Below are 114,636 nucleotides of genomic sequence, written 5' to 3'. Positions count from 1 at the left end.
CCCGGCAATATCTGAACTATGTGGACCAGATCCGCAAGCGCAACCTGGAGTTGGCCTCCGAGTACCTGCTGATGGCAGCGATGCTCATCGAGATCAAATCCCGCATGCTGTTGCCGCCCAAGAAAACCGAAGAGGGCGAGGAAGCGGAAGACCCACGTGCCGAACTGGTCCGTCGCCTGATCGAGTACGAGCAAATGAAGCTGGCGGCGGCCAAGCTGGATCAGGTGCCATTGTTGGGGCGCGATTTCCTGCGTGTGCAGGTCCACAACGACCCGACCGTGCGTGTACGTCACCCGGATGTCAGCCTGGATGACTTGCGTGATGCCTGGCGAGACATCCTGCAGCGCGCGAAGCTGCATACCCACCACCATATTTCTCGTGAAGAACTGTCGGTGCGTGAGCACATGGGCATTGTTCTGCGTACCTTGCAAGGCAAGCGCTTCGTCGAGTTTGAAGACCTCTTTGACGTGACCCGTGGCGCCCCGGTCATGGTCGTGACCTTCATTGCCATGCTGGAGCTGGCCAAGGAGCGTCTGCTGGAGATCACGCAGGCCGAGGCGTTCGCGCCCATTTACGTCCGTCTGGCCTATCAACCAGCCTGATCCACCCTGTTTGAGGGGGTGCCTCATCCATCTGGTCGACACGTGACTTATTCACTGTGGCCAACTCATACGGCTGACTAACATCCGCTCATGCCCCGCATTGGTGCGGGCTTGCGCCCAAGGATGTTGTTGATGTTGAAGTGCCTGGTTGATGATGCCCCGTTCGAACTCCATGATCGGTTGGCTTACAAATTCCGGCATCAGTTGCTCGATCAGCCGGTCTTGACGCTGGAGAGTCTTTGCAAGTTCATTCCCAGCTTGCCTGAAAAGCACGTGTTCTATTCCAAGGGGCTGCTTAGAACGCAAGACAACTTCGATCGCGCGCCCAAGGACCATCCCAATGGCCTGTCGATCGAGGACACCATCGAGAACATGCGCACCTCGAACTCGTACATCATGGTTCGAGAGCCCGAGATCAGCCCTGAGTTCAAGGACATCCACGCGGCATTGATCGATGACATCCGAGAGGTGATTGGCCGCCGCGGCTGGGGGAGCAGGGTACTCAACCCGATGCTGTTCCTGTTTGTGTCGTCACCCAACAGCGTGACCCCGTTCCACATTGATCGGGCATCCAATTTTTTGCTTCAAATTCGAGGCAGCAAAACGGTCACGGTGTTTCCGCCTTGGGATGAACGCGTGGTGACGCAAGAAGAGAGCGAACGTCGTCTGGCATACGAGGGCAATCCGGCTTGGAAACCTGAACATGCCGCCCTGGGGCATGACTTCCATTTTGAGCCTGGCGAGGCCATTCACATTCCGTTCCTGGCGGGGCACCATGTGAAGAATGGGCCTGACGATGTCTCCATTTCGTTGTCCATTTTCTTCAACCATCAAGAGTCGGCGCATCGTTTGCGCGCCTTGATGTTCAACCACCACATGCGTGGGCCACTTGGCCGCTTGGGCATGGCTCCCGCGCCGGTGGCGGCCAATGATTTCAGGGACCAGCTCAAATCTCAAACTTACCGAGCCAGCAGTTGGCTGTTCAAGGGGCTGCAGAAACAGGCGTGAGTCCCTCTTTGCGTCAGTGGGATCGCGCTTGGGCTGGCGCAGTGGCTTGATGGGCCTAGAATCGCCGCACTGAGAGGATCACACCGATGAGCGCTTCTGCTGTAGCCAACCCTGCCCGCAAGCCCGTGACCCTGCATCGCCTCCGGGAGATGCATGCGCAGGGCGAGAAGATCACCATGCTGACCAGCTACGACGCAACGTTTGCGCGGCTGTCGGATGAATGTGGCGTGGACTGTTTGCTTGTGGGAGATTCACTGGGCATGCTGGTGCAAGGTGCATCCAGTACCGTGCCAGTGACGTTGGAGCAAATGGTCTATCACACCCGTTGTGTGGCCCAAGGCAATCGAACCGCCTGGGTGGTGGGTGACCTGCCCTTTGGCAGCTACCAGGAAGGCAAGGAACAAGCCCTGCGCTCCAGCGTGGCCCTGATGCAGGCTGGAGCCCACATGGTCAAGCTGGAAGGCGGAGGCTGGACCGCTGAAACGGTTCACTTCCTGACCGAACGCGGTATTCCTGTTTGCGCCCACCTGGGCCTGACCCCTCAGAGTGTGCACGCGCTGGGCGGCTATCGCATTCAAGGCCGCGACGAGGCTGGCGCGGAAACCATGCGTCGTCATGCCCGTGAACTCGCGCAAGCCGGCGCAGCCATGATGGTGCTGGAGTTGATGCCCTCTGCGGTGGCGGCTCAGGTTCAAGCGGACAACCCCGGCATGATGACGATTGGGATTGGTGCCGGTTCGACCACAGCAGGTCAAGTGCTGGTCTTGCACGACATGCTGAACGTCACCCGAGGCAAGCTACCCCGCTTTGTACGCAACTTCATGGCCGAGGGTGGTTCCATTGAAGATGCCATTCGTCGTTATGTGGCGTCCGTCAAGGACGGCAGCTTCCCAGACGAGACCCTTCACGCCTACTGATTCCGCTTTTTAACGCATGCGCATCATTCACAGTATTTCCGAGCTGCGTGCGGCTTTGGCCGCCCGCCAGCACGCGCCCGCTTTTGTGCCCACCATGGGTAACCTGCACGAGGGCCATCTGGACCTGATTCGTCGCGCCAAGGCGCACGTGTCAGGTACCGACAGCCCCGTGGTGGCGTCCATCTTCGTCAACCGCCTGCAATTCGGGCCGAACGAAGATTTCGATCGCTACCCCCGCACGCTGGAGCGCGATGCGCAGCTGCTCGAAGGCGCTGGCTGCGACATCTTGTTTGCGCCAGACGAGGCCGAGCTGTACCCCGAGCCGCAGGGCTACAAGGTGGTGCCGCCGGATACTTTGGCCAATTTGCTGGAAGGCGAGTTCCGTCCAGGCTTCTTCACCGGTGTGTGCACAGTGGTGCACAAGCTCTTCAACATCGTGGGGCCTCGCGTGGCCTTCTTTGGCAAGAAGGACTACCAGCAGCTCATGATCATCCGCACCATGGTGCGGCAGATGGCCTTGCCCATCGAGATCATCGCGGGCGAGACCACGCGCTCTGCAGAAGGCCTGGCGCTGTCTTCTCGCAATGGATACCTGAGTGACGCCGAGCGGGCTGAGGCTTTGGCTTTGATTCGAGGCCTCAAAGCCATCCAGTCGACAGTGCATGACCTGCGTGCCAGCGGACAAACCCAGATCGATGCGGCGGCGTGGTTGGCTCAAAGCGAGTCCAGCGCCATGGCGGTACTGGCCGAGCGCGGCTGGAAGCCGGACTACATGACTTTGCGTCGCCAGTTCGATCTGTTGCCTCCGACTGCCGAGCAACTGTTGGGTCAAGAGCCGCTGGTGGCTTTGGTCGCAGCCAAGCTGGGCCACACCCGTCTGATCGACAACCTGGAAATCTGACCCTCGCCTGCGCGCCGGGGCGCTTGCTTCACAACGTGCGAAGGAAGTCGACCACGTCGGCTTCCACTCGGGTGCGCTTCATGGGGGGCAGGCTTTGCCAGATGCGGCGTCCATAGGGGCGATCAATCAGGCGCGTGTCGCCAATCATCAGCACCCCTCGGTCGGTTTCACTGCGAATCAGTCGACCAGCGCCTTGCTTCAACGCAATGATGGCCTGGGGAACCTGGTGTTCCATGAATGGGTTGCCACCATTTTTCTCAAGCAATTCGAGGCGTTTGGCCAGCACGGGATCGTCAGGCGGCGCAAAGGGCAGCTTGTCGATCACGACCAGGGTCAGGGCATCGCCTTTGACGTCGATGCCTTCCCAGAAGCTGTGACTGCCCACCAGGACGGCGTTGCCCGCTCGGCGGAAGTCTTCCAGCAAGGTGGGGCGGGGCGCATCGCCTTGCTGCAAGATGGGATAAGGCCAGTCGCGTTCCTTGGCGATTTGCTTGAGCCGTTCGGTGGCCTTGCCCACGGCACGCAAGCTAGTACACAGCACAAAGGCACGGCCTCGGTTGGCTTCAATCAATGGCAAGGCCGCATCCACCACCGCTTGTGTGTGATCGGGGTGGTTGGGCGCAGGCAAGTGCTGAGGCACATACAGCATGGCCTGCGAGGGGTAGTCGTAAGGGCTGGCCCAGGATGCGCAGGTGGCGTCTTCCAGCCCCAGCCCTTCTGTGAAGTGGCTGAAGTTGTTTTTCACGGCCAGGGTGGCCGAGGTGAAAATCCATGCGCGCTGGGGTGGGGCAGGCCGATGTGAGTCCGGATCGGCCTCGGTCGCCCCGTGTGACGAGGCCGCGTTCTCTTCACCGACATGTTCGCTGGCGTCGCCCAAGCGCTGGCGCCTGAACACGTCGGCGACAGAGATGGGTGTGCGATGCAATTGAATGCCGTGGGTGCTCACATCGACCCAGCACAACTCGGGTTCATTGCTGCGCTCCGGGGCGCCCCAGGCGATCAGGTTCTGACGCAAGGCCTGGGCTCTTCTGTGTAGTTGCTTGAGTTCGGGGCTGCGCTCGGCTTGGGTTTCCAGTACCTCGTCGACTTCATACAAGGCATCGCGCAAGCGTTCCATCGTGGCGTAGAGCGGGTGGTCTGCTCCCAGTTGGGCGTGTGACAGCCTCTGCGTCTGGCCGCCAAAGCTCAGGCGTAAATCACGGGTCGCTCGATCCAGTGGGGCCAGCAAATCGGGCCAATGGGCCGCATCGCGCGCTTGAGCCATGCCGGTGGCCAAGGCGTCTCGCAAGAAGTCCAGCAGCTGAGCTGATGACAGCGTGTCGCCAAAAAACAGTGTGGCAGTGTCAGGCAACTGATGGGCTTCGTCGAAGATGATGGTCTGCGCGGTGGGGAGCAACTCCGGTACCCCTTCCTCACGCAGCATCAGGTCGGCAAAAAACAGGTGGTGGTTCACGACGACCACATCCGCATCTTGTGCTTCGCGACGTGCTTTCATGACGAAGCAGTCGTTGTAACGCTGGCACTCGCTGCCGAGACAGTTTTCCCGTGTCGATGTGACCCGAGCCCAGATGCTGGCATGTTCGGGCACAGACGGGCATTCCGCCTTGTCGCCGGTCTGGCTGAGGTGAATGAAGCGGTTGATCAGGCTGAGGTCCTTCACCTCCTGGCGGCTGGCCAGCAAGGTGGCGTCCTGATTGGTGCGGTCGAGGTGGTGCCAGCACAGGTAGTTGCTGCGGCCCTTGAGCAAAGCCGTCTTGACGGGCACAGCCAGGGCATCGCGCACGGCGGGCAGATCTCGGTGGTAGAGCTGGTCTTGCAGGGCCTTGGTGCCCGTTGAGATGATGACCTTGCCCCCTTCCAGAAGCGAGGGCACCAGATAGGCCGCGGTTTTGCCTACGCCGGTGCCTGCCTCGAGCACCACGGTCTTCGACTCGCGAATGGCTTCGAGGATGGCTTGCGACATTTCGATCTGTTCGATGCGCACACAGTAGCCCTCGAAGGCACGAGCCAGGGGGCCAGAGGCGGAGAACAGTTGAGGCAAATCCATGAGTGACGGTGCGAGAGACAGGGCTCTATTGTCTCCTCGATCACCCATCGGGCTGAGCGCTCCGATGGGTGATGCACCCCCTCAGGGGGTGGCGCGGATCACACTGGCTTGCAGTGCGCGTTCCAGTGTCTCGAGGCAGTCGGCCCGGTGGGCTTCCCACGCAGCTTGTTCGGCTGCCGATGCGGACGCATGGCGAAGCGGCTGCTTGAGTGTGCGCACAGTGGCTTTGGCTTGCTCGCGAATGGTGGCGCGCGTGTCGGCCCGTACCGTGGCGGCGCGCAGCAAGATCACGGAGAGCCGATTCACGTATTCGCGCTGCAGATTGCGCTGCCAGGCGGCCTGGTCAGCCCCCACGTTCTTTGCCGACCAGATGGCCTGGTGTACGCGCTGGTGCAGTTCGCGGGCGTCCAGTCCATTCTTCTCGCGGTCGCGAACCTTGTCGAGGTTGTCGCTCAAGCGGTCGGCCAGCCCTTCGCTCATCAGGAAGGCCAGTACCTCGCGCTGACGTTGGAGCATCTGGTCTGCCACAGAGAAGTCGGTGGCCACGGCGCCAGCGGCATCCTCCTGGCTGGCATCTGCTCGCTCGAGATAGTCAGGGGCAAGACGTCGTTGCAGCGAAGCGGGGATGACGATGGCGTCTGTTGACAGGTAGGACTGAATCAACAAGTCCAAGGCCTTGCGTTGATGCGCGGCAGGCAACGGCTCCAGCAGATCGCGTTTGCTCAGGGGGCCATCCCGGCGTGTGATCAAACCGCCGACCTGACGTTGCAGGATCCCGGCAGTACGGCCGAGCTCCCGCAAAGCGTAGGCCACGCTGCGGCGCAAATCGGCGGGCGATTCGTCTGCAGCGAGCTGACGTCGTGCCTGGGTATCGAGGTGAGACTTCACGATCGCCATGCGGGTCTGGGCGAAGGCGATGGGGTCTCGCCCCAAGTCGAAGGTCAGGCTCTCCGGGTCGAGGCCGAATGCAGAATCTTCGTCAGACCCAAAGGCCAGATCCCAGGCATGGGCTGGATCGTCGCTGCGCTGGGCCAACTCTCGAAGCGCTTGCTCGCCTTCCTTGCCTTCTGCCACAGGCTTGTAGCCGTATTCAATGGCCCAGTAGTCATACGGCCCCAAGGTCGTCTGGAATGGGGCTCCAGCCTTTTGTCCGGGCAAGGCCAGGTTGATCGGGGCATAGTCCATGACCGAGGCACTGTTGCCGTATTTCTCGGTCAACTCCAGGTCATTCAGCTCAGCATTGGTGCGCCAGCGCGAGGCTCGGAAGTTGTGGCGCAGGCCCAGTGTGTGGCCCACCTCGTGCATGGTGGTGTCTTTCAAATAGGCCAGCACGAATGCTTCGACTTCCGGGCTGTCCGGGGCCAAGCCAGCATGGACAGCCTGCAGATCCAGTGCGAAGTCGAGTTGCTCGGCACCGCGAGCACCATGCTCACATTGATCGAGCTTGGCGCTGTTGTCACCACCATCATCCATGAACTGGCTGCGAATGGCACGAATGCCTCGTGTCGACAGACTCTCCAGTGCGATGTTGGCGTCCAGAATTTCTCCCGACCGTGGGTCGACGTGGGTGGGGCCAATGGCGCCAAAGCGTGGCTGCGCATTGGTCATCCAGCGAATGGCAGCATGGCCTGTGGCCAAGGTGTCAAAAGGCTGGTCGGCGGGAGCCTCCTTGGCCTCGATGGCATTGATGAAACCAATTGCCTCAAAGGCCTTGTTCCACTCAAGTACGCCGGCTTTGATCGCGCCGCGGTAGGCCACAGGGATGCTGGGGTCCAGCCAGAAGGTGATGGGCTTGACTGGCTCTGACTTGGCTGCGCCAGGGTCTTTCTTCTCTAACGGCCAACGGTTGATGAAGCGCTTGCGAGGGCTGCGAGACAGATCATTGCTGAAATCGGCAATGGTGGTGGTGAAGTAGCCCACACGTTGATCGGCCGGCCGTGGCACCATGGCTTTGGCTGGCAGAGGGGTCAGGCTGTAATGCACCGTCACAAACAGGCTGCGAGGGTCTGGCACCGATACCGGGTAGCTTGGCGCAGGGCCAGGCGCGCCGGTGGGTTGTGCCAGATTGGCGGTGCCAAAGTGATGTTGAACCTCTAGAAACAAGCCGTCTTTTTCAGGGCGTGTTTCAGTCAAGCTGGAGTTCTTTGCGTCAAAGGCATAGGCCTGCCGGTAGGTGCGCTGCAACTGTGGGGCCAGGCCCAACAGATCGGTGATGAACAGGGCCTGAGAATCAACCAGCACTGCGCCAGACTTGGCGTGGGCTGCAGTCAGAATGGGCGCACTGCTCAGCAAGCTGGGCGAAAACGCCGCGTCCACGGCGCGCGCAGCGGGGGTGCCAGCCTGAGCGGTGAATGCCGCGTTCACCGCGACCATCTGGATTTGCTGTTGGACCTTGCGGAATTCCACCCACTGAGGGCGGCCCATTTGAGCCCAACGGCTTTGCATCAAACCGCCAAAAAAACCCGCTTCACCCAAGCCCGTGGCCAACTTGGGGGAGAGGAACATTGGCTTGCCCAACATCTCGGGCGCAATTTCGAAAAGAACCTTGTCCTGTTTCTTCCAGATCGGGATCAGGCCATCTTGCCGGTCGGCGCCCTTGGTGACCTGATCGAAGGCTGGAAGGCTGGACGGCGCTTGTGCGCTAGCCGGCGCACTGGCCGCAGCGGTGGCCGGGCCAAGTGCCGCTGCGGGGGGCGAGCCTGTGTTGCCGACGTTTGCCGGGGAACCTGGAGGGGCCTGTCGGGTCGTACCGCAGCCGCTCAGAAAGAAGACCAAGGCCGTTGCCAGAGCGGTACTTTTTGGGGTAAGCCCTGATCTAGGGTGAGCGCTTCCCTCTTGTTCGGGGGGATAGTTCGGTACGAAAGTCATCCACAATTCAGAAAAATGGCGCATGCGGCTGACCATACCATCAGTCGAAGCTGTGCCTGATACAGAAGTTAAATAAGGAGTGCAGATGTCCCGGGTTGTGTCCAGACGACGCATGAACGTTCTGGCAATGGCGTTTGCTGCGGCAGGTTTTTTGTCTGCTGTGCCCAACTCGGCGCTCGCGCAAAAAGGGCCTCTGAGTTTTGAGTCGACCGCGCCTGAAGACCAGGCGCGTGAACTGGCTCAATGGTTCAAGACGGAAAAGCTGCTCGGTTTGCCCGATGACATGCTGGTATGGTTCTTCAAGAACATGTCCGTCAGCACGTACGCTGCTTTCCTGAAACTCAGTGCTCAGTTGTATCGAGAAGCTGAATTCTGGGTGCGACGCCAGGAGCGCCTTCCCCAGGGCTGGACCGAGCAGCCCTTTGTCAATTACATCAAGTACCGACATCAACCCCGGCAGGTGTATGTCAGTTGGCTGGAGGGGGGGCCTGAGGCTGGCGCAGAGGTCATCTACGACGAGACCGTCGATAAAGACCGTGTTTATGGCCACGCTGGTGGTTTGCTGGGCATTCAGCCGTTTTGGCTATCACTTAACAGTTCCCTGGCCAAAATCAGCTCGAACCATTCATTGCGCGATCTCGGGCCACCATATCTCGCCGAGAAATTTGCGGCGGACACCGATCGCTGGCTGAAGTCCGGCGGTTCTGGGCGGCCTTCGCGGGTGGAGGTGGTGCCGGAAGCAGGACGTCGCATGATCCAGGTGACATGGGAGCGGCCGGGTGGTCGCCCTGCCTACTACGGTAAGAAGGTTCGGCTCGGGTTTGATCTGCGCAAGGTCTATGTTCGAACCATCGAGACTTGGGATGACGACGGCAAACTGCGTGAACGCATGATCATCGACAACGCCCTGGCCCGAAGCCTGGCCGATAACGAATTCCGGCCATCCAATCCCGAATACAAGTTCTGATTCCGCCGCAGCACGAGTCGCAACAGGCGCCAGGAGCCGCGGTCCTTGTCTGGCTGCTTCAGATAAAAAAACGGCGAGTGCCTCGAAAGGCCTCGCCGTTTTTCATGGCAGCTGATCAGCGGTCAGTTTGCGTGCACTGGCGTAAACCAATCGGCAATGAACTGCAGCGACGGGTAGTCGTGAACCGCGAGCGGGCCGAACGAGACCACGACCAGACCGATCGTCATCACCACCAAAGGCAAGATCCAACGCTCGTAGCGACGGTAGAAGCCTTGGTTGGCGACTTCCTTGTCCGCCAGCTCGACTTCGTCTTCGCCGATGACCTGACGGGTCAGGATCTGGTTGATGGCCACGGGAGGCAGCAGGTAGCCCAGTTCGAACGCCACCAGCACCATCATCCAGAAGTGCAGGGGCTCAATGCCGTTGTTGTAGGCGATCGGAGCCAGAGTGCCCGACACCAGAACCACGGCGCCGAACGGATCCATGATCATGCCCAGCAACACCTTGGTGACCACCAGGAACGCCATGGCAGTCCAGTGGCTGTCAAACACCTTCGGTGCGTAGCTCATGACTTCCGAGCGTTCGATCACGCCGCCCATGGCCAGAGACAGGGTCATCAGGCTCAACAGGGCACCAATGTGGCCGATGGTTTCGTTGGTTGCATAGCGGATCGACTTCTCCACGCCCACTTGACGGTGGCTGGCGTAGTCGGGTGTCAGTTCAGCTTTGCCCTTGTTGGTGAACTTGTCGAACACCAGGATGATCAGCAGCATGACCGGCATGATGGTCGGCGCCGTGATTTCGTTGAGCTTGGTGTCGAGCAGGTACTCATACAGGGCAACCACGATCACCACGACGGCCACGTAGGGCAGAGTGGGAATCATTTGTCGCAGCATCGCGGGGATGGCCACGCCGAAGGCCTCGATGTTCGACTTTTCCTTGCGCAGCATTTGCGAGGCCAGGAAGAACAGCGTGGACGTCAGCAGGAACACATAGAAGCCCCAGTGATACAGGCCATTGGTGGTCACCTGCTTGTTCAGTGCCGCGATCAGCACCACCAGCAAGCACGGGCGCAGCACCACGCCCAGCGAACCCGACATGGCCGTGGCAGCCAGTGCGAACTGACGTGAGCCACCCGATGCGCGGACCTCGTGATAAATGATGCCGCCAGCGGCGATCACGAAGATACCGGATGCGCCGGTGTACGCCGTGGCCACGGCAGCAGCCAACAAGATGATGTAGGTCAGCAACTGAGGCGACAGGCTCCACGGGCGCAGCACGTCCATGAACAAGTCAACCACACGGCTTTGCTTGAGCAGCATGCCTGACCAGATGAACAGGCCCAGGTTCATGAAGATGCTGGGCAGTTCCATCAACTGGTTGATGTAGATGGCCAGACCTGCATGGTGACCCTTGTAGAGGAAGTACAGACCAGCCACGGTACCCATCTGGGCATACAGCGGCATGGACAGCAGGGCCGAGCCCCAGGTGCCGGAGCCATTGGGCGACTTGACCGGCATGATCGTGCGCTTGAGGTTGATCAGCAGCAAGATGGCGAACAAGCCCATCCAGATGTAGTGCAGCAGCGGGTGTTCAATCGGCACGCCTGACGCTTGCAGAATCTGGTAGTAGCGAACGGTGGAAAACAGCAGCAGAGCCGAGGCCACGGTCTGACTGGCGGACTGCACGAAGTAGTCCTTGGTGTAATGGCCTGGGCGAATGCCGATGTGGTGGAAGCCCAGTGTGGTGGTGATGGCAGCAATGGCCACCATCAACAACAGAATCAGTGGGCGGTTGTCCGTGCCGACCTGGAACAAGCCAAAGAAGCTGGTCTCGATCGTGCGGTAGATCTTGACCTGAGTGGTCTGATGTTGAACCACGCGTTCATACAGCCCCATCTTCATCTGGCAGATGGACTTGGCCTGCTCGACGGAGCGACGGATGACGGCGGGATCAGCTGCAGCTGGCTCGGCGTCACCAAACAGGTTGTCAATGTCGTCGCCGCCACCCGCCGATTTCGGGCCAGACAGCTGTTTTTGCACTTCGGCTTCGATGTTGGGGTTGGGGTCGCAGTCAGGTTTGACTGGATCAGCCCGCAACATGAAGTATTGAACTTGCGCCGCGGGGTCGCCAAACATGGACTCGCCCAGCTTGAGCAACTGGCCGTGAACCATCTCGCCTGTGCCGATGATCAGGGTCAACAACAGCAATGCGAACACGGGAAGGCTGGAGAACCATTCAAGAAGGGTTCGCCCGAGGAACTGACGGGAGGTGGATGCGGTGGTCATGATGGCGAGGTGACTTGGCTCGAACAACTGAGCCGTCAATCAAGAGGGGGCCGCAGCCCCCTCATTTCGGATGCCAGGTTGGGGCGAGAGCCCCACATGGACAGGCTTATTTCCAGTCTTCTTCAGACTTGGTTGCGCATTCCGGATCAGCCGGGTTGACGCTGCAGCGGATCTTCTTGATCACTTTCAAGCCGCGCTTGTCGTACAGACCTTGCTGCGCGATGTCGATACGAGATTCGCGCAACATGAGGGTGTACTTGTACGAGTTTTCCGAGCTCAGCTCGATCCAGGTGCTGGGAGGAATGCTGGCGTCGGCTTGCTTGATCAACTGCATGGCGCGGTCGAACTGGCCTGCCCAGTATTCACGCGACTTGCCACCGAAACCTTCGGGGAACTTGGTCTTGTTGAGCATGACCTGATAGGTCAGGATCAGCATGGGGAAGCGCACGATGCCACCGTTCTTGCCGATGCCCTTGTGCAGCTCCAATGGCTTGTAGGCCATGGATGGCGCACCGACCATGTCCACCGAGCCGTTGTTGAACTTGGTCGCGAAGTTGGTGATGTCGGCCGACACGGGCTGTGCGCCAATGCGCTGGATCATCACGGCCTGGGCTTTGTCGTAGTCGAACGCGGCAATGCGCTTGCCAGCCAAGGCTTCCACCGTGTTGAACTTGCGGTCATTCACGACAGGGTAGGCCGCGCCCAGAGGCACGATGCCACCCACTTCGTAGTTGCCTTCGACCATCAGTTTTCCGGCTTGGGGTGCACTGTAGGTCTGGATGACGCGGCGAACCACGTCATAGCTGGCGGGCATGTCAATCTTGCCGTCGCGAACGATGGTGGTAGCACCCAGCGTGTCGATGGAGCCAGCAACGATGTTGAACTGACGGGTCCGGAAGGCCGTGGCGATCACGGCATCGCACTGGCCAGTGCGGAAGTCTTCGGTGGCCACGCGCTCATCGGTGTAGCCCTTGAGGTCGAGCGAAACACCTTGCTTTTGCATGGCCAGCGCATAGTCCTTGGCCATGTTGTAGATGTCGCCAGAAGTTCCCAGCAGATCGTAGACGCAAATTTTCTGGCCGGCCTGGACTTGGGTAGTGGCACCCAAGATTGCCAGGGCCACGGCGCCGGTCTTGCCGACAGACTGAACCAATTTCATGAATGCTCCTCGGTGCCAATGGAGGCGATTTTTTTGCCTCTGCTTTTCATCCTGCGCTGGCATCTGAACACGCGTGTGATCGATATGCCAGCGATGGGACTATAGCGGTCTGCTGAAAAAAACGAAGGGTTTCTCTCCCACATACGCGGGGAGGGAATTTACCTAGTGATACAAACTGGCCTGCTGTGATGTCACTTCAGGAATTCGTCTGCATTCACGTCACCACCCACCTTGTCGTCCCAGAACTTGCCCAGGCTCGCCAGAGGCGTACGGGTCCCTGCGTTCTGTGTCCACAGGCGGTCGGAGATGTTCATCAGCTGTTGATACGCGATGGCATCGATCAGTTGATACTCTTCCGAAGGGGTGAAACTCTGAACGTTGACGAAGCGCTTGATGACCTCGCGGATGGTGGCGGAATCGTCAGACGACTGCGCTGCCATGGCGGCCATCACGTGGGCCAGACGAACGCCCTTGGCTTCACCCAAAGTCATCGATTTGTCGAAGGTGCCCTTGATGTCGCGGCCCTGGCCGGAGCCTGGAATGATGCTCCAGACGGTCGCGCGTGCTGCTTCGGGTGCGCCCCACCACTTGGCGTTGTTCAGGCACTTCAGTGCGGCATCGGCCAAGGGCGCAATGTCAGTGGGCACACCGACCGACTGTTGCGCTGCGATGTCGTTCTGCATGGCTTGCAGACCGGAGATGGTGCCCATCAGGTACACGAACTCGTCGAAGTCGCGGTTGAAGTCAGGGCAGGTGGCTGAGCCATACTTGAACGAGTACCTGGCTTCCAGACGCGTTTGCATGCGCAGGAAGGCGGTGTATTGACGTTGTGCCGTCAAAGCCAGCCAACGCTTTTGCGAAATACGGGCATCCTGGGCTTCGTCGGGGCGCTTGTCGCGTGACGCGCGCAGGTAGCGCAGTTCATCAGAGACAGCTTGTGCATCGGAGCACACGCCACCGGCCGACAGCATGACTGTTTCCATCAAGTCAGGTTCGCCATGAAAGCCACGCATGGCCGAAATGAGGGGCGTGTTCACATAAGAGAAGTTGCACACCATATCGACGTCATTGAGCTTCATGACCTGAGGTGTGATCTTCTCTTCAAAGATTTTCTTCAGAGCGAGGTTGGTGCCGGCTCGTTCGACCGAGGCGCACCCGCCGAGTGTGAGTACGGTGGCAGCCACAGCAGTCAAAGACAGAAGTCGGTTCATCCGGGAAAGCATCAATCAGTCTCCAGCAATACGTAAGGGGGTTGCGATGTGTGGCTGCATCGCATTTCATGAGGTTGAGACCCGGTCAGCGTGAGCCCGAAAAAGGAACGGACACACCTCTTCGAGGTTCAAAGATTGCAGCAAATTCTAGTCACGGGGGGGGAATCACCCTCTGACGGAAACCCTAGTAACTGGCCCCCCGAAATCGGTGGTTACGGCAAAAAAAATGACCCGCATAACGCGGGTCATTTGATGGGGGCTTGTCAGGTTCAGCGAATCGGCTTGAAGCGCACGCGTTTGGGGCGAGCACCTTCCTCACCCAGACGCTTCTTCTTGTCGGCTTCGTACTCCTGGTAGTTGCCGTCGAAGAAGAACCACTGCGAATCGCCTTCGCAGGCCAGGATGTGAGTACAGATGCGGTCGAGGAACCAGCGATCGTGGGAGATGATCATCGCGCTGCCGGCAAACTCCAGCAAAGCGTCTTCCAGCGCGCGCAGGGTTTCAACATCCAAGTCGTTGGAAGGTTCGTCGAGCATCAAGACGTTGCCGCCCTGGGCCAAGGTCTTGGCTAGGTGCAGACGGCCGCGCTCACCACCCGACAGGTTGCCCACCAGCTTCTGCTGGTCGTTGCCCTTGAAGTTGAAGCGGCCAATGTAGGCACGCGAGGGCATCACGAACTTGCCCACGACGATGTTGTCGAGGCCGCCGGAGACGTCTTCCCACACGGTCTTGTCGGCCGCCAGGCCTTCACGGCTCTGGTCCACGAAGGCCAGGTGAGCGGTCTTGCCGATCATGACTTCGCCGCTGTCGGGTTTCTCGACGCCCTGGATCATGCGGAACAGCGTGGACTTACCGGCACCGTTAGGGCCGATGATGCCGACGATGGCGCCTGCGGGCACCTTGAAGGAGAGGTTGTCGATCAAGCAACGGTCGCCAAAGGACTTGGTGACGTTCTTGAACTCGATGACTTCATTGCCCAGACGCTCAGCCACAGGGATGAAGATTTCGTTCGTTTCGTTGCGCTTCTGGTATTCGACGTCGCTCAACTCTTCGAAGCGGGCCAGACGAGCCTTGCTCTTGGCTTGACGACCCTTGGTGTTTTTGCGAACCCATTCCAGTTCCTGCTTCAGGGCCTTGGCGCGGGCGTCTTCGGTCTTCTGCTCCTGCTCCAGACGCTTTTCCTTGGCTTCCAGCCAGTCGGAATAGTTGCCTTTGTAGGGGTGGCCGGCACCGCGGTCGAGTTCGAGGATCCACTCGGCGGCGTTGTCCAGGAAGTAGCGATCGTGGGTGATGGCCACCACGGTGCCGCTGTAGCGCTGCAGGAACTGCTCCAGCCAATCCACTGATTCGGCGTCCAAGTGGTTGGTGGGTTCGTCAAGCAGCAGCATGTCGGGCTTGGACAGCAGCAGGCGGCACAAGGCCACGCGACGCTTTTCGCCACCAGAGAGATTGCCAATGATGGCATCCCAGGGTGGCAGGCGCAGGGCGTCCGCAGCCAGCTCCAGTTGCAGGTCGGTGTTTTCAGAACCTGCAGCGGCGATGATGGCTTCCAGCTCGCCTTGTTCTGCGGCCAGGGCATCAAAGTCGGCATCGGGTTCGGCGTAGGCTGCATACACCTCATCGAGGCGTTTCTTGGCGGCCAGCACGCCACCAATGCCTTCTTCCACCGCTTCACGCACGGTTTGATTGGGGTTCAGTTCCGGCTCTTGAGGCAGGTAGCCAATCTTGATGCCAGGCATCGGGACGGCTTCGCCCTCGATGTCCTTGTCCACGCCTGCCATGATCTTCAGGAAGGTGGACTTACCCGAGCCGTTCACGCCCAGCACGCCAATCTTGGCGCCCGGGAAGAAGCTCAGGGTGATGTCTTTGAGAATTTGCCGCTTCGGGGGAACGATCTTCCCGACGCGGTTCATGGTGAAAACGTACTGGGCCATGGAGGTTCAGCCTTTGCTGATGGTCTTGCGACAAACCTCGTATTCTATCCGGCCTGTTTGCCTGCGAGTGCGCCTTTGTCTTGCAGGCCTTTCAGCCATGCGGCGATTGTTGCTGCATTCGCGTCCAGGGATAGTTGCTTGCGCCGGCCTGTGGCGCCGCGCAGCAGGGTCACGTTGGCCATGGGGATGCCAATTTCGTCAGACAGCCACCGCCGAAGGGCCTCGTTGGCTGCGCCATCGACCGGTGGGGCGTTCAAGCGAACGCGCAAAGCGCCATCGTGCCAGCCGACCACCTCGGTTTTCTTTGCGTTGGGCGACACGCTGACGTCAAGCACGATGTGCTCGCTGGGTTTGCCGGCATCGGCCAGTCGGAGGCAGGGCCAGTCTAGAGTGAGAGCCAGGGCTAAGCCCGCGTCGCGAGCGGGCTGGCGCGAGTTGGATTTCGATGTGGCCATGGGAGCGAGGCGGGGCAAGAAAAAAGCCCGACCGGGGTCGGGCTTCGAGCGCATCAATGGATGCGGCGATCAGGGCTTGTTGCCTGTTGGGAAGGGCCACGCGGCTTGAGGGCTCAGAGTGGTCTTCGCAGCTGGGGCAGCAGGCTTCTTGGCTGCAGGAGCAGGTGCAGCAGGGGCAGGCTTGGAGGCAGGCTTTTTGGCTGCAGCCTTTTTGGCGGCAGGCTTCTTCGCTGCAGGAGCCTTTTTGGCTGGTGCAGCTTTCTTCACTGCTGCCTTCTTGGCAGGTGCAGCCTTCTTCACTGCTGCCTTTTTGGCAGGAGCGGCCTTCTTGGGGGCTGCTGCCTTCTTGGCGGGTGCAGCCTTCTTCACTGCTGCCTTTTTGGCAGGAGCGGCCTTCTTGGGGGCTGCTGCCTTCTTGGCGGGTGCAGCCTTCTTCACTGCTGCCTTTTTGGCAGGAGCGGCCTTCTTGGGGGCTGCAGCCTTCTTGGCAGGTGCAGCCTTCTTCACTGCTGCCTTCTTAGCGGGAGCAGCTTTCTTCACAGCAGCCTTCTTGGCTGGGGCAGCTTTCTTGGTTGCTACCTTTTTCGCAGTTGCCATACGTATCTCCTTGATCAAGTTGCAAAGAGCACTGTGCTGCGGTGTGCAGCACAGAGATCCATCGCCCAACACCCCCTAGGATCTGAGTGCGGTGCAATGAATGGGTTATGTCGGGTGGACATGTTCCGGGTCGATGCCTTTGCAACTTGCGGCAAGGTGCTCAATCCCAGGACAGTGCGCCACCCGACTGGTATTCGATGACGCGGGTTTCGAAGAAGTTACGTTCCTTCTTCAGATCAATCATTTCACTCATCCATGGGAAGGGGTTCTCTTCATTCGGGAAGAGTTCTTCCAAACCAATTTGAGTGGCTCGGCGATTCGCGATGTAGCGCAGATAACCCTTGAACATGGATGCATTGAGGCCCAACACGCCACGTGGCATGGTGTCTTCAGCGTATCGGTATTCCAGTTCAACAGCTTTAAGGAAAAGCGCCTTGATTTCAGCCTTGAATTGCGGTGTCCACAATTGTGGGTTTTCCAGTTTGATCTGGTTGATCAGGTCAATACCGAAATTGCAGTGCATCGATTCATCGCGCAGGATGTACTGATACTGCTCGGCAGCGCCGGTCATTTTGTTTTGGCGACCCAGCGCGAGAATCTGTGTGAAGCCCACGTAGAAGAACAGGCCTTCCATCAGGCACGCAAAGACGATGATCGACTTCAGCAGAGTCTGGTCAGCTTCGAGGGTGCCAGTCTTGAAGTTGGGGTCCATGATCGCGTCGATGAACGGGATCAGGAACTCGTCCTTTTCGCGAATGGCTGAGACCTCATGATAGGCGTTGAAGATTTCGCCTTCATCCAAGCCCAGCGATTCAACGATGTATTGATAGGCGTGGGTGTGGATGGCTTCTTCAAAAGCCTGACGCAGCAGGAACTGGCGGCACTCGGGCGCTGTGATGTGGCGATAGGTGCCCAGCGTGATGTTGTTGGCGGCCAGCGAGTCGGCGGTCACGAAGAAGCCGAGGTTGCGCTTGATGATGCGGCGCTCGTCTTCGGTCAAGCCATTGGGATCTTTCCACAAGGCGATGTCGCGAGACATGTTCACTTCTTGTGGCATCCAGTGGTTGGCGCAAGTGGCCAGATACTTTTCCCAGGCCCACTTGTACTTGAAGGGCACCAGTTGGTTCACATCGGTCTGGCCGTTGATGATGCGCTTGTCGGCGACGTTGACACGACGACCCGAGGCGGCAGGAGATGATGTGGTGGTGGATGTTGCAGGAGTTTGCAGCGTCGACGCTGCAGCGTTCCGTGCATCGCCGAGCGAAGAGGGCACAGAACCAAGATTCATCGAAGATGATTTCGAAGAGGAGTCGTCTTCCCAGACCAACATGGTGAACATCCTATGGATTCGGATTATGGAAGGGTGTTGTTAAAAACACCAAGCACTTCTTGACACAAATGGCGCAGGGTTGTTGCTGGCTTGCATCGAAGTGCGCATGAATAGAAGGCAAACAAGGCCTCGAGCGTCAGGGATGATGCCGAGGCCTTGTTCATGGATCACATGGATCGTATGCCTTGCGCTTTACTGACAGGCCTCGCAATCGGGGTTGTCGATCGAGCAGAACTTGATGTCGGTGGCCGGTTCGCCAGACAACTCAGGCGCGGCTTGTGGCGCAGCAGCAGGTGCCATCGATGCGCTGGTCATGCCGCCTGTGCTGGGTACGGAATTGAGTTGACCACGAGACACCGTCGACTTCTCCGCATGAGTGGCGCCTACAGTGCGGAGGTAGTAGGTGGTCTTGAGGCCACGCAGCCATGCCAGCTTGTAGGTTTCATCGAGCTTCTTGCCGGATGCGCCTGCCATGTAGATGTTGAGCGACTGAGCCTGGTCGATCCACTTCTGGCGACGCGACGCGGCTTCCACCAGCCAGACTGGTTCGACTTCGAATGCGGTGGCGTACAAAGCCTTCAGATCTTCAGGCACGCGATCAATGCGACGCAGCGAACCGTCGAAGTGCTTGAGGTCCATGACCATCACGTCGTCCCACAGGCCCAGCTTCTTCAGGTCGCGCACCAGGTATTCGTTGACCACGGTGAATTCGCCCGACAGGTTGGACTTGACCGACAGGTTGCCGAAGCAAGGCTCGATCGATGCATCCACGCCCACGATGTTGGAGATGGTGGCGGTGGGGGCGATGGCCACGCAGTTGGAGTTGCGCATGCCGAATTGAGCGATGCGAGCGCGCAGAGCATCCCAGTCCATGGTGGTGGAGGTGTCAACTTCGACGTAACCGCCACGCTCTTCAGCCAGCAACTTCAAGGAGTCGATCGGCAGAATGCCGCGATCCCACAGCGAGCCGCGGTAGCTGCTGTAGCGGCCGCGCTCTTCAGCCAGTTCGGTCGAGGCCATGTAGGCGTAGTAGCAGACGGCTTCCATCGAGCGGTCAGCGAACTCGACAGCGGCGTCAGAGGCGTAAGGCACGCGCAGTTGGTACAGCGAGTCCTGGAAGGCCATGATGCCCAGGCCGACAGGGCGGTGACGCAGGTTCGAGTCACGCGCTTTCTTGACGGCGTAGTAGTTGATGTCGATCACGTTGTCGAGCATGCGCATGGCGGTGCGCACGGTCTTCTTCAACTTGTCGTGGTCGATGCCACCGTCCTTCAAGTGTTGAGCCAGGTTCACCGAGCCCAGGTTACACACGGCGATTTCGCCACCGTTGGTGTTGAGGGTGATTTCGGTGCACAGGTTGGACGAGTGAACGACGCCCACGTGCTGTTGAGGCGAGCGCACGTTGCAAGGATCCTTGAAGGTGATCCAGGGGTGGCCGGTTTCGAACAGCATCGACAGCATCTTGCGCCACAGGTCAACGGCCTTGATGCGCTTGAAGGGCTTGATCTCGCCACGGTCAGCCTTGGCTTCGTAGTTGGTGTAAGCCTCTTCGAAGGCCTTGCCGAACTTGTCGTGCAGGTCTGGGCAGGAAGAGGGCGAGAACAAGGTCCAGTCGCCGCCTTCCATGACGCGCTTCATGAACAGGTCAGGAATCCAGTTGGCGGTGTTCATGTCGTGGGTGCGACGACGGTCGTCACCGGTGTTCTTGCGCAGTTCCAGGAATTCTTCGACATCCAAGTGCCACGATTCCAGGTAAGCACAGACCGCGCCCTTGCGCTTGCCGCCTTGGTTCACGGCCACAGCGGTGTCGTTGACGACCTTCAGGAAGGGGACCACGCCTTGCGACTTGCCGTTGGTGCCCTTGATGTGAGAGCCCAAGGCACGCACAGGCGTCCAGTCGTTACCCAGACCGCCAGCGAACTTGGACAGCAGGGCGTTTTCCTTGATGGCTTCGTAGATGCCGTCGAGGTCGTCAGGCACGGTGGTCAGGTAGCACGACGACAGCTGCGAGCGACGGGTGCCCGAGTTGAACAGCGTGGGGGTGGACGACATGAAGTCGAACGACGACAGCAGTTCGTAGAACTCGATGGCGCGGGCTTCGCGGTCGATTTCGTTCAGAGCCAGGCCCATGGCGACACGCATGAAGAAGGCTTGAGGCATTTCAATGCGCTTGCCATCCACGTGCAGGAAGTAGCGGTCGTACAGGGTTTGCAGGCCCAGGTAGTCGAAGTTCAGATCGCGTTCGTACTTCAGAGCGGCGCCCAGGCGAGCCAGGTCGAACTGGCCCATCTTGTCGTCGAGCAATTCGGCTTCGATGCCCTTCTTGATGAAGAGGGGGAAGTAGTCGGCATAGCGCGTGGCCATTTCGGCGTGCGTGACTTCTTCGCCGAGGATTTCACGGCGAATGGTGTGCTGCAACAGGCGGGCGGTGGCGCGGGTGTAGGCCGGGTCGTGCTCGATGCGAGTGCGGGCGGCCAGGATGGCGGCCTTGTAGACCTCGTCGATGGAGACGCCGTCGTACAGATTGCGCAGGGTTTCGGCAATGATGGGGGCGGCTTGCACATCAGCGCCCAGGCCTTCACAGGCCGATTCGATCAGGGCTTGCAGGCGGGCAACATCGAGAGGGATGCGTTGACCACGATCGACCACATGCATGGTGGGCAGGGCGGCGGCTTGCTGTTCTTCAGCTTGCTTGGCGCGCTCTTGCGAGCGGCGCTCGCGATAAAGCACGTAGGCACGAGCCACTTCGTGGTGGCCGCTGCGCATCAGGCCCAGTTCGACCTGATCTTGAACGTCTTCAATATGGAATGTGCCGCCGCCGGGACGCGAGCGCACCAGGGCTCGGACGACGGTTTCGGTCAAGCCATCAACGGTTTCGCGCACGCTGGCCGATGCTGCACCTTGTGTGCCGTGCACGGCCAGAAACGCCTTCATCAAGGCGACAGCAATCTTGCTGGGCTCAAAGGAAACGACCGCACCATTGCGTCGGATGATCTGGTAAGACGAGAAGGCCGATTGGCGTGCGGGCGCTGCTTCCTGGGCCGAGGTGCCAGGGAAGGCCGACGCAGTGGGCGACATGGTGCTGGTCGTTGTCGATTGCATGTTTAATCCTCTTGTAGCTCTAAGGGCCTGCGACGTGCTGCATAGCCCTCTTGGAGGCCAGAATTTGTGCTACTGGCTGTCTGTGCTTGAACACTATATCTGGTGTCTGCTTGTCTTTTAAGCACTACCTGTAGTGTTCGGGTGAGACTATAACGCTAAAAGCGTCTGGCTCAAGAAGTCTTGATGTAATTCAGGGAAACTGCCCATGGGAGAACTCGGGATGGCCGAGTTTCAAATGGCATTTGTGGTGCTCAAGCGCGGCGAGGTAGCGCGGGGATCAGGCCCTTGAGTGGGCCTAGTCGAGCGCCGAGGTCGACCCAGTCGAAGGCGATGCCAGGGTCCCTTTTGCGCCCGGGGGCAATGTGTTCGTGTCCCACCACAGTGCGGATTGGCCACAGCAATGCCAATGAGGCGATGAGTCGGCTCAGAGTTTCATATTGCGGAGGATCGAAGGGATGGTCTTCGAGGCCTTCGAGTTCAACGCCCACCGAATAGTCGTTGCAGTTGTCTTGTCCCATCCAGGATGACTTGCCCGCATGCCAGGCCCGGTCGTTGACCGAGACGAACTGGATCAGGCTACCGTCACGTCGGATGAAGAAGTGCGCCGAGACCTCCGCTCCCCTGATTTGCTCGAAGTAAGGGTGCGCAGACCAGTCAAGCTGGTTGAGGAACAACTGTTCGACCTCGTTGCCGCCGTATTGGCCCGGCGGGAGGCTGATGGAGTGAACCACCACCATGCTGATGGACTCCACAGGCGGGCGCGGGCCAAAATTCGGCGAGGGGGCGTGGCGGATGCCTTGCAACCAGCCATCACACCAGGTCGCGACTTCATTCGGTATCTTGGTCGGGGTCAAAGCGTTCACCGAGTTTGAGGCCTTGGTCTGTGATCTGGATGCCGAGCCGAGCCATCCGGTAGCGCATCTGACGCAAGGTCAGGCCCAGGCTGGACCCTGCGGCTGTGCGATTCAGGCGGTGTTTTTCCAAGGCCCTGACCAGAATGTCGCGCTCGATGGTGTCGAGGTGTCCCGCAAGATCTGGGGGGAGCGCCGCTTCAATCGGGTCGTGGCTCGTTGTGGTCAAGGGGGGCGCAATGGGGAAGGGCGCTGCTGCGGTACTTTCGGCTGGCTCGGGGAGCTTGGTCGGAGACAAGCCCAGGTCGTCCGGTTCAATCAGAGACTGATTGCTGAGGGCCACGGCGCGTTGCAGCAGATTTTCAAGCTCCCGGATGTTGCCTGGAAACGCATACTGGGCGAGTGCCTGCAGGGCGGCTGGGCTCAGCGTGGGCGTTGTTTCGAGGTGGGACTCTTTGGCAATTTTTTCGAGCAGACGCTGACTCAACGCAGGTAGGTCTGTCAGACGCTCACGCAAAGGTGGCAGGGCAATCTGGATGACGTTGAGGCGGTAGTAAAGGTCTTGCCGGAATGTGCCTTGTTGTACCGCCGCTGCCAGGTCCTTGTGTGTGGCGCTGACGATGCGAACATCGACCGGAACCTCCGCGGTTGTGCCGACGGCCCGCACGGCTCGTTCCTGGATGGCGCGCAGCAATTTGGATTGCATCGACAAGGGCAGGTCACCGATTTCATCTAGAAACAAGGTGCCGCCACGAGCGGCCTGGAAGAAGCCGTCGCGATCTTCCGATGCGCCGGTGAATGCGCCTTTGCGGTAGCCGAAGAACTCGGCTTCCAGAAGGTGTTCGGGAATGGCGCCACAGTTGACCGCGATGAACGGACCTTTGCTGCGAGCGCTGACGTCGTGGATGGCGCGAGCCACCAGTTCCTTACCAGTGCCCGACTCGCCCCACAGCAAGACGGGGGCCATGCTGCGAGAGACTTTTTCGATGAGGCTGCGCACCTGCTCGATGGCCGGGCTGTGTCCGGTCAGCCGCGTCAGTGCCAGGGAGTGGCTCATCAGCGGAGGGACCCCGCGTGCCGTCAGGGCACCGGATTCAGGCTTTGCTTCTGGTGCTGCGCTGGGTGCCGTTGAACCGGGGCGCTCGGCCCCTCCTACGGCAGACAGGACGACCGATCTGAACTGCTTGAGGTCAACGGGTTTGGTGAGGTAGTCGTAGGCGCCGGCCTTCAGCGCCGTGACGGCATTCTCGGCCGAGCCATAGGCGGTGATGACAATGGCTCGCTCGGGTCGGCGTGCAGCGTCGAGACGCTGAATCAAGTCCAGGCCATTGCCGTCGGGCAAGCGCATGTCGGTGATGACGGCGCTGTAGCTTTGCTGTTGCAGGTGCTGCCATGCATCGTCAATGGAGCCGGCCGTGTCGACCGCATAGCCCTCACGCAAAAGCGTGAGCTCATACAGGGTCCGCAGATCGGGCTCGTCGTCAACGACCAGCAGGCGATGGGAGGCGGGCGATGTCATGCTTGAACTGCGGGATGCGGTGAAGGCTCGACCGGAATCGTGACGAAGAATTCGTTGCGGTGACGGAAGCCGAAGGGGTGCTGGCGATAGTCAATGTGCGCGCCGTGGCGTTCGCACAGTTCCCGACAAATATACAAGCCCAGGCCCGTGCCGCGACTGCTGGTCGAGAAAAACGGCTCGAACAGTGAACGCTCGGTTTCGGGTGTGATGGGTTCGCCGTCACTGAGAACCGACAGCATCAGCAGCCCGTGGGGCAATGCCCCAGCGCTCCATTGCAGGGACACCAGCAAAGCCCCTGGGGCTCCGCTGTTGTAGCGCAGCGCGTTGTCGAGCAAGTTGACCAGAACACGCTGGAGGTGATCTGGTTCAAATCGGATGAACAGGTGAGGGTAAGTGGGTGATGCCTTGCAGCCATTGACGTCAAGCTGCATCAGGCCTGGTGCGTGCGCGTGCGTCTGGATCTGAATGCCATGGGTCGCGGCCCACTCCTGACAGAGTCCGTCCACCGCATCCAGCGCGTCGATCACCGGTGCGGGGGGGCGAACGCCTGGTGCGACGGTCAGGATGTCGTCGACGATGTGTTTGAGTCTGCTGACGTTGTCGCTGACCATCTGAGTCAACTTCAACTGGGCGGGTGATTGCAAATCTTCAGCCAGCAAGGCATTCGCTTGAGAGATGGCTGCCAGGGGGTTGCGGATTTCATGCGCAATGCCAGCTGACATGCGTCCCATCGCTGCCAGCTTGTCTTGCCGCAGCCGTGCTTGAAGGGTGCGCACGTCTTCTATGAACATCACGCAAACATCTTCGCTGTGGTCCTGGCTGGTGCCTTGCCCCCGGGTGAACCGGACGCGCAGTCGCAGTGCTCGCCTGATTTCGTCGTCAAACACCAGTTCGGCGACCAGGCCTTCTTCCGCCAGGGCCGGGTTGCCGACCGCCTTGTCAATGGCGCGAACCAACGGTTGCCATGCTGGCACCCCACGCAGTTGGAATGGCGCTTTGGTCGTCTGCCCCTGTGCTGCGAGAAGGCGTCTGGCTGCTGGGTTGGCGCTGCGGACCCGACCGACTCGATCGACCACCAAGACCCCTTCGCTCATTTGCTCGATGACCAGCTTGTTGAGTTGCGCCTGCTGGCGGGCCAATTCCATGCTGCCCTTGGCGCTGCGCTCTTCGCGCGCCAGCCGGGATGACAGCTCGCTGGCCAGAATCGCGATCGCAAACAGACCAAAACCGGTCAGACCAGCCTGGGTGAACAGAAGGGTGGGGGCACTACCCGTGCCCTCGTATTGCAACCACGCGGCCCCCAGTATGGTCAGGGTGGCAGCGGCGGCGACACCCAGGGCCATCAGCCTGGGCAGCAAGACCGACGCCATCAGGACGGGCAGGATCAACAATGCCTGTGAATTGAAGCTCGCGCCCGCCAGGTAGTGCAGCAAGGCAAATGCCGCCAGGTCAAGACCAATGGTGGCCAAGGATTGGCGTGGTCGCAGGGTGTGTTGTGCCGGGTTCTTGAATTGACGCTGTGAGGGCAGCGCCCACCAGATCAGCGTTGCTGCGCAATACAAAAGTGTCAGCGCCAGCATCCACCAGGCAGGATGACTGCCGAACAAGGTGGCGCCGACCAGGATGCCGACAAGGGTCAGCCCGAGCGCCGCGCGCGCAGCCAGAAATGCTCGGTAGATTCGAAAAAACGTGTTCGATTTGGCCGAGCCGGACGTTGGGTCGGTCCGATCTGTATCGTAGGGCTCACCGGATGTTCTGGCGAAATCGTCGTTGCCCACTGTGGCGGCATCGTCATCCGGCCAGGCGAGATCGGTCAGCGCTGGGCCTCCAAACCAGGAGCCAGTGGTGCTGGGCCATGCAGCGGGCGGGGCTGGGGACTCGGGTGGCTTTTTGGATGGACCCATATCAGGCGCGCGGTTCGGTGGCGCCGGCACGCATATGGGCTTCGCTGCAGAAGTATTGCTGCGAGCCGGCGACATGAACGACCAACCCATCGGCCTGCGGGAAATGGACGCCGCAATGGGCGCATTGCCGCATCACGACCGGAGCGGTCTCCGCTGGTGTCTGTGGCTGCTGTTCAGGCGCTTGGCGCCGCATTTGACGTCGGATCGCTGGCGAATAGAACAGCCAGATGACCAACAGTGCCAGCAGCAGGTATTTCAGCATGGTCAATCAGATGGGGGCGGCGCGATGCAGCAAGACCTCCAGCACAAAGCGGGAGCCTACATACGACAACAGCAAGAGCAAGGAGCCTGCGATCAGCCAGCGCGTGGCGACTCGGCCGCGCCAGCCAAACCGGGCGCGCCCCAGGAGCAAGGTGGCAAATACAGCCCACGACAGCACCGAGAAAACGGTTTTGTGGTCCCAGCGCCACTGGGGAGAAAACAGGGCGCCGAGTGCCAGGGTCAACGTCAACATGGCAAAGCCTGCGCCGACAAAGCGGAATGTGAGGGACTCGAGCCTCAGCAGTGGAATGCCCAGCGCTTGTTGCAGACCTCCTGTCGCGGCCTTGTGTTGGCCTGGCTTGTTGCGCAGGTGCTGCTCCGCCTGGTTGAGGACGGCCGCGTGCAGCAAGGCTGCCCCGAACAGACCGTAAGACGCGAAGCCCGTGAGCCAATGCAGTGGCGCCCACTGACCGGCCGAGAGAGGGTGCGCTTGACCAGGGAAAAACCAAGCCAGCGCCACGGTGCCGCCCGCCAAAACCGCCAGGGCCCGGCGGATGTGGGGTAAACGCAGCCGATGGCTTTCAACTGCATAGACCGCCAGAACCAGCCAGGTGGTGACGGAAAGGGCTGGCGCAAAGCCAAATCGCGCGCCTGCATGGGGCAGGCCAATGGCAAACGCGTCGACCAGAATGGACACCAGTTGGCCCAGCCACCCCAACGTCAGGGCCAGCCAGATGCCCCGATCGACCTGATATTTCGATTCCGTGGGGTCGTGAATCGGCGCGGGCGGGATCACGGCGGCCAGCACATAGGCCACCACGGCAACGACACTGGGCCAAAAGCTGGGGGTGGTGGGCGATAAAATCATGCTGACAGTTTAAAGTGGACTGGCCGCTGACGGCGGGTTCATATTCTTCGGCGCAGCATCGCGCCAACAGCTTTCACCATAGTTTCATGGCATCCAACCTTACCGAACGCCTCAGTCGACTCGTCAAAACCATGCGAGGCCAAGCCCGCATCACCGAGTCCAATGTGCAGGACATGCTGCGAGAAGTGCGCATGGCCCTGTTGGAGGCAGACGTTGCCTTGCCCGTGGTGCGTGATTTCGTTGCGCGCGTCAAGGAAAAAGCCTTGGGGCAGGAGGTTGTGGCCTCGCTGACGCCTGGTCAGGTTTTGGTCAGCATTGTTCAGAAAGAGCTGGCTGCCACGATGGGCGAAGGCGTGGCTGATCTGGACCTGGCGACCCAACCGCCTGCGATCATATTGATGGCCGGTCTCCAAGGTGCGGGTAAAACCACCACCACAGCCAAGCTGGCCAAGCACCTGATCGAAAAACGCAAGAAAAAGGTCTTGACCGTTTCCGCTGACGTGTACCGCCCCGCGGCCATCGAACAGCTGAAAACCGTGACGGGGCAGGCCGGAGCTGAATGGTTCCCGTCGACGCCTGACCAGAAACCCCGCGACATCGCTGCGGCTGCCATCGACTACGCCCGCAAGCACTATTTCGACGTGTTGCTGGTCGACACCGCCGGCCGCTTGGCGATCGACGAAGCCTTGATGGCTGAAATTCGCGATCTGCACGCGCAACTCAAGCCGGTTGAGACCCTGTTTGTGGTCGACGCCATGCAGGGTCAGGACGCCGTTAACACAGCGAAGGCCTTCAAGGACGCTTTGCCCTTGACCGGGATTGTGCTGACCAAGATGGACGGTGACTCCCGCGGCGGTGCTGCCTTGTCCGTACGCCAGATCACCGGGGTGCCCATCAAGTTTGCCGGGGTATCCGAAAAAATCGATGGCCTGGAGGTATTCGATGCAGATCGCCACGCCGGCCGTGTGCTGGGCATGGGCGACATCGTGGCCCTGGTGGAAGAGGTTCAGAAAGGGGTCGACATTGAAGCGGCTCAGCGTTTGGCCGAGAAGGTCAAGTCTGGCGCCGACTTTGATTTCAACGATTTCCTGTCTCAGATCAGTCAGATGAAAAAGATGGGCGGGCTGTCGGGTCTGATCGACAAGCTGCCCACTGAACTGGCATCCAAAGCGGGCCAGGCCGACATGGACAAGGCCGAGCGCGACATGCGCCGCATGGAAGGCATCATCAGTGCGATGACGGCCAAAGAGCGCCGCCAGCCCGCTTTGCTGATGGATGGCAAGACCAAGGCCAGCCGCAAACGCCGTATTGCACAGGGTGCGGGCGTGCAGATTCAGGACGTCAACCGCTTGCTCAACCAATTTGAGCAAATGCAGACCATGATGAAGAAAATGAAGGGCGGTGGCCTTTTCAAGATGATGAAGCGCATGGGCGGCATGAAAGGCCTGCCCGGCATGGGGCGTTGACCTATTGGCCTTGACGCCTTTGCGTCCTGTGCTGTCCCCCATGGTGGTGGCCCATCAAGACTGTTAGTTTCTGTTACGGGTGTAGCCCTTCATCTCAAGGACTACATCTTCAGAGATTGCAGCCGAAAGCCTACGAAGCAGCCGGATGTGTCTTTCATTCGGTTTCTTCGCGGCAAGGAAAGGCGTCAATCATGGACGTGATAGCAACATGGCCCCTGATGGTGGCCAGCATTTTTGGCACCCTGGGTCTGGGCGCTGCCTGGTGGTTCCGTCAGCAGGCAGTCGGTGGCGGTCAGGACAAAACTGGCCGCGGCAAGCGGCGCGCGCCAGAGGAAGCCCTTGATACCTTGGCCGCCTGGGAGCCCATGGCCACTCGGGTTCTGACTACGGCTGAGCGCGACGCTTACATGGTCTTGCGCAAGGCTCTCCCCGATCACATTGTTCTGGCGCAGGTGCCATTGGCCAGGTTCATCAAGGTGCCGACACGCAACTCGTATGCCGAGTGGCTGCGCCGTGCGGGTTCTTTGTGCGCCGATCTGGTGGTGTGTGATGCTGCTTCGCAAGTGATCGCGGTGGTTGAAGTTCGCCAACCGGCCTCGCGCGAGAAAGAGCGCACAGCCCGTCGTCACACCCGCATGGATCGCGTTTTGACTGCTGCGCGGATTCCTGTGCATGTTTGGTTGGAAGACGCCTTGCCTGGGCATGCCATGGCACGTGAAGCCATCTTGGGTGCCGCAGTCAGCACCGTGACCCACTCGAAGGAACTGGATTCCGATTCGGCGCGTCGCAGCGTCGAGGCTGCGGCAGTCGTTGCCTCAATGCAGGCGGCCAAGCCTGTGATGGCGCCCGTCCAGAAGGTCATCAAGACGCCGCTGTCCTCTGTCGGTACGGCTGAACTACCCGGGTCCAGAGGCCCACAGAAAGTCGTGGTGCCCTATGGCATGCCCCCTGTGGAGGTGTCTCAGGTCGACTTCAACCTGGATGACTGGGCTGAGCCGGCTCCCGTCATGATGGATGAGCGCAAAGACCCGCCGCCATCGACCTGGTTTGACGACATGGACTCATCGCCCATGCCGCTGGACGCACATGCCTCCGTCCGTTGAATTCGCGCTGGCCCCAAGCGCAGAGCTAGGCGCCACGTCACCATGAAAAAGGGCTGCCTCGGCAGCCCTTGTTTCTTTCGCGGGTGTCTTGTTTGGTCCGGACCTGCGTCCATCAGCTCAGCAGTGCCTGTGCAAACTCTCTGGCATGGAAGGTTTGCAGGTCTTCCAGCTTTTCGCCCACACCAATGAAATAGACCGGTACAGGGTGATTGCGTTGTTGCGACCACAAGGCGATGGCGGCCAGCACCCCCCCCTTGGCGGTGCCGTCGAGCTTGGTGACCACCAAGCCGGTCAGCCCCAGCGCTTCGTCAAACGCCTTGACCTGTGACAGCGCGTTCTGGCCCGTGTTGCCATCGACGACCAGCAACACTTCATGTGGGGCGGTGTCCATGGCTTTGCCAATCACGCGCTTGACCTTGCGCAGTTCATCCATCAGGTGCAACTGGGTGGCCAGGCGTCCAGCCGTGTCGGCAATGACCACATCGGAGCCACGGGCTCGCCCAGCTTGTACGGCATCGAAGGTGACCGCAGCTGGGTCGCCGCCTTCCTGGCTGACGATATCAACCTGGTTGCGATCAGCCCAGACCAGCAGTTGTTCGCGTGCTGCAGCGCGGAAGGTGTCGGCCGCAGCCAGCAAGACACGTTGGCCGGCATCAGCCAAATGGCGGGTCAGCTTGCCAATGGTGGTGGTTTTGCCTGCGCCATTGACCCCCGCCACCATGATGACGGTGGGCGTGTGATGGCCGACCTCCAAGGGCTTCTCCAGTGGGGACAACAGGTCGGTGATGGCATCGATCAGCAGGTTTTTCACCTGTTCTGGTGCGGTTGCCTTGGCTTCCTTGACGCGCTGCTTCAGGTCTTGCAGCAACCATTCGGTAGCGGCCACCCCGGCGTCAGCCATCAGCAATGCCGATTCAAGCTCCTCGTAGAGCGCATCGTCAATTTGTGTGCCGGTGAACACCTGAGCGATGCTTGAGCCGGTCTTGCGCAACCCCTGACGCAGCTTGTCCAGCCAGGACCGTCGCTCCGGAGCGGCCGGCGCGGCGGCGGTCGATGTGGGGGTGGGCGCAGGTGGCGTTTGCGGCGCAACGGCCTCTGGGGGCCTCGAATCAGGTTGTGCCTCGGGCGTTGGGGGAATCGAGGTGGCAGGCGAGGAAACCGGAGCGGCTGTGGGCGCCAGGGACGCTGGTGCGTCGACCGCTTCAGGGGCGGGCGCTGGCTCTACGGGCGTGCTGGGTGCCTGTGGGGCAGGCTCTGCCTGGCTTTGCCCCCATCCCAGCTTTTTCTTGATGAAACTGAACATGCCGCCATTGTAGGGGCCGGAGCTTTTTACAATGCTGACTTCGTCACATTCCGTGCCTCTTGCATGCGCCCATCTCGCCCCTCCAGATCGTCCGCAGAGTCGCGCGCACCCAAGTCCACCAGTTTGTCTGCCGCTCAGCAGGTGGGGCGGCATGCTGCACAGGAAGTTCGCATCATTGGTGGTCAATGGAAACGCACCCCTTTGGCCGTGCCAGTGTCTGCAGGGTTGCGTCCAACCCCCAATCGCGTCAGGGAGACCTTGTTCAACTGGTTGGGGCAGGATCTGTCGGGTTGGGCCATTCTGGATGCGTTTGCAGGCAGCGGGGCTCTCGGGCTTGAAGCAGCATCTCGTGGGGCCACTTCAGTCACCTTGATTGAGCGAGAGCCCGCGTTGGCGCACGCCATTCGGACCAGCATTGACAAACTCAAGGCTCAGGACACGGTGCGGCTGATTCAGGCCGATGCCTTGTCCTGGATGGGGCAAGCTGCTCGCCAGCACACCTTATTTGACCTCGTGTTTTTGGACCCGCCGTTCGAGGCGGAACTCTTCGAGTCAGCCGTGAAGGCTGCTGTGCCATGTGTTCCACCCGGCGGATGGATCTACCTCGAGGCACCTAAGGCCTTTGGCGCTGCTGATTTTGCCGACCTCACCCTGGCGCGGGAAGGCAAGGCGGGGGCAGTGCACTTTCACCTTTTTCAGCGTAAGGCTGAACCGGCGTCTGGCGCCTGACCCCAGTCCCAGGGCTACACTTTCTTCCGATTCCCACCCGTTTGTCGACTCATGACCGATCCCGTTGCCACCTTGGCCATTTACCCCGGTACGTTTGACCCCATGACCTTGGGGCACGTTGATCTCATGCGTCGTGCAAGCCGCCTGTTTGATCGACTCATCATCGCAGTCGCTGCAGGCCACCACAAGAAGACGATGTTCAGTCTCGACGAGCGCTTGGCCATTGCCAAGGAGTTGGCCAAGGACTTTCCCAACGTGGAAGTGATCGCCTTTTCTGGTTTGTTGCGCGACTTCGTGGTGCAGCACGGCGGGCATGTGGTGGTGCGAGGACTGCGGGCGGTCAGCGACTTCGAATACGAGTTCCAGATGGCCGGCATGAACCGCCAACTGATGCCCGATGTCGAAACCGTTTTTCTGACCCCGTCCGACCAGTACCAGTTTGTGTCTGGCACCTTTGTGCGCGAAATCGCCATGTTGGGGGGCGACGTGTCGAAATTCGTGGCGCCCAGTGTGCTGGAGCGTCTGCGGACACGCGTTGCGCAGGCAAAGGCGTAAGTCATGGCACTGAAGATCACGGACGAATGCATCAACTGCGATGTGTGCGAGCCTGAGTGCCCGAACCAGGCCATCTCGATGGGCGAGACCATCTATGTGATCGACCCCAACAAATGTACCGAGTGCGTGGGGCACTTTGACGAACCCCAGTGCGTGCAGGTGTGTCCTGTCGAATGCATTCCGGTCGACCCCGATCACACCGAGACCCGGGAGCAACTCATGAGCAAGTACTTGAACTTGCAGAAGCTGGCTCGGCGCGCCTGATCAGCGTCCAGCAATTGCAGGCAAGCTGCGGGCCGCAGTTCGCGACTTTCGTGTCGGTAAGTGGGGGCGATGTTCAGCCCTGGCGGCTTTGTGCACCGCGCGGAAGTCCCGTTTGCGTGGAATGCGTTTCAGGTCAGTCGTGGTACGGCGGTCTGGCTCCACGTCAACCTTTTTCTTGGGTTTGGTCAGGGGCAGGGCTCGCGTGGAAGGCGATCCATTGCTCCGTGACATCTCCCGCAGGAGTTTCTGCTCACGCTCAGCCGCCTCAACTGCCTGGGTGCGCTGGGCTGATGTTCTCGCGTCGGCGATGTGAATCACCTTTTGCGCGTTGGCTTGCGCGCACGGCCATTGCTGATACTGGTTTTGTCCGCTCGCATCTGCGCAACGATAGGCCTGCGCGAGTGCCGGGTTGCTGATGCCAGAAAGGCACAGGTGCAGCAGCGCGGTCGCCGTCAGGATGCGAATGGAGGCCGTCTTCATGGCTGTGGCGGGGCAGGCGTATCGGGTGTATTCGGCGTATCGGGTGCTGCGGTGGCCGATTGGGATGCCTCGGTGTTGGGTGCCGGCGCGGCGGGCTTGCGAGGGGGCTTGGGGCGCTGTGGTTGTGCATGAACCAGCGTGGTGGCTTTGTTCATGTCGCCATCCAGGAAAGCCGGCAGAGCACCTTTGGCCTGGTCGATGCATTTGAAAATCAACTCGCGTTCCGATTGAGGAGGCTTGCGCAACACAAAGGCCGCGACCTCTTGCTTGACGCCAGGGTGCCCGATACCCAGGCGCAAGCGCCAATAGTCTGGGGTGCCCAGTTGGGCGTGAATGTCGCGCAGGCCGTTGTGGCCCCCGTGTCCGCCGCCTTTTTTCAGCTTGACCTGACCGGGGGGGATGTCGAGTTCATCGTGCGCCACCAGGATTTCGTCGGGGTTGATCTTGAAGAACCGAGCCAAGGCGGCAACCGACTTGCCTGACACGTTCATATAGGTCTGGGGCTGGAGCAACCACACAGGGCCTTGAGGTGTGTTGGCTCGTGCGACCAGGCCGTGATAAGCCCGGTCAGGCAGCAGCGTGACGCCCAGTTGGCGCGCCAGCGTGTCGATCCACCAAAAGCCTGCGTTGTGCCGGGTGTCTTCGTATTCAGGGCCGGGGTTGCCCAGGCCAACAAACAGTCGAATCATGATGGGCGCAGATTATCAATGTTGGATGCACCAAAGGAAAAGCCCCGCTTAAGCGGGGCTTGACGCAAAGCCGAGAGGCTTTGAGGAAGATGCCAAGAAGAATTACTTCTTCTTCTTGCCCTTGGCGGGTTCGGCGGCAGCTTGAGGAGCGGCGATGACTTCTTCCACGGGCTCGACCACGGTGGCAATCACGGGGTTCTTGCGACCATGGGTCAGCACCTTGACGTGGCTATCCAGCTTCAGGTCGTCGACGTGGATCGACTGGCCCTTCACCACATTGCCCAGGTCAACGGTCAGGAATTCAGGCAGCTGTTCAGCCAGGCACTCGATTTCCAGCTCGGTGGCAACGTGGTTGATGATGCACTTGTCGATCTTGACAGCGGTCGACTCGGCTTCGTTCACGAAGTGCAGAGGCACCTTCTTGTGAATCTTGGTGGTGGCGTCGATGCGTTGGAAATCGACGTGCAGAACCAGCTTCTGGAAGGGGTGGACTTGGTAGTCGCGCAGCAGGACCTTTTCAACCTGACCATTCAGTTCCATTTCGAGAATGGACGAGTGGAAGGCTTCCTTGCGCATGGCGTGGTACAGCGCGTTGTGGTCCAGCTCGATGTTTTGGGGGGCTTTGCCTGCACCGTAAACGATGCCAGGGGTCTTGCCAGTGTTGCGCAGGCGGCGGCTCGCTCCGGTGCCCTGCAAAGAACGCTCAAAGGCGGTGAATTTCATGGATGACTCCAAACTAAGTAATGGAAGCGCCCGCGACCAGGCGCTTAGGAAAGACCGGGATTGTAGCGTCCCGATCAGAAATTGTTGTTCTGTTCAGAGAACAACGAGGTCACCGATTCACCGTCGGTGATGCGGCGGATGGTTTCGGCAAACAGGAATGCGGTCGACAGTTGGCGAATCTTGGGGGTCGACTTGGCGGCCTCGCTCAGAGGGATGGTGTTGGTGATGACCACTTCATCCAGATGCGAAGCCTTGATGCGCTCGATGGCAGGGCCAGAGAACACGGCGTGGGTGCAGTAGGCGTACACGCTCTTGGCGCCACGTTCCTTCAGGACCTCTGCAGCTTTGACCAAGGTGCCGGCGGTATCGATCATGTCGTCCATGATCACGCAGTTGCGGCCATCGATTTCACCGATGACGTGCATCACTTCCGACACGTTGGCCTTGGGACGACGTTTGTCGATGATGGCCAGATCGCAACCCAGTTGCTTGGCCAGGGCGCGAGCGCGAACCACGCCACCGACGTCAGGCGACACGACCACGAGGTCCTGGTAGTTCTTGGCTTGCAGGTCAGACAGCAGTACGGGCGAAGCGTAGATGTTGTCGACGGGGATGTTGAAGAAGCCTTGGATCTGGTCAGCGTGCAGATCCATGGTCAGCACGCGGCTGATGCCGACTGCTTCCAGCATGTTGGCCACAACGCGAGCCGAGATGGGCACGCGGGTGGAGCGGGGGCGGCGGTCTTGACGGGCGTAACCGAAGTAAGGAATGACGGCGGTGATGCGCTGGGCCGATGCACGCTTGAGGGCGTCAGCCATGACCAGCAATTCCATCAGGTTGTCGTTCGTGGGGGCACAGGTCGACTGCACGACGAACACTTCGCGACCGCGAACGTTTTGCTGAATTTCAACCGTGGTTTCGCCGTCAGAGAAGCGGCCGACCGAGGCCTTGCCCAAGCTGATGCCCAGATGGGTGGCGATTTCCTGAGCGAGAGCAGGATTGGCGTTGCCAGTGAACAGTACGGTATCGGAGAGCATGGGCATCAGATGGCAAAAAAGCATCTTGCCCTATCACCTTGCCCGTTAGCAAAGGGTTTGCAATGGGATTGCAAAGGTGTCGGGCAGAGTGCAGATCAACAGGCGGTGGCGGATTGATCAGTCAGAAGAATTTGGCAGGGGAGGAAGGATTCGAACCCTCGTATGTCGGAATCAAAATCCGATGCCTTAACCAACTTGGCGACTCCCCTACACAGGTCTTGCTTTGAAGCGAACTTCGCGTCAAAACCTAGTAAGTGTTCTCTTGACTAGAGCCTCAAATTATAGCCAGCTTTTTGCGTTTGTTGCAAGCGTCTTGTTCAATTTTGTTGTTGATCGGTGTGAGTTGCAAACTTGCTACAACGGCAACCAATCAAGCAACGGATGTTGAACCAGACCACAACAAAGGCGGCTGACCCATGAAGAATCACTCAGGCCGACATCGGTGGGCTCGAATGACTTCAGGTGGGGGGTGTTGTTGCTGGGCTCAACCCAGGAAAACACCGCGCTGCCTGACCCGGTCATTCGGCTGTTGCCGAAGCGGTTCTGCATGATTCCAAGCGCTTCGCTGACTTGACTGCTGAACTCCGCTGCGGGAGCTTGCAAATCGTTTTGACCGAAGCGCTTAGGCGCTGCAAGAAAGTCTGCGACTATAGCAGGCTTTGTGTCGCGTTTCAGGAGCGAGCTGGAAAAAATCGCTGCGGTCGGGATGGCAACCGGGGGTTTGAGGATGGCGAGTTGTGTATTTGACACACTGGCCGGCAGTTCGATGGGGGTGATGATTTCGCCTACGCCCTCCACCCAGGCTGGGCGGCCTCGCAGGAAGAAGGGCACGTCTGCCCCCAACTTCAGTCCGAGTGCTTCCAGCCGGGCGCCACTCCAGTTCAGTTGCCACAGCTTGTTCAGCGCGATCAGCACGGTAGCGGCATCTGAGCTCCCGCCACCCAGACCGGCGCCCCACGGGACGTGTTTGTGAATGCTGATGTCGCATCCAAGCGAGGTGCCACTTTCGGCTTGCAGCAAACGCGCGGCGCGCAGGCAGAGGTCATCAGCGGGCAGTGCTGGGCCGAGGTCGTGGCGCTGTATCTTGCCGTCGCGTCGCAGTTCGATGTGCAGTTCGTCAGACCAGTCGATGGGCAAAAAGACAGACTGAAGCAGGTGATAGCCGTCAGGGCGCCGCCCAGTCACGTGCAAAAACAGATTGATCTTGGCGGGGGCGGGGAGGCCCGTCAGGCTGGTCATGGCTTGTGTTTACTGTTCAAGGCGAACCTTGATGGTGATGAGCCGCTGGCTTGCTGTCTCGGTCCGGGTGGCTTGCAGTTTGCCTTGCATGAGCAGGCGTGTGTCGATTTGCCAGCCAGCTTGCTCGAAGCCAGACTGATCTGGCAGCACTTGGGAGGCGGCCAGTTCGGGCGCGGGAACGCCTTGCAACCAGTGAGGCAGGGCTTGAACCGGAATGTCTTCGCCCAGCAGTTGTGCAGAAAGCTCATTCAGTGAGCCATACGAACTGCGCCCTTCGGACGAGTCGAGGTGGGCACTTTGCGCATTCCAGGTGACCTGCGCGAGTTGTGTTCCAAGAGGCGTCATCAGGTCGAGTTGGCCCTCGCCAGTGGTGGCTTTGAGGAAAAAAGTGAAGCTCTGGCCATCGGCTGGCAGAGAGCCAAAGGCGCCCAGTTTGACGCTGAGATGACCTTGCCACTGCTGCGCTTGTTGAAGTTGCGCCGAGGGCAACAGAACTGGGGGGCGTGGCGGGCTTTTGCAGGCGCTCAGCAGTGCCGTCAGGCCCAGCGCACACACGCTCGTGCGAATGTTCATGCCAGATTCACAACCCGATGTGCAGTCGATGGATGACCGACTTGAGTAGCTCGTTACCCGGATCTCGGCCCAGGGCTTCTTTCAGTACCTTGCGGGCTTCCTCTTGCTGGCCGCTGGTCCACAGTGCTTCGCCCAGATGCGCAGCGATTTCCGGGTCGGCTTTGGCAGCCAGAGCCTGTCGCAATAGCTTGATGGCATCTTCGACACGCCCCGATCGGTATTCCAGCCAGGCCAGACTGTCTGTGATGAAGGGGTCGGCTGGTCGCAGCGCCAGGGCCTTTTCGAGGAGGACTCGGGCTTCAGGCAAGCGGATGTTGCGCTCAGCGAGGCTGTAGCCCAGGGCGTTGTAGGCGTTCGGGTCTTCGGGGTTGAGTTCCATGACCCTACGCAGCATGGTTTCCATGCGGTCGTATTGCTTGAGCTTTTCCGAGATCATGGCGAGGTCGTACATCAGGTCCGACTCTTCAGGGAATCGCTCCAGTGCGGCATTCAGCACCTTCTGCGCTTCGCTGAGTTGATTGGCTTCGCGCAGCAGTTGCGATTCGATCTGGACTTTGGTGACACCATCTTGTGGCTCTATTTCGGGCACAGCACGAATGGCTGCGCGTGCCTGATCCAGTTTGCCTGTGCGGGCGAGCAGTTGCGCGCGCTGGTTCTGGACAGCCAGCTTGGCTTGATTGGGGTCAGCCAATTGCAGCCAACCGATGGCCTGATCAATGCGACCTTGCTTTTCGGCAATTTGCGACAGCAGCAGATTCGCTTGTTCCAGCTCGCCTTTGGGCGCGCCTGGGTTGGGGGTGTTGTCTGCTTCGTCCGGTGTGTCTGGCTTGTTGGTGCCTTTGCCGTCTGGGGTTGCCGCGAGTTTTCCACGGGCCTGCGCGGTGGGGGCTTTACCGCCTGGGCGTTCTTCCTGGCCTAACAATTCAAGCACCTTGGTTGTGGCCTTTTCGGCCGCGTCGTATTGCTTGAGCTCGAAGCGGACCAGGCCCAAGGTCAGCCAGGCGGAACTGTGTGTGGGGTGGCTTTGGGTCAGCAACTCGAGTTGCGACGCGGATTCGGGCAGACGCTGCAAACCAGCCAGGCGACGCGCATAAGACAGTCGAACCAGGGGCGCTGCTGCGGGTGTGGAGAGCTGTTGCTGAACGACTTTTTCCGCATCAGGGTTGCTGGCCATCAGATCGGTGGCCAGCAGCCCAACCATGGTGTGGTCGGGCTTGAGGGTGGCGGCCCGCTTCAGCGCGGCCATGGCTTTGTCGCTGTCTTTGGCTAAAAGCCAGGCTTCAGATGTGGCCACCCAGGCTTCCACCTGCTCGAGCTGGCCTTGGCGCCATGGTTCGGTGGCGTCTTCAATGACCTGAGCGGAGGCGGTCTTGTCGGTCAGGCGGGTCATGGCCCGGGGTAGCGACAGCAGGACTTGACCTTGCTGGGCGGAAGGGGTCAGCTGAATCAATGCACGCAAGGGGGCGGTGAGGTCGGCCGTGCGATCGAGCGCCAGCAGGATTTGCGTGAGGTACTCGCAGGCTTCACGTGATTGAGGCAGCGCCTGACGCCAGGCCTTGGCCGCTGTCAGGGCCTGTTCGCCCGCGCGGGCTTGCAGGGCAATTGACACCGCGCGCTGGTACAACTGGCCGCTTCTGTGCCGTTTGGCCAACTCCAGGTAGATCTGGAAGGCGGTGCCGGGGTCACCTGAATGCGCCTGGATTTCCGCGATCAGGAGTTGGTAGAACATCTCGCCGTCCATGGCCGAGCTGTCGGGCAAAGGCTTGGCGAGGTCTTTTTTGAGAGCCAAGGCTTCTTGTCGCTTGTCCAGCCCTGCGGGGGCGGCCTGGCTGACCAAGGGGGTGCTCAGGCTGAGGGCCACCAGCAGCGCAGCGGTGGTTTGGCTGAACCGGAAGTGGGACAGGGGGGCGTTAAAAAATCGCAGGTCGAGCATGAGCACTCCAGGAGATGCTTCATTCTATTGATGACAATGGCTGTCATTGGTTCGATTGCCTCAGTAAATTCACCTTGTTGGGTCTATGCCGGAATTACCTGAAGTTGAAGTCACTCGTTTGAGCTTTGCCGATCGAATCGAGGGGGCAAAGGTCGAGTTCGTCGCGATGGGCAAACCTTTGCGTTGGCCCCTGGGTGTGTCGCCCGACGTGTTGGTGGGGGCGCGTGTGGGGGCCGTCGCCCGTCGGGGCAAATACCTGTGGGTGCCACTGACTGGTGGCCAGCAAGAGCAGGGGGGGCTGCTGATTCACCTGGGCATGTCGGGCTCGTTGTCGTTTGGGTTTGATGTGAACGCGCCGGGCGTTCACGACCATTTTGAGTTGAAGACGTCGCAAGGCGTGTTGCGGTTGACCGACCCTCGGCGTTTCGGTGCGGTCGTGTGGAGCCCGTCGATGACCGAAGGCGTGGCGGCCAAGTTGTTGTCCACACTGGGGCATGAACCGTTTGACCCGAGTTTGACAGGCGCGTACCTGCATGAGCGATTCAAGGGGCGCACGGCCCCCATCAAGCAGGCTGTTCTGGCAGGAGACGTGGTGGTTGGGGCGGGCAATATTTACGCCTGCGAGGCCTTGTTCATGGCTGGCATTGACCCAAGGGTGCCGGCGGGCAAGGTCAGCCGGCCTCGGTGCGACAAACTGTTGGCGGCGATTCAACAGGTGCTGGCCGAGGCTTTGCGCCAGGGCGGCACCAGCTTGAAGGACTTCAAGGATGCTTATGGCAGCCAGGGGCACTTCCAGTTGTCGACCCAGGTTTATGGGCGGGAAGGGCTGCCGTGTCGGATTTGTGCGACGCCTGTGTCTCGTCTCGTCCAAGGCCAGCGAGCCACGTTTTTCTGCAGAGTTTGTCAAAAAAGGTGACAGACTTCTCAAATCAGTCACGCAGGGCTGTACTTTTTGTCCCAACTTGCCGATGGCGCTGTAATCCGTCGGAGGAAGCCTTGCGCTAGGATGTTTTCATGATGCCCACTTTTGCGAGTCACCTGGATGCTCTGGGTCAGTGGCGTGTGGCCACTGATTCGAAGCTTGCCGCCCTGGCGCGTTTCGCACGCGAGCACGATTTGCTGGACGATTCGTCTGCCGAATGGTTTGAAGCCATGCGGCACCGCTTGTCTGGCGAGAAGCTCATGGTGGCCTTTGTCGCCGAGTTTTCGCGCGGCAAGTCTGAGTTGATCAACGCCATCTTCTTCTCTGACAAGGGCCGACGCATGATGCCGGCCTCCGCTGGCCGCACCACCATGTGCCCGGTCGAGTTGGGGTATGACGCGGAAGACCCGGTTGGGTTGACGTTGTTGCCCATCGAAACGCGCCTGCAGGCTGCTTCGCTGTCGGAGTTGCGCACACAGCCGCAGGTCTGGACCATGATCGAGTTGGACTTGTCCAACCCTGAGGGCATGGCCGCTGCGCTGGCCGAGGTCATGCGAACCCGCCTGGTTTCGAAGGAAGAGGCCCGCAAGCTGGGTTTCTGGGACGACGAACGCCCTGACGACAACCCGCCGGTCACCGCTGATGACCAGGTTGAAATTCCGGTCTGGCGCCACGCGCGTATCAACTTGCCGCACCCGCTGCTCAAGCGCGGGTTGGTGGTGCTCGATACCCCGGGGCTGAATGCCATTGGTACCGAACCCGAACTGACACTGGGCTTGCTGCCCCAAGCGCACGCCACCGTGTTCATTCTGGGTGCCGATACCGGCGTGACCAAGTCTGACTTGTCGATCTGGCGCGACCACTTGAGTGGGCCCGCCTTGGCGCGCTATGTGGCGCTGAACAAGATTGACTCGCTGGCCGATCCGCTCAGCACGCCTGAGCAGGTGCAGCAAACCATTACGCGCCAATGCGAGAGCGTCGCGCAGACCCTGGAAATCCCGACCGAGCACGTTTTCCCCATTTCGGCCCGTCAGGCTCTGGCTGCGCGTTTGAACGGAGATGCCCAAGGTCTGGCTAACAGCCGCTTGGAAGCGTTCGAGACCGCCTTGTCTGAGGGCTTGCTGCCCAAGCGACGCGAGAATCTGGCGCACGCGTCGGTGGATGGCGCGCGGCAGTTCCAGGGGCAGTTGAATCGTCGGTTTGCCGAGATGCGGCGCTTGTACGCTGACCAGTTGCTCGAGTTGCGCGGATTGCGTGGCAAGAGTTCGGGCAAGGTTCAGTTGATGCTGCAGCGTGTTCAAGCTGAAGCCGCCGAGTTTGAGCAATGTACGGCTCGCCTGGCCGCGATGCGCAGTGTGCATGCCCGCATGTTGAAGGACGCCTTGGCTGAGCTGTCGGCCGACCGAGTTCGGCAGGAAGTGGATGTGCTGCAGCAGGTGCTGGGTGGTTCCTGGCTGCCGCTGGGCGCCAAGAAGGCGTTCGTCGAGCTGTGCGCGCGCCTGCGTGGCCTGATCGAACAGGCTCAGCAACGCAGTGAAGAAATTCATTCCATGCTGGTGGCCTCGTTTGCCAAGCTCAATGCCGAGTTCGGCTTCAGCCTGGTGGCTGACGTGCCGCTGGATGTTCGCAAGTACGCCGACGATCTGAATCTGATTGAGCGCAACTACGTTCAGTACCTGGGCTTGAGTCAGGCTTTCCGTCTGGCGCAGCCCGGCTTCCAGGAGCAGTTCCGTCGCATGTTGATCTCGCGTTTGCGCGTGGTGTTCGAAACGGTCAGCAACGACATTGAGTTGTGGAACAAGACCGCGTCAGCTCAAGTGGATGGCCAATTGCGTGAGCGCCGTCGTAACTTCAAGCGCCGCTACGAGTCACTGGATCGCATTCAGTCGGCATCGGGCGAACTGGACGTGCGCTTGCAAGAGGTTCAAGCTCAGGATGAGCGCGTGCTGCAACTGCAGACCCGTTTGGGCACCCTGGTGGATGAGTTGGTGAAGGTGGCTGAGTTGCCTGCCGTCGAGGCAGAGCATCCTGGCTTGACCGCGATGAAGGCGATCTCTCTTGATCTGACCTGATCAAAACATCGGTTCTGGATGGCAAAGAAACAAACGGGCGCGCCACTGGCGCGCCCTGATCATTTGTGGCGCCGGGTGGAGGCACTGCACCCGGACTTGTCTCGCCGCTTGGTGGCCTGGCAGGCCGACCATGGTCGCCATGACATGCCATGGCAAAAGACACGTGACCCATACCGGGTTTGGCTATCGGAAATCATGTTGCAGCAAACACAGGTGGTGACTGTGTTGGGCTACTACCAACGGTTTCTAGAGCGCTTTCCCAGCGTGTCAGACCTGGCTGCTGCGCCACTGGATGAGGTCCTGACTTTGTGGGCCGGGTTGGGCTATTACAGCCGCGCGCGTAACTTGCATCGGTGTGCACAGGCGGTGGTCAGCGATTTCGGCGGGCGCTTCCCAGAAACCGTGGCCGAGCTGGTGTCCTTGCCTGGGATCGGGCCCTCAACTGCGGCGGCCATTGCATCATTCTGTTTTGGCGTACGCACCTCCATCATGGACGGCAACGTCAAGCGGGTGCTGAGTCGGGTGTTGGCCTGGAATGAAGATCTGGCCATCAAGCTGCACGAGCGCCAGCTGTGGGATGCAGCGAACCATCTCGTGCCTGATCTTGAGACCGACATGCCGGCTTACACGCAGGGGCTCATGGATCTGGGTGCGACCGTGTGCACGCCGCGCAAGCCCAATTGCCTGCTGTGTCCGTGGTCAGACTGGTGTGGGGCGCGAAAAGAGGGGCATCCAGAAGACTACCCCGTTCAGACGCGCAAATTGAAACGGTCTGAGCGTGAAAGCTGGCCGCTGTGGCTGGAGTGGCAGGGGCAAGTCTGGCTAAGCCAGATGCCCGACAGTGGTGTGTGGGCTGGCTTGTGGACCCTGCCTTTGTTTGACAGCTTATTGCAGCTGCAGACCTTGGTTGGCGACGAGCGCACCCCGATGTTGCTGCCGCAGCCGAAATTCAAGCATGTGCTCACGCATCTCGATTGGTGGCTGCACCCGCATCGATTGGTTTGCTCTGAGCCAGATGCAGCTGCTTTGGCTTGCGCGTTGCAAGGCTCACAACATGGAGGCCTATGGGTTCGCATCGACGACCTGGCTCAGTGGGGCTTGCCGGCCCCCATGCGCAAACTACTGCTTGGCTGAGTTCGTGATTCAGCTTTGTGGTGCGGGCTCGTCGAGCGTGACCACCACGGGAGCATGATCGCTTGGGCGTTCGTTCTTGCGTGGTGCCTTGTCGATCGCGCAGGCCGTCACTCGGGATGAGAGTGGCTGGCTGACCAGAATGTGATCAATGCGCAGCCCCTGGTTCTTGCGGAACGCGAGGTTGCGGTAGTCCCACCAACTCCAGCTTTTGACGGGCTGCTCGAACAAGCGGAACGCGTCGGTCAGGCCCAACTGAATCAGTTGCTGGAAATGGGCGCGCTCGGGCACCGTGCAGTGGATTTGATCTTTCCAGGCTACCGGGTCGTACACATCGGCGTCGGTCGGGGCAATGTTGAAGTCACCCATCAGGACCAGATTAGGGTGCCGGGCGAGTTCCTCTTTCACCCAAGCCTCGAGAGCGTCCAGCCAAGCCATCTTGTAGACGAACTTGTCGCTGTCAGGCGCCTGCCCATTGGGAAAGTAGGCGCCAATGACGCGAATGGGGCCATTGACCGCGTCGGGCACGGTGCCGGCGATGACCCGGGCCTGATCGTCGGCAAAGCCCGGGATGTTGCGAACGATGTCGGTGCTGTCCGCGCGGGTGAGCAGTGCCACCCCGTTGTAGGTTTTCTGGCCGAACCACTGGGCTCGGTAGCCTGCCGCCTCCAGATCAGCGTGAGGGAACTTGTCGTCTGTCAGTTTGGTTTCTTGTAAAACCAGTGCATCGACCGGGTTGGCAGCGAGCCAGTCCAGTAGTTGCGGGAGGCGTACGGACAGCGAGTTGACGTTCCAGGTGGCGAGTTTCATGTGGCATGAGCAAAGCCCTCCGACATGCGAAGAGCTTGTTTAAAACATTTCCAGTTCGCCCGATTCGACCAATTCCTCTGTGGTGGCGGTTTCCAGTTCCTTGAACCCGTCGGGATTCCAGTTCAGGTTGAATACGAAGCGTTGGTAGATGTTAACCGGTGGTTCGCTCTGATCGGCCAGATCGGTCAGCGTGTATTTGAAGCACAACTGGGGCGTGGCCGAACCGAATGACACGTTTCGCTCTTCCAGTTTGACCAGCATGGGGACTTGAACCTGAGAAATCAGGCGCTGGTCTTCGTCTCCCACATAGCGCGCCTTGAAGTAGCCCCAGATCATATTGGTGACTTCGCCAAGTACCTCTGCGATGCGGCTTGGCTTCGGCGGGTCATTGGGATCGATGCATTCTGGGCCGAGCTTGACGGTTCGGTTATCGCACTGCAGCATCATGTAGCCACGGCACCAGGTGCTCTCCAGGGGGATGAGTGTGAACACCTCGCCGCAGACGATCGAGTCTTTGACGATGTATGGCGTGTCACAACTCAGGCTGAAGTGTTTGAACTGGGAACGCAATGAGTTTTCTGTGATTTCCTGAATGCCGCGGACCATGGCATTGGGGAAGACAAAGCTGAAGATGTAATCGTTGAGGTCGTGCTTCAGCGAGTCGATGGTTTCGATGGTGAAGGCTGCGCAAAAGGAATGCCGATGCGCAGGCGTCAAGTCGCTCATGTCGGCCGATTTCTTCCGGCGCAGGAAGATGGGGAGTTCCGGGCGCAACGCGTGGATTTCCTGACCCATTTGAATGCCGCCGTCGGCTGTGTCGTGATAGCTCTCCGATAAAAGGATGCCGCCGAGGTCCGCGTTGGATCGCAACACGTTCATCACGTTGTCACTGTGGGTTTTGAGCCCGATCAGGTTGTTTTGCGCGCAAAAGCGCTTGATTTCAGTGAGGGTGGCGACGTCGCCATCGTCGATGACGAGAACCTTGCTGACGATACTGGCTTGTTCCATGAGTAAGGATCTCCTGACTGATTGCTAGGCAATAGCCTATCGGAAGCCTCCGCTCAGGACTTGAGCTGTTCACACTCATTTAACGATCTGCCGTGCAGTACTGGTGTTCGGCTGGACAAGCGACCTGCTGGCCTTGTGCGGAGTGGGCATTTTTCCCGGGTGGGGTGTAGCCGAATTTCCAGAATCTCGTCCGGATTTGCTATTGCGATGTCACGACACCCACTACCAAGTTAGGGGGGGCGGGCGTTAAACAGCCCGTCACTTTGGGTGAGTGGTGGGTAACAAGGCGTACGATTACTTACAAGGCGGGCCGTTGACGTCGATCCATCAAAAAATGCTCTCAATTGGAGGATTGAATCATGTTCAAGCACGTGCGTCGTGTTGCGAAGGTTGTTGCAGTGGGGGGGGCCATGTCGTGGGCCGGAGTGGCGTTCGCTGCCGGTGCTGTCTCAGGTCAAGGTACTTGGGAATCCACGTTGCAGGCCCGCGATCTCAATCACGATGGCCAGATCGATGCGTTTTATGACACGTCGCTGAATATTTCGTGGCTGAGTGATGCGTTTGCCGAAGGCCCCCCAGTGGGCTTTCCCGCTGGTCGCCCGATTCGGTTTTGGGGCGAAGCGCACGAGTGGACCTTGAATCTGGACGTTCACGGCGTGAAGGGCTGGCGTTTGCCTTCCGTGGTCAATGACTTTTTCGCTACCGACCCTGGTGGCCGTCACTGTCCCATCGATACGTTTGATGGGGCATCACACACCCTGTGCGGTTTCAACAGCGACGTGACTCGTTCGGAGTTGGCCCACATGTATTACGTCACGCTGGGTAACAAGGCCCCCTTGGCGCTGGATGGCTCACCCCAGGCTGGTTCGGGCTTGACCAACACAGGGCCGTTTACCGACCTGCGTGAAGCGATTTACTGGACGGGCACACACCATGATCAGGGTGGCTACGTCTGGGCTTTCGGCATGGCCGGTGGCTGGCAGAACGTCGACGACCCCTTCCATGGCTTTCCTTATGGCACCTGGGCGGTTCACGATGGCGATGTGGGGGCCCTTGCCGCCGTGCCCGAGCCTGAATCGGTCGCCATGGTGCTCGCAGGTGGTTTGACTTTGGCAGGCATTCTGGCGCGGCGTCATCGAGCCGCTCTGGCCTGATTGGCGCAGCACATGAAAAAGGCGAGTCAACCGACTCGCCTTTTTTCTTTGAGCTCCCCACCGAGGCGGGGAGGCCTTGAACTGAATCAGCTCCGTGCTGCCAGACGCTTGCCGCGAGCCCGGATGTTGAGGGCTTCCACGACCAGCGAGAAGGCCATCGCGGCGTAGATGTAGCCTTTGGGCACGTGCATATCGAAGGCTTCTGCTGTCAGGGCCATGCCCACCATCACCAGGAAGGCGAGTGCCAGGACTTTCACCGAGGGGTGGCGGTCAACGAACTCGCCAATCGGCTTGGCCGCAAACAGCATCACGCCAACGGAGGTGACCACGGCGGCGATCATGACACCGATCTGGTCGACCATGCCCACAGCGGTGATGACGGAGTCAAGCGAGAACACGATGTCGATGATGGCGATCTGACCGATGATGCCCCAGAACAGGCGGGTGCCTGCCGCCTTGAGTGTGGCCGGATCGGTTTGCGGGGGACCGTCTTCTTCACGTGCTTCAACTTCTACGAAGATTTCGTGCGAGGCCTTGTAGAGCAGGAACAGGCCACCGAACAGCAGGACCAGGTCGCGACCGCTGATGCCTTGGTTGAACACGGTGAAGAGATCGTTGGTCAGGCTCATGACCCAGCTCAGCGAGAAGAGCAGCAGCAAGCGTGACACCATGGCAAAACCCAAGCCAAGTCGACGAGCCTTGTCGCGCAGTTCTGCAGGCAGGCGGCCCACCAGGATGGAGATGAAGATGATGTTGTCTACACCCAGGACGATTTCGAGGGCGGTCAGCATCGCAAAGGCGATCCAGACGTTGGGGTCGAGCAGGAATTCCATGTTCAGATAAGACCTTTAAGGCTGAGATAGAAGGTTCAGCCTTCAACGATACCGATCTGTCGGGTGAAAGTAAATTCGAATAATTCCCTTGAATGCTTCGGAAAAACCGAAGTGAACCCGGGGCTTTGCCCACGGCTTTTTCAGCGCTGACGCTGGTATGTCACGAAATGGAAAGTGGTACCGGTGGCCGATTGGTGAGTCTCGCGCTGTGCTTCTGTGAAGTCCTCGCGTGACCAGGCTGGGAAGAAGGTGTCGGCATCAAAGTCGGCATCGACTTCGGTCAGGACCAGTTCGTCGGCCAGTGGCAGGGCCAATGCATAGAGCTCGCCGCCGCCCATGACAAATGCTTTTGGGGCGTCGGCCACGAGCGCCAGGGCTTGCTCCATGCTGTGGGCGACTTCGGCGCCGTCAGCCTGCCACTGTGTATTTCGGGTCACCACAATGTTGCGGCGACCTGGCAGTGGGCGAAAGCGCGCGGGCAAGGAGTCCCAGGTTCGGCGGCCCATGATCACGGGGCAGCCCATGGTGGTTTGGCGGAAATGCTTCTGGTCAGCAGATTCTTGCCAGAGCAGATCGTTGTCTTTGCCGATGGCGCCGCCGCGCGCCACCGCCGCGATGAGGCTCAACACGGCGGGTTTGGAGCGAGTGGCGGTCATACGGCAACGGGCGCTTTGATGGCGGGGTGGTGTTGGTACTCGAGCACTTCGAAGTCTTCGTACTCGTAGTCGAAGATGGAGGCCGGTTTGCGCTTGATGTTCAGTACGGGGTAGGGGAAGGGGTCGCGGTTGAGTTGCAGCTCGACTTGCTCGGTGTGGTTGCTGTAGATGTGGCAGTCGCCGCCGGTCCAGATGAAGTCGCCCACATCCATGTCGCACTGCTGGGCCAGCATGTGGGTCAGGAGGGCATAGGACGCGATGTTGAAAGGCACGCCCAGGAAGATGTCGGCGCTGCGTTGATACAGCTGGCAGCTGAGTTTGGGCTTGTCGCCTTCTGTTTGCGGTGGAGCGACGTAGAACTGGAAGAAGGCGTGGCACGGCGGCAAGGCCATTTGCTCGATCAGGCCGACGTTCCAGGCGCTGACAATGATGCGGCGCGAATCGGGGCTGGATTTGAGTTGCTTGACGACCTCGGAAATCTGATCCACGTGGCTGCCGTCTGGCTTGGGCCAGTTGCGCCATTGCACGCCGTACACAGGGCCCAGCGAGCCGTCTTCCCTCGCCCACTCGTCCCAGATGGTCACGCCGCGCTCTTGCAGCCATTTGACGTTGTCATCGCCACGCAGGAACCACAGCAGCTCCACGATGATGGACTTGAGATGGACCTTCTTGGTGGTGACCAAGGGGAAGCCTTCGCTCAGGTCGAAGCGCATCTGGTGACCAAAGACGCTGCGCGTACCGGTTCCGGTGCGGTCGGTTTTGAGCACGCCCGTGGTGTGCACGTGGCGCATGAAGTCTTCGTACTGGCTGCGGATGGGGCGGCTCACGGTCAGGGTCCGGTAAGTGGCGAAAGAAATGGCGTAGGGGGCTGATTATCCGTGGGTTTGAAACTGCATGGAGGCCAATTTCGCATACAGGCCATTGCGGCTCATGAGTTCGGCGTGGGTGCCTACATCCACGATGCGACCACCGTCGAGCACCACAATGCGATGGGCGTTGACCACGGTGCTCAGGCGGTGGGCAATGACCAGCGTGGTGCGGCCCTTCATGGCCTCTTCCAGGGCGGCTTGCACGGCGCGTTCGCTTTCGGTGTCGAGTGCGCTGGTGGCTTCGTCCAGCAACAGCAAAGGGGCGTTTTTCAGGATGGCTCGCGCAATGCTGATGCGTTGTCGCTGACCACCGGACAGGCGCACGCCCCGTTCACCCAGGTAGGTTTGATAGCCCTCAGGCAGGCGCATGAGGAAATCGTGGGCATGCGCGGCCTTGGCCGCTTCGATGACTTCGGCTTCCGTCGCGTCCGGCCGGCCGTAACGGATGTTTTCGAGCGCGCTGGTAGAGAAGATGGTGCTGTCTTGCGGGACGATGCCGATGCGCGAGCGCAGGTCTTGCAAACTCAATTGCTTTATCGAGGTGCCGTCCAGAGTGATGTCCCCTGACTGCGGGTCGTAGAACCGCATCAGCAGCTGGAACACGGTGCTCTTGCCTGCGCCACTGGGCCCCACCAGCGCCACGGTTTCACCAGGCTGGACATGCAGGTCGATGTGGTCGAGCGCGGTCTGGTCCGGGCGCGATGGGTAATGGAACTCGATGTGTTGCAGCCTGACCTCGGCACCCGCCGGGCGATGCGGCAGGCTCAGGGGTTGGGCCGGGGCCTGGATGGGCGAGCGGCTGGAGAGCAATTCCATCAGGCGCTCGGTGGCGCCAGCAGCCCGAAGGATGTCGCCATAGACCTCGGACAAGGCCGCAACGGACGACAGCAGCAAGATCACGTAGACCACGGTCTGGCCCATGTGGCCCGCAGAAATGCGGCCCTCAACGACGGCTTGGGTGCCTTGGTACAGACCGAAGAGCAGGGCGCCGGTGACGGCGCTGATGATGAAGGCCACGAGTGCGGCGCGTGCACGAATGCGGCGCACGCCTGTGCGAAAGGCAGAAGCCGTGGCATCGTTGAAGCGTTGTGCTTCGCGTTGCTCGGCCGTGTAGCTCTGGACCACCGGGATGGCGTTGAGCACTTCCGCCGCCAGTGCGCTGGAGTCAGCCAGCCGGTCCTGACTGGCGCGAGACAGCTTGCGAACGCGTCGGCCATACAGGATGGCGGGCAGCACGACCAGCACCAGCACCCCGATGACTTGCGCCATGACATACGGGTTGGTGATCACCAGCATGACCAGTGCACCCAGGCCCATGATGCTGTTACGCAGGCCCAGCGACAGGCTGGAGCCCACCACCGTCTGGATCAAGGTGGTGTCGGCAGTCAGGCGCGAGAGCACTTCGCCAGTTCGAGTGGTTTCGAAAAACTCCGGGCTTTGTTTCAGCACATGGCCATACACCGCTTGCTTCAGATCGGAGGTGATGCGCTCACCCAGCCAGGTCACGCAGTAGTACCGGGAGGCCGAGAAGATGCCCAGTGCCACGCCCACGCCAAACAGCGCCAGAAAGTGGCCCCGCAGGGCCATGACGCGTTCGGCGGGGTCATTCGAGACAAAGCCTTGGTCGATCAGGGTGCGCAAGGCGATGGGCATGACCAATGTGGTGAGCGCAGCCAGGATAAGAAAGATCAGAGCCAGGGCGATGCGGCCCCGGTAGGGCTTCATGAATGGAGCAAGACCCGACAGCGAGCGTGCCGATGCCTGTGGGGCAGCGGGCTCGATGTGGGCGGCGGCAGGGGAGGTTTCAGACTGGGCCATGAGACGAAGGGATGGGCGACGGTCTATTATTGCTCTTGACAATATTTGCGTAGGCAAATAAATTGCTGGGCATGGTCAAACACTCTAATCCTTCTCGGGAGTCGGCGGGTTCGGCGCCATCGCCGGTCGATTTCTACGATGCTGCTGGCTACAACAGCGAAAACTCGATTGGCTACCTGATGCGCCGCATCATGTTGATGATCGTGAATCAGGCCGACAAGCGATTGGAGTCGCTTGATCTGACCCAGGCGCAATGGGGGCCTTTGTTTCTGATTCTGCAGGGACGGGCCACGACGCTGGCCGAGTTGTCTCGCGAATTGCAGATCGATGCGGGTGCGTTGACCCGAACATTGGACCGACTTGAAGCCAAGGGGCTGTGCAAACGGGAGCGATCTACCGAGGATCGCCGCGTGGTCAATCTGGCTTTGACTCCCGAAGGCAAGCAGGCCTCGGCCCAGGTGCCGCGTGTGCTGGCCGACGTGCACAACCATTTGCTGGCGGGTTTTACGCGACAGGAATGGGAGACCCTGATGAGTCTGATGCGCAGGATGCTGGCCAATGCCGAAGCCATGCGCGACGGTTGCGATTTCGGTGATGCGCCCATGAAATCGAGTCGCTGCTGTGGGGAAGAAGAATGAGCAAGTCAAGCGCCAGGCGGTCATGGCGGCCGCTTGCCCTGGCCGTGGTGTCATCAGCGACTCTGGCGATGATGTCAGGCTGTGCTTCGCACCAGGACATTCAAGCGCGAACGTCAACCCGTTTGGCTGCTGACCTGGGGGTCAAAGAACCTTCGGTGCGCGAAGCGACGAACGCCGACCCCTGGTGGCGCCGGTTGGGTGATGCGCAACTGGATGCGCTGATCACGCAGGCCCTGGAAGACTCGCCCTCGATGAGTATGGCGCAGGCCCGCATGGCGAGAGCCCAGGCGCAGGCACGGTATGTGAGTGGGGCGGATGAGCCGCAAGTGCAACTGACAGGCGAAGTCGAGCGCCAGCGCTACTCGGCGCTGGGCTTGTTCCCGCCGCCGCTGTCGGGGCACCCGATCACGCTGGGAACCCTGCAGCTGGAAGGTTCTTGGGAACTGGACTTGTTTGGGCGTCAACGCGCCGAGTTGGATGCAGCTGTAGGACAGGCGCGAGCGGCTGAGGCGGATTCGGAGGCCGCTCGGGTGCTGCTGTCGACTCAGCTCGTCCGAGCTTATGTTCAGTTGGGCCGCTTGCTGGCCCAGCGTGACGTGATCCAGCGTTTGCTGACGCAGCGAGAAGAGGTTCTGGCTCTGGTGCGCCAGCGCGTGCAGGCCGGCCTGGACACTGCTGTGGAATTGAAGCAAGGGGAAGGAGCGCTTCCGGATGCCCGGGTCCAGCTTGAAGCCGTTCAAGAGCAGATTGTGCTGGCTCGGCATGCCCTTGCTGCACTCGCAGGCAAAGGGCCCAACTCGCTGGATGCGTTGTCGCCCGACTTGAGTGCGCTGCGTGCGCAATCGGCCCCGGTGCAGGTGCCGGTGGATTTGCTTGGTCGCAGGGCAGATATTCAGGCTGCGTTGTGGCGAGTCGAGTCTGCCGGGCATCAGACCGAGGCGGCCCGTGCTTTGTTTTACCCCAATGTCAATCTGGTCGCGTTTGCGGGCGTCAATGCCAAAGGGCTGGATCGCCTGTTCGACAGTGGCTCTCAGCAATGGGGCCTGATGCCAGCTGTGCACTTGCCCTTGTTCGAGGGAGGGCGTCGACGAGCCAATTTGCAGGGCCGAGTGGCTGAGCAGGATCTGGCTGTCGCTCAGTATCAGCAAGCCGTGTTCGACGCGGTGCGGGATGCGGCAGACCAGATCACGTCGGTGCAATCGATTGAGCGGCAGCGGCGCGAGCAGGCACAGGCGCAGGCCAGTGCCGAAGCAGCCTATCAGTTGGCCCTGCAGCGCTACCGTGCGGGCCTGGGGACCTATCTGACGGTGCTCAGCGCTGAGTCGGCCGTATTGAACCAACGCCGTGCTGCGGTCGACCTGCTGGCACGCACCATTGATACACAAGCCGCGCTGGTGAGAGCGCTGGGCGGCTCTTTTCCCGGAGATGCTTCATGAACCCGAGCCAAGTGAGTGGCGCTGAGAGCAGTCAACCTTCGCGCCCCGCCGTGCGTGGTTTGGTGGTGGCCTTGGCTTTGGGGGGCGTGGCCTACGGTGCGTATCACTTCGCGATGTCAGGCAAAGTGGAACACACCGATAACGCTTATGTGCAGGCCAACGTCGTGCAAGTGACTCCGGCTGTGGGCGGGACGGTGCTGTCCATTGGCGCAGACGACACCGACCTGGTTCGCCCGGGGCAAGTGTTGCTGAAGTTGGACCCGGCCGATGCCCAGGTCGCCCTGGATCAGGCGCAGGCACAACTGGCGCAGACTGTGCGCGAGGTGCGCACCCTGTTTGCCAACAACGGCAGTCTGCAGGCGCAGATTCAACTGCGGCAGGCGGATGTGGCCAAGGCGCAAAATGAAGTCGCTCGCGCGCAAGACGACGTCAAGCGCCGTGCTCCTTTGGTGGCAACTGGAGCGGTTGGCCAGGAAGAGTTCAACCACAGTACGGCGCAGTTGACATCGGCACGCTCAGCCTTGGCTGCTGCTCAGTCCGCATTGAGTGCTGCGCAAGAGCAGTTGCTCGCCAATCAATCTTTGACCGATGGCACCACCATCGCGCAGCATCCGAACGTGGCCCGTGCGGCCGCGCGGGTGCGTGAGGCCTATCTGGCGTGGAAGCGCGTTGAACTGCCCGCACCGGTGGGCGGCTATGTGGCCAAGCGCAATGTGCAGGTAGGGCAGCGCATTCAAGCGGGAACACCGGTGATGTCGCTGGTGTCGTTGGACCAGGCTTGGGTGGATGCGAACTTCAAGGAAAGCCAGCTGCAACGTATTCGCATTGGTCAACCGGCTACCCTGACGGCAGACGTGTACGGGCAGAAGGTGGTCTATCACGGCTCGGTGGTGGGCTTGTCAGCAGGGACGGGGGCCGCGTTTTCCTTGCTGCCCGCCCAGAACGCCACCGGCAACTGGATCAAGATTGTCCAGCGTGTGCCGGTTCGTATTGCGTTGCAGGCCGATGAGTTGAAGGCCCACCCCTTGCGAGTGGGGTTGTCGATGGAGGTTGAAGTCGATGTGAGCCAGCAATCTGGTGCCATGTTGGCTCAAACCCCGCGGCAGGAGCCCGTGGCCCGGACTGAGGTGTTCGATGCGGTTCAGAAGGATGCAGAAGCCTTGGTCAGTCGCATCATCGTGGCCAATGCGGGACGTGTGGGCACACAGCAGGCCGCCGCAGCGGTGAAGTCGTCCGGCAAGCGTCCTCGCGCCTGAGGAGCGGCGCATGGCTCAGCCTCAAGCGGCCGCAGCAGCGGCGTCTGGCATGACCCCTCCGCCGCCGCTGACCGGCGGCAAGTTGGTCGCTGGTACGGTGGCCTTGTCTCTGGCGACGTTCATGAACGTGCTGGACTCGTCCATTGCCAACGTGTCCTTGCCTGCCATTGCGGGCGATCTGGGGGTGAGCCCCACGCAAGGCACGTGGGTGATTACCAGTTTTGGTGTGGCCAATGCCATCTCGGTGCCTTTGACCGGATGGTTGACGCAGCGCTTCGGGGCTGTGCGTCTGTTCACGCTGAGCGTGCTGTTGTTCGTGCTGGCATCTTGGCTGTGCGGTTTTGCACCGTCGCTGGAATGGCTGATTGCCTTTCGGGTGCTGCAAGGCCTTGTGGCCGGGCCCATGATCCCTTTGTCGCAAACTTTGCTGCTGGCGAGTTATCCGCCGGCCAAGGCCGGGGTGGCTCTGGCCATGTGGGCCATGACGACGCTGGTGGCGCCGGTCACCGGCCCGCTATTGGGTGGCTGGATCACCGACAACGTCACCTGGCCCTGGATCTTTTACATCAATGTGCCCGTGGGGTTGGCGGCTGCAGCGGTGACTTGGCGCATCTTTGCCAGCAGGGAAACGCCCATACGCAAGGCGCCTATCGATTCGGTTGGTCTGGGATTGCTGTTGCTGTGGGTCGGATCGCTGCAGATCATGCTCGACAAGGGCAAGGAATTGGATTGGTTTGAAAGCGGCCAGATTCAAGGTCTGGGCTGGACAGCCTTGATTGGCTTCATCTTGTTTGTGTACTGGGAACTGAAGCAAGCGCATCCGGTGGTCGACATCCGGCTGTTTGCACGTCGCAACTTCGTTCTGGGAGCCATGGCCTTGTCCGTGGCCTACTGCTTGTTTTTCGGTAACGTGGTGCTGGTGCCCATGTGGCTGCAGCAGTACATGGGCTATACCGCCACGGCCGCGGGCATGGCCATGGCGCCGGTGGGATTGTTGGCCATCGTGCTGTCGCCCTTGGTCGGCAAGAACGTCACGAGGGTCGATCCCCGTGGTTTGTCGACTGTGGCCTTCCTTGGTTTTGCCTTGGTGCTGTGGATGCGCTCGCACTTCACGGTCCAGGCGGACATGACCACCATCCTGATTCCAACCGTGTTGCAAGGGGCGGCCATTGCCTTCTTCTTCATTCCCTTGAGTGCCATCACCCTGTCTGGGTTGACTCCGGACAAGATTCCCTCGGCATCGGGTTTGAGCAATTTCTGCCGTATCACGGCTGGGGCGATGGGCACGTCGGTGGTCACCACCATCTGGGATGACCGAGCCACCTTGCACCATGTTCATCTGGTCGAGAAGGTCAGCGTCACCGACCCGGCTGCGATCGAAGCCATTGGCGGTTTGACTCGCATGGGCCTGAGCATGGAGCAGGCGCTGGCACAGGTCACCCGTCTGATTGATCAGCAGGCTTTCACGCGGGCGGCTGACGATGTCTTTCTGGTCTCGGCCTGGTTGTTCCTGGCTTTGATTCCACTGGTGTGGCTGGCCAAGCCCGCGCGAGGTGCCGCGGTGGACTCAGGTGCCCACTGAGGCACCTGAGCTACACCGTTACCGAACCTCGGCGGGGTTGAATTGGAACACAGCAATGCCTTCGGTGAGCTGTTGAGCTTGCTTGCGCAGGTTGGTGGCCGACTCGTTTGATTCGCGCACCAGTGCCGCGTTTTGCGAGGTCATGCCGTCGAGTTGGTTGATCGAGTGGTTGACCAGCACGAAGCCGCTGGACTGTTCTTGCGTGGCCGACGAAATCTCGCCAATGATGTCGGTAACCTGCTGGTTGCTACGCATGATGGCTTCCATATTGGTCCCGGCTTGATTGACCAGTTGAGAGCCTGTGCCGATTTTTTCCAGGCTGTCGTTGATCAGTGATTTGATTTCCCTGGCCGAGTTGGCCGTGCGTTGGGCCAGGCTGCGAACCTCGCTGGCCACCACCGCAAAGCCTCGCCCACTTTCGCCGGCGCGAGCCGCCTCGACGGCTGCGTTGAGCGCCAGGATGTTGGTCTGGAACGCAATGCCGTCGATCAGGCCAATGATGTCGGCGATCTTCTGGCTAGCGGTGGAGATGTCATTCATGTTCGACACCACCTGAGCCATGACCTGGTGCCCCTCGTTGGCGGTGGCTTTGGCTGAGCGGGCCAGTTCGTCGGCTTGCTTGGCCGAGTCAGCAGTTTGCTGAACGGTGCTGGTCAGCTGGTTGATGGCCTGGCTGGTGGACTCCAGGTTGCTGCTGGTGACATGGGTTCGCTCGTTGAGTTCATGGCTGCCCGAGGCGATCTGGCTGGAGGCCGCTGACACGGCGTCAACCGATTGAGTCAGCGAGCTGAGTATGCGCACCCAGCCCAGCCGCGCCGCCTCCAGCGCGTTCATGCAGCGTCCGATCTCATCGCGAGAGTCGGTGGCGCAGCTGCGTGTCAGGTTGCCTTGAGCCAGCAGGTTGGCCACGGTTTCCATTTGGTGAATCGGGTTCAGGATGCCTTTGACCATGCTGGTCATGATGGCCACCCCCAGGCAAGACAGCGCCAGGACCACGGCAATTTGAATGGCCATGGCCCGCTGGGCCTCACTTTGACGCTGGTTCAGTTCGACCTCGACGCGTTCGGTGATCGACAAGGTGATCTGATTGACATCGTTGATGAAGGTCGTCGCGTAGTCAAAGAACTCGGTGGCACGCATGGAGGCGGCTTTGCTGCCGGTGTCTCCCTGGATGGCGGAGCGCGCGTCGGCCGAGAATGCCCGCAGTGCCTCGAGTTTGCTCAGCGCGGGGGTCACCAGCGTGCGGCCCAAATCGGGGTTGAGCTGAGCCACGGCTTTCAGGTGCATGTCGATATGAGCGATGCGCTCAAGCAGGCGCCCATGGCTGTCCAAGGCTTGTTGAACATCCGAGGCATTGCCACCTTGGTCACCCAGATAGGCCGTGCCCAAGCCACGCATGCGGGCAGCCAGTTCGCTGATGCGGGGGCCTTCTTGAAAGCCGCTGATGATCAGCAGGTAGGTGGTGTCTTGTGGATCGAACAGCAAATTGGATTTACCCGCGCTGTCGAAGAGCAGATGCAGCAATTGGTCGATCAATTGGCTGTGCTGGGCAAAGCTTTGGTCTATGTTGAGTGCGCGGCTTCGCACTTTCGTGTCAAGTTCGGCGATCTGTGTGGACAGCTGTTTGGCCGTCAGGCTCAAGGTGTCGTCGAACCCCGCTGCTTGCCACTGGCTGGCGTAGTCCTGCAGCAGTTGGCTGGATTGCGAAGCGGTGTCGCTCAGCTTGGGGCCGGTTTTGTCGGAGCCTTGCAGCCATGGCCCCGAAAGGCCGCGGTGGCGCTGCAATTGGTCAATTGCCTTGAGCAACACCAAGGCGGGTTTGACCCCGTCTTGCTCTGAGCGCGTGAAATGAATGGTCTCCAAGCCTGATCGGATCAACAGACCCAGGGGAATCAGGGCAATGAGGCAAATGAAGATGCACAAACCAATCAGGCGTTGGCGGATGGACAGGGCGTTCATGATCGTCAGTACAGCAAGTCAAATCTGTTGACTGTGATGCTGCCTGTTTGGCGCGATTGGATAAGTCCGAACAAGGTTTGGAAAATTCGATTGTTCGGCGAGCCTCTTCAGAACGCGCTTTTTTGTCCTATTTGCTCAGCCAATCAAGCACCAAGTTGGTGTTGATTGGCTCGTCGCACGCCAAAGTGGTGCGCCACGGCATGCTGCGCAGCCAGGTGATCTGGCGCTTGGCCAACTGGCGTGTCGCCGCGATACCTCGCTCCATGGTGGCTTCCAACTCGCGCGGCGAATTCAAGTCGGCACCGGCATCCAACGCCTCCCAAACTTGTCGATAGCCCACACAGCGCATGGAAGGCAGATCGGGGTGCAGATCGCCCCGGGCGCGCAAGCGAAGGACTTCGTCGACAAAGCCTTGTTCCATCATCAGCCGGTAACGCAGGGCAATGCGCTCGTGCAGCCAGGCCCGGTCATTCGGCTCAAGTGACAGCATGATGGTGCTGGCCTGTTTGGCTGCCAACTCTTGAGGGGAGCGTGTGGTGTGGAAGGCCGACAGGGGGCGGCCTGTGGTGTGCCAGATTTCCAGCGCACGCTGAATGCGTTGGGTGTCTCCAGGTGCCAGTCGGGCGGCGGTGACCGGGTCCACTTGCTGCAACTCAGCGTGCAAGGCTTGTGGGCCCCGCTCGCGCATGCGTTCGTCCAGTTGGGCACGCACCTGCGGGTCGGCTGCAGGCATGTCGTCCAGGCCCTCCATCAAGGCTTTGACGTACAGCATGGTGCCGCCGACAAGCAAGGGGGTGCGCCCACGTTCGCGAATTTCGCTCATCAGGCGCTGGGCATCATTCACAAAACGCGCCGCGCTGTAGCTTTCCAGCGGGTCGAGGATGTCAATGAGGTGGTGGGGTACCTGCGCCAACTCTGCTGGGGTCGGTTTGGCCGTGCCAATGTCCATGCCTCGGTAGATCAGGGCCGAGTCGACGCTGATGATTTCGAGGTCGACTTCTTGCGCCAGGGCCAGTGCCAAGGCTGTTTTGCCAGAGGCGGTCGGGCCAGCGAGGATCCAGGTCTTGTCGGTGCGGAGTGAGCGTGTCATGCGAAGGAATCAGTCGGCATCCGAAGGAGGCAGGCCATGCTGCCGAACCAGTGTAAAGGCGACCCAGGCTGTACTCATGCCACCCAGTGTCATGCCCAGGTTCATGGGGTGGATGGAATGGGTCAAGGCCGGCAAGCCAGTGAGCAGTGACAGCACCAGTCCCACCAGAAAAGCCACCGAGGCCAGAACGAAACCAGACAAGGCCGAAGCGGCGCCCGCCTGTTGGGGGAAAGCCGACACCACGCCGGTTTGCCCGCAGGGCTGATGAATGCCGTGGGCGAATGCGTAAAGCCACATGCCGGGCAGCAAGGCCCAGGCGGCAGGCAAATTGAACAGCATGCTGTAGAGCGACACTGCCGCCATGTACAAGCCGCCGGCCAGGGAAAAGCGACCTGCCAGTGACACCGTGCCGATCAGCCCGTGGGTGGGCAGCCACTTGCGACAAAAGAAAGTGCCCACCAGATACGACAGTGAAAGTGTGGACATGTACACCCCATACACCGCTTTGGAGCAATGCAGGATGTTGATGAATGCGAACGACGACAGGGCGAGGTAAACGAACAGCCCGCCGTAAGTGGAGGACGTGAGCAGAGTATGGGCACGGAACGTCGGGTGGCGTGCAATCTGAACCCATTGGCGCAGCAAATGGCCCCAGTCCAGCCGTGTCTGGCGGCGGTGCGGGGGCAGGGTTTCAGGCAGGAACAGCCACACGAACAGCAGAATCAGCAGGGCGCAGATGGCCAATGAGCCCATGGTGGCTCGCCACCCCAGCCAGGTCGCCGTCAGCCCCCCGGTGATGGGGCCGATCAGCGCCAAGGCGCCCAGTCCGGTCATGCCGCGTGCCATGATGCGGGCGCCTTCTTCCGGTTGAAACAGGTCGCGAATCATGGCTCGCCCACACATCACCGTGGCCGACAGGCAAGCACCTTGGGCCACACGTGCGAGAACCAGGGTGTGGCCGTCTTGCGCGATCACGGTCAGCAAACTGGCCAGTACAAACAAGGTCAGGCCACAGCGCAAAACCACCTTGCGCCCCCACCGGTCGGAAATGGGGCCCCAGATCAGCTGGCCCATACCGAATGACAAGATCAGTCCCGACAGGGTGGCCTGAGCTTGCGCGGGCGTGAGATGCAGGCTTTGCTGCATTTGCGGCAAGGCAGGCAGGTACATGTCGGTGGTCAATGGCTGCAGGCCCGTCAGCAGGGCCACCGCCATCACGACCACCCAGGTCGGCAGGAGGTTTTTAGAACTGCTCATCGGGGCGCAGGAATCGCCATTGCCCCATGGGCAGGTCGCCCAACGCAATGCGGCCCATGCGCACACGCTTGAGGCCCACGACTTTCAGTCCGACCAGTTCGCACATGCGGCGAATCTGGCGCTTGCGGCCCTCGCGCAGCACGAAGCGCAGCTGGTGTTCGTTCTGCCAGGACACCTTGGCGGGCTTGAGCTGGCGGCCATCGAGTTCGAGGCCGAAACGCAGTTGATCGATCGCCTCTGGCGGCACGACGCGGGATACGTCCGTGGCATCAGGTTGGGCCATGTACTGCACCCGCACCAGGTACTCTTTTTCGATGCCCGAGTCTTCGCCAATCAGGGCCTTGGCGATGCGGCCGTCCTGCGTCAGTACCAACAGGCCGGTGGAGTCGATGTCCAGCCGCCCGGCGGGCGCCAAGTTGCGCAAGTGGCCGCGCGTCAGTTGGGTGCTGACCCGGTCTGCTGACCAGCGGTTTTCCGGGCGAATCAGCGCGACAGCGGGCTCATAGCCATCTTCGGCCTGACCGCTGACGTAGCCAATGGGCTTGTTGATCAGGATCGTGACACGCTGTGCTTGTTGCGTGCGAGCCAGCGGGTCAATGGTGATGCTGACGTCGGGGAACACGCGGGTCCCCAATTCTTCGACCACTTCACCGTTGACACGTACCCAGCCTTGTTCAATCCACTCGTCGGCTTCGCGACGCGAGGCCAGACCCCGTTCGCTCATGAGCTTGGACAGGCGCATGCGGCCATCGTCGTGGCTGCTGACTTTGGGCAGGGCAGGTGCAGCGGTGCGTGGGTACGCTTCACCTTCATCACGAGTGGCGTGCGCAGGACGCGTTGGACGTGTGTCTTGCCGGTCGCGAGGTTCGTGAGTGCCATAGGAGGCAGGGCCTGAGCGGGTGGACGGCGCTCGGCGCTCGCTGCGTTGACCCCGTTCTGCGGACTCGTGGCGAGGCCCTCGCTCGCCTCGATCGGCATAGCCTGCGCGGGGGCCACGGTCTGCGCGAGTGGCGTGGCCGTCGCGGGGGGATCGATCAAAGCGATCACCACGCTCGCTGGGGGGGGCGAAGTCGCCGCGTTCTGCGCGTTGGGCGCGTTCTTCACGCGCTTTGGCTGCTTGCTCGGCGGTGGGGCGTTGGCGGGGGGCAGTGCCGCTGCCGCGCACCGGGGCGCGGCGAGGGCCACGGTCGCCTTCGGCGGTGGGGGCACCCGCAGCGGGTTTGTTGAGCGTCAGCTTCTTGCGTTCGGTCATGGCTACTTTCGAGACAGGGGGTCAGCGACCGCGGAGGAACAACGCATCGAGTTCCTTGAGCGTGAGTTGGCGCCAGGTCGGGCGCCCGTGGTTGCATTGATCTACGCGTTCGGTCGCTTCCATGTCGCGCAGCAGAGCATTCATTTCGGTCAGGGTCAGGCGGCGGTTGGCACGCACGGCGCCATGGCAGGCCATGGTGGCCAGCAATTCGTGCTGGGCTCGTTTGATGACGTCGCTGGCCTCTACCTGGGCCAGTTCGGCCAACACTGACCGAGCCAGCTCGATGCCGTCGGCTTGGGTCAGCGCCTGGGGGGTCGATCGCAAGGCCAACTTGCCTGGGCCGATGGCATCCAGGTCCAGCCCCAGGCTCAGCAGCGTGTCGCGTTGGGTTTCGGCGGTGGCCATTTCCTGCGGCGTGGCGGCAAACACCAAGGGAATCAGCAAAGGCTGGCTTTCCAGCCGTTCGTGCGCCAACTGGGCCTTCAGGCGTTCGTACACGACGCGTTCGTGCGCCGCGTGCATGTCCACGATGATCAAACCCTTGGCGTTTTCAGCCAGCACATAAATGCCGCCGATTTGTGCCACGGCGCGGCCCAAAGGCCAGTCATGGGGCGCGTCGGCTGGTGCCTCCGGGTTCGCCTGTGTGGCGGGGGCAGACCACTGGGTCGTGCTGATGCGCTCTTGCACCTGCATACCGAGGGTATAGGAAGCGTCGTTCGCTTCCTGGTCATCGGCCAAAGGGTTGGCTTTGACCTTGGGAGCCGCCTCTGTGGACGCAGCGCCAACCGGCCAGCCAGCCCAACGCTGGCTGGGGGCCGCATCGGCGACCATGGGTGCCCCCAGAGGCAGGGCCGACTGGTCGCGTGTCATCAGCGGCAGTGTCGGTGCAGTGGTGGCACCTTGTGTGGGCACCGACATGGCCGAGCCGGTTGCGGTCACGTGTGCGGGTTTATTGCCGCTCGTGTGGGCCGGCGCTTCCGATTCAGACGGTGTCACCACGGTAGGTGCTGGCACCTGGGCGCGAGACAAGGCCAGGCTGGCTTCCACCGCCTTGCGCACCGCCTGATGCACTTCGCGCGAGTCACGGAAGCGCACTTCGATCTTGGTGGGGTGCACGTTCACATCGACCCGATCCGGGGCGATTTCGATGAACAGCACATAGGTTGGCTGGCGCGATCCGTGCAGCACATCTTCGTAGGCGGCGCGAATGCCATGCGCAATGAGCTTGTCGCGCACATATCGGCCATTCACGTAGCAGTATTGCCAGTCGGATCGTGAACGTGCCGCATCAGGCAGGCCCGCGCGGCCATGCACGCGCATGGGGCCAATGGTCAGGTCAACGGGGCGGCTGTTTTGAATGAAGTCGTCCCCGAGGACATCCAGCACACGTTGGTCGGGTGTGCCGGGCCGCCACTTCTCAACCAGCTTGCCTTCGTGCCACACATCGAACCCCACGTCGGGTCGGGCCAGTGCGTGGCGCCGCACCGATTCCAGGCAGTGGGCCAGTTCGGTCGCTTCACTCTTGAGGAACTTGCGGCGTGCGGGGGTGCTGAAAAACAGTTCACGCACCTCCACGCTGGTGCCCACCTGCCGTGCGGCTGGGCTCAATTCGCCCGATCGGGCGTCCAGACGGTGGGCGTGGCCATCCTGATGGGTGCGACTGGCCACCGACATTTCCGATACCGAGGCAATGGCCGCCAGCGCTTCACCCCGAAATCCCATGGTGCCGACGTTTTCCAGGTCATCCAGCGAGCGAATCTTGCTGGTGGCGTGCCGGCGCAGGGCCAGAGGCAATTCGTCCACCGGAATGCCGTGGCCATCGTCTTCGACCAGGATGTGCCGAATGCCGCCCGCCATCAGCTTCAGCGTGATCTGGCTGGCGCCGGCATCCAGGGCGTTGTCCACCAACTCCCGCACAACCGAGGCGGGGCGCTCGACCACCTCGCCGGCGGCAATCTGGCTGATGAGTTCGTCGGGCAGCTCACAAATAGAGCGTCGGGCGGGGGCAGAGGTGGTCATGCCCGGGATTGTACGAAGCTGCCCCGATAATGCGCGGATGGACATCGCACACTTTCTGATTGATTTCATCCTCCACGTCGACAAACACCTGGCCGAATTCGTCCAGATGTACGGCGTTTGGGTCTACGCCTTGCTCTTCCTGATCGTGTTTGTTGAAACCGGTCTGGTCGTCATGCCCTTCCTGCCGGGCGACTCATTGCTGTTCATCGTAGGCACCCTCAGTGCCTCGGGGGCCATGAGCCTGCCGGTGGCCATGGCCGTGCTCTTGGTGGCCGCGATCGGGGGCGACCAGTTGAATTACAGCATTGGGCGGTATCTGGGCCCCAAGGTATTCCAGTGGGAAGACTCGCGTTGGTTCAACCGCAAAGCCTTCAATGCCGCGCACGACTTTTATGAAAAGCACGGGGGCATCACCATCATCGTGGCCCGCTTCATGCCCTTCATTCGCACTTTTGCTCCCTTTGTGGCTGGCGTGGCGGAAATGAACCGCGCCACCTTCACGGCCTACAACGTGGTGGGCGGCTTGATCTGGGTGGTGGGGCTGACGTTGGCTGGCTACTGGTTCGGCAACATCCCATTTGTACAGGCCAACCTGAGCAAAATCATCTGGGCCATGATCGTGATACCTGGTTTGCTGGCTTTGTTCAGTGGCTGGCGCGCCACCCGTGCCAGCCAGAAAACGGCAAGCTGAGTCCGCGAGACGACCTTCCCAATGAAAACGGCCCCGAGAGATCGGGGCCGTTGTGCTTTGAGCGGGTCACAGTGCCCGGTTGCGAGCCAGCGGTGGGTTCTTCGCAAAGTAGCGTTGAATGCCCAGCAGCAAGGCGTCGGCCAGTTGGTGCTGGTAGTCATCGTCGTTGAGCTTGGACTCTTCTTCGGGGTTCGAGATGAAGCCCGTTTCCACCAGGATCGACGGGATATCGGGTGCCTTCAGCACGGCAAACCCGGCTTGCTCCACGTGTGGCTTGTGCAGTTTGCTGACCTTGCCCAAGTGGCCCAGCACTGCGCTGCCCAGCTTCAGGCTGTCCTTGATCTGAGCCGTGGTGGACATGTCAAGCAAGGCTTTCAGCACACCCGCGTCCTTGGCCTTCAGATTGACGCCGCCCACCACATCACTGGCGTTTTCTTTTTGCGCCATCCAGCGCGCAGCTGCGCTGGTGGCGCCGTTTTCCGACAGCGCAAACACCGAGGCACCACGGGCCTTGGGGTTCATGAACGCATCGGCGTGAATGGAGACAAACAGGTCGGCTTGCACCCTACGGGCCTTCACCACCCGCTCTTGCAGGGGCACGAAGTAGTCCGACTCGCGCGTCAGCATGGCGCGCATGCCGGGTTGGGCGTTGATCTTGGCGCGCAGTTTTTGCGCCACGGCCAACACCACGTCTTTCTCAAACAAGCCGCTGGGGCCGACCGCGCCTGGGTCTTCACCGCCATGGCCGGCATCCAGTGCCACGATGACCAGTCGTTGCGCGCCTTTGCGGCCAGGTACACCGGTGTTTTGGTCGACCGCAGCAACCTCGCGTTCGGGCTTGTCGGGCAATGGGGTGTCCTTGCCGTCTTTGCCTTTGGCCAGGGTTGAGGCTTTGTCCCCGACCTTTTCGCCCGGCTTGCGTTTGAGGTCGCCAATGAAATCGCCCAGGGCATCGTTGACGCTGTTGGCGGCCTGAGTAGATTGGGTGCTGCCTGATTGAGCAGGGCGCGCAACGGTGTTGCCACCTGCCTCGACGCTGGGCGTTGCGCCTGCCGCGACGGAGGGCAATGGCGCGGGCGGGGCCGATGCTGGGACCCCCAGAGTTGCCGCAGGCGTGCGCGTCGGCGTTTGCAGAGCCAGTTGCGGATCAGGCGCTTGTGTGGGGTACAGGTCGAACACCAGACGGTGCTGGTAGGCCGCTACCGGAGCCAAGCCGAACACCTGAGGCTTGATGGCCTGCTTCAAGTCAATGACCAGCCGGGCCACCTTGGGACGGTTCTGGCCCACGCGAATGCCGGCAATGTAGGGGTCGTCGCTCGAGACCTTGCGCACCAGTTCCTTGAGTTGGTGGTTCAGCTCCAGCCCTTCCACGTCAATGACCAGACGGTCGGGGTTGGGGACAGCAAAGTACTGGGCCTTGAGTTCGGTGTCTGACTCCAGCGTGACTCGCGTGTAGTCTGAAGCCGGCCACACTCGCACAGCCAGCAATTGCGCCCCCCAGGCCAGCTCGCGCGGACCCAGCCACAACACCACGCTCCCTGCCAGGGCTTGCTGGAGCATGCGGCGGCGGCCCGCCTGTGGGGAAGGTAAAGCGGTTTGGGTGTGATCGCGGTGCTTACTCATGCACAGACCCTCCCTGAAACACACTGGGGGCGGTCGCTTCAAATGAAGGCTCATTGCCTGAGTCTGTCAAGGACGACAACCAGAAGCGGCCCTGAGCCGACACACCTTTGATGCGAACGATGCGTTGGTCGTTGACCAAGGGCTCGATGACCACTTGAAGATCGGGTCTTGGCAGCAGGCCTGCCGCCTTGTCGGGCCATTCCACCAGCTTCAGCCCCGGGCTGGCAAACAGATCACGAAAGCCGGCGTCCTCCCACTCCTGTGGGTCGTTGAAGCGGTAGAAGTCAAAGTGATAGGCCGCCGCAATCGGGCTTTCATGCTGTTCCACAACCGCATAGCTGGGGCTTTTGATGCGGCCTTCAACCCCCCACGCGCGCAAAAGATGTCGGGTGAACGTGGTTTTGCCCGCACCCAGCGTGCCATGCAGCTCAATGATGGCCGAGCCGCCTTGGCGAAGTTGCGGAATCAAGGCCTTGGCCAGACGCGCAGCCATGACAGCACAGTCCCCTTCGTCGTTCCAGACGAAGTCGGCTTGAGATGGGCCAAAAGAAGAGTCAGAGCTTGCTACGATCGTCACATGAATCAGGCGCCGCTTCCCCAGAACCATTCACTTCACGTTGTTGCACCAGAGGTGCCAAACGCGGCAGTCGTGATGGAGAAATTGCGCCAATGGGCCACGGAACTCGGATTTTCACAGATTGGCGTAGCCGATGTGGATTTGTCAAGTGCCGAGGCAGGTTTGTTGGCCTGGCTGGAGGCGGGCTTTCACGGCAGCATGCACTACATGCAGGCCCATGGCCTGAAACGGGCGAGGCCGGCTGAGCTGGTGCCGGGCACGGTGCGGGTGGTGACCGCTCGCATGGACTATCTGCCCAAAGGCCTGGCTTCCGACTGGCAAGCCATCGAGTGGGACCGCCTGTCCAAGCCGGATCGGGCAGGGGTGTCGGTCTACGCCCGAGGGCGTGACTATCACAAGGTCTTGCGGGCGCGTCTGCAGACACTGGCCCAACGTTTGGCCGATGAAGTTGGCCCTTACGGCTTTCGCGTGTTCACCGATTCGGCTCCGGTGCTGGAGGTTGAACTGGCTTCGCGCAGCGGCCTGGGCTGGCGCGGGAAACACACCTTGCTGCTGTCGCGTCAGGCGGGGTCGTTCTTCTTCCTGGGTGAAATCTTCATTGATATTCCCTTGCCGGTGACCGAACCCGAAACAGCCCATTGCGGCAGTTGCCAGGCGTGTCGCGACGTGTGTCCCACGCAGGCCATTGTGGGCGACCAGCGGGTGGATGCGCGCCGTTGCATTTCCTACCTCACCATCGAGCACGACGGGCCCATTCCTGAAGAGTTGCGCCCCTTGTTGGGCAACCGCATTTACGGCTGTGACGACTGCCAACTGGTCTGCCCCTGGAACAAGTTTGCCCAGCGCGCTACTTTGCCCGACTTCGACACCCGCAAGGTGCTGGATGGGCCGGGGCTCCTGGACTTGTGGGCTTGGGACGAAGCCACCTTCTTGCGTCTGACCGAAGGCAGCCCGATTCGACGCATTGGGCACGAACGCTGGCAGCGCAATCTGGCCGTGGCCATGGGCAATGCCTTGGCGGCTTACCCGGGCAATGGCTTGTCAGCGTCTGACCGCGACGCCATTGAAAACGCCCTGCGCGCCCGACTACATGGTTTGCAGGGTTCGGGTGGGGCAGGGCGCGAGGACGGGCAAGAGGCTGGGTGCAGTGAACTGCTGGCCCAGCACATTGAATGGGCCTTGGCTCAGTCGTTGACCAGAACCAGTTTGCCGCGCACCTGACGCGAGCCCATCAGCGCGAAGGCTTCCTTCAACTGCGACATGGGCAACTTGTGCTCGATCACGGGTTTGATCTTGCCTTCCATGTACCAGGCAGCCAATTGCATCAGGCAGGCCGCATTGTTCTGGGGTTCGCGCTTGGCGAATTCGCCCCAGAACACGCCCATGACCGAAGCACCCTTGAGCAAGGTCAGGTTCAGCGGCAGAGAGGGAATCGCGCCATTGGCAAAGCCGATGATCAGGTGGCGGCCCCGCCAGGCAATCGAGCGGAAGGCAGCCTCCGTCAGATCGCCGCCCACTGGGTCGTAGACCACGTCGGGACCTTTGCCTTCGGTCAGCGTTTTCAGTTCATCGCGCAGGTTGGCGGTGCTGTAGTTGATGGTCGCATCGGCGCCCAACTGCTTGCACAGCGCGCATTTCTCGTCAGACGAAGCCGCCGCAATCACCTTGGCGCCGGCAGCCTTGGCGATCTGGATGGCAGCGGTGCCCACGCCGCCTGCAGCGCCCAGCACCAGCACGGTTTCACCGGCCTTGAGTGCGGCGCGGTCCATCAGCGCATGGTAGGTGGTGCCGTAGGTACACAAGAATGCCGCGGCATCTTCGAACGAAAATGCAGGGGGCAGGGGCATGAGCACGGCAGCCGGGGCCACGGTGTGCGTACCAAACCCACCCAGGCCGGCGAAACCAGCCACCGATGTACCCACGCTCAGGTGCTTGACGCCTTCGCCTACCGCTTCCACCACGCCGGCGAACTCGGCGCCCGGCACGAAGGGTGGGTTGGGCTTCATTTGATACTTGCCTTGAACGATCAACAGGTCAGGAAAGTTCAAACTGGCCGCCTTGATGGCAACGCGAACCTCGCCTTTGCCGGGCTCGGGCGTGGGCGCTTCTTTCCAGGTCAGGGCATCGACGCCGGTTGGGTTGTCGCAAATCCAGGCTTGCATGGTGTCTCCGTTGGGAATCTGATCGGAATGGTTTTGGGAATGCTGTGGCGGCCATGTTAGCAGTGGCGGGCAGCCTAAAATCCGGCCTTCTTCTGATGCGCGTGCGGCTTGGCGCCGGCCACGAAACCTGATGTCTTCGATCTCCCCTCCTGGTTCAGTCCGACTGTCGCGGTGGCTGTGGTTTGTGGCCTTGGCGTCGCTGCTGATGCGCTTGTGGGTGTCGGCCGTTCTGCCCATGACCGGCGACGAAGCACTGTTTTACTGGTGGTCGCGCTTTCCGGACTACGGCTACTACGATCATCCGCCTATGGTCGGCTGGTGGATTGCTGCCTCTCGGGCTTTGTTGGGCGAGTCAGAGTGGGCGGTGCGCATGACTGCCAGCTTGCTGCCCCTGGGCGTGGGCGCAGCCATGTGGTGGGCCTGGGCCCCTGAAAACCGCGAACGTGCCGCATGGGCCGTATTGTTGTTCTGGCTGGCGCCCGTGAACTGGCTGGGCGCCTTGGTGACCACCGACACGCCCTTGATTCTGTGGGCCGCCTGGTCCGCAGCGGCCATGGTCCGCGCTGAGGCTCGGACCCAGCGCGTGGGCGACCACGGGCAATCGGCCTGGGCCTTGTATGGGCTCAGCGGTGTGTTCCTTGGGCTGGCGTTTCTGTCGAAGTACTTTGCGGTGTTGCTGGGGGTGGCGTATGCCGCCTACTTCCTGGCCTTCCAGCGCAAGAACTGGCGGGGTTTGATGTGGGTGGTTCTGGCCAGCTTGCCGCTGGTGGCGGTGAACGTGGTCTGGAACCTGCACCACTGCTGGACCAACATCATGTTCAACTTGTTCAACCGCAATGAAGATGCGGCGTTTTCAGCAGGCAAGCCCTTGGCTTACCTGGGCATGATGGCCTACTTGATCAGCCCTGTGGTGATCTGGCTGGCGATTCGCCATCGGCAGGCGCTGACGGCCACATTGCGCTCGCAAAAGCTGGTGGCCTGCATGGCCCTGGTTCCCTTGGTTTGCTTTGGCTTGATGTCGGGCAAAAAGGTCATTGGCCTGCACTGGGTGCTGGGCTTCTATCCCTTCCTTTTCGTGCTGTTGGCCTGGATGCTGCCGCCTACCGCCCTGAAGACCGCAGCCAAGGGCTTGGCCGCGTTCCTGGGCCTGCACCTGCTGGTGGCGCTAGGGGCTTCCACCTTGAATCTGGAGCAGTTGCAATCGTTCAAGCACTATCACCGCTTGGTGGAAGCCGCGCGCGCCAAACAAGTGGTAGCCCAGGCGCAAGCCCCGGGGGTGGTGCTGATGGCACGCGCCTATTCTTCGGCGTCGATTTACGGCTATGCAGCCGGTCACCACGTGCCCGTGTTCGGCATGGGCAGCGTGCACGCCCGGCAAGACGATCTGGTGTTTGACTACCGCAGCGTGAACGGCAAGACCATTCACGTCATCTTGGACCGAGAGCCCGACTTGATTGACTACCGGCCCTATTTCGAGTCGGTGCGGGTGCGCCCCATCCAGGTCAGCGGAGCCGACTTCTACGTGGTCGAAGGCCAAGGTTTCCGTTACGAGGTTTATCGGAACCAGATCATGGCGCAGATCAACCGCCTGTATTACCGTTTTCCTAGCTGGTTGCCGGTGCAGGGTTGCGCATTTTGCGAGCGTTACTGCGGCCAGGCGCGCTGTCAGCCTTGAGCCCCGAGGGGCCATTGGCTGACCACTTAGAATGCATCGTTAGCCACCACAGCCTGTGGCAAGAACTGTCTTGAGAGCCCCCGATTTGTATGTCTGCTGAGTCCCAATCGTCTTTGCCCGTGGTCATCGTGGGGGCCGGCCTGGCCGGTTTGACTGTCGCCTTGCACCTGGCCGAGACGCAGCCTGTGATCGTACTGGCCAAGCGTCAGCTGGGCGAGGCTGCTACCGCGTGGGCCCAGGGCGGCATCGTGGGTGTGCTGGGCAGTGACGACAGCATCGACTCGCACGTGCGCGACACGCAGGAAGCGGGCGCCGGTCTGGTTGATGAGCGCACGGCCGAATTCATCGCCCGCCACAGCGCCGAGGCCGTGGAGTGGTTGGTGAAATGTGGCGTACCGTTTTCGCCCGACCCGGAAGGCCCCTTGGGCCTGCACCTGACCCGCGAAGGCGGCCATGCTGTGCGCCGAATCGCGCATGCTGCCGATGCCACTGGCAAGGCCATTCACGACGTGCTGCTTGACGAGGTGCGTCGCCACCCCAATATTGCCTTGCGCGAGAAGTGGATGGCGATCGACCTGATCACCAACCGGCACCTCAAGCGCAATGGCATGCAAACCGTCTTGGGTGATGTGGAGCCCCGCTGCCATGGCATCTACGCGCTCGACATCGAGAACCAACGCGTGGAAACCTTGGCGGCATCGGCGGTGGTCATGGCCACCGGGGGCGTGGGCAAGGTCTACCGCTACACCAGCAACCCCGACACCTCCACGGGTGACGGCATCGCCATGGCCTGGCGTGCCGGCTGCCGGGTGGCGAACATGGAGTTCATTCAGTTCCACCCGACCTGTCTGTATCACCCGCAGGAACGCAGCTTCCTGATCACCGAGGCTTTGCGAGGCGAGGGTGCCATCTTGCGCTTGCCCGACGGCACCCGCTTCATGCCCGAGCACGACGAACGAGGCGAATTGGCCCCGCGTGACATCGTGGCCCGTGCCATTGACTTCGAGATGAAGAAGCACGGTCTGGACTACGTGTTGCTCGATGCCACCCATCTCGGTGAGGCGTTCCTCAAGGAACATTTCCCCACGATTCATGCGCGTTGCCTGTCCTTGGGCATCGACATCGCTCGCCAACCCATCCCGGTTGTGCCGGCCGCCCACTACACCTGCGGCGGCGTGGTCACCGACCTGCATGGACGAACCGATTTGCCCGGTCTCTATGCCGTGGGCGAGACCACCTATACCGGGCTGCATGGTGCCAACCGATTGGCAAGCAATTCCTTGCTGGAGTGCGTGGTGTTGGGTCGCACGTGTGCAGAAGACATCCAGGCCCAAATTCCTGAGTCCATGCCCAAATTGCCAGGGTGGGACGAAAGCCAGGTATCTGATGCCGACGAAGAGGTCGTCATTTCCCATAACTGGGACGAACTTCGCCTGGTGATGTGGAACTACGTGGGCATTGTGCGCACCACGCGTCGCCTGGAGCGTGCCTTGCACCGCATCAAGCTGCTGCGCAGCGAGATCGACGACTACTATGCCGCCTTCCGTGTGACCCGCGATTTGCTGGAACTGCGCAACTTGGTGGATTGCGCCGAGTTGATCGTGCGTTCGGCCTTGTCACGCCAGGAAAGCCGGGGGCTGCATTTCAGCCGCGATTACCCCCGTACCTTGCCGGTCAGCTTCCCAACCATTTTGTGCAAGAAGGCCAAAAAGAAAGACGCCTGGCTGCCTTGATGGCAGCCAGGGCTTGGCTCAGCTGCGGCTTTCTCGGGGGCGCAGGTTTCGCTCGATTTTGATCAGAATCGACAGGAACACGATGATCAAAAATCCCAGGAAAGAGCCTCCAGCGACATACAAGTTTGTCATCGCTTTGGCCTTTTCCATCAAGTACTCGGCTTGAGCGTTTTCGAGCTTTTCGTTGTGTTCGTCAATGCTGTTCTGGAATGAGGTTTTGAAATTATTCAGAACCTCGTCAGCAACGCTGATTGCAGATGTTGTCGCGGCGCGAGCTATCACGGTTTTGTCGGCAAAAGTCTTTTCCGAAACGTCGGCAAGGTTTTTTGCGCACGCTTCAATGTGCTGCCCTTTCTCGAAAGACTTGCAGACATATTTCAGATGCTCATCCATCGCTTGCTTATTGACTGATGGCGGCGCCTCTGGTGGGTCAATGACCTCACGTGCTATGCCATTCTCATCCAACTCGTAGCGATGTTTAGGTTCGGCGGGCTTTTGGTATTTTTGAATGAACTGAGCAATCGCTGCCACCGCTCTATCGTAGAACGGCTGGTTGGGATCTTTTGCGGAGCCTGCTTGGTCTTCGCTTTCTGGTGTTCCTGTGGTCTCGCGCTTGTTTTGTTCTTTGCCGATGACCGATTCAATCACTTGTTGGTCAGAGGCTTTTGGCGTGAATTCTGTTTCTTTTGGCTCTCCCGCCAGAAGTTTCCAAGAGCCACCTCCGTAAACTGCAACGGCAACCAACAGAATGGTTGCAATCACGATCACCATGAAACGCAAAATTGCCAGATAGGCTGATTCAAGCTTTTGCAGCATAGGTACTCCCTGCCACTATTTTGTGGCTGTTGTTAATGTGATGGGGGGCGCTCTTGTCAGAGCGTTTTTATCGGCGTGCGCGCATGGCCACGCGGGCCTGAACGAACTCGAATGCGTAGGCAACGGCTTCGTTCACGAGCGTCTCGTTCTCGGCTCGCTCTTTTTCGGTCAGATAGAAGGCCAGGTCCACCTGATGGCGAATGTAGCGGGTGGGCAGGCGGTTCAAGGCCACGCAAGCCACATCGGGCAGCAGGTCTTCATCGAGTGCCGGATACTGATGGGCCATGGCCATCACGGCGTCGACGACAGGGTGCTCGTAGTAGTTGCGCAGAGAGGTGAAATCGGCAGGCATGGGGTGTCACTCCATGAAGGGACTTCACAGTGTGCGCCGACTGAGCCATTTTGTGGCGTGAAAAACCGCCGTCTTGCTGCCTTTGTTTGGCCTCAAGTCGCCTTGAGGCCTGCCGACGAGATCGGCGCCAGAATCAGTCGATGCGTTCGATCACGCGCAGCGAGAAGTCCACGGCTTTGACATCTTTGGTCAGCTTGCCGATCGAGATGCGATCCACGCCGGTGACGGCGATGTCGCGCAGCTGATCCAGTGTCACCCCACCAGAGACTTCCAGCAGGGCTTCACCTTGCAGCATCTCCTGGTTGATGGCGACGGCGGCGCGCATCATGTCGTAGTCGAAGTTGTCCAGCAACACGCTCTTGGCACCTGCGGCAAGGGCTTCGCGCAGTTCGTCCAGGGTTTCGACCTCGACCTGAACGGTGATCTGTTCTCGTTGCGGCGAGGGCTGCGCCGCCACCAGATCCAGCGCGTTCTTCACGGCGGCCGTCACGCTGCCTGCGGCAGCAATGTGGTTTTCCTTGATGAGGATGCCGTCGTACAAGGCCAGTCGCTGATTGGCGCCACCCCCCACGCGCACCGCATACTTTTGAGCCAGACGCAGGCCGGGCAGCGTCTTGCGGGTGTCCAGCACCACGCAGCCGCGTGGATTGGGCGAGGCCCCTTCAATGGCTGCCATGTGGCGGTGGGTCAGCGTGGCCACAGCCGACAAGGTTTGCAGGAAGTTGATGCCTGGGCGCTCTGCGGTCAGCATGGCACGGGCATTCGCCTGGATGGCACACACTTCGGTGTTGGGGGCCATCAGGGCACCCTCAGCGTAGGCCCAGGTGACCGTTGCCTTGGGGTCGAGTGTGAGCAAGCAGGCCTCGAACCATTCGCGGCCACACAGCACGGCTTCCTCGCGCACGATCAGGCGGGCCTTGACACGCTGGGTGGCGGGAACCAGTTGCGCGGTCCAATCGCACACGCCCACGTCTTCGAACAGGGCATCGCGGACGTTACGGTCGCGGGCTTCTTGCAGGGTCTCGTTGTGGTCAAACATGATGTGTGATGCGTATCAGGGGATCAGGCCGCGCCAATGTTGCGCACGAAGCCTTGAGCGGGTTTGGTGATGGCTGCGGGGTTTTGAGCCACAAAGCTCAGCATGCGGTCAATGCAGTTGTGTGCCTTGACGCGAATGGCTTCCTCGACGGTGATTTCCCCTGTGCCTTGTTCCAGACAGGCCAGTACGCCTTGCAGGCTGTTCATGGCCATCCAGGGACAGTGTGCGCAACTCTTGCAAGTGGCGCTGTTGCCGGCGGTGGGGGCCTCGATGAGCACCTTGTTGGGGGCCATCTGTCGCATGCGGTGCAAGATGCCGTTGTCGGTGGCCACGATGAACTCGGGGGCATCTGATTCGATCACCGCCTTGAGCAACTGCGAGGTCGAGCCCACCACATCGGCTTGCGCCACCACGCTTTCAGGCGACTCGGGGTGCACCAGCACCAGGGCCTTGGGGTGATCCTTCTTCAGCAGGTCGAGTTCCAGACCCTTGAACTCGTCGTGCACGATGCAGGCGCCATTCCACATCAGCATGTCGGCGCCGGTTTCCTTCTGGATGTAGCGACCCAGATGACGATCGGGGGCCCAGAGAATCTTCTCCCCCTGGTCCTTGAGGTGCTTGACGATGGCCAGCGCGCACGAGGAGGTCACCATCCAGTCGGCACGCGCTTTGACCGCAGCGCTGGTGTTGGCGTAGACCACAACCTTGCGGTCAGGATGGGCGTCGCAGAACTTCGCGAAATCATCGGCCGCGCAGCCCAGGTCGAGCGAGCAGGTTGCATCGAGATCGGGCATCAGCACGCGCTTTTCGGGGCTGAGGATCTTGGCCGACTCTCCCATGAACTTCACGCCGGCCACGACCAGGGTGGTGGCGGCATGGTCGCGACCGAAGCGGGCCATCTCCAATGAATCGGACACGCATCCACCGGTTTCTTGAGCCAGGTCCTGCAGGTCGCCATCCACGTAGTAGTGGGCCACCAGAACGGCGTTCTTGGCTTTGAGTAGCTCCTTGATCCGCGCCTTGGTGACTTCTTTTTCCTGAGGGTTCAGCGCGGGAGGGACTTTCGCCCAAGCGTGGGCGGTGCAGGTCACGCCTTCAGCGTCCTGCCGGTCGTAGTCGTATGAAACGGTTGAGTTCGACATGATCGTGACGTTCGAAAAGTGGCTGGGCCGAGTAGTGGGCCGTGTGTTGGGCTGAATAGTGGGCTAGGGCGTGTGGCGGCGGCGCCTGGCTAGGGACTGCGCATGTTGGCGCTGGTCCCACAGGCGAACCAGCTCGCAACATAGCCAGACCGAGTAGAAGGCGAAAATGATGTCGCTCAGGAAGTGTCCGCCCTGCATCATGCGACCAGCGCCAATGACCCCACCGCTGACAATGCCGATCAGCAGCCAGCGGCGGCGCCAGACTGGGCCGCAGCTCAGGCCCAGGCTCATGAGTGCGAATCCTGCCGCAGCGTGACTGCTCACAAAGCTCTTGTGGTTTTCAGGTGGGGCGCCCCATTCGAATGGGCCGCGGTAGGGCACGGTGCCGCCCAGCTCGACCACTTGCACAGGGCGGGGCCGACCGGCCACGTTCTTGAAGAACCCTTCAATCAGCAAGCCGGGGCCCAGCAGTGCGGCGACCACGGTCAGTACGGCTACGCGGCGCCAGGGGCCTTCGCATCGGGTGGCGTTGTCGTCTTGCCCCCGTTTGCGCAGCCACGCCGCGATCAAGCCATTGAATGCCCAAAACAATGCCAGCCCCAACACCAATGCACGGCCGATCCAGGGCGTCCAGTTGTACAGCCACAAGACCACCGGGTCGTTGCGGTGCAGGAAGCCCTGGGTCGGGGTGTAGTAGTGGCTTGCTACTTGCAGATCAAGCTGCGGGAACTTGGCAAACACGGCCAGGCAGAAGAACAAACCGGCCCAGATCAGCCGGGTGTCCAGTTCTGCGGGCTCGTCCGCGTCGTGTTCGAAGCGCTGGCGCAAGTCAGTCGTCCTGTGAAGGGGTGGACAAGGTGCCCGACTGGGTGTCGTAGCTTTGCTGGCTGTAGCCAAGGAAACCACGCAGCAGGAACACATGCAGTTCAATGGCGCGATCTGGGGCCACCATGACCTTGGTTGACTTCATGAGTCGCACGTTGCCAAAGCGACGAGCAATGGCGTTGGGCTTGTCCGTGTCGGTCAGCAAAATGACGTCTTGCCCGATCTTGTCAGGGAAGCTGTAGCGGAACTGATAGTGATCTTGGCGAGTGCGACCGGGGTTCCATGCGTAGGGCTGAATGCCACGGTCGCGCCATTCGTACAGGGCCTCGGTCAGCAGCAGGCGCTGGTCCGACATGACGGGCAGACCCTTGACGGTGGGCTCGTCGAGCACGGGGGCCAAGTCAGCGAAAGCTTCATGCCAGCCACGCATGCGCACCATCACGTCCCAACGGTTGGGCAGGTGGCCGCCAGCCAGATCATGCAGGTGCACCACCACACCCGTCAGCAGCAAGTTGCTGGCCAGCACGATGACCAGCCAGCGGTTGGGCTTGGGGGTGGCCAGCGGCACCAGAGGTGGGCTCAGTCGCGAGGCAATCAACAAGGTCAGACCCACCATGGAAGGCGCAGCCCAGTTGACGTGGGCATCGGCATGCAGAGCCTGAACGATGGCGATCAGCAGCAAAGGCAAGCTGGTGGCCCACAGGAAGCGGTAGGACGACACCGAGGCGAAGTAGTAAGCCGAGCTCTTTGCCATGGGGCGGCCATCGGGGCCTGCGGCAAATTGACCGCGCGGCAGCATCTGGCTGGATGCGGCCCACTGACTGGCCGGCACGGTGTCAGCCTCTTGCTGGTAGGGGCGCTTGTAAAGCCAATAGCCGGCCCACACGGCGACCGGGCCGAGCATCAAGACTTGACCGAGCAGGAACACGATCGTGGGGACGATGCCACCCGAGCGCCCACTTTGCGCTGTGAGCTGGGCGGTGTGTTCAAACGTGGGGAAGTGGTTCTGCACGTTCCACCAGATGTTGGGTGACACGACCAAGGCGGCCACCGCGATCGTGACCCAAGGGCCCTTGCGGAACAGCCCGCGTTGGGGGCCATGCACGCCCCACAGAGTCCAGATGGCAGTCAGCGCGAAGGCGGCCATGGTGTACTTGTCCATGATGCCGACGCCGCAAATCAGGCCGCACAGGGCCCACAGGCTCATGCGGTTGGTCAATTGTGCGCGCCACAGCGACCACGAAGCCAGGGTCCAGCACAGGATCAAGGGGCCATCGGTGCTGACCACCAGCCCCATCAGGCCCACCATGGGCAGGGTCATGTACAGCGCACCTGCCACGATCCCGGTGCGCACACCACCTGATGTGGGCCACAGGGCGCGAGCAAATCCCACCATGGCCAGCGCCGTGGCGGGGTAGGTCAGCATGCCCAGCGCTTTCACGCCCAGTACGCCCGAGCCGAACAACTGGGTGCTTAGCCAGATCAGTCCTGCGACGAACGGTGGCTTGGAGTAGTAGCCCCAATCCAGGTGGCGCGACCAGTCCCAGTACTGGGCCTCGTCAAAAAACAGCGAGATGCCGCTGATGTGGACCACCAGGAAGCGGTACACCGTGACCAGCGCAACAAACGCCAGCAACTGGATGAAGCGCGAGCCCCAGATGCGGGGCCAACGGGGTTTACTTCGCGTGGCTGGGGAAGCAGGGGCCTGATTCATGCTCGGGTTCCTGTGCAGGTGGCATCAATGGGTTTGATGCCAGGCTTCGCCTTCGGCCAGCGCTGGCTTGGTGCTGGTGTGATACGGCGCAATTTCTCCGCGGTCGTAATAGATGCGGATCAGCAGTTCGGCGAGCACCCCAGTGGTCAGGAACTGCAGGCCACCGAGCACACAGAAGAAGCCCAGCCACAGCAGCGGGCGTCCGCCAATGTTTTCGCCCATGATCTTCAAGGCCGCCAGGTAGCTCAGGATCAGGCCACCGACCAGGCCCACACCCAGGCCCACGCCACCAAAGAAGTGACCCGGGCGACCCGCAAAGCGCAAGAAGAAGTTGACGGCCAGCAGGTCGAGCACCACGCGCAGGGTGCGCGAGATGCCATATTTCGATTCACCACGGGTGCGGGCGTGGTGGCTCACAGCCACTTCTGACATGCGGGCCGGCGAGGTCACGGTGGCCATCCAGGCCGGAATGAATCGGTGCATTTCACCGTACAGGCTCACGCGCTTGAGCACGCTGGCACGGTAGGCCTTGAGGCTGCAGCCCAGATCCTGGAATTCCAGTTGGGTGATCTTGCGGATCAGTCGGTTGGCAATCTTCGACGGAATCTTGCGCAGGAACACGCCGTCCTGGCGGTTCTGGCGCCAACCGGCCACCAGGTCGAGGTCTTCCTTGAGCAACTTCTCGACCAACTTGGGAATGTCGATGGGGTCGTTTTGAAGGTCGCCGTCCAGCGTCACGATCACGTCGCCACGAGAGGCATCAATGCCCGCCTGCATGGCCGCGGTCTGACGGAAGTTGCGCCACAGGTGGATGGGGCGCACGTGAGGGCCGCGCAGGCGGGCTTGCTCGTCAAGCGCCTGTTGCGTGCCGTCGCGACTGCCGTCGTTGACGATGATCAACTCCCACGGGTGGGGGTACTTGTCGAGTGCCTGGTGCACGGCCGTCACGAAGGGTTCGACGTTGTCGACCTCGTTGTACATCGGGACCACGATGGAAAGACGATGGGCCGGAATGTTGTTCATGCGATCACTTTCAAGACTTCAATTCGACGATGCCGTGACCCGGGGGCGTGCTGCGCCACCCAGAACCGAGGCACCCAACCCCGCCAGAACGGCGCAGATCAGGAAACAGAGATGCAAGGCCAGCGCGGCGCTGACTGCGTGAGCCAGTGGCGCAGAGCCGGCGGGCAAATGAGAGGCCATACCTGCCCAGACGCCCGCTTCGTAAGTACCAAAGCCGGCCGGGCCCTGCAGGGGCACGATGGCGGCCAACTCACCCCCCAGGGCGCCCGCCCAGCAATCTGTCCACGAGGCGTGGGTGATGGCCGACAGTAAAAAAGCGCCCGCGCTGAGTTTGAGGCACCAGTTGGCTGCGGTCAGCGCCCACGCCAGGGGGCGATGGTGAGACGATTCAGTCAGGGCTGCCTTGACTTTGACCAGACCGCTGTGCAGCTTGGGGTGGTCGGGGATACGAGGCAGAGCCCATTGCACGGCAAACCAACCCGCCAGCGCCACCAGCATGCCCACAACGCGCCAGGTCCAGTCCAGGCCGGGCCAGACCAGCAGGCCCAGCAGCAGCAGGACGGCAAGATCCTGCATCCGCATCCACAGTAGACAGGCTATGGCTCGGCTCACTGGCATGCCCAGTTCGCGAGAGGCGAGCCAAGGAAAGCTCAGTTCACCTGCGCGCATGGGCAGCAGGTTCACGGCTGCGTTGTGCATCAGGATGACCCGCAGGGCATCGGTGCGCAGGCCCAACCAACGACGTGGGGCTTGCCGTGCTGCGCCGACAGGTGCGCTGTCTGCCGCGTCAAGATCCATGACGACCTGCAAGCGTGCGGCGCGCAGCCCATAGCTGGTCAACAGGCCGCCGAGGGTCAGCAGCCAGACCCAGGCTGAGGGCTGGTGGAACGCCGCGACGACCTGATCCAGCGGTGTTTTGTGCAGCAGATAGCCCAGCAACGCCAGACCAAATGCCCACGCCGCAACCAGCTTCAGCCTTTTACGCCAAAGCGAGGATGGGTTTGCGGTGCTCAGGTCGGTTGACGAGGTCACGGACAGGGTGGCAGCTTGGAAAAGAACCGTACGGGAAAAACCCGGTATTGTCCCGCATCTTTGCGATCCGGGCACGCCCAAGAAAAAAGCGCACCGGCTGGGGTGCGCTTTTTTTGGCTTGCAGGGCAAGCAGGAGCGGTGGAATCAGTGTGCGCCTTCGCGGAACAACACCACGCTCACGGTTTCAAACAGAATCAGCAGGTCGAGGAACAGTGAGTTGTTCTTCACGTAGTACAGGTCGTACTGATGCTTGTGCAACGCGTCCTCCACCGAGGCGCCGTAGGCGTAGCGAACCTGGGCCCAGCCAGTCACGCCGGGTTTGACGCTGTGACGGATGTCGTAATACGGGATCTGTTCCTTGAGTTGCGCCACAAACGTGGGGCGCTCAGGGCGAGGGCCGACCATGCTCATTTCACCCTTGAGCACGCTGACAAGCTGAGGCAACTCGTCCAGACGGGTCTTGCGAATGAAGGCGCCAACACGGGTGATGCGTGAGTCATTCTTGGTGGCCCACACCGCCACACCGTCTTTTTCGGCGTCGGTGCGCATGCTGCGGAACTTCAGGCACATGAAGGAGCGACCACCCAGACCGACACGTTCCTGACGGTAAATGATGGGGCCAGGGCTTTCCAGCTTGATGGCCAGTGCGGTGAGCACCATGAAAGGCGAGGCTACCAGCAAGAGGATCGACGAGCTGACGATGTCAAAAATACGCTTGGTAACGATGCGGGTGCGGTGCTGCACGAAACCGCGGCCATAAACCAACCAACTGGCCTTCAGGCTGTCGATGGGCACTTCGCCGGTGGTTTGTTCGTAAAAGTCGGCCAGGTCCATCACTGGCACGCCTTGAATGCGCGCCGACAGCAGTTGGTCCATGGGCACGTTACCGCCGCGTTGCTCTTTCACGGCCACGATGATCTGGTTGACGTCGTGTCGCTGCACGATGTCTTGAATAGCCAGAGCGCGCGGAAAGATGTTGAAACGCTTGTCGTCGGTCGGCACATTCACATCACCCGCTGGGTAGAACCCAACCACTGCGTGGCTACGCAGGCGACGCGAACGCAGGTCAGATGCGACCGATTGGGCTTCACTGCCGGTGCCAATGATCAGCACACGTTGTTGAACCAGTGCACCGCGCCAGGCCGACAGCAACAAGCCGCGAACCAGAATGAGACCGATGACCAGATAGGCTGCAACGAAGCCCATCAATTGATGCGCCTGATCGCCTGCCACCTCGGTTTTGACCGCCAGTTGATAAGCAATGGGGGCTGCCAGCAGGCAACCGAGCACGGCACGGCCGAGCTTCTCCTTGGCGGTTTTACGCTGCGAACCTTCGCGGTAGACGCCGACCAGACCGCAGTGCAGTGGAATCAACAAGGCAAAGCCGAGACCCGAGCGCAGAGCCGAAGCCATACCCACGTCTTCTGAACCCGACAGGTGAACCAGTGTCAGGGTGCCGAGCACGACCGCCAGAAAGCTGGTGAGGCTGTCTGCCAGGAGCTCAGCCAGCGTGGCCAGCGAGATGTGATGCTGAAAAAGCCGGAGCATGTTTGCCTCTCTCTACTCGGGGAGTGGGAGGGTGATTACCCGTGAAGTCGTCACCAAGCCGTAAATTTTTGTAATCGGCCAATTGTCAGGGGTGCACTCAATTCGTAACACCCTGTGTTTGTGGGGGGAACCTAACCTTGGGGGGGCGATGTGTGTAAATTTCACGGAATCGGGTCCGCTGGAATTCGCAGGGGCCCTGATGTTGTGCGATTTCAGGCGCAGAAAACGTCAGCGATATTCCGTTTTCCCAGCGGGTATCGCGGCGGGGCCATACTGGTTTCGGGCCCAAGCGCTTAAATGCTCCGCAACGCGGTTGGCTGACAGACCATCCCAGAATTTGGGGAGCCGCCCCTTTTTGCCGCCACCCCGCATGACTTCCGCCACCGCTCGGGAAATGAGGCTGGCATTTCGACCGACTGCGATATTGGATCCCTGCTCGACCGTGATGCGGCGTTCGGTGAAATTGTGCAGGGTCAGGCACGGCACGCCCAAAATGGTCGATTCCTCTTGCAAGGTGCTGGAATCGGTCAGCACACATGCAGCGGTTCCAATCAGGCCGATCATTTTGAAATAGGGAATGGTGGGCAGCATGACGATCTGGCCATCCGCCTGCGCCTTGATCAGGTCGGGGTGACTGATCAAGGCTCGCAGCCGTTCTGAACCGACCCAGATCAGGGGCAGATCACGGCTGATGTTGTTCAGGATGTGGGCCAGTTCGTTGAGTTGCTGCTGGTGCTGCGCCACACCACGGCCCTCCAGATAAATCAGCCCATAACCATTCGCGCCTTTGAGCAGGTCTGGGTTTTGGTTGAACTGCCGCAGGGTGTATTTGGGGGGGGAGGCCAGGGGCAACATGTTGCGGATGGTGTCCATCAACACATTGCCGACAAACTGAATTCGGTCTGCCGGGATGCCTTCGCGTGCCAGGTTGTCGTGTGCCACCCATTCCGACGTCAGCAGCAGGTCGGCCATGTGGTCGCACATCATGGCGTTGATTTCCTGGGGCCGGCTGCGGTCGAAACTGCGCAGGCCGGCTTCGAGGTGAACGATGCGGATGCCCAGGCGCTTGGCGACCAGGGCTGCTGCCATGGCGACATCGTCTCCAGCCTGAAGCACCACGGCAAATGGGCGGTACTCACTGAGCAGGTGCTCGAGTTGTCGCATTCCATCCGCCAGCAGGTTGATGGCGGTTCCACCAGGCAGGCGCAGTCGGAAGTCGGGCTCCTTCAAGCCAGTGTGTTCGACCAGATCACCGGTCAGTTCAAAATGCCCTGGGCTGTCAATGTGCAACACCTTGAGCCCTGGCACGCCCTCGCGGGTTGCAAAGGCACGCTGCAGCGCTGCTGCCCGCAAGATGCCCGACATGGAGCCCGAGATCAGCAGGAAATAGGGGTGCCCCCCCTGGCTGTCGACCGAGGGCTGTACGGTGTACGCTGGCGTGGACAACACGGGAGCCAAATAGGGCAAGGAGGCTGGCTCGACACTGTGAGTCAGCGTGGGAATTTCAAGGGGGCGGGACTCGTTCGGGTCCTGGAAGATGGGACGAGTCGATGGCATGGCGCTACCGCTCGGGGTGGCCGCCGGGCCAGGCAAGACTTCACCGATTTCAGCCCGGATTTCCATGGCAATGCGTGCCACCGCCGCAGCCGTGATTTCGTCGCCACCAGCCAGGAATGTGGACAGCAGAATGCGGTTGCACAGCAGGTTGATGCGCCGCGGTGTGCCCGAGGTCCATTGATAGAGTTCGTCGAACGCGTCGTCGTCAAAGCGAGGGTGCTCGCCGGTCCAACCGACTTTGGTCAGTCGGTGTTCGACATAGCGACGGGTCTCGTCCCTGTCCATTGGGCCAAGGTGATAGGAAGCGATCACGCGCTGACGCAATTGCTCCAGGCTGCGCGACAGCAGCATCTCGCGCAATTCGGGTTGACCGATCAGGAAGCTCTGCAGCAGGGCCTGGTTGCCGAACTGGAAGTTCGACAGCATGCGCAATTCCTCAATGGCGTCGCGGCTGAGGTTTTGCGCCTCGTCGACGATCAGCACGGCGCGCTTTTTCTGCGTGGCCAGCAGCGTCAGATAGGCTTCCAGGGTCGCGATCAGCTCGGCCTTGGTGTTGCCCTTGAGTGGGATGCCGAACGCGGTGATGGCTGAGCGCAACAGGTCGCCGGCTTCCAGTTGCGTGCTGACCAACTGCGCAGCAACCACTTTCTCGGTGTCGATGTCACTCAGCAGGGTCCGAACCAGCGTGGTCTTGCCCGCACCAATGTCGCCCGTGACCACGATGAAGCCTTCGGCCTGATACAGGCCGAACTTCAAATAGGACAGTGCGCTGCTATGACCCTTGCTGTCGAAGTAGAAGCTGGGGTCTGGGTTAAGCAGGAACGGGGGGCTGCTGAAGCCGAAATAGGTTTCGTACATCTGATCTGTCAGAACCGGTAGCCAAGGCCTGCGAACGCAGCCAGTTCTCCGCTGTCGCCCTTGAGAGGGTCAGTCGAATGAACAATCAGGCGACGCAAGCCCAACGTGGCTGCAGCCTGCCTTGACAGATCGGTGGAAATGGCCGTGTTCCAGGAGAAACTTCGGCTGAATGTGTAGGTTCCTGAAGGGTTGAGCCCCGACATCAATGTGGAATGGGCGCGGGTCCAGTTCAGGCGGGCCGTGAAACGGGTGGTGCGGGTCAGGCGGTGGGTGAAGTCGCTGGTGAAATAGTACTTGCGCGACCGTTCGCTGAGCGCGGTCGTGTTTTGTCCTTCCAGCGGGGTGATGTCGGCGCGGCCCGCTTCAAAGGTGAGGGTGTCTCGGCGACCCTTCAGGGTCAGCATGCCGGAAGCGTCTTCCCGGGTGTGGGCACCCAAAGTGGTCGCGATGGTGCCCATTTCATTGAGGCTGCGCAGGTCCAGATTGCCGTTGGCGCCCAAGGCGCAGGCCGAACTACCGTAGGCAGTCACGACACGGCACCAGCGGGCGCTCATGTCGGTCCAGGCCAGACGATACAAAGCGTTGGCCTGCCATGAATGGCCCAGCTTGCGGTTTTCCGATTCGACGCTGAGTTGGGCTCGCTCCTCCGGGCTCCAGCGAGCATGCCAGCCCGTGAAGGCGCCGCTGTACTTGCGATCGTCACCGCTATTTGCGCTGGTCTTCAAGCGGGTGGATTCAGACCCGACGATGGGGCCGATTTGCCATTCAGGAACCGGGGCCCAGGTGCCGCGCAAGCGGGTAATCGATTCGCTGAGGAGGTATGCCGAGTTCGTGGCCTGTCCCCAGGGCGATTGCCGGTTGTGGGTGAAGCTGATCTGATAGCCCAGTGGGCTGGGGCGCGTGGTCCACGACGCCGTGGCGGTGGTCTCCTGCTTGTCGTCGCGCTGAGGTGTGGTCTCGCTCAGGCCACGGTAGTCCGTCAGGCTCTTGACCACCTGGGCGTTGAGGGTGGTGTCGGCACTGAGATCTTTCTCGAAGAACGGCGCCACACGCCAGGTCATGGTCGAGTAGCCGTCGTTGGGGTCTCCACCGGACGCTGTGCTGGAGGCTTCACGTTGAGCCGCCCAGCCGGCTTTGAGGCCCAGGCCGGAGTCCGGCCATTCGGTGGTGGACTGCAGCGCGCCAATTGGGATGGTCTGGTTCGGTCGGCTGTCTTTGCCGTAACGGACGATGTCAAGTCGCGCACCGCCTTCGATTTCCTGGTTCGTGCCTTTCGAGTGCACTTTGAAGCCGGGCGACAACTGGGTGACCCATTCGTGGGTCTGGCGGTCAGCTTCCCGTGCACTGAGGGTGTCAGGCATGTTGGTTTGCCGCACAAATGACTCCACCACATTCAGATAGGGCTGAAAGGGGGCCTCGCGCACGGGTTCGGGTTCAGCTTGAACTGCGGCTCGAGACTGGCTCAATGCCGGACCGCACCAGGCCAGGCAGACGAGGGGCAACACGCCGACGGGCCAGTTGACCGACCACTTCGTGTGTGAACTGTCTGTGCGGGGAGGCTGGTTCATGAGAGCTGTGTGCTGCGGCAGTGAATATGGGATCCTACAGGACTGATTTTGACAGTGACAAGACCTCAATTGGGCGAGTCGGGGCGAGTTATGCTCAGCCTTTTGCAAGTTATCTGGAAAGGATCGCCATGTCCGAAAACTTCGCAACGTGCGATTTTTGCGACGTACATAAGAATGACACCGACGGGGCATTTCGAGTATTGCCTCCGGTATTCCGTGATTTTGGAAAACGGGTGAAGTTTTCCGGTCAGGTCAGCACGGTCAAATGCTTTGAAGACAACACCCTGGTCAAGGCTGCGGTGGACTCCCCCGGGCTGGGCCGCGTGCTGGTGGTTGATGGGGGCGCCTCGTTGCGCCGTGCGTTGGTCGGCGGCAATCTGGGCAAGGCTGCGGCCAAAAATGGCTGGGCCGGTGTGATCGTAGATGGATGCGTGCGCGACGTGGCTGAACTGGCCGAGTGCGATGTGGGCATCCGAGCATTGGCATCCATGCCTTTGCCGACCGAAAAACGCAACGAAGGTCAGAAAGACATCGCCGTGCAAATTCAAGGTGTTTGGGTGCGCCCGGGCGACTATTTGTACGCCGACGAAGACGGTATTGTCGTCTCGCCCACGCCTTTGATCTGATTGGATTTGGGAAATCGGTCAATCTGAGGGCATTCGCGCGAATGCCCCTCAGGTTCTGAGTCGGTTGGACGAATTCGTCCTTGTCTAACAAAGTCAGGGGTCCAACATGCTCAATCTTGAAGCCGTTTCCAAGGCCATTGATGCGCCTGAAGTTCGGGGGCTGATCAAGGATCTGGGAGTGCCTGCGCGTCCCAGTGCCTTGGTCGATGTGCAAGCCGAGTTGCGTCGCGATGAGCCGCGCATGCATGTGCTGGCACAGATTGTGGCCTCGGACGTCGCGATGTCGGGCGCGTTGCTGAAGGTGGCCAATTCTCCCTGGATGGGTTTGTCTCGCCGAGCAGAAACCATTCAGCAGGCATTCATGTTGCTGGGCGCAGCCCGATGCGAGCAACTGCTGACTGAAATTGCCCTGCGCAATGCCTTGCCGGCAGAAGGCCCGGCTTTGTGCCGTTTCTGGGATGTGTCATCGAAACGCAGTCAGGCCATGTGGGCGCTCGCCCCTCGCGTGGGGTTGCCGCCAGCATTGGCTCAGACGGTGGGGCTGTTCGCCGACGTCGGTATTCCGCTGCTGGTCAAGCGATTCACGCAGCCTTCATATCTCGATACCTTGGCCGAGGCCAACCGCAGCGAACACTGTTTCACGGCGATTGAGCAGCAGCGGCATCAGACCGATCACGCCATCGTGGGGGCCTTGTTGGCCCGCTCATGGGGCATTTCGCAAACGGCCACGCTGGCGATTCGCTTGCATCACGATTACGAGCTGCTTTCTCAATCGCAGCCCGAGGTTGTGGCTGATCTCGTGGCCTTGTGTCTGGTGGTGGAGCACATCATTCAACGCTTCCAGGGACTCAACCAGCACAATGAATGGAACAAAGGCGGCGAGGCGGCGATGAAGGTGTTGTCCCTGTCGCAAGGCGACCTGGAGTCCTGGTGCGACGATCTGTTTGATCGCTTCAGCGTGGAAGACTGATCGCGCTGATCAACGGGCCTCGGTGCTGCGTGTGTGCCCTTTCAAGGCTGCATCCAGGCTTGTTGGGTGCCTGCCAACCAGCGCCACTCCAAGGCCTTGAGCTGAAAGTAACGCTGAATCAGTTCAATGCTCTGTTGGGTGGCCAGACGCTGGGTATTGAGGACCTCGTTCAGTGGGGTTTCTCCCAGCGCCATGCCTTTGCTCAGCGATTGCACCACCGCTTGTAGTTGAGTGGTGGCCTGGTATTCCAACGTCCACTGTTGCGTGCCTACCTGCAGGGCGCTGTGCTGGGCTTGCAGCAAGGTCTGGACATCGCGTTGGGCCTGTTGAGACTGTGCGGCAGCTGCTTCGCTGTCGTAAGCCAGGGCCTGTCGGTCGAGCTGCTGGTAGGTGCTGCCCAGTGGCAAGGACAGGGTGACAGTCCAGGTGCGTTCACGACCGCTGTTGTCATGTGCCCAATTCACTCCCACAGTGGGGGCCGGCTGCGTGCGAGCGCGCGCCTCGTTCAACTGCGCCTGACTGAGTCGCAAGCGGGCTTGAGCCACCTTCACGTCAGGGTGAGACAGGCTGAGCTGTTCGATGCTTTCTGCAGCCGGCAGAGCGTTCGACTGGGGCGGCTGGAGCGATGTTTCCGCAGGCAAGGTCAAGGGCCATGTCGGGTATCTGGATTGCAGCTTGCGTGCAGCCTGGCGAGTCAACTCTGCCGATTCCAATTGTTTTGACTGGGCCTGCGCCAATGCGGCTTCGACTTGCAGCAAGTCGACCCGGGTGGCGTCGCCCATCTTCTGGCGTTTGCGAATCGCGTCGACTTGCTGTTGCGCCAGATCGCGCTGTGTGAGCCAGTGCTTTTCGGTCAGGGCAGCCGTCAACCAGGCCTGATGCAGATCGAGCAGCTCCTGCAGTTGTTGCTGCCAGGCTTGTTGAGCTTGCGCATCTTTCAAGGCTTGGGCCTCCTGGGCCCATTGCTCTGCAGCCCGGGTCTGGCCGGGCCAGCGGGTTTGCTTTTCAAGGCCCACAGACCATTCGCGCGTCCGTGCTTCTTGCGGGTCGATGGCCGGCGCGCGGTTGCGGCGTTGTCCGTAGCTGGCCAGGGTCGTCCAGGGTTGTTCGATGTGGGCGTGTTGGTCAGCTCGGGCCGCATCGGCCAGGGATTGTCTGATCTGTGCTTGCCAGGTGGGGCTGGATGCCACGGCTTGAATGACCACCGCATCGGGGGGCAGCCAGGGATCGGAGACCGCGTGAGCGGGCGCCCACGCCCATGGCATCAAGGACAGAATCAAAAGGGGGCGAGTGTTCTTCATGCGGCAGACTCCGCTGGGGTGGGTTCGACGCCGAAGCGGGCATAGGCCAGAGGCAAGAGCAGCAAGGTCAGCACGGTCGAGGTCAGCAGCCCGCCGATGACCACCACAGCCAGTGGCTTTTGGATTTCGCTGCCAGGGCCAGTGGCAAAGAGCAGTGGCAGCAGCCCGCCTGCCGTGATGGCGGCGGTCATCAGCACCGGGCGCAGACGGCGCGCAGCGCCGACGCGAACCGCTTCAAGACCTGACATGCCTGTGAGCACCAGTTGATTGAAGTAGCTGACCATGACCACGCCATTGAGCACAGCAATACCCAACAGCGCGATGAAGCCGACCGAGGCGGGAACCGACAGATACTGACCCGACAGGTACAGGGCCGCCACGCCGCCAATGAGAGCCAATGGCACGTTGGACATCACCAGCACGGCCTGACGAACCGAGCCAAAGGTGGAAAACAGCAGGAAGAAGATCAGCAGCAAGGCGACCGGAATTACCACGGCCAGCCGCTGTGTAGCGCGCTGCTGGTTTTCAAACTGCCCACCCCAGGTGATGCTGTACCCGGTGGGGAGGGGCAATTGCTTGGCAATCGCTGCTTTGGCGTCTCCCACGAAGCTGACCAGGTCACGCCCCCGCACATTGGTCTGGATGACCACGTAACGCTGGGCCCGTTCCCGGTCAATCTTGACTGGGCCGTCGGCGTGTTCCAGTCGAGCCACGCTTTCCAGGGGCACAGCCTGCCCGTCAGCCGAGGTCACACGCAAGGCCTTGAATGCGGAGGGGTCGTCACGCAGGCTGTCGTCGCCGCGAATCACCAGGGGTGTGCGGCGGCCTTCTTCGTGAATGACGCCGACGGTTTGGCCTTCCACCCATTTGCGCAGGTCAGACTGGATGTCTTGTGCGTTCAGGCCCAGTTGCCCGGCGGCCAGACGATCAATGCCGATTTGCAGGTAGCGCACGCCATCGTTGCGCAGGCTCAAGGTGTCGGTGGCGCCAGGAACCTTGCTGATGATGGCCTCGGCACGCTGGGCGAGTTGATTGAGTTGCTGCAGATTGGTGCCATAGATCTTGATGGCCACGTCGCCTCGCACGCCAGTCAGCATTTCGGAGACTCGCATGTCAATGGGTTGGGTGAAGGCAATGTCCACGCCGGGGAAGTCTTCCATGGCCTTGCGTAGTTCACCGATCAGCCATTCCTTGTCAGGGTTGCGCCATTCGTTCATGGGCTTGAGGGTCAGGAAGCTGTCGGTTTGATTCAGGCCCATGGGGTCCAGGCCCAGTTCATCAGAGCCGCTGCGTGCGACCACGTGCTTGATCTCGGGAACCTTGGCGCGGATGTGCTGCTGCACCTTGAGGTCAAGCTCGGTGGTGTTGTTCAGGTTGATCGAGGGCAGCTTTTCCAGTTGCAGAATGAGGTCGCCTTCATCCAGCGTGGGCATGAAGGTTTTGCCCAGTAAGGTGAACAACAGGCCCGCCATGATCAATGCTGCTGTGGCCCCACCGAAAAGCCAGCGAGGGTGGGCCAAAGCTTTGTCCAGCAGCCATTCATAGTGATGTTGCAGCTTGCGCATCAACCACGGTTCCTGGTGGTGACCCATCTTCAACAACCAGGAGGCCAGCACCGGTACCACGGTCAGCGACAGCACCAGCGAGACAGACAGGGCAAAGACAATCGTCAAAGCGACGGGGGCAAACAACTTGCCTTCCAGCCCTTCCAGGCTCAGCAGGGGCAGGAACACGATGACAATGATGGCGATACCGGACACCACCGGCATGGCCACTTCCTGGCTGGCGCGAAACACCAGACTCAACATATTGCTGCCAGGGCTCCCTGGGTGATGGGGTTTGGCCAGGTGGCTTTCGATGTTCTCCACCACCACCACGGCGCCGTCGACCAGCATGCCAATGGCGATGGCCAGGCCGCCCAGGCTCATCAAGTTGGCGCTCAAGCCGAAGGCCTTCATCAGCAGGAAGGTTCCCAGGGCCGACAGCGGCAGCATGACAGCCACCACGGTGGCGGCCCGGATGTTGCCCAGGAAAACCAGCAACAACGCGACCACCAGCACAATGGCTTCCAACAGGGCTTTGCCCACGGTGTAGATGGCTTTGTCGACCAGGCTGCCGCGGCTGTAGAAGGACTCGATGCGCATGCCCTCCGGCAGGGTGGCTTGCAGTTCGTCCAGCTTGGCTTGTACGGCGTGCACCAGATCGCGTGCATTGGCGCCGCGCAAGCCCAGTACCAGACCCTCGACCGTTTCACCCTGTCCATCGCGGGTGACCGAACCATATCGGGTCAGTTCGCCGTGGCGTACCTGGGCCACGTCTGCCACGCGGGTCACACGCCCGTCGGCTTTGCTGACCACGGTCTGGCTCAAGTCATCCAGATTCTGGATGGCGCCTTCGGCCCGCACGATCAGCGCTTCTTCGCCGCTGTTGAGGCGGCCTGCACCGTCATTGTGGTTGGCGCGGGTGATGGCTTCCTCCAATTGAGCCAAGCTGATTCCCCGGGCCTGCAGGGCCAGTGGGTCAGGGGCCACTTCGAAGGTGCGGACACGGCCGCCCAGGCTGTTCACGTCGGCCACCCCAGGCAAGGAACGCAGCGCAGGGCGAATCACCCAGTCGAGGACACGGCGCCGCTCTTCCAGGCTTTGTGGACCCTCGATGGTGAACATGTACATCTCACCCAATGGCGTGGTGATGGGGGCAAGGCCGCCACTCGCATTGGCCGGCAGGCTGGCCATCACACCGGCCAGGCGTTCGCTGACCTGTTGACGGGCCCAGTACACATCGGTGCGGTCTTCAAAATCCAGGGTGATGTCGGCCAGAGCGTATTTCGACGTTGAACGCAGCATCTTTTGCAGCGGAATGCCCAGCAGCTCTTGTTCGATCGGGACGGTGATTCGGGATTCGACCTCTTCCGGCGTCAAACCTGGTGCCTTGATGATCAGCTTGACCTGGGTGCCCGACACGTCGGGGAATGCATCAATCGGCAGGCGCTGCCAGGCCATCAAGCCCAGCCCGCACAGAATGGCGGTAAGGAGCAGGATCAGCGCCCGCTGGCGCAGCGAAAATTCGATCAATCGGTTGAACATGGTGGCTGTCTGCCTTACTCGCTCAGGAGCGATTGGAGGGCCGATGTGCCCTTGATCACCACCAGCGCGCCCGATGGCAAGCCCGTGACCGTGCTGTGCGGCCCGGCGGTCGATTGCACCTGCACCTGCACCAATTCATATTGCCCTGGCGCCTTTTGAACGAAGACCTGACTGGTGCGCCCCTGTGTGAGCACCGACTGGCTTGGCACACGAACCGCTTCGGCCACGCCATGTTGAGCCAGTTGGACCTGGGTGAGCTGGCCGGGCTTCAGGCGCAGGTCGGGGTTGGCGATCTGGGCGTACAGGCGAACCGTTTGCGATGCGGCATGCACGGTGGCACCTTGCCCGGTGATGCGTCCGGTGAGCATCTCCTGACTCTGAGGCAGCGAGGCGCTGACTTTGTCGCCCGTCCGAATGCGGTTGGCCTGTGCGACGGGGACCTGAATGTCAACCCAGATGGGGTCGAGTTGACCGATTCGGTAGAGCGGGGCCATGGCTTCGACGCGCTGCCCTAAGGTGGCAATCTGTTCGAGCACATGCCCACGTGCCGGGCTGGTAATGGCCAGGGCTCCGGCCTTGGTGCCAGCGGATCCGGCGGCGTCCTGCCAGGCCTGACGCTTTTGCGCTTCAGTGGCAGAGGCTTGGGCGGCTTGGGTCTGGGTGCTTTCCAGCCGGGATTGGGTGATCAGTCCTTCCTGGAACAGGGCTTGGTCGCGCTGCAGCTGCGAGCGAGCCCAGTCAGCCTGGCTCTTGGCCGCTTGCCAGTCCAACTGAAGGCTTTGGGCCTGCACGCTGTGGAGACGAACCAGCGTCTGGCCCTGTTTGACCGCATCGCCTTCGCGCACGGACAAACTTTGCACCAAGCCGGCGGCTGGGGCTGAAATCAGCCATTGCCGGTCGGCGGGCAACATGACCTGGGCCGGAAAACTCAGGGTCACTTCAGAGGCTGATTGAGCGGGGCTGGTTTGAATGCCCAGTTTCTGAACCTGTTGTGCTGAAAGCTTGATGGGCTCGACAGCCGAAGCGGAGGTGACCCAAGTCATAGCCAGAGCCATGCAGGCGGAGAGAACAATGCGGTCGTTTTTCATGACTGGCAGTATGAGTGGGTAAGCTGAAGACCAGCTTAAGCTCAGCCTGGCTTCAGCTTGGCGGGGTAATGTTCTGCTTGCCGACTGGACGGGTCAACAGCTTGGGGAGACGATATCGATGCGTTTGTTGCTGCTCGAAGACGACGCCATTCTTGGCGAGGGGCTGCGAGATTTTCTGTTGGCCGAAGGGCACCAGGTGGACTGGGTTCAGCGGCTGGATGCCGCGCGCACCATGCGTTCAGAACCGTACGATGCCTTGCTGGTGGACTGGCAGTTGCCGGATGGCTCTGGGCGTGACTGGGTGGCGAACCTGCGGCGTCAGGGCGATGCCATTCCCATCTTGATGCTCACCGCGCGTGACATGCTGGCCGACAGGCTCGGTGGCCTTGAGGCCGGCGCAGACGATTACCTGGTCAAACCCTTCGCGCCCGAAGAGCTGGTTGCACGCCTGAATGCGGTCTGGCGGCGTTCGGTTGGCGCCCCGACTGGGCGTCGCGCGTTCGGGCCTGTCGAGGTGGACCTGATCAGCCGAACGGTTTGGCTGGTCGATGCTCAGGTTCGGCGTGCAGTCGAGTTGACCGCACGAGAGTGGAGCGTGCTTGAAGCCTTGGCCAGCCGGGCTGGCCGTATCGTGCCCAAGACCGAACTCGAGGGTTTGAGCCTGGGCTTTGACAGCGATGTCTCGAGCAACGCGCTGGAAGTGCACATTGCCAGTTTGCGCAGGAAGCTGGGGCGTGACTTGATCGACACCGTTCGCGGTTTGGGGTACCGGATTCCGATATGACGACCTTGCCTTCGATTCGCGGACGAATTTCCCGCCAGGTTTTGCTCATGGCGGCAGCCTGCGGCGTGGCCCTTTTGTTGATCATGGGCGCCGTTTTGCACCGTGCGGTCGACGCCTTGCTGGACGACGGTTTGCAGGAGTCTGCCGAAATTCTCTATGGCTTGATCGATGTGAACCCCGAAGGGCTGGCGGTGGTCGAGGGCATCTTGCCTGCGCCGCCTCACCGTGAAGGGGTGGTGTGGCAGTTGGTGGATGCGAAGGGGCAACTTGCCTTGCGCTCACACCAGGCGCCAACCCAGCCCATGAGCGAGGCGCTCACCCTGGGCTTCAGTGAAAGGCCCGACTGGCGGATCTACTCCATGCCGCTGCATCAAGACCGAGGGGTTTTGCATGTGGCTCAGCGGGAAGCGCACCGACAACAAACCCAATGGCAGATTCTGGGTAGTGCCATGGGCGTGTTGCTGGTGGTGGGGGCGGCGCTGGTGTTCTGGTTGAATCGGCATCTGCGCACCGAGTTGCGTCCTTTGCAAGACCTGTCTGACGCCGTGGGCCACTACGACCCCATCATGCGACCGCATGACTTGCCTCGTCCGCTTAGGCAGGAGCTGGTGCCCATGGTGAACGCCATCTCAGGCCTGGGCGACCGACTGGCCAGCCACGTAGCGCATGAGCGTGCGTTTGCCGCCCATGCAGCCCATGCGCTGCGAACCCCGCTGGCTGGCATGGATGCCCAACTGGCTGTGGCCATTCGCCAGTGCGATCCCGCCGTGCGAGGTCGGCTGGAGCAAACACGTGAGGCAGCGACCCGCTTGCGTAATGTTGTCAATGCCCTGATCAGCTTGTTCCGTGCGGGGGGCGAAATGCGCTGGCAAAGCCTGAATCTGGAGGAACTGGTGGGCAACTTGCCGCTGAATGGCGCCACGTTGGTGGTTCAGGCGCCTCAAGCCATCGACGCTGACCCGGACTTGTTGTCAGCGGCTTTGTTGAATTTGCTGGACAACGCGGTGCGACACCATGCCTCGCGCATTGAGATCGTGGCCCATGTGCACGATGGGTTGACGCGTCTACACGTCCGAGACAACGGGGAGGGCATGTCGCCAGCCCGGTTGACTGAGGTGGAAGCGGCCTTGCGTGGCGAGGCCACGCCCGCAGGCATTGGCCTGGGCCTCACCATGACCCAACTGGTGGCGAGGGCCCATGGCGGCACGGTCACCATTGGCCTCAGATCAGATAGCCAATCAGGGGTGGAGGTGACGCTGATCTTGCATCGCGGCGGCCTTGCCACCGAGTAGCCAGGCAATGAGCAGCCAAGCCACGCAGATGGGCACGGCCAACCACAACAGGGCCTGTGATTGCACACCCAGGCTGCGCAGCCCGCTGAGCAGCCAGATCGAACTGGTGTCGCCGGTGCGGTGCACCAAAGTGTCAATCACGTTTTTGGCCCGGTATTTCTGAACGGGTGGCAGCACGTTGAACAAGGTTTCCCTGGCTGGCTTGCTGATGGCGTATTCACCCGCACGGCGAACCACCCCCAGCACGACCAGCACGCCAATGGTGGGCCACAGCGCCAGGGCCGTGAACCCCAATACCGATGCCATGGGCATGGCCACGAGCAGCGCCCGCGTGCCAAGCAAACGAATCAAAGGTGCAAACGCCCCCAGCTGGATCAACAAGGTAACCACATTCACCAATAAGTCAACGCCAGCCAGCAACTGGGTTCGGTCAGCACTGTTTTGAAACTGTTTGGGAACCAGTTCGGCTTGCTGGAAGTACAGCAAGGACGACAGCAGAGCGTAGGCAAACAGGAAGCCACAGATGCCCAGTAAGTAGGGGGAGCGAACCACATCGATCACCCCGCTGAACAAGCTGCCCTGGAACGCGGCCTCATCGTTCTCGGCCTGTTGGGCGCTGTCTTCAATGTCGAGCCGAGGGTGGGTGGCATGCCAGTGGCGCAGGCGCCAGATGGCCCCCACACACAACATCAGCAGGCCGGCTGAAACGAGCGCCAATCCGTTTGGCCCCAGGGGTTTGACCAGCGAAGCTGTGAGCACCGGCCCACACAGAGCACCGGCTGTGCCACCCGCTGCGATGAAGCCATAAAGCCGTTGTGCCTGTTTGGTGCTGAAGAGGTCCGCCATGAAACTCCAGAACACGGAGATGGCAAACAGATTGAACACGCTGACCCAAACGAAGAACGTCCTGGCCACCCAGGGCGACTGGTGCCCCTCGACGAGTAACACGCCATTGAAGCCCACCAGGTTGGCGGCGAAGAAGGTGTAGAGCCAGGGCAGCAGTTGTCGACGTTCGAACCGTTTGGTCAGCCAGCCAAAAATGGGAACCAGCACCACCATGCTGACGAACACCGCGGAAAACAGTTCCTTGAGCGCATCAGGTCCCAACTGGATGCCCATTTCGTCGCGCAGTGGTCGCAGTACATAGTAGGCGGCGAGCAAGGCGAAGAAGCACAGAAAGGACCATGCGGCTGCGGGCCACTCATCGCCATCAGCCCGGCTCAGCTTGCGACCCCACTCGATCAGCATGGTCTACTGGGCTTTAACGAACGACTTCGAGTACGCGGTCCAAACCACCCTCGTTGATCGCGATCATGGCTTGTTCGCGCACCTTGGGCTTGGCGTGGTAGGCCACGCTCAGACCCGACACCCCCATCATCAACAGATCGTTGGCGCCGTCACCCACGGCGATCGATTGCTTGGGGTCGCAGCCAATGCGCGCACACAGGGTCAGCAAGTGCTGCTTCTTGGCTTCGCCATCGACGATGTCACCCAGGACATGTCCCGTCAGCAAGCCGCCCTCGATTTCCAAGGTGTTGGAGTGGGCCTCGTGCATGCCCAGGCGGGATTTCACACGGTCTGCAAAGAAGGTAAAGCCGCCCGACACGAGCAAGGTTTGCAAGCCTGCAGCCTTCGCTGCGTTGATCAACTCAGGCGCACCGGGGTTGATCTTGAGGCGTTGCTCATAGACCTCCTGCAGGGCCTCGGCGGGCACCCCTTTGAGCAAGGCCACACGACGGCGCAGACTGTCTTTGAAATCGGTGATTTCACCGCGCATGGCCGCTTCGGTGATGGCGGCTACTTCGGCCTTTTTGCCTACGGCGTCGGCGATCTCGTCAATGCACTCGATGCTGATCAGCGTCGAGTCCATGTCGAATGCAATGGCTTTGAAGTCGCCCAAAGCCAGCGGAGGGGTGAAGCGTTGGATGACAAGGCCGGGGGCAAATTCTTGTGCGGACATGGCAGTCGGTGTAGGGCAAAAATCGGTGACCGGGGGGGACTCGCGTCGCAAGAGCGGCATTATCTCCCGCTCCAGATCGGAATCTGGCGAAAGTCATCTCACACTACGGTAAGAACGGATGTGGGCAGGGGGCTCTGGTGATAAGGTACCTTTCATCATGTGGGCAGACTTTGATTCCGACGCGACCGCCTGGCAGTGCCTCCCCGATGGCCTGATCTGGGTCGATTTGACGCATTTGCGGGTGGTTGATGCCAACCCTGCAGGGTGTGCCTTGCTGGCCTTGCCGCAAGGCTGCAAAGGGGTGTCCGTTTTGCCCGAGCTGTCATCGGCCAGTCAGGTCTGGCTGCAAGCTTGTGCAAAGATCCACCGGGAGGCTGAGGTGCCGCCCAGTGAGGCTGCCGAGACCACCTTGCTGTCAGCGCGTCGCCAACTACTGCATGCGCGCTTTGTCTCCAGTGAGTTGCGTCATCTCGATGGCTCGGCGCATCGGCTGGGCTTGCTGATCTTGAGCGCCTCGGCCGCCGACGCTGGCGATGATTCGCTGCATCAGCGCCTCGAAAGTACCCTGCATGTGCTGCACCACATTCATCAGCGTCAGCGATCGGCTCAAACCGAGTCCGATGTCTTGCAGGCTGTCTGTGAGGGCCTGATCAGTGATGGCGGCTTTCCGCTGGCATGGGTGGGGCTGGTTCGTCACGACCCTCAGCACCAGTTGGCCTTGGGGGCCGTGGCCGGGACGCCTCGTCGGCATCTCGACAGACTCAGCCTTTGCTGGTCAGACGGCCCAGATCGAATGGGCCCAGTGGGCGAAGCGGTCAGGCGGGCCAGAACGCAAGTCCTACACGACATCACAGCCGATGCCGCCCGTTTTCCCTGGGCTGCCGATGCTGTTGACTCTGGCTTGGGGTCGATGTTGGCTGTGCCTCTCGTTCATCAAGCCCGGGTGCAAGGGGTGCTGGTTGTCTACGGGCATGCCGCACGGGCATTTGACCCGGCTGAAATCGCCCTGTTGGAGGAGGTAGCCCACACCTTGGCGACCGCCTTGAGCGATCATGCACTCAGACAGTCTTACTTGAATGAGGCCATTCAGCGGGCTGCGTCTTCGCACCGGCTGGAGCAGGTTCTGGAGCAAATGATCGAAACCTTGTCGGGGGCGATCGCCGCCCGCGACCCCTACACGGTGGATCACCAACGTCGAGTCGCTGACATTTCCTTGCGCATCGCGCGGCGCATGGGGTTGGGTGAGGAGCGTTGTCGTGTGTTGTACTTGGCCGCCATTGTTCATGACATCGGCAAGATTCAAGTCCCCATTGATTTGCTGACCAAACCCACCCCCTTGCGCCCTGAAGAAATGGCCGTCATACGGCAGCACGCGCAAGCCACCATCGACATTCTGAGTGGGGTTGATTGGCCTTGGCCTCTGGTCGAGATCGCGGGGCAGCACCACGAGCGACTGGATGGCTCTGGTTATCCTGCTGGCCTGAAGGGGCATGAGATCAGGCTGGAGGCCCGCATCCTGGCTGTGGCCGATATTCTGGAATCGATGTCTGCGCCGCGGCCTTACCGTCCAGCCGTGGGGCTGCAAGCTGCCCTGCAGGTGTTGCTCAAGGAGCGCGGTACTCGCCTGGACCCGGATGTGGTGGATGCTGCTCAGGCCTTGTTTGCTGACATGACCGATCTGGACAAGGTGGGCACATGAACGTGCATCAAAGCATCTCGGATCAACTGTTTGATCTGGTGGGCAACACCATGGCAGTGTTCATGGTTTACCTCTTTGTGGAGGCCAATCTTTCGCGTCTGCCCCAGCGCGTGTCTCGTCCTGTCATTCTGACGGCGGTCTATTGCGGCCTGACTTTGCTGGCGTTGTCGATGGGGGTCGAAGTCATGCCTGGCGTTCTCATGGATCCGCGTTTTGGCATCGTGGTGGCCGCCACCTTGACCCTGGGGTGGCGCAGCGGACTGGCCGTGGGTTTGTGTGCGGGCGCCGTTCGGTTGGCAGCAGGGGGCGTGGGTGCGGTGCCTGGTTCACTGGGTGTGGTGTTGGCTTGGGCCGGCACTTGGATGTGTCTCGTCTGGCACCAGCGGGCGGAGGTAAGAAGCACCGACGGGGCTTTGCCCTTGTGGGTCGTGGTGGTGTCGTCGTTGATGGGGGCGCTGGCACCGGTGATGGGCTTGTTGTGGCTCGCTCAAGCGCGTGGCTTATCGGTCGATTCAGATTTGTTCGTGGCGATCGGGTTGGCGCAGTTCGTGGTGGCCGTGCTGCTGTGGTTGGCCATTGCCTTGACCACGTCGCGCACGCAAGCCTTGCTCGATTTGCAGCAGAGCAATCAAGCGCTGTTGCAGTCCTTCAGGCAGACCATTGCCGCGTTGGCTTCGGCTGTGTTGCATCGTGACCCTGGGGCCGCGACTCACCAAAGGCGTGTGGCTGCCTTGGCCGTGGCCGTGGGGCAGAAACTGGGGTTGAGTGGTCTGCGCCTCGAGGGGCTGGAGATGGCAGCCCTCATACATGACATCGGGCAGATCGAGATCCCTGTTGAAATTCTCAGTCGCCCAGGGCTGCTGACCGACGCCGAGTTGGGTTTGGTGCGTTTGCATCCTCAAATGGGCTATGAAATTCTCAAGGACGTCAGCACCCCCTGGCCGTTGGCCGAGATCGTTTACCAGCATCATGAAAATCTCGATGGTTCGGGGTACCCGCGCCAACTCAGTGGGGATGCCATCTTGCTGGAGGCTCGCATATTGCGCGTATGTGACATTGTCGAGGCCATGAGTTCGCACCGGGCTTTTCGTCCAGCGGTGGGATTGAAGCAGGCATTGGATGAGTTGCGTCAGATGTCGGGCAAGCAGCTTGATCCGCAGGTGGTTCAAGCTTGTCTGGCCCTGTTCGAGCGAGACGGCTATCAGTTGCCAGGGGTCTGAAGAATGGCCATGACACCCAAGCAAAGCGCCAAGCAGGCTTTTGCTCAATACGTGGTCGAGTCTATGTCCGGGCTAGGGGCAGTTCAGGCGCGCCCTATGTTCGGTGGGTTTGGGGTCTACCTTGATGGGTTGATGTTCGCTTTGCTGCTTGACGACCGTGTCTACATCAAGGTGGATGAGGTCTCGGTTGGACGTTTTCAAGCGCGTGGGCTGGCACCGTTTCAGTATGAAGCGCGGGGTAAGGTCTCTGCCTTGAAGTACTACCAGGCACCAGACGAGGCGTATGACGATCGCGAGGCCATGGTTGAATGGGCCAAGCTGGGGGTCGATGCTGCCATTCGCCAGCGAGACAAGGCTGAATCCAGAAGGTCCAGAGCAGGAAGCGGTCGCCAGGTTTCGGTGGCGGATGCAGCGACAGAGAAACTCTGCGGGGTCGCCTCACGCCAACTACAAGACCTGCCCAACCTGGGGCCCAAGAGTCGTGACATGCTGATCAAAGCAGGCATACCCAACGCAGACGCGCTCAGGCAGTTGGGTGCAGTGGTGGCGTATGTGCGGACCAAAGCCGTGTGGCCTGCCGCCAGCTTGAACCTGCTGTGGGCGCTGGAGGGGGCGCTGTCGGGCCGGCCTTGGCGTCAGGTGGCTGAAACGGATCGCGCCAGCCTGCTGATGGCGCTGGAAGATGTCGAGCGTCATCAGCAGGGTGATCTATCTTGATCAGGCTTTGATCGGCTGGCCCAAGGTTCGCAGCAGGTCCCGCACGTACTGGGCGCGGTCCTTGGGGTCTTTCAGCTCTTTTTCGATGCGCAATTTGTCATTGCCCGCCAGCTTGATGTGCTTGTTCTTCTGAACCAGCTCAATGATGCGCATGGGCTCCACCGGCGGGTTGGGCCGGAAGGTCACGTTGATGACACTCGGTGCCGCATCGATCTTGATCACGCCGTAGGGCTTGGCCATCACGCGCAACTTGTGGGTGTCAAACAAGGCTTGGGCTTGGGGGGGCAGCTTGCCAAAGCGGTCCACGATCTCTTCCAGCATGGTTTCGATCTTGTCGAGCGAATCGGTGGTGGCCAGGCGCTTGTACAGGCTCAGGCGCACATGCACGTCGCCGCAGTAGGAATCGGGCAGCAGGGCCGGGGCATGCAGATTGATGTCGGTGTTGCTGCCAAACATGCCCGAAGGCGAGAGCAGGTCCGGCTCTTTCCCTGACTTCAAGGCGCGCACTGCTTCGGCCAGCATGTCGTTGTAGAGCTGGAAGCCCACTTCCATCATGTTGCCGCTCTGGCTGTCGCCCAGCACCTCGCCTGCGCCACGAATTTCGAGGTCGTGCATGGCCAGGTAGAAGCCCGAGCCCAGCTCTTCCATGTTCTGGATGGCCTCCAGGCGCTGCGCCGCTTGTTTGGTCAGGCCTTCCACATCGGGCACCAGCAAATAGGCATAAGCCTGGTGGTGCGAGCGGCCCACACGGCCCCGCAGCTGGTGCAACTGGGCCAGGCCGAACTTGTCTGCGCGGCTGATGATGATGGTGTTGGCCGAGGGCACGTCAATGCCCGTTTCGATGATCGTGGAGCACAGCAGCACGTTGTAGCGCTGCGCCACGAAGTCGCGCATCACGCGCTCCAGTTCGCGCTCGGGCATTTGGCCGTGAGCCACGGCAATGCGGGCCTCGGGCAGCAGTTCCTGCAGCTTGTCGCGGCGGTTCTCAATGGTGTCGACTTCGTTGTGCAGGAAGTAGATCTGGCCGCCACGCTTGAGTTCGCGCAGCACCGCTTCGCGGATCACCCCCGAGCTTTCATTGCGCACAAAGGTCTTGATGGCCAGGCGGCGCTGTGGGGCCGTGGCAATCACACTCAAATCGCGCAGACCCTCCATGGCCATGCCCAAGGTTCTCGGAATAGGGGTGGCGGTCAGGGTGAGCACATCGATGTCGGCGCGCATCGCCTTGATGGCCTCTTTATGGCGCACGCCAAAACGGTGTTCTTCGTCAATGATCAAAAGACCCAGGCGCTTGAACTTCACCGATTCGCTCAGCAGCTTGTGGGTGCCGACCACGATGTCGATGGTGCCGTCTTCAATGCCTTGCATCGCGGCTTTGATTTCCTTGGGCGAGCGGAAGCGTGACATCTCGGCCACCTTCACGGGCCACTGCGCAAAGCGGTCAGAGATGTTCTGGTAGTGCTGCTCGGCCAGCAGCGTGGTTGGGGCCAGCAGCGCCACTTGTTTGCCGCAGGTGGCCGCCATGAACATGGCCCGCAGCGCCACTTCGGTTTTGCCGAAGCCCACATCGCCGCACACCAGGCGGTCCATGGGGCGGGGGCTGATCATGTCCTGAATGACGGCGTGGATGGCGGCCAACTGGTCGGGCGTTTCTTCAAAGCCAAAGCTGGCGGCAAAGGCTTCGTAGTCTTGTGCGTTGAAGCGGAAGGCAAAGCCCTCGCGCGCCGCGCGACGGGCGTACAGGTTCAACAACTCGGCGGCGGTGTCGCGTACCTGTTCTGCGGCCTTGCGCTTGGCCTTGTCCCATTGACCCGAGCCCAGCTTGTGCAGCGGCGCTTCTTCTGGGCTGACCCCCGTGTAGCGGCTGATCAGGTGCAGTTGCGACACTGGCACATACAGCGTGGCCTTGTCGGCGTATTCCAGGTGCAGGAACTCGGACGGGCCATCGCCCAAATCCAGATTGATCAAACCTTGGTAGCGCCCGATGCCATGGTTGGCATGCACCACGGGGTCGCCCACGTTCAGCTCAGACAAATCCTTGATGAGCGAATCGACATCGGTGGCCTGTTCGGCTTTGCGGCGGCGACGCGTGGTCGGGGCTGCATCAAACAGTTCGGTCTCGGTGATGAACTGCAGGCCTTGTCCAGGCTGACCTGGCTCTTGCCAAATGAAGCCGCCAGCCAAGGGGGCCACCACGATGGCGCGCTGGTGATCGCTTTCTGCAAAGGCTTTCAGGCTGTCGATCGCGGGCAGTTCAATGCGATGGTCGCGCAGCAACTCCAGCAGGCTTTCGCGTCGGCCAGCACTTTCGGCCACGATCAAGGTGCGATAGGTCGTTTGCGAGAGGTACTGCTCCAGTCTGCGCAGGGGGTCTTGGCCGCCGCGCTCCACACTCAGGCTGGGCAGGGGGCGAGCCCAGTCCACCGGCTCGCTGCCACGAATGGCCAGTTGCGCATGCGCGTTGGCCAGGGTGAAGAAGTCCTCGGGTTTGAGGAACAAGTCTTCCGGCGGAAGAATGGGGCGCTCGGGGTCGTGTTGCAGGAAGCGATGGCGCTCACGCGTTTCCACCCAGAAGCGGCGCAGGGCCTCGTCGATGTCACCATGCAAGACGACCTGGGCCTGCTCACCCAGGTGCTGAAAGATGGTGGCTGTTTCATCAAAGAACAAAGGCAGGTAGTACTCAATGCCTGCCGTGGCCACGCCCGTGCCCATGTCCTTGTAGATGCGCGACTTGGTTGGGTCGCCTTCGATCTTCTCACGCCAGCGGTCGCGGAACGCCCCACGTGCCTCATCGTCCATCGGGAACTCGCGACCGGGTAGCAGACGCACTTCGGGCACAGGATACAGGCTGCGCTGGGTGTCGGGGTCAAAGGTACGAATCGAGTCCACCTCATCGCCAAACAAATCCACCCGATAAGGCACGGGCGAGCCCATGGGGTAGAGGTCAATCAAGCCGCCCCGAACGGCATACTCGCCGGGCGACACCACCTGGCTGACATGGTTGTAGCCCGCCAGGGTCAGTTGCGACTTCAGCTTGGCTTCGTCAAGCTTTTGCTTCTGCTTGAAATGGAAGGTATAGGCCGCCAGGAACGAGGGTGGCGCCAGGCGCGTGAGGGCGGTTGTGGCAGGCAGCAACACCAGGTCTACCCCGGTCTCCGCCTTCACGCCTTGCTGAACTCGCCAAAGGGTGGCCAGTCGCTCCGAGATCAGATCCTGGTGTGGTGAGAAGGTGTCGTACGGCAGGGTTTCCCAGTCAGGAAATACCGCGCAGCGCAGCGAAGGCTCGAAGAACGCCATCTCGTCCAACAACCGGGCCGCATCCGCTGGGTCTGCCACGATCACCGCGGTCAACTTGCCCGCCTGTTTCTGGGCGTTGGCAAATTGGCTGATCAGCAAAGCATCTGACGAACCAATCGGGCGGGGCAGGGCAAAGCGTTTACCGGTAGACAGGCTGGGAATCGAAAGCTTGGGGAGCATGGCCGAGCAGAAATGACAAAGCGCCCGCAAACCACCAGGGCTGGGGTGTGCAGGCGTGTTTCAGACGATGAGGCATTGTAGGTGCGCGACAATTCCCCCATGTCGCTCACGATTGCTTCTCCTGATTTCCAGCCCCGCTGTTTTGCCCTGGTGCCTTGCGCCGGTGTCGGCGAGCGGGCGGGGGCTGGCGGCCCCAAGCAGTACCACCCCGTTGCAGGGCGGGCCATGGTGGCGCACACCCTCGCGTCGCTGCGTGCTGTGCCTCGCATTGATGCGACCTTGGTCGTGCTGTCTCCCGAAGATGATCAGTTTGAGCGCCATGTGCCTGATTGGCAGGGCGATGGTGCGTGGGTGGCTCGGGTCGGTGGGGCATCACGCGCGCACAGCGTGGCCAACGGATTGAATGAATTGCTGGAGCGTGGCGCTCAGCCTCATGACTGGGTTCTGGTGCATGACGCTGCTCGCTGCCTCATCAGTGTCGACGCAGTGAATCGACTGATCGACGCCTGTCTGCCAGACGAAGTCGGAGGCATTCTGGCCTTGCCGCTGGCCGACACACTCAAAGCCTCTGCGCAGGATGCCGATGGTCTGACCAGAGCCGTGGAAACCATTGATCGCTCAGCCAAATGGGCGGCGCAGACGCCGCAGATGTTCCGCGTTGGCTTGCTGCGCCCGGCACTCATGCTGGGTTTGAGCGCACCCGAGTTGGCGGCGTCCATCACCGACGAAGCCAGCGCCATTGAAGGCCTCGGGCACCAGCCGCTGCTGGTTCGTGGTGACTACGAAAACTTCAAGGTGACCTGGCCGGGCGACTTTGCTTTGGCCGAGCGCCTGCTGCGAGTTTGATCGCCGCCATCACGATCGGTTTGGCCCACTCCGGCGTCTGCGCCAGCGCCTCAGGCGAACTCGGGGCCAAGACTTGCGGCGCAGCCTTCTGACCGCTGCGCTTCCAATGTAGTACCGGTTGCAGCCGTGGGGCTTGGCCTTGGTGTGGGCTGGCCTCGGTACTGTTGTCGTACACACGCAGCTCGGTCAAGTGCGGCAGCAGATCGATCAACTGCAGTCGACTTTGATCAAAGCGGCGACGTACGTCGGCCTCAGGAATGTCATGTCCACCGTGTTGGACTCGTGCCTTGATGCGCGACAGATGTAGCTCCGGGCTGGCCAGTCCCACGTACCAGATGCGAACCTCAAAGCCCGCCTCAGCCGCATCTTTCAGCAACTTGGCAAAGCTGCGCCCGCCCAAGGTGGTTTCAAAGTTGTAGTCCAACCCTTGCGCGATGGCCTGCTGCAACAGGCGTTTGCCCTCGTGCCAGGCCGCACTGTTGGCCTGGGTGGCGCTCAGGTGCGGTTGCTCGGCGCGAATACGGGCGGCAGCCTCATCCGGGTTGAAGTAGTGCCCGCCTCGAGCGCGAATGGTGGCGCCGCCAATGCTGCTCTTGCCGGCGCCGTTGGTGCCGGCCAGCACAAACAGCCTGGGTGCCGGGGAAGTCGTTGGGGCCTGGGCCACGATGGGTCTCGCTGAATTTTTTGGGGTTCTGAAAAGCATCAAGCGCACCGAAGTGCGCTTGAATCATCTGGTTTGAATTCTGCCCGATCAGACGGCTCGTTCTGTTGTGGCGAACGCCTGGATCAAACTCATCTGGCGACGGCTGCCATCGCGGCTTGCCCCATTTCTTCAGGCGAAGCGTCGAACGCATCCAGCATGGCGTCGCGCGCAGCCGGGGCCTGCATGTTGGCCAACAGGTCATCAAACTCATGGCTCAGGCTAGACAGCGGTCGCGACTGCGCATTGATCAGGGCTTGGTAAGCGTCCAGCGACAGCACCACCGCCGTGGCGCGATCGCGTTTGGTGATGGCGACCATGCCCTGGCTGTACGCCGTATCCAGCACCCGGCCAAAACTGTTTTTGGCTTCAGTGGCGGAAAACTCGGGAACTTCTACTTCATCGCCCCGGAAATGGCGCAGGTTCAAGGCAGTCATGAGACACCTCCAAACATCAATGGCTGCATTTTAGCTGAAATAGCCAATTTGTCCAATTTGGCTATTTGGTGATGTCTCAACGAGTTCAAGCGGACGGGCCGGGAATTACCAGGACACCTCCTGCTCAGGCGTGGCTTTGATGCGGTGCAGCGACAGGTCGGCGCCTTCGAACTCTTCCTCATGGCTCAAGCGCAGGCCCGCCACCTTGTTCAAGATGCCGTATACCAGTCCTCCTGTGACCAACGCCAGTGCCACAACGCAGACGGTGCCGACCACCTGGGCTCCCAGGTTGACGCCCCCGACGCCGCCAAGCGCCGTTTGTCCAAAGATGCCGGCAGCAATGCCGCCCCAGGCGCCGCACATACCGTGCAGAGGCCATACGCCCAACACGTCATCGATCTTCCACTTGTTCTGAACCAAGGTGAACATCGCCACGAACAAGGCGCCAGCGACGCCGCCGACCACCAGGGCGCCAGCGGGGTGCATGATGTCGGAGCCCGCGCACACTGCCACCAGGCCAGCCAAGGGTCCGTTGTAGGCAAAGCCGGGGTCATTCTTGCCCATCAGCACCGCCACCAACGTGCCGCCCACCAGGGCCATCAGCGAGTTCACTGCCACCAAGCCGGAAATCTTGTCGATGGTTTGTGCGCTCATCACGTTGAAGCCAAACCAGCCCACGGCCAGAATCCACGAGCCCAGAGCCAGGAAGGGGATGCTGGAAGGTGGATGGGCAGACATGGCGCCATCTTTGCGATAGCGGTTGCGGCGAGCACCCAGGATCAGCACCGCTGGCAGCGCGATCCAGCCACCGAAGGCATGCACCACCACCGAGCCAGCAAAATCGTGGAGTTGGCCGCCTGTCAGGCGTTGCAGCCAATCTTCAAAGCCGAATTTGTTGTTCCACACAGCGCCTTCGCACAGGGGGTAGAACACGCCCACAATGAAGGCCGTCGCAATCAGTTGGGGGCCGAATTTGGCGCGCTCGGCAATACCGCCCGAAATGATGGCGGGAATGGCTGCGGCAAACGTCAGCAGGAAAAAGAATTTCACCAGGGCGTAGCCATTGTTCTGCGCCAGCGTGCCTGCGCCCGCATAGAAGTCCACGCCATAAGCGACGGTGTAGCCCACGAAGAAGTACACGATGGTCGACACGCAGAAATCGACCAGAATTTTCACCAGGGCATTGACTTGGTTTTTGCCCCGAACTGTACCCAGTTCAAGGAATGCAAAACCTGCGTGCATGGCCAGCACCATGACTGCGCCTAGCAGGATGAATAGCGTGTCGGTGCCTTGTTTGAGTTGATCCATGGGAGTGGGCTGACGTCAAAGAAAGAAGAGCGGTGCACCAGTTGTGGGCAATTCGGACGAATGCGCGGCGTGGTGCAAGTGGAGCACCAATGTGAAGCAATTAATGTGCCAATGTGGTGATTGTGGGTGTTTGCTGGTGCGGTTGTCCGATTTTTTGGTGTGCGGAATCTTATTGCGCACTTATATGGTGCTTTTGCTTGGTGCGACTGGTTGTGTGTCTCATTTTGGTGCATATGCCGCCGGGTGGGATAATCCCCCCTCTCCAAAACCGAGGTATTCAGTTCACGTCATGCAGATCCGAGTTGGTGAAGGGTGGGACACCCACGCGTTGGTCGAAGGCCGTCCCTTGATCCTCGGGGGTGTTCGAATCGAGCACAGTCACGGGCTGCTGGGGCACTCTGATGCCGATGCCTTGTTGCATGCGATCACCGATGCACTGCTTGGGGCGGCAGGCTTGGGCGATATCGGCCGTCATTTCCCTGATGCCGACCCGCAATTCAAAGGCGCCGATTCCATCGTGCTGCTCAAAGAGGCTGCATCTCGAGTTCAACAGGCGGGGTGGTGCGTGAGCAATGTGGACAGCACCATCGTGGCCCAGGCGCCCAAAATGGCGCCACATATTCCGGCCATGCGTGAACGCATTGCTCAGGCATTGGGGGTCGCTGCTGAGGCGGTCAATGTGAAAGCCAAAACCGCCGAGAAGATGGGCCCAGTGGGTGAATACAAGGCCATCGAGGCCAGGGCCATTTGCTTGTTGACCAAGCGCCCCAACTGAAAGTCGGGGCGGTGTGTTGCTCGCAGGGAGGCCCTCCCGGGCTCCCTGGGGCGCGAAGAGGGCGCCTCAAGGGGCGCGCTTGAGCTTGATGTGGGCGATCAGGCCGCCATCGGGGGCGTTGGCCAATTCCAATGCGCCGCCCATGCGTTGCAAAGCCTTGTCCACAATGGCCAAGCCCAGACCGGCACCTGTTGCTGCCGTGCGCGCGGCGTCACCGCGGAAGAACGGCGTGGTCAACTGGTGCAGTTTTTCGGGAGCCACACCAGGTCCATGGTCTCGCACCGACAGAATCACCCAGGAGCCCGAGCGCGTGTAGCTCACATCCACATTGGTCACACCCGTGTAGGTGTTGCGTCCGTAGCGCCGGGCGTTTTCGAACAGGTTGGTCAGTACGCGGCCCAGTTCGGTCTCGTCGGCCATGACTTTGGTGTCGATCGGCAGCTTGGCGGAAATGCGAATTCGCTTGGTGTCGCGGAACTGGCTGATGGCCTTGTCCACCACGGTCGACACGTGCACCGGCACCAGTTGAACATCGCCGGGGCGGGCGTAGTCCATGAACTTGTCGATGATGGCGTCGAGTTGGTCGATGTCGGCCGCGATGTTGCGCTTGGCCTCTTCGTCCTCCACGCTCATTTCGGCTTCCAGCCGAACACGGGCCAGTGGGGTGCGCAGGTCGTGTGAAATACCGGCCAGCATCACGGCACGGTCTTCTTCCACCTTGGCCAACTCTCGTGCCATGCGGTTGAAGCCCTGATTCACCTCACGAATTTCGCGGGTGATCATGGTTTCGTCCAGGACCGAATCGTATTCGCCCTCACGAATGCGGCTGGCTGCGAAAGACAACTCTTTCAGGGGCTGGTTGATCAGGCGGGCAATCGCTGCAGAACCCAAGATGGTTGCCACGAAAGCAATGCCCACCCAGATAAACCAGGTCTTGCCCGTCATGGGTTCGACCCGGCTGCTATCTGCCTGCAGCCAGTAGTTGTCTTTTTCGATCTGGAAGCCCACCCACAAGCCCGGTGTGCCGTTCACATTGCTGGCCACCACGGTGGACGGTCCTAGCCGAGATCGCAACTCTTCTCCGATCGCGCGGGTAAAGCGGCTGACCTCAAATGGGTCGTACTTGTCACCTGGCTCATGGGGTTTGAGTGTGATCGACTCCTGGTCAAACAGCGTTTTGACCAGCGTGACCCGATTGATGCTGTCTGCATAGCGCAAAGCCGCGCGTGACAGGTTCACCAGGCTGGCAATCTGTTGTGCGGCTTGCACCGCGCGCGGTTCAAACTCCAGGGCTCGGAAAGTCTGAACCCAGGCAAAGATCCCCGCTGTCAACAAGACAGCCAGCAAAATGAACGTGCGCCAGAAGAGACTGAGCGCGAACCGTTTTCTAGGCATGTGTCACCAAATCAAGCGCCGCCATCCGGCACGAACACATAGCCTACGCCCCACACGGTTTGGATATAACGTGGTTGTGCGGGGTCTGGTTCGATCATTTTGCGCAATCGCGAGATCTGAACATCCAGGCTGCGGTCAAAGGGTTCAAATTCACGGCCACGGGCCAACTGCGCGAGCTTGTCGCGCGACAAGGGTTGGCGAGGGTGGCGAACCAAGGCCTTGAGCATCGAAAACTCGCCGGTGGTCAAGGCAATCGGCTCGCCTTCCTTGCTCAGGCGGCGTAAGGCCAGATCGAACTCAAAGGGGCCGAACTGAACTGTCTGTGCTTCCTTGGCTGGCGCACCGGGTGCCTCTTGGGCGGGGCGGCGGCGCAGCACCGCATGAATGCGGGCCAGCAACTCTCGTGGGTTGAAGGGCTTGGGCAGGTAGTCGTCCGCGCCGACTTCCAGGCCCACGATGCGGTCCACGTCTTCCACCTTGGCCGTCAGCATGATGATGGGGGTCACGTCGTTGGCGGCACGCAGGCGGCGACAGATCGACAGGCCATCTTCACCGGGCAGCATCAGATCCAGCACGATCAGGTCGACTGTTTCCCGGGTCAGAAGGCGGTTCAAAGCCTTGGCGTCTTCGGCCAGCAGTACTTCAAAGCCTTCCTGGCTCAGGTAGCGACGCAGCAAATCTCGAATGCGGGCGTCGTCATCGACCACCAGAATGCGGTCGGGACGCTGCGGTGCGGGCGTCGAAGTCATGATTCGGTCCTCGGTCTATTTGTAACAGAGCCTGATTGTGCGCACTTTGCAGGCACCAAAATCGCGCTGTTGACCAGTTGTTACAAATATTGCGGGATGGCGACTCACTCGTCAAGTCGAATGATTCATGGGGCAGGGTGGTCGACCATCTTGCGCTATGGTGCGTTGAAGTTTCTGGTGCCAGGCACTTGTCTGGTGATCGGTCGTTGTTTTGATCATGGCTATGGGGGCACTTCAAATGCATGGTTTTTCTGATTTCTCCAGTCGTTTGGCTTTGCGGCAACTGGGCTCGGTCCGTCGGTTGGTGGCTTGGGGGGTGGTGGCAGCCGCGGCGGTCCAGGGGCATGCACACGCGGAGCCGAGTCCCGAGCGAGTGGTCAACTTCAGCGCGGCAGCCACCGAAGAGTTGGTGCAGGACCAGGTCTCGGTCACCCTCCAGGTCATCAAAGAGGGATCGGTTTCAACCGATGTGCAAACGGCTCTGAAGTCCGTGTTGGATGGTGCCTTGCAGGAAGCTCGACCCAACGTCCTGCCCAATGGTGGCTTGGACCTCCGAACTGGGGTCTTCTCCGTGTCGCCTCGGTACGGCAACAACGGCAAGATCGTGGGGTGGCAAGGTTTGGCGCAGTTGGTGGTGGAGGGGACCGATATTGCTCGTGTCCATCAACTGGTGGGGCGCTTGAACCAACTCAATGTGGTTCAGGTGAGTTACGGTCTCTCGCGCAGCTTGCGTGAAGCCAGGGAGTCGGCTTTGACCACGCAGGCCATCGCGCGCTTCCGTGCTCGAGCTCAATCGATGGCCAAGGACTTCGGGTTCAAGAGCTATACGCTGGGCAACGTATCGGTGTCATCGACGGAGCCTGGGTTTGAGGGGCGCCCACCCGTTTTGTATGCGATGCGTGCCAAGGCCATGGAAGCCGCTGATGCGCCTTTGCCGTCCGAGCCGGGTAAGGGCGTGTTGTCTGTGACCGTATCCGGTCACATCATCCTTCAGCCTTGAGGGGCGACAGCGGCATCGGGGCCGTGCTGCCGAATCCCGGCTGGTTGCGGTCCTGCCGTTCTCGCCATTTCCCCCCGATCAGAACCTGGTGTGGCGCGAACTGGGTCTTGTAGGACATCTTCGGGCTCTGCGCGATCCAGTATCCCAGGTACACATAGGGTAGATTCAGGCTGCGAGCCTGTTCGATTTGCCACAGCACGCCGTACGTGCCGTAACTGGCCTGATCGTCGGGCTCATAGAAGGTGTACACAGCTGAGAGGCCGTCGCTGAGGATGTCCACAATCGACACCATCTTCAGTGCCCCTTGCTCCTGTCCGGGTTCGGGTGGAGCTCGGAACTCCACCAGCCTGGAGTTGACGCGACTGTGCAGCAGAAACTGGGTGTACTGGTCCACTGAGTCGTGGTCCATGCCGCCACCTTTGTGGCGACCATTCTGGTAGCGCAAATACAGCTGATAGTGTTCGTTGCTGAAGCACAGTCGCAGCACGCGCACCTCCAGATCCTGGTGGGCTCGGCGCGCACGCCGTTGGCTGCGATCTGGCTGAAACCGGTCGGCGCAGACGCGAAGGGGGACGCAAGCCTGGCACCCGTCGCAATATGGGCGATAGGTGAACATGCCGCTGCGCCGGAAGCCATTGGCGACCAAGCCTGAGTACACATCTGCGTTGATCAACTGGCTGGGCGTGGCCACCTGCGATCTGGCTGAGCGATCAGGCAGATAGCTGCAGGGGTAGGGCGCGGTTGCATAAAACTGCAACGAGGCCAGCGGAAGATCTTTGAGGTGAGTCACTCGTCTAGCAGGTGGCACCAGAAAGCTGGATCATAGGACCAATTTCGGGGGGGATCGAGGTCGACCGTCCCCCTCAAATGAGTCTCGAACTGTTCGCGAGGCCAGGGGCGAGCCCCCAAGGAGGCCAGATGCCGCGTTTCTTGCTGACAGTCGATCACATCGATGTCGTATTCCCGGCAAAAGCAAACCAGTGCGGCCAATACAATTTTGGACGCGTCGGTTTGCCAGGCAAACATCGATTCGCCGAAGAACATGCGCCCCAGATTCACCCCGTACAGTCCGCCTACCAGTCGGTCATCGACCCAGGTTTCAAATGAATGGACTGCGCCTAGTTCATGCCATTGACGGTAGGCTTGCTGAATGTCGCGCACGATCCAAGTGCCGTTCTGCCCCTCTCTGGACGTCTGGGCGCAGGCCTTGATCACGCCGTCGAAATCGTGATCGATCCGGATCTCGCAGGCAGGGCTCACGCGGAACTTCTGCAGGGTCTTGCGCAGAGAGCGAGACAGTTTGAACTCTTGGGTGGGTAGCACCATGCGTGGGTTGGTCGACCACCACAACACCGGCTGCCCAGGGCTGAACCAAGGAAAGATGCCTGCTCGATAGGCCTCCTGCAAGCGAGCCACGTTCAGTTCCTGACTGGCAGCCAGCAGACCCGGCGCATCAGAGTCAGGCCCCAGTGCTGCATCAGTTGGGGGGAAAGGGGTGCCAGTTTCCAGCCAGGGAATCATGTTCGGAAATAAAAAAAGCCCGATGGCGAGCCACCGGGCTTGAAAGGTACCTTAGAAAAGGTTCAAGAGGTACCGAGGAGACAACCTTTCAGGGAGTACCGCTTGTTCAGGGCGGCTTCTCTCAGATTCGGTTCTCGGGTCAAAGTTCAAGGGCCAGGTTCGAAAACCTTGCAAAGTTTTGTAATCCGAGCGCTTTGACCTTCTCAGCGTCTCGATCAGGCAGCCTTACGAGGAGCCTTGGTAGCAGCTTGAGTAGCCTTCACAGCAGTGTTGGTGATGGCTTGGAAGTTGGCTTCAGCGACGTCAGCGGCTTGCTTGGCAGCCTTCTGAACGGTGTCGAAAGCATTGTTGGCAGCGGCAACGGCCGACTTCACCAGAACAACGGCGTTTTCGGTGCCGGCGGGAGCGTTCTTCACGGCGTTGTCCACGACGGACACGAACTTCTTCTGGGCTTCGGCGATTTGCGACTCAGCCAGCTTGCTCACTTCAGAGCTGGTGCTCGAAGCGATGTCGTACAGGTGACGGCCGTAAGCGGCAGCCTTTTCAGCGGAAGGTTGCAGCAGGCTGGTTTGCAGAGCCAGCAGCTCTTGGGCGTCCTTGACAGCCAGCACAGCCTTGGTGTGCTCAGCCACTTCGTCCATGGTGGTCTTGGCGACTTGCAGGTTCAGTTCCAGAACCTTTTCCACGCCTTCGAATGCCTTCTGGCCCAGGTCGAACAGGGTGGCGATGTTGGCTTTGTGGGTGGCCAGCAGTTGTTCAGCAGTCAGCATGTCGGATCTCCGTTGGGTGTTGATTAAGTTGTGTTGCACTGCAACATGATGCGTAGTATAGGCGGTTGAAAATTTTGTGCAAGGCCTTTTTGTGCGGTGCAGCAAAAGTCTGTAAATGACTCGGTTCGCTGCGCGGCGGTCCCTCTGCTTGAAGGGCGGGGTAGCCAGTCTCAGGTGGCTTGGCCTACACTTGCGCGTTTTCCCAATTCCATTACTCGTGACAACACCATGAGCCTGCTGCAAGTTAAAGCTGGTGCCAAGGCGCCTGACGTCTTCAACGTCATCATCGAAATTCCTGCGAACGCAGACCCGATCAAGTACGAGGTCGATCATGAAACCGGCGCCGTGTTCGTGGACCGCTTCATGGGCACCTCGATGCACTACCCCTGCAACTACGGGTATGTGCCTCAGACCATCGCTGCCGACGGCGATCCCGTCGATGTCCTGGTTGTGACCCCATTCCCCCTGCAGCCCGGTGTGGTCATTCCCTGCCGCCCTCTGGGTATTCTGAAGATGGAAGACGAGGCTGGCGGCGACTCCAAGCTGGTTGCCGTGCCCACCGAAAAGATCTGCCCCATGTACAAGGGCATCCAGAAGATGGAGGACCTGCCCGAGTTGCTGGTCAGCCAGATCAAGCACTTCTTCGAGCACTACAAGGATCTGGAGCCCGGCAAGTGGGTGAAGGTGGTGGGCTGGGATGGCATTGATGCCGCCAAGGCCGAAGTCACTGGTGGTCTGGCTGCCTACGCCAAGGACCACGCCTGATTCATTGGGCTTGCTTCACCTGATGTCGGTCATGGGCTGATTTGGGTGAGCCAGGAGCAAAGCCGTCGGAGCTTCCGGCGGCTTTTTGCTTTTTGGGGCTTGTGTGGAGGTGTCGTGGCGTGCGCTTTTGCCGGAATGCCCCGTGTTTGAAGGGGTCAGTCTTATATAAGACACAAGTCTTTGGCATTTTGGTAGAAACACGGTAGACTTACGGGTTTTCTAGTACTCCCTTCAACCCCCGGAGATCGTCATGACTCAACTCACCCGTGAACAGCAAATCGCTGCCCTGGAAAAAGACTGGGCCGAAAACCCCCGTTGGAAGCTCGTCAAGCGCGGCTACTCCGCTGCTGACGTTGTTCGCCTGCGCGGCAGCCTGCAGCCCGAGTACACCCTGGCCAAGCGCGGCGCTGAAAAGCTGTGGGAAAAGGTCAACGGCGGTGCCAAGAAGGGCTACGTGAACGCTTTCGGCGCGATCACCGCTGGTCAAGCCATGCAACAAGCCAAGGCTGGCCTGGAAGCTGTGTACCTGTCTGGCTGGCAAGTCGCCGCTGACGGCAACACTTCCGAAACCATGTACCCCGACCAGTCGCTGTACGCATACGACTCCGTGCCTACCATGGTTCGTCGTATCAACAACACCTTCAAGCGCGCCGACGAAATCCAGTGGGGCCGTGGCATCAACCCAGGCGACGAAGGCTTCGTTGACTACTTCCTGCCTATCGTGGCTGACGCTGAAGCCGGCTTCGGTGGCGTTCTGAACGCTTTCGAACTGATGAAGAACATGATCGCCGCTGGTGCAGCTGGCGTTCACTTCGAAGACCAATTGGCTGCCGTGAAGAAGTGCGGTCACATGGGCGGTAAGGTTCTGGTTCCTACCCGTGAAGCCATTGAAAAGCTGATCGCTGCTCGTTTCGCCGCTGACGTGATGGGCGTGCCCACCATCGTTCTGGCTCGTACCGACGCTGAAGCCGCTAACCTGCTGACTTCCGACTGCGACGACAACGACAAGCCTTTCATCACCGGTGAGCGCACTCAAGAAGGCTTCTACCGCGTGAAGAACGGTCTGGAGCAAGCCATCAGCCGTGGCGTTGCTTACGCTCCTTACGCTGACCTGGTGTGGTGTGAAACCGGCGTGCCAGACATTGGCTTCGCTCGTGAATTCGCTCAAGCTGTGCACGCTGCTTGCCCTGGCAAGCTGCTGTCGTACAACTGCTCGCCTTCCTTCAACTGGAAGAAGAACCTGAACGACTCGCAGATCGCTTCCTTCCAGGAAGACCTGTCGGCTCTGGGCTACAAGTACCAGTTCATCACCCTGGCTGGTATCCACGTCAACTGGTACAACACCTTCCAATTCGCCCACGCTTACGCTCGCGGCGAAGGCATGAAGCACTACGTCAACATGGTGCAAGAGCCCGAATTCGCAGCTCGTGAAAAGGGTTACACCTTCGTGTCGCACCAACAAGAAGTGGGCGCTGGCTACTTCGACGACGTGACCACCGTGATCCAAGGTGGTTCGTCTTCCGTGAAGGCCCTGACCGGCTCGACCGAAGAAGAACAATTCCACTGATCT

The 114,636-nt window shown here is 60.7% G+C and carries 96 protein-coding genes and 1 tRNA gene (1 of these 97 only partly in view); 34 read left to right on the top strand and 63 right to left on the bottom strand.

What is annotated here, in order from left to right:
• The 4 genes from VFW72_RS15890 to panC form a co-directional block, all read left to right on the top strand.
• Positions 1-602 carry the 3' portion of a segregation and condensation protein A gene (locus VFW72_RS15890; protein ID WP_414638821.1) on the top strand. The gene continues 136 nt to the left of window position 1, outside the view, so 602 of the gene's 738 nt are visible here — the last part of the coding sequence; its start codon lies off the left edge, out of view; the stop codon is at positions 600-602.
• Positions 603-734: 132 nt separating this feature from the next.
• Positions 735-1,610, top strand: coding sequence for a cupin-like domain-containing protein (locus tag VFW72_RS15885; RefSeq protein ID WP_329675262.1), 876 nt, complete (start codon positions 735-737; stop codon positions 1,608-1,610).
• An 86-nt stretch (positions 1,611-1,696) separates the two neighbouring features.
• Positions 1,697-2,527, top strand: a complete 831-nt coding sequence (panB, locus tag VFW72_RS15880; protein WP_329675261.1) for a 3-methyl-2-oxobutanoate hydroxymethyltransferase — start codon at positions 1,697-1,699, stop codon at positions 2,525-2,527.
• 16 nt (positions 2,528-2,543) lie between these two features.
• Complete coding sequence (panC, locus tag VFW72_RS15875) at positions 2,544-3,428, top strand: pantoate--beta-alanine ligase (protein WP_329675260.1); 885 nt, start codon at positions 2,544-2,546, stop codon at positions 3,426-3,428.
• A gap of 28 nt (positions 3,429-3,456) precedes the next feature.
• On the opposite strand, the gene VFW72_RS15870 is transcribed toward panC, so the two are convergent.
• Both VFW72_RS15870 and VFW72_RS15865 read right to left on the bottom strand, forming a co-directional pair.
• Complete coding sequence (locus tag VFW72_RS15870; protein ID WP_414638820.1) at positions 3,457-5,523, bottom strand: ATP-dependent DNA helicase; 2,067 nt, start codon at positions 5,521-5,523, stop codon at positions 3,457-3,459.
• Positions 5,524-5,556: 33 nt separating this feature from the next.
• Positions 5,557-8,250, bottom strand: a complete 2,694-nt coding sequence (locus VFW72_RS15865) for a zinc-dependent metalloprotease (protein ID WP_329675258.1) — start codon at positions 8,248-8,250, stop codon at positions 5,557-5,559.
• 205 nt (positions 8,251-8,455) lie between these two features.
• Here VFW72_RS15865 and VFW72_RS15860 point away from each other — a divergent pair, with 205 nt between their 5' ends.
• On the top strand, positions 8,456-9,310 hold the full coding sequence (locus VFW72_RS15860; RefSeq protein ID WP_329675257.1) for a DUF1571 domain-containing protein: 855 nt from the start codon (positions 8,456-8,458) through the stop codon (positions 9,308-9,310).
• 122 nt (positions 9,311-9,432) lie between these two features.
• Here the strand turns inward: VFW72_RS15860 and VFW72_RS15855 are convergent, their stop codons facing one another.
• From VFW72_RS15855 to VFW72_RS15795, 13 genes are all read right to left on the bottom strand, one after another.
• Positions 9,433-11,598, bottom strand: a complete 2,166-nt coding sequence (locus VFW72_RS15855) for a TRAP transporter large permease subunit (RefSeq protein ID WP_329675256.1) — start codon at positions 11,596-11,598, stop codon at positions 9,433-9,435.
• Positions 11,599-11,704: 106 nt separating this feature from the next.
• A complete protein-coding gene (locus VFW72_RS15850; protein ID WP_329675255.1) occupies positions 11,705-12,757 on the bottom strand; it encodes a putative solute-binding protein in 1,053 nt (350 codons plus the stop codon).
• Positions 12,758-12,948: 191 nt separating this feature from the next.
• Entirely contained in the window at positions 12,949-13,968 is a 1,020-nt protein-coding gene (locus VFW72_RS15845; RefSeq protein WP_329675254.1) for a hypothetical protein, read from the bottom strand.
• 269 nt (positions 13,969-14,237) lie between these two features.
• The gene (ettA, locus tag VFW72_RS15840; protein ID WP_329675253.1) at positions 14,238-15,902 is read right to left on the bottom strand and encodes an energy-dependent translational throttle protein EttA; all 1,665 of its coding nucleotides are present in this window, start codon (positions 15,900-15,902) and stop codon (positions 14,238-14,240) included.
• 44 nt (positions 15,903-15,946) lie between these two features.
• Positions 15,947-16,357: a DUF167 domain-containing protein gene (locus VFW72_RS15835; protein ID WP_329675252.1), complete on the bottom strand. Its 411-nt coding sequence runs from the start codon at positions 16,355-16,357 to the stop codon at positions 15,947-15,949.
• Positions 16,358-16,426: 69 nt separating this feature from the next.
• Positions 16,427-16,954 carry a histone gene (locus VFW72_RS15830; RefSeq protein ID WP_329675251.1) on the bottom strand — a complete coding sequence of 176 codons (528 nt, stop codon included), beginning with the start codon at positions 16,952-16,954 and terminating at the stop codon, positions 16,427-16,429.
• Between the two features lie 160 nt (positions 16,955-17,114).
• A complete protein-coding gene (locus VFW72_RS15825) occupies positions 17,115-18,284 on the bottom strand; it encodes a ribonucleotide-diphosphate reductase subunit beta (protein WP_329675273.1) in 1,170 nt (389 codons plus the stop codon).
• 192 nt (positions 18,285-18,476) lie between these two features.
• Positions 18,477-21,386: a ribonucleoside-diphosphate reductase subunit alpha gene (locus VFW72_RS15820; RefSeq protein ID WP_329675250.1), complete on the bottom strand. Its 2,910-nt coding sequence runs from the start codon at positions 21,384-21,386 to the stop codon at positions 18,477-18,479.
• A gap of 251 nt (positions 21,387-21,637) precedes the next feature.
• Positions 21,638-22,249, bottom strand: coding sequence for a 1,6-anhydro-N-acetylmuramyl-L-alanine amidase AmpD (gene ampD / locus VFW72_RS15815; protein WP_414638819.1), 612 nt, complete (start codon positions 22,247-22,249; stop codon positions 21,638-21,640).
• The gene (locus tag VFW72_RS15810) at positions 22,215-23,756 is read right to left on the bottom strand and encodes a sigma-54 dependent transcriptional regulator (protein WP_329675249.1); all 1,542 of its coding nucleotides are present in this window, start codon (positions 23,754-23,756) and stop codon (positions 22,215-22,217) included. Before VFW72_RS15810 ends, ampD begins: the two co-directional genes overlap by 35 nt.
• Complete coding sequence (locus VFW72_RS15805) at positions 23,753-25,660, bottom strand: ATP-binding protein (RefSeq protein ID WP_329675248.1); 1,908 nt, start codon at positions 25,658-25,660, stop codon at positions 23,753-23,755. The genes VFW72_RS15810 and VFW72_RS15805 overlap by 4 nt, the downstream gene beginning before the upstream one ends.
• A 1-nt stretch (position 25,661) precedes the next feature.
• Positions 25,662-25,922, bottom strand: a complete 261-nt coding sequence (locus VFW72_RS15800) for a PP0621 family protein (protein ID WP_329675247.1) — start codon at positions 25,920-25,922, stop codon at positions 25,662-25,664.
• Positions 25,923-25,928: 6 nt separating this feature from the next.
• A complete protein-coding gene (locus VFW72_RS15795) occupies positions 25,929-26,789 on the bottom strand; it encodes a cytochrome C assembly family protein (protein ID WP_329675246.1) in 861 nt (286 codons plus the stop codon).
• Between the two features lie 86 nt (positions 26,790-26,875).
• On the opposite strand from VFW72_RS15795, the gene ffh reads away from it, so the two are divergent.
• Together ffh and VFW72_RS15785 are read left to right on the top strand one after the other, a co-directional pair.
• Positions 26,876-28,255, top strand: coding sequence for a signal recognition particle protein (gene ffh / locus VFW72_RS15790; protein WP_329675245.1), 1,380 nt, complete (start codon positions 26,876-26,878; stop codon positions 28,253-28,255).
• 191 nt (positions 28,256-28,446) lie between these two features.
• On the top strand, positions 28,447-29,358 hold the full coding sequence (locus VFW72_RS15785; RefSeq protein ID WP_329675244.1) for a DUF2726 domain-containing protein: 912 nt from the start codon (positions 28,447-28,449) through the stop codon (positions 29,356-29,358).
• A 112-nt stretch (positions 29,359-29,470) separates the two neighbouring features.
• Here VFW72_RS15785 and ftsY read toward each other — a convergent pair whose 3' ends face one another.
• The gene (ftsY, locus tag VFW72_RS15780; protein WP_329675243.1) at positions 29,471-30,661 is read right to left on the bottom strand and encodes a signal recognition particle-docking protein FtsY; all 1,191 of its coding nucleotides are present in this window, start codon (positions 30,659-30,661) and stop codon (positions 29,471-29,473) included.
• A gap of 63 nt (positions 30,662-30,724) precedes the next feature.
• Between ftsY and rsmD the strand changes: the two genes are divergently transcribed.
• From rsmD to VFW72_RS15765, 3 genes are read left to right on the top strand one after another with little or no spacing between them, the layout of a single operon-like run.
• Entirely contained in the window at positions 30,725-31,390 is a 666-nt protein-coding gene (gene rsmD / locus VFW72_RS15775; protein ID WP_329675242.1) for a 16S rRNA (guanine(966)-N(2))-methyltransferase RsmD, read from the top strand.
• Between the two features lie 51 nt (positions 31,391-31,441).
• Entirely contained in the window at positions 31,442-31,945 is a 504-nt protein-coding gene (gene coaD, locus VFW72_RS15770) for a pantetheine-phosphate adenylyltransferase (protein WP_329675241.1), read from the top strand.
• A gap of 3 nt (positions 31,946-31,948) precedes the next feature.
• Entirely contained in the window at positions 31,949-32,209 is a 261-nt protein-coding gene (locus VFW72_RS15765; RefSeq protein ID WP_329675240.1) for a YfhL family 4Fe-4S dicluster ferredoxin, read from the top strand.
• Here VFW72_RS15765 and VFW72_RS15760 read toward each other — a convergent pair whose 3' ends face one another.
• The 8 genes from VFW72_RS15760 to VFW72_RS15725 all read right to left on the bottom strand — a co-directional run bounded on the left by VFW72_RS15760 (position 32,210) and on the right by VFW72_RS15725 (position 38,883).
• On the bottom strand, positions 32,210-32,689 hold the full coding sequence (locus tag VFW72_RS15760) for a DUF4124 domain-containing protein (RefSeq protein ID WP_329675239.1): 480 nt from the start codon (positions 32,687-32,689) through the stop codon (positions 32,210-32,212).
• Positions 32,686-33,378, bottom strand: coding sequence for an aminoacyl-tRNA hydrolase (gene pth, locus VFW72_RS15755; protein WP_329675238.1), 693 nt, complete (start codon positions 33,376-33,378; stop codon positions 32,686-32,688). The genes VFW72_RS15760 and pth overlap by 4 nt, the downstream gene beginning before the upstream one ends.
• 102 nt (positions 33,379-33,480) lie before the next feature.
• Entirely contained in the window at positions 33,481-34,101 is a 621-nt protein-coding gene (locus VFW72_RS15750; protein WP_329675237.1) for a 50S ribosomal protein L25/general stress protein Ctc, read from the bottom strand.
• Positions 34,102-34,175: 74 nt separating this feature from the next.
• On the bottom strand, positions 34,176-35,138 hold the full coding sequence (locus VFW72_RS15745; protein ID WP_329675271.1) for a ribose-phosphate pyrophosphokinase: 963 nt from the start codon (positions 35,136-35,138) through the stop codon (positions 34,176-34,178).
• A gap of 132 nt (positions 35,139-35,270) precedes the next feature.
• Positions 35,271-35,347 (bottom strand) — tRNA-Gln (locus VFW72_RS15740).
• A 145-nt stretch (positions 35,348-35,492) separates the two neighbouring features.
• Complete coding sequence (gene ispE, locus VFW72_RS15735; protein ID WP_329675236.1) at positions 35,493-36,377, bottom strand: 4-(cytidine 5'-diphospho)-2-C-methyl-D-erythritol kinase; 885 nt, start codon at positions 36,375-36,377, stop codon at positions 35,493-35,495.
• A 9-nt stretch (positions 36,378-36,386) separates the two neighbouring features.
• Positions 36,387-36,950 carry an outer membrane lipoprotein LolB gene (locus VFW72_RS15730; RefSeq protein ID WP_329675235.1) on the bottom strand — a complete coding sequence of 188 codons (564 nt, stop codon included), beginning with the start codon at positions 36,948-36,950 and terminating at the stop codon, positions 36,387-36,389.
• A gap of 7 nt (positions 36,951-36,957) precedes the next feature.
• Positions 36,958-38,883 carry a tetratricopeptide repeat protein gene (locus VFW72_RS15725; RefSeq protein WP_329675234.1) on the bottom strand — a complete coding sequence of 642 codons (1,926 nt, stop codon included), beginning with the start codon at positions 38,881-38,883 and terminating at the stop codon, positions 36,958-36,960.
• Positions 38,884-38,968: 85 nt separating this feature from the next.
• Here VFW72_RS15725 and mutM point away from each other — a divergent pair, with 85 nt between their 5' ends.
• The 3 genes from mutM (at position 38,969) to mutY (ending at position 43,011) form a co-directional block, all read left to right on the top strand.
• On the top strand, positions 38,969-39,799 hold the full coding sequence (gene mutM, locus VFW72_RS15720) for a bifunctional DNA-formamidopyrimidine glycosylase/DNA-(apurinic or apyrimidinic site) lyase (RefSeq protein WP_329675233.1): 831 nt from the start codon (positions 38,969-38,971) through the stop codon (positions 39,797-39,799).
• 98 nt (positions 39,800-39,897) lie between these two features.
• Positions 39,898-41,877, top strand: coding sequence for a dynamin family protein (locus VFW72_RS15715; protein ID WP_329675232.1), 1,980 nt, complete (start codon positions 39,898-39,900; stop codon positions 41,875-41,877).
• 18 nt (positions 41,878-41,895) lie between these two features.
• A complete protein-coding gene (gene mutY, locus VFW72_RS15710) occupies positions 41,896-43,011 on the top strand; it encodes an A/G-specific adenine glycosylase (protein ID WP_329675231.1) in 1,116 nt (371 codons plus the stop codon).
• A 9-nt stretch (positions 43,012-43,020) separates the two neighbouring features.
• On the opposite strand, the gene xth is transcribed toward mutY, so the two are convergent.
• Complete coding sequence (gene xth / locus VFW72_RS15705) at positions 43,021-43,818, bottom strand: exodeoxyribonuclease III (RefSeq protein ID WP_329675230.1); 798 nt, start codon at positions 43,816-43,818, stop codon at positions 43,021-43,023.
• 39 nt (positions 43,819-43,857) lie between these two features.
• The gene (locus VFW72_RS15700) at positions 43,858-44,826 is read right to left on the bottom strand and encodes a chemotaxis protein CheX (RefSeq protein WP_329675229.1); all 969 of its coding nucleotides are present in this window, start codon (positions 44,824-44,826) and stop codon (positions 43,858-43,860) included.
• 359 nt (positions 44,827-45,185) lie between these two features.
• Here VFW72_RS15700 and VFW72_RS15695 point away from each other — a divergent pair, with 359 nt between their 5' ends.
• Positions 45,186-45,980 carry a PEP-CTERM sorting domain-containing protein gene (locus tag VFW72_RS15695; RefSeq protein WP_329675228.1) on the top strand — a complete coding sequence of 265 codons (795 nt, stop codon included), beginning with the start codon at positions 45,186-45,188 and terminating at the stop codon, positions 45,978-45,980.
• 86 nt (positions 45,981-46,066) lie between these two features.
• On the opposite strand, the gene VFW72_RS15690 is transcribed toward VFW72_RS15695, so the two are convergent.
• The 4 genes from VFW72_RS15690 to VFW72_RS15675 form a co-directional block, all read right to left on the bottom strand.
• Positions 46,067-46,813, bottom strand: a complete 747-nt coding sequence (locus tag VFW72_RS15690) for a TerC family protein (RefSeq protein WP_329675227.1) — start codon at positions 46,811-46,813, stop codon at positions 46,067-46,069.
• A 140-nt stretch (positions 46,814-46,953) separates the two neighbouring features.
• Positions 46,954-47,469: a dihydrofolate reductase gene (locus tag VFW72_RS15685; RefSeq protein WP_329675226.1), complete on the bottom strand. Its 516-nt coding sequence runs from the start codon at positions 47,467-47,469 to the stop codon at positions 46,954-46,956.
• Positions 47,466-48,260, bottom strand: coding sequence for a thymidylate synthase (locus VFW72_RS15680; protein ID WP_329675270.1), 795 nt, complete (start codon positions 48,258-48,260; stop codon positions 47,466-47,468). Before VFW72_RS15680 ends, VFW72_RS15685 begins: the two co-directional genes overlap by 4 nt.
• 81 nt (positions 48,261-48,341) lie before the next feature.
• Entirely contained in the window at positions 48,342-50,156 is a 1,815-nt protein-coding gene (locus tag VFW72_RS15675; protein WP_329675225.1) for an ABC transporter transmembrane domain-containing protein, read from the bottom strand.
• 71 nt (positions 50,157-50,227) lie between these two features.
• Here VFW72_RS15675 and VFW72_RS15670 point away from each other — a divergent pair, with 71 nt between their 5' ends.
• The 4 genes from VFW72_RS15670 to VFW72_RS15655 are packed head-to-tail and all read left to right on the top strand — an operon-like array spanning position 50,228 to position 55,068.
• On the top strand, positions 50,228-50,794 hold the full coding sequence (locus VFW72_RS15670) for a MarR family transcriptional regulator (protein WP_329675224.1): 567 nt from the start codon (positions 50,228-50,230) through the stop codon (positions 50,792-50,794).
• Positions 50,791-52,230 carry an efflux transporter outer membrane subunit gene (locus tag VFW72_RS15665; RefSeq protein WP_329675223.1) on the top strand — a complete coding sequence of 480 codons (1,440 nt, stop codon included), beginning with the start codon at positions 50,791-50,793 and terminating at the stop codon, positions 52,228-52,230. Before VFW72_RS15670 ends, VFW72_RS15665 begins: the two co-directional genes overlap by 4 nt.
• Positions 52,227-53,486 (top strand): efflux RND transporter periplasmic adaptor subunit, encoded by a 1,260-nt coding sequence (locus VFW72_RS15660; RefSeq protein ID WP_414638818.1) that lies wholly within the window; start codon positions 52,227-52,229, stop codon positions 53,484-53,486. The genes VFW72_RS15665 and VFW72_RS15660 overlap by 4 nt, the downstream gene beginning before the upstream one ends.
• Before the next feature lie 10 nt (positions 53,487-53,496).
• On the top strand, positions 53,497-55,068 hold the full coding sequence (locus VFW72_RS15655) for a DHA2 family efflux MFS transporter permease subunit (protein WP_414638817.1): 1,572 nt from the start codon (positions 53,497-53,499) through the stop codon (positions 55,066-55,068).
• 18 nt (positions 55,069-55,086) lie between these two features.
• Here the strand turns inward: VFW72_RS15655 and VFW72_RS15650 are convergent, their stop codons facing one another.
• From VFW72_RS15650 to mutL, 5 genes are all read right to left on the bottom strand, one after another.
• On the bottom strand, positions 55,087-57,027 hold the full coding sequence (locus VFW72_RS15650; protein WP_329675222.1) for a methyl-accepting chemotaxis protein: 1,941 nt from the start codon (positions 57,025-57,027) through the stop codon (positions 55,087-55,089).
• Between the two features lie 127 nt (positions 57,028-57,154).
• The gene (gene miaA, locus VFW72_RS15645) at positions 57,155-58,117 is read right to left on the bottom strand and encodes a tRNA (adenosine(37)-N6)-dimethylallyltransferase MiaA (RefSeq protein ID WP_329675221.1); all 963 of its coding nucleotides are present in this window, start codon (positions 58,115-58,117) and stop codon (positions 57,155-57,157) included.
• A gap of 9 nt (positions 58,118-58,126) precedes the next feature.
• On the bottom strand, positions 58,127-59,374 hold the full coding sequence (locus VFW72_RS15640) for a multidrug effflux MFS transporter (protein ID WP_329675220.1): 1,248 nt from the start codon (positions 59,372-59,374) through the stop codon (positions 58,127-58,129).
• Positions 59,361-60,626: a pseudouridine synthase gene (locus VFW72_RS15635; RefSeq protein ID WP_329675219.1), complete on the bottom strand. Its 1,266-nt coding sequence runs from the start codon at positions 60,624-60,626 to the stop codon at positions 59,361-59,363. The genes VFW72_RS15640 and VFW72_RS15635 overlap by 14 nt, the downstream gene beginning before the upstream one ends.
• Before the next feature lie 21 nt (positions 60,627-60,647).
• On the bottom strand, positions 60,648-62,645 hold the full coding sequence (gene mutL / locus VFW72_RS15630) for a DNA mismatch repair endonuclease MutL (RefSeq protein ID WP_329675218.1): 1,998 nt from the start codon (positions 62,643-62,645) through the stop codon (positions 60,648-60,650).
• Positions 62,646-62,682: 37 nt separating this feature from the next.
• Here mutL and VFW72_RS15625 point away from each other — a divergent pair, with 37 nt between their 5' ends.
• Complete coding sequence (locus tag VFW72_RS15625; RefSeq protein ID WP_329675217.1) at positions 62,683-63,336, top strand: DedA family protein; 654 nt, start codon at positions 62,683-62,685, stop codon at positions 63,334-63,336.
• A gap of 66 nt (positions 63,337-63,402) precedes the next feature.
• Here VFW72_RS15625 and VFW72_RS15620 read toward each other — a convergent pair whose 3' ends face one another.
• Both VFW72_RS15620 and tsaE read right to left on the bottom strand, forming a co-directional pair.
• The gene (locus VFW72_RS15620; protein ID WP_329675216.1) at positions 63,403-64,959 is read right to left on the bottom strand and encodes an N-acetylmuramoyl-L-alanine amidase; all 1,557 of its coding nucleotides are present in this window, start codon (positions 64,957-64,959) and stop codon (positions 63,403-63,405) included.
• The gene (gene tsaE, locus VFW72_RS15615) at positions 64,952-65,566 is read right to left on the bottom strand and encodes a tRNA (adenosine(37)-N6)-threonylcarbamoyltransferase complex ATPase subunit type 1 TsaE (protein WP_414638816.1); all 615 of its coding nucleotides are present in this window, start codon (positions 65,564-65,566) and stop codon (positions 64,952-64,954) included. Before tsaE ends, VFW72_RS15620 begins: the two co-directional genes overlap by 8 nt.
• Positions 65,567-65,611: 45 nt before the next feature.
• On the opposite strand from tsaE, the gene queG reads away from it, so the two are divergent.
• Entirely contained in the window at positions 65,612-66,757 is a 1,146-nt protein-coding gene (queG, locus tag VFW72_RS15610) for a tRNA epoxyqueuosine(34) reductase QueG (RefSeq protein WP_329675267.1), read from the top strand.
• On the opposite strand, the gene VFW72_RS15605 is transcribed toward queG, so the two are convergent.
• Positions 66,721-67,698 (bottom strand): NADPH:quinone oxidoreductase family protein, encoded by a 978-nt coding sequence (locus VFW72_RS15605; RefSeq protein WP_329675214.1) that lies wholly within the window; start codon positions 67,696-67,698, stop codon positions 66,721-66,723. The genes queG and VFW72_RS15605 overlap by 37 nt on opposite strands.
• A gap of 130 nt (positions 67,699-67,828) precedes the next feature.
• On the opposite strand from VFW72_RS15605, the gene VFW72_RS15600 reads away from it, so the two are divergent.
• Positions 67,829-69,373 (top strand): ArnT family glycosyltransferase, encoded by a 1,545-nt coding sequence (locus tag VFW72_RS15600; protein ID WP_329675213.1) that lies wholly within the window; start codon positions 67,829-67,831, stop codon positions 69,371-69,373.
• Between the two features lie 89 nt (positions 69,374-69,462).
• Positions 69,463-71,106, top strand: coding sequence for an L-aspartate oxidase (gene nadB, locus VFW72_RS15595; protein ID WP_329675212.1), 1,644 nt, complete (start codon positions 69,463-69,465; stop codon positions 71,104-71,106).
• A gap of 18 nt (positions 71,107-71,124) precedes the next feature.
• Here nadB and VFW72_RS15590 read toward each other — a convergent pair whose 3' ends face one another.
• From VFW72_RS15590 to VFW72_RS15540, 11 genes are all read right to left on the bottom strand, one after another.
• Positions 71,125-71,922: a hypothetical protein gene (locus tag VFW72_RS15590; protein WP_329675211.1), complete on the bottom strand. Its 798-nt coding sequence runs from the start codon at positions 71,920-71,922 to the stop codon at positions 71,125-71,127.
• 67 nt (positions 71,923-71,989) lie between these two features.
• Complete coding sequence (locus VFW72_RS15585) at positions 71,990-72,274, bottom strand: late competence development ComFB family protein (protein WP_329675210.1); 285 nt, start codon at positions 72,272-72,274, stop codon at positions 71,990-71,992.
• Positions 72,275-72,407: 133 nt separating this feature from the next.
• Complete coding sequence (gene nadC / locus VFW72_RS15580; RefSeq protein ID WP_329675209.1) at positions 72,408-73,313, bottom strand: carboxylating nicotinate-nucleotide diphosphorylase; 906 nt, start codon at positions 73,311-73,313, stop codon at positions 72,408-72,410.
• 23 nt (positions 73,314-73,336) lie between these two features.
• Positions 73,337-74,455, bottom strand: coding sequence for a quinolinate synthase NadA (gene nadA, locus VFW72_RS15575; protein WP_329675208.1), 1,119 nt, complete (start codon positions 74,453-74,455; stop codon positions 73,337-73,339).
• A gap of 63 nt (positions 74,456-74,518) precedes the next feature.
• A complete protein-coding gene (locus tag VFW72_RS15570) occupies positions 74,519-75,283 on the bottom strand; it encodes a phosphatase PAP2 family protein (RefSeq protein ID WP_329675207.1) in 765 nt (254 codons plus the stop codon).
• Between the two features lies 1 nt (position 75,284).
• A complete protein-coding gene (locus VFW72_RS15565; protein WP_329675206.1) occupies positions 75,285-76,994 on the bottom strand; it encodes an ArnT family glycosyltransferase in 1,710 nt (569 codons plus the stop codon).
• Positions 76,995-77,018: 24 nt separating this feature from the next.
• Positions 77,019-78,017 (bottom strand): glycosyltransferase family 2 protein, encoded by a 999-nt coding sequence (locus VFW72_RS15560; RefSeq protein ID WP_329675205.1) that lies wholly within the window; start codon positions 78,015-78,017, stop codon positions 77,019-77,021.
• Positions 78,018-78,035: 18 nt separating this feature from the next.
• Positions 78,036-79,049, bottom strand: coding sequence for a lysylphosphatidylglycerol synthase domain-containing protein (locus VFW72_RS15555; RefSeq protein WP_329675204.1), 1,014 nt, complete (start codon positions 79,047-79,049; stop codon positions 78,036-78,038).
• Positions 79,050-79,193: 144 nt separating this feature from the next.
• Complete coding sequence (locus VFW72_RS15550; protein WP_329675203.1) at positions 79,194-80,597, bottom strand: TIGR03013 family XrtA/PEP-CTERM system glycosyltransferase; 1,404 nt, start codon at positions 80,595-80,597, stop codon at positions 79,194-79,196.
• Positions 80,598-80,825: 228 nt separating this feature from the next.
• Complete coding sequence (locus tag VFW72_RS15545) at positions 80,826-83,012, bottom strand: XrtA/PEP-CTERM system-associated ATPase (RefSeq protein ID WP_329675202.1); 2,187 nt, start codon at positions 83,010-83,012, stop codon at positions 80,826-80,828.
• Between the two features lie 8 nt (positions 83,013-83,020).
• Positions 83,021-84,580: a hypothetical protein gene (locus VFW72_RS15540; RefSeq protein ID WP_329675201.1), complete on the bottom strand. Its 1,560-nt coding sequence runs from the start codon at positions 84,578-84,580 to the stop codon at positions 83,021-83,023.
• 128 nt (positions 84,581-84,708) lie between these two features.
• Between VFW72_RS15540 and rraA the strand changes: the two genes are divergently transcribed.
• Both rraA and VFW72_RS15530 read left to right on the top strand, forming a co-directional pair.
• Positions 84,709-85,206, top strand: coding sequence for a ribonuclease E activity regulator RraA (gene rraA / locus VFW72_RS15535; RefSeq protein WP_329675266.1), 498 nt, complete (start codon positions 84,709-84,711; stop codon positions 85,204-85,206).
• A 106-nt stretch (positions 85,207-85,312) separates the two neighbouring features.
• Positions 85,313-86,176: an HDOD domain-containing protein gene (locus tag VFW72_RS15530; protein ID WP_329675200.1), complete on the top strand. Its 864-nt coding sequence runs from the start codon at positions 85,313-85,315 to the stop codon at positions 86,174-86,176.
• Positions 86,177-86,217: 41 nt separating this feature from the next.
• Here VFW72_RS15530 and VFW72_RS15525 read toward each other — a convergent pair whose 3' ends face one another.
• Genes VFW72_RS15525 through VFW72_RS15515 form a run of 3 tightly spaced genes read right to left on the bottom strand, consistent with a single transcriptional unit; the run spans position 86,218 to position 91,606 of the window.
• Positions 86,218-87,477 carry a TolC family protein gene (locus VFW72_RS15525; protein ID WP_329675199.1) on the bottom strand — a complete coding sequence of 420 codons (1,260 nt, stop codon included), beginning with the start codon at positions 87,475-87,477 and terminating at the stop codon, positions 86,218-86,220.
• The gene (locus VFW72_RS15520) at positions 87,474-90,563 is read right to left on the bottom strand and encodes a CusA/CzcA family heavy metal efflux RND transporter (protein ID WP_329675198.1); all 3,090 of its coding nucleotides are present in this window, start codon (positions 90,561-90,563) and stop codon (positions 87,474-87,476) included. The genes VFW72_RS15525 and VFW72_RS15520 overlap by 4 nt, the downstream gene beginning before the upstream one ends.
• A gap of 14 nt (positions 90,564-90,577) precedes the next feature.
• Positions 90,578-91,606 carry an efflux RND transporter periplasmic adaptor subunit gene (locus VFW72_RS15515; RefSeq protein ID WP_329675197.1) on the bottom strand — a complete coding sequence of 343 codons (1,029 nt, stop codon included), beginning with the start codon at positions 91,604-91,606 and terminating at the stop codon, positions 90,578-90,580.
• 163 nt (positions 91,607-91,769) lie between these two features.
• Between VFW72_RS15515 and VFW72_RS15510 the strand changes: the two genes are divergently transcribed.
• On the top strand, positions 91,770-92,435 hold the full coding sequence (locus tag VFW72_RS15510; RefSeq protein ID WP_329675196.1) for a response regulator transcription factor: 666 nt from the start codon (positions 91,770-91,772) through the stop codon (positions 92,433-92,435).
• Entirely contained in the window at positions 92,432-93,727 is a 1,296-nt protein-coding gene (locus VFW72_RS15505; RefSeq protein WP_329675195.1) for a HAMP domain-containing sensor histidine kinase, read from the top strand. The genes VFW72_RS15510 and VFW72_RS15505 overlap by 4 nt, the downstream gene beginning before the upstream one ends.
• Here VFW72_RS15505 and VFW72_RS15500 read toward each other — a convergent pair.
• Both VFW72_RS15500 and serB read right to left on the bottom strand, forming a co-directional pair.
• Positions 93,674-94,975, bottom strand: coding sequence for an NTP/NDP exchange transporter (locus VFW72_RS15500; protein ID WP_329675194.1), 1,302 nt, complete (start codon positions 94,973-94,975; stop codon positions 93,674-93,676). The two genes, VFW72_RS15505 and VFW72_RS15500, sit on opposite strands and share 54 nt — an antisense overlap.
• 13 nt (positions 94,976-94,988) lie before the next feature.
• Positions 94,989-95,687 carry a phosphoserine phosphatase SerB gene (gene serB / locus VFW72_RS15495; protein WP_329675193.1) on the bottom strand — a complete coding sequence of 233 codons (699 nt, stop codon included), beginning with the start codon at positions 95,685-95,687 and terminating at the stop codon, positions 94,989-94,991.
• A gap of 157 nt (positions 95,688-95,844) precedes the next feature.
• Between serB and VFW72_RS15490 the strand changes: the two genes are divergently transcribed.
• Genes VFW72_RS15490 through VFW72_RS15480 form a run of 3 tightly spaced genes read left to right on the top strand, consistent with a single transcriptional unit; the run spans position 95,845 to position 99,323 of the window.
• Positions 95,845-97,386: an HD-GYP domain-containing protein gene (locus tag VFW72_RS15490; protein ID WP_329675192.1), complete on the top strand. Its 1,542-nt coding sequence runs from the start codon at positions 95,845-95,847 to the stop codon at positions 97,384-97,386.
• Positions 97,383-98,606, top strand: a complete 1,224-nt coding sequence (locus tag VFW72_RS15485) for an HD domain-containing phosphohydrolase (RefSeq protein WP_329675191.1) — start codon at positions 97,383-97,385, stop codon at positions 98,604-98,606. The genes VFW72_RS15490 and VFW72_RS15485 overlap by 4 nt, the downstream gene beginning before the upstream one ends.
• Positions 98,607-98,615: 9 nt before the next feature.
• Positions 98,616-99,323: a TfoX/Sxy family DNA transformation protein gene (locus VFW72_RS15480; RefSeq protein ID WP_329675190.1), complete on the top strand. Its 708-nt coding sequence runs from the start codon at positions 98,616-98,618 to the stop codon at positions 99,321-99,323.
• Here the strand turns inward: VFW72_RS15480 and mfd are convergent, their stop codons facing one another.
• Positions 99,324-102,800 (bottom strand): transcription-repair coupling factor, encoded by a 3,477-nt coding sequence (mfd, locus tag VFW72_RS15475; protein WP_329675189.1) that lies wholly within the window; start codon positions 102,798-102,800, stop codon positions 99,324-99,326.
• 99 nt (positions 102,801-102,899) lie between these two features.
• Here mfd and ispD point away from each other — a divergent pair, with 99 nt between their 5' ends.
• On the top strand, positions 102,900-103,646 hold the full coding sequence (gene ispD / locus VFW72_RS15470) for a 2-C-methyl-D-erythritol 4-phosphate cytidylyltransferase (RefSeq protein ID WP_329675188.1): 747 nt from the start codon (positions 102,900-102,902) through the stop codon (positions 103,644-103,646).
• Here the strand turns inward: ispD and VFW72_RS15465 are convergent.
• The 3 genes from VFW72_RS15465 to VFW72_RS15455 all read right to left on the bottom strand — a co-directional run bounded on the left by VFW72_RS15465 (position 103,591) and on the right by VFW72_RS15455 (position 106,091).
• Positions 103,591-104,310, bottom strand: a complete 720-nt coding sequence (locus VFW72_RS15465) for a zeta toxin family protein (protein WP_329675187.1) — start codon at positions 104,308-104,310, stop codon at positions 103,591-103,593. The genes ispD and VFW72_RS15465 overlap by 56 nt on opposite strands.
• 128 nt (positions 104,311-104,438) lie before the next feature.
• Positions 104,439-104,783 carry a type II toxin-antitoxin system Phd/YefM family antitoxin gene (locus tag VFW72_RS15460; RefSeq protein ID WP_329675186.1) on the bottom strand — a complete coding sequence of 115 codons (345 nt, stop codon included), beginning with the start codon at positions 104,781-104,783 and terminating at the stop codon, positions 104,439-104,441.
• A 105-nt stretch (positions 104,784-104,888) separates the two neighbouring features.
• A complete protein-coding gene (locus tag VFW72_RS15455; protein ID WP_329675185.1) occupies positions 104,889-106,091 on the bottom strand; it encodes an ammonium transporter in 1,203 nt (400 codons plus the stop codon).
• Positions 106,092-106,380: 289 nt separating this feature from the next.
• Between VFW72_RS15455 and ispF the strand changes: the two genes are divergently transcribed.
• Entirely contained in the window at positions 106,381-106,866 is a 486-nt protein-coding gene (ispF, locus tag VFW72_RS15450; RefSeq protein ID WP_329675184.1) for a 2-C-methyl-D-erythritol 2,4-cyclodiphosphate synthase, read from the top strand.
• A 66-nt stretch (positions 106,867-106,932) separates the two neighbouring features.
• Here the strand turns inward: ispF and VFW72_RS15445 are convergent, their stop codons facing one another.
• Positions 106,933-108,261: a sensor histidine kinase gene (locus VFW72_RS15445; protein ID WP_329675183.1), complete on the bottom strand. Its 1,329-nt coding sequence runs from the start codon at positions 108,259-108,261 to the stop codon at positions 106,933-106,935.
• A gap of 11 nt (positions 108,262-108,272) precedes the next feature.
• Positions 108,273-109,010 carry a two-component system response regulator OmpR gene (gene ompR, locus VFW72_RS15440; RefSeq protein WP_329675182.1) on the bottom strand — a complete coding sequence of 246 codons (738 nt, stop codon included), beginning with the start codon at positions 109,008-109,010 and terminating at the stop codon, positions 108,273-108,275.
• A gap of 223 nt (positions 109,011-109,233) precedes the next feature.
• Between ompR and VFW72_RS15435 the strand changes: the two genes are divergently transcribed.
• Positions 109,234-110,010: an SIMPL domain-containing protein gene (locus VFW72_RS15435; RefSeq protein ID WP_329675181.1), complete on the top strand. Its 777-nt coding sequence runs from the start codon at positions 109,234-109,236 to the stop codon at positions 110,008-110,010.
• Here VFW72_RS15435 and VFW72_RS15430 read toward each other — a convergent pair.
• The 3 genes from VFW72_RS15430 to VFW72_RS15420 form a co-directional block, all read right to left on the bottom strand.
• The gene (locus VFW72_RS15430; RefSeq protein ID WP_329675180.1) at positions 109,994-110,800 is read right to left on the bottom strand and encodes an arginyltransferase; all 807 of its coding nucleotides are present in this window, start codon (positions 110,798-110,800) and stop codon (positions 109,994-109,996) included. The two genes, VFW72_RS15435 and VFW72_RS15430, sit on opposite strands and share 17 nt — an antisense overlap.
• The gene (aat, locus tag VFW72_RS15425) at positions 110,797-111,531 is read right to left on the bottom strand and encodes a leucyl/phenylalanyl-tRNA--protein transferase (RefSeq protein ID WP_329675179.1); all 735 of its coding nucleotides are present in this window, start codon (positions 111,529-111,531) and stop codon (positions 110,797-110,799) included. The genes VFW72_RS15430 and aat overlap by 4 nt, the downstream gene beginning before the upstream one ends.
• A 215-nt stretch (positions 111,532-111,746) precedes the next feature.
• On the bottom strand, positions 111,747-112,301 hold the full coding sequence (locus VFW72_RS15420) for a phasin family protein (protein ID WP_329675178.1): 555 nt from the start codon (positions 112,299-112,301) through the stop codon (positions 111,747-111,749).
• 228 nt (positions 112,302-112,529) lie between these two features.
• Between VFW72_RS15420 and ppa the strand changes: the two genes are divergently transcribed.
• The gene (gene ppa / locus VFW72_RS15415) at positions 112,530-113,066 is read left to right on the top strand and encodes an inorganic diphosphatase (protein ID WP_329675177.1); all 537 of its coding nucleotides are present in this window, start codon (positions 112,530-112,532) and stop codon (positions 113,064-113,066) included.
• Between the two features lie 250 nt (positions 113,067-113,316).
• Complete coding sequence (gene aceA, locus VFW72_RS15410; protein ID WP_329675176.1) at positions 113,317-114,633, top strand: isocitrate lyase; 1,317 nt, start codon at positions 113,317-113,319, stop codon at positions 114,631-114,633.
• Positions 114,634-114,636 lie beyond the last annotated feature (3 nt).

It is taken from the genome of Aquabacterium sp. (assembly GCF_036273115.1).
In the GTDB taxonomy this organism is placed as follows: domain Bacteria; phylum Pseudomonadota; class Gammaproteobacteria; order Burkholderiales; family Burkholderiaceae_C; genus Aquabacterium.
This window is presented reverse-complemented; position numbering and strand designations above follow the sequence as displayed.

Excerpts from the sequence above, each read along its gene's own strand:
- VFW72_RS15500 (WP_329675194.1), bottom strand. The coding sequence starts at position 94,975 with ATGCTGATCGAGTGGGGTCGCAAGCTGAGCCGGGCTGATGGCGATGAG.
- tsaE (WP_414638816.1), bottom strand. The coding sequence starts at position 65,566 with ATGGTTCTGGGGAAGCGGCGCCTGATTCATGTGACGATCGTAGCAAGC.
- VFW72_RS15760 (WP_329675239.1), bottom strand. The coding sequence starts at position 32,689 with ATGAAGACGGCCTCCATTCGCATCCTGACGGCGACCGCGCTGCTGCAC.
- VFW72_RS15750 (WP_329675237.1), bottom strand. The coding sequence starts at position 34,101 with ATGAAATTCACCGCCTTTGAGCGTTCTTTGCAGGGCACCGGAGCGAGC.
- VFW72_RS15585 (WP_329675210.1), bottom strand. The coding sequence starts at position 72,274 with ATGCCTGCCGATTTCACCTCTCTGCGCAACTACTACGAGCACCCTGTC.
- VFW72_RS15605 (WP_329675214.1), bottom strand. The coding sequence starts at position 67,698 with ATGCAAGCCTGGATTTGCGACAACCCAACCGGCGTCGATGCCCTGACC.
- VFW72_RS15490 (WP_329675192.1), top strand. The coding sequence starts at position 95,845 with ATGTGGGCAGACTTTGATTCCGACGCGACCGCCTGGCAGTGCCTCCCC.
- VFW72_RS15620 (WP_329675216.1), bottom strand. The coding sequence starts at position 64,959 with ATGAGTAAGCACCGCGATCACACCCAAACCGCTTTACCTTCCCCACAG.
- VFW72_RS15765 (WP_329675240.1), top strand. The coding sequence starts at position 31,949 with ATGGCACTGAAGATCACGGACGAATGCATCAACTGCGATGTGTGCGAG.
- VFW72_RS15805 (WP_329675248.1), bottom strand. The coding sequence starts at position 25,660 with ATGGGTCCATCCAAAAAGCCACCCGAGTCCCCAGCCCCGCCCGCTGCA.
- VFW72_RS15855 (WP_329675256.1), bottom strand. The coding sequence starts at position 11,598 with ATGACCACCGCATCCACCTCCCGTCAGTTCCTCGGGCGAACCCTTCTT.
- VFW72_RS15785 (WP_329675244.1), top strand. The coding sequence starts at position 28,447 with ATGGACGTGATAGCAACATGGCCCCTGATGGTGGCCAGCATTTTTGGC.
- VFW72_RS15870 (WP_414638820.1), bottom strand. The coding sequence starts at position 5,523 with ATGGGTGATCGAGGAGACAATAGAGCCCTGTCTCTCGCACCGTCACTC.
- VFW72_RS15560 (WP_329675205.1), bottom strand. The coding sequence starts at position 78,017 with ATGAACAACATTCCGGCCCATCGTCTTTCCATCGTGGTCCCGATGTAC.
- VFW72_RS15670 (WP_329675224.1), top strand. The coding sequence starts at position 50,228 with ATGGTCAAACACTCTAATCCTTCTCGGGAGTCGGCGGGTTCGGCGCCA.
- ffh (WP_329675245.1), top strand. The coding sequence starts at position 26,876 with ATGGCATCCAACCTTACCGAACGCCTCAGTCGACTCGTCAAAACCATG.
- serB (WP_329675193.1), bottom strand. The coding sequence starts at position 95,687 with ATGTCCGCACAAGAATTTGCCCCCGGCCTTGTCATCCAACGCTTCACC.
- VFW72_RS15520 (WP_329675198.1), bottom strand. The coding sequence starts at position 90,563 with ATGTTCAACCGATTGATCGAATTTTCGCTGCGCCAGCGGGCGCTGATC.
- ppa (WP_329675177.1), top strand. The coding sequence starts at position 112,530 with ATGAGCCTGCTGCAAGTTAAAGCTGGTGCCAAGGCGCCTGACGTCTTC.
- VFW72_RS15550 (WP_329675203.1), bottom strand. The coding sequence starts at position 80,597 with ATGCTCCGGCTTTTTCAGCATCACATCTCGCTGGCCACGCTGGCTGAG.
- VFW72_RS15725 (WP_329675234.1), bottom strand. The coding sequence starts at position 38,883 with ATGCTCGACCTGCGATTTTTTAACGCCCCCCTGTCCCACTTCCGGTTC.
- VFW72_RS15455 (WP_329675185.1), bottom strand. The coding sequence starts at position 106,091 with ATGGATCAACTCAAACAAGGCACCGACACGCTATTCATCCTGCTAGGC.
- mfd (WP_329675189.1), bottom strand. The coding sequence starts at position 102,800 with ATGCTCCCCAAGCTTTCGATTCCCAGCCTGTCTACCGGTAAACGCTTT.
- VFW72_RS15675 (WP_329675225.1), bottom strand. The coding sequence starts at position 50,156 with ATGGCCCAGTCTGAAACCTCCCCTGCCGCCGCCCACATCGAGCCCGCT.
- queG (WP_329675267.1), top strand. The coding sequence starts at position 65,612 with ATGGAGAAATTGCGCCAATGGGCCACGGAACTCGGATTTTCACAGATT.
- VFW72_RS15590 (WP_329675211.1), bottom strand. The coding sequence starts at position 71,922 with ATGCTGCAAAAGCTTGAATCAGCCTATCTGGCAATTTTGCGTTTCATG.
- VFW72_RS15650 (WP_329675222.1), bottom strand. The coding sequence starts at position 57,027 with ATGAACGCCCTGTCCATCCGCCAACGCCTGATTGGTTTGTGCATCTTC.
- VFW72_RS15860 (WP_329675257.1), top strand. The coding sequence starts at position 8,456 with ATGAACGTTCTGGCAATGGCGTTTGCTGCGGCAGGTTTTTTGTCTGCT.
- VFW72_RS15665 (WP_329675223.1), top strand. The coding sequence starts at position 50,791 with ATGAGCAAGTCAAGCGCCAGGCGGTCATGGCGGCCGCTTGCCCTGGCC.
- ompR (WP_329675182.1), bottom strand. The coding sequence starts at position 109,010 with ATGACTTCGACGCCCGCACCGCAGCGTCCCGACCGCATTCTGGTGGTC.
- VFW72_RS15690 (WP_329675227.1), bottom strand. The coding sequence starts at position 46,813 with ATGGAATTCCTGCTCGACCCCAACGTCTGGATCGCCTTTGCGATGCTG.
- VFW72_RS15525 (WP_329675199.1), bottom strand. The coding sequence starts at position 87,477 with ATGAAGAACACTCGCCCCCTTTTGATTCTGTCCTTGATGCCATGGGCG.
- miaA (WP_329675221.1), bottom strand. The coding sequence starts at position 58,117 with ATGACACGCTCACTCCGCACCGACAAGACCTGGATCCTCGCTGGCCCG.
- aat (WP_329675179.1), bottom strand. The coding sequence starts at position 111,531 with ATGATTCCCTGGCTGGAAACTGGCACCCCTTTCCCCCCAACTGATGCA.
- mutM (WP_329675233.1), top strand. The coding sequence starts at position 38,969 with ATGCCGGAATTACCTGAAGTTGAAGTCACTCGTTTGAGCTTTGCCGAT.
- VFW72_RS15715 (WP_329675232.1), top strand. The coding sequence starts at position 39,898 with ATGATGCCCACTTTTGCGAGTCACCTGGATGCTCTGGGTCAGTGGCGT.
- VFW72_RS15505 (WP_329675195.1), top strand. The coding sequence starts at position 92,432 with ATGACGACCTTGCCTTCGATTCGCGGACGAATTTCCCGCCAGGTTTTG.
- VFW72_RS15635 (WP_329675219.1), bottom strand. The coding sequence starts at position 60,626 with ATGACCGAACGCAAGAAGCTGACGCTCAACAAACCCGCTGCGGGTGCC.
- ispD (WP_329675188.1), top strand. The coding sequence starts at position 102,900 with ATGTCGCTCACGATTGCTTCTCCTGATTTCCAGCCCCGCTGTTTTGCC.
- panC (WP_329675260.1), top strand. The coding sequence starts at position 2,544 with ATGCGCATCATTCACAGTATTTCCGAGCTGCGTGCGGCTTTGGCCGCC.
- ispF (WP_329675184.1), top strand. The coding sequence starts at position 106,381 with ATGCAGATCCGAGTTGGTGAAGGGTGGGACACCCACGCGTTGGTCGAA.
- mutL (WP_329675218.1), bottom strand. The coding sequence starts at position 62,645 with ATGACCACCTCTGCCCCCGCCCGACGCTCTATTTGTGAGCTGCCCGAC.
- aceA (WP_329675176.1), top strand. The coding sequence starts at position 113,317 with ATGACTCAACTCACCCGTGAACAGCAAATCGCTGCCCTGGAAAAAGAC.
- VFW72_RS15680 (WP_329675270.1), bottom strand. The coding sequence starts at position 48,260 with ATGCGCCACGTGCACACCACGGGCGTGCTCAAAACCGACCGCACCGGA.
- VFW72_RS15445 (WP_329675183.1), bottom strand. The coding sequence starts at position 108,261 with ATGCCTAGAAAACGGTTCGCGCTCAGTCTCTTCTGGCGCACGTTCATT.
- VFW72_RS15700 (WP_329675229.1), bottom strand. The coding sequence starts at position 44,826 with ATGGAACAAGCCAGTATCGTCAGCAAGGTTCTCGTCATCGACGATGGC.
- VFW72_RS15830 (WP_329675251.1), bottom strand. The coding sequence starts at position 16,954 with ATGGCAACTGCGAAAAAGGTAGCAACCAAGAAAGCTGCCCCAGCCAAG.
- VFW72_RS15565 (WP_329675206.1), bottom strand. The coding sequence starts at position 76,994 with ATGAATCAGGCCCCTGCTTCCCCAGCCACGCGAAGTAAACCCCGTTGG.
- coaD (WP_329675241.1), top strand. The coding sequence starts at position 31,442 with ATGACCGATCCCGTTGCCACCTTGGCCATTTACCCCGGTACGTTTGAC.
- VFW72_RS15685 (WP_329675226.1), bottom strand. The coding sequence starts at position 47,469 with ATGACCGCCACTCGCTCCAAACCCGCCGTGTTGAGCCTCATCGCGGCG.
- panB (WP_329675261.1), top strand. The coding sequence starts at position 1,697 with ATGAGCGCTTCTGCTGTAGCCAACCCTGCCCGCAAGCCCGTGACCCTG.
- VFW72_RS15530 (WP_329675200.1), top strand. The coding sequence starts at position 85,313 with ATGCTCAATCTTGAAGCCGTTTCCAAGGCCATTGATGCGCCTGAAGTT.
- ettA (WP_329675253.1), bottom strand. The coding sequence starts at position 15,902 with ATGGCCCAGTACGTTTTCACCATGAACCGCGTCGGGAAGATCGTTCCC.
- pth (WP_329675238.1), bottom strand. The coding sequence starts at position 33,378 with ATGATTCGACTGTTTGTTGGCCTGGGCAACCCCGGCCCTGAATACGAA.
- VFW72_RS15660 (WP_414638818.1), top strand. The coding sequence starts at position 52,227 with ATGAACCCGAGCCAAGTGAGTGGCGCTGAGAGCAGTCAACCTTCGCGC.
- VFW72_RS15820 (WP_329675250.1), bottom strand. The coding sequence starts at position 21,386 with ATGCAATCGACAACGACCAGCACCATGTCGCCCACTGCGTCGGCCTTC.
- nadA (WP_329675208.1), bottom strand. The coding sequence starts at position 74,455 with ATGTCGAACTCAACCGTTTCATACGACTACGACCGGCAGGACGCTGAA.
- VFW72_RS15625 (WP_329675217.1), top strand. The coding sequence starts at position 62,683 with ATGGACATCGCACACTTTCTGATTGATTTCATCCTCCACGTCGACAAA.
- ftsY (WP_329675243.1), bottom strand. The coding sequence starts at position 30,661 with ATGTTCAGTTTCATCAAGAAAAAGCTGGGATGGGGGCAAAGCCAGGCA.
- VFW72_RS15655 (WP_414638817.1), top strand. The coding sequence starts at position 53,497 with ATGGCTCAGCCTCAAGCGGCCGCAGCAGCGGCGTCTGGCATGACCCCT.
- VFW72_RS15850 (WP_329675255.1), bottom strand. The coding sequence starts at position 12,757 with ATGAAATTGGTTCAGTCTGTCGGCAAGACCGGCGCCGTGGCCCTGGCA.
- VFW72_RS15420 (WP_329675178.1), bottom strand. The coding sequence starts at position 112,301 with ATGCTGACTGCTGAACAACTGCTGGCCACCCACAAAGCCAACATCGCC.
- mutY (WP_329675231.1), top strand. The coding sequence starts at position 41,896 with ATGGCAAAGAAACAAACGGGCGCGCCACTGGCGCGCCCTGATCATTTG.
- nadB (WP_329675212.1), top strand. The coding sequence starts at position 69,463 with ATGTCTGCTGAGTCCCAATCGTCTTTGCCCGTGGTCATCGTGGGGGCC.
- VFW72_RS15810 (WP_329675249.1), bottom strand. The coding sequence starts at position 23,756 with ATGACATCGCCCGCCTCCCATCGCCTGCTGGTCGTTGACGACGAGCCC.
- VFW72_RS15885 (WP_329675262.1), top strand. The coding sequence starts at position 735 with ATGTTGAAGTGCCTGGTTGATGATGCCCCGTTCGAACTCCATGATCGG.
- VFW72_RS15485 (WP_329675191.1), top strand. The coding sequence starts at position 97,383 with ATGAACGTGCATCAAAGCATCTCGGATCAACTGTTTGATCTGGTGGGC.
- rsmD (WP_329675242.1), top strand. The coding sequence starts at position 30,725 with ATGCGCCCATCTCGCCCCTCCAGATCGTCCGCAGAGTCGCGCGCACCC.
- VFW72_RS15845 (WP_329675254.1), bottom strand. The coding sequence starts at position 13,968 with ATGAACCGACTTCTGTCTTTGACTGCTGTGGCTGCCACCGTACTCACA.
- nadC (WP_329675209.1), bottom strand. The coding sequence starts at position 73,313 with ATGTTTGACCACAACGAGACCCTGCAAGAAGCCCGCGACCGTAACGTC.
- VFW72_RS15695 (WP_329675228.1), top strand. The coding sequence starts at position 45,186 with ATGTTCAAGCACGTGCGTCGTGTTGCGAAGGTTGTTGCAGTGGGGGGG.
- VFW72_RS15460 (WP_329675186.1), bottom strand. The coding sequence starts at position 104,783 with ATGACTGCCTTGAACCTGCGCCATTTCCGGGGCGATGAAGTAGAAGTT.
- VFW72_RS15435 (WP_329675181.1), top strand. The coding sequence starts at position 109,234 with ATGGGGGCACTTCAAATGCATGGTTTTTCTGATTTCTCCAGTCGTTTG.
- VFW72_RS15835 (WP_329675252.1), bottom strand. The coding sequence starts at position 16,357 with ATGGCCACATCGAAATCCAACTCGCGCCAGCCCGCTCGCGACGCGGGC.
- VFW72_RS15600 (WP_329675213.1), top strand. The coding sequence starts at position 67,829 with ATGTCTTCGATCTCCCCTCCTGGTTCAGTCCGACTGTCGCGGTGGCTG.
- rraA (WP_329675266.1), top strand. The coding sequence starts at position 84,709 with ATGTCCGAAAACTTCGCAACGTGCGATTTTTGCGACGTACATAAGAAT.
- VFW72_RS15480 (WP_329675190.1), top strand. The coding sequence starts at position 98,616 with ATGACACCCAAGCAAAGCGCCAAGCAGGCTTTTGCTCAATACGTGGTC.
- VFW72_RS15795 (WP_329675246.1), bottom strand. The coding sequence starts at position 26,789 with ATGATTTTATCGCCCACCACCCCCAGCTTTTGGCCCAGTGTCGTTGCC.
- VFW72_RS15800 (WP_329675247.1), bottom strand. The coding sequence starts at position 25,922 with ATGCTGAAATACCTGCTGCTGGCACTGTTGGTCATCTGGCTGTTCTAT.
- VFW72_RS15515 (WP_329675197.1), bottom strand. The coding sequence starts at position 91,606 with ATGACTTGGGTCACCTCCGCTTCGGCTGTCGAGCCCATCAAGCTTTCA.
- VFW72_RS15510 (WP_329675196.1), top strand. The coding sequence starts at position 91,770 with ATGCGTTTGTTGCTGCTCGAAGACGACGCCATTCTTGGCGAGGGGCTG.
- ispE (WP_329675236.1), bottom strand. The coding sequence starts at position 36,377 with ATGACCAGCCTGACGGGCCTCCCCGCCCCCGCCAAGATCAATCTGTTT.
- VFW72_RS15540 (WP_329675201.1), bottom strand. The coding sequence starts at position 84,580 with ATGAACCAGCCTCCCCGCACAGACAGTTCACACACGAAGTGGTCGGTC.
- VFW72_RS15825 (WP_329675273.1), bottom strand. The coding sequence starts at position 18,284 with ATGTTGGTCTGGGAAGACGACTCCTCTTCGAAATCATCTTCGATGAAT.
- xth (WP_329675230.1), bottom strand. The coding sequence starts at position 43,818 with ATGAAACTCGCCACCTGGAACGTCAACTCGCTGTCCGTACGCCTCCCG.
- VFW72_RS15730 (WP_329675235.1), bottom strand. The coding sequence starts at position 36,950 with ATGAACATTCGCACGAGCGTGTGTGCGCTGGGCCTGACGGCACTGCTG.
- VFW72_RS15640 (WP_329675220.1), bottom strand. The coding sequence starts at position 59,374 with ATGAGCAGTTCTAAAAACCTCCTGCCGACCTGGGTGGTCGTGATGGCG.
- VFW72_RS15545 (WP_329675202.1), bottom strand. The coding sequence starts at position 83,012 with ATGTACGAAACCTATTTCGGCTTCAGCAGCCCCCCGTTCCTGCTTAAC.
- VFW72_RS15745 (WP_329675271.1), bottom strand. The coding sequence starts at position 35,138 with ATGCTCTCCGATACCGTACTGTTCACTGGCAACGCCAATCCTGCTCTC.